Source organism: uncultured Draconibacterium sp. (assembly GCF_913063105.1).
Taxonomy (GTDB): domain Bacteria; phylum Bacteroidota; class Bacteroidia; order Bacteroidales; family Prolixibacteraceae; genus Draconibacterium.
Map to the genome: position 1 here is coordinate 1 of NZ_CAJXYQ010000020.1, position 95,022 is coordinate 95,022.

Here is a 95,022-nt window from a genome sequence, read left to right on the forward strand (position 1 = left end):
AGCAAAATATTTATCAATTAAACATATTAATATTTTGCCGAATCCTCAAATTTAGAGATGTCCAGTTTTTCGGGGGGGACGTCACCTAAAAAGTTTGAAAAATCATTTTCATGTAATCCAAATTTGTAGTTGCAATTATCACATTCGAAATCAGAAAAGTGAACTTTGTTTCCAAGTGACTCAGGGAAAAGATGAGCTTTTTTTGAGAATTTTACTTCAGGGTAGGACTTCCCACAAAACCTACATGTTCTCTCATTTTTAGGTTTCAACTTTTTTCTATTGTCATTAAGCCAAATGAAGTAATTTTCATTATAAAGTTCATGTACAACTCTCAGTGACTCTAATGAGGCTTTTGGCACAATATTATAGTTCCACTTAATGTTTGTTTTGCCATTTTCTTTTACAAGTGAAAATATTGTGTGTGACATATTTATTTTAGTCTGCTCCATATTCAATTGTAGGTTGTGTTTTCTCTTCTTCAAACTTACAGTAACTACTATATATCGTCCTCATTGTTATCCCGCTTATAGCACAACCTTAAGCTTTTTTTTGCCAGGGCGCTGCTATTTACGGTTTTATCCGTTTATAAACGTTTATAAGCCTTTACAAACGTTTAGCATCACTTCCCGGGGGTCTCTACTGCACTGTAATCTTCTTGTTGTGACCGGGTAAGGCGCATTAAAAGTAACCATTGTTTACATAAAATAAAAGTTGGCGGGCGGTAAAAATGTACATCTGCCAAAATTTAGGATTAAAAATGCGAAAACCACCGATTGTAAATGGGAGGTGGCCGGGGTTGTTAAAAATTGGGCAACCCGGTCAGCATTTCCCCACTTGCCAAATAATGATTCATGGCTTTTTCCCACGAATCCATCATGACAGTGTATTCCTTTTGCGTAAATGCTGCCAAAGCTTTGTCGCCCTTTTCGCTTAGGGCTGTTTTTGAGTAGGTAAGCTTCACTTGTGTGCAACTGGGGTTTACCGCGGTAGCCTGAATTTCTAATTTGGTAATTAAAACTCCCGGTACGTGATACATCATTTCTACATGCCCGGCTTCCGGGTTGTAATCGTTTACCATCCACACAATATCGGTATCCCCGTCAGGTGTAATAAAAATACAGTCTTTTTCAACCAGCCCCGATTGGCTGTAAACGGCTTTGGGGTTCCAGTTTTCGCACCAATCCAACTCCCTAACCGGACAATACAGGGGCATTATCTCGGCTAATGTTCCGTTAATGGTTTGTACATAAGTATGTGAAATCCGCCTGGGTTTTGCCACTATTCCGGCCCTTTTTTCCTTTGCATTTAATCGCTTACGCATCATTATAATTTTTTTATTTCTAATCATGCAAACTAAACAGGCTGCAGCGGGAATTTCATTTACATTTGTTGAGAAAAGGTTTTTCGTGTGCGGCTCAGTTGGGTGGGTGTCATACCTAAAAAACTGGCAATGTAGTAATGCGGAATGCGGTTCAGTAAATTAGGGTAGGTTTGAAGAAACCACTTGTATTTGGTTAAAGTATCGCCTGTAATCAGGGCTTCAATACGTGCATTATTCTGTTTATTTAGCTTTTGGAAATTAGAGAGAACAATAGTAGTAAGTTCGCTGTCGGTATTCACATACGAAAAAATGGCTTTGTAGTTGGCCACCGAAATAAGGCAATCTTCCAGGGCCTGAATACTTAATGTTGCCGCAGCATTCGGGATATAGTTTCCGGAAACCAGGTCGCCTTCCATAAAAAAATGGGTGGTAATTTCTTCGCCTTCATCCGATAAAGTAAACCCTCTGAGAATCCCCTTTACAACTTTCCCAATCCTGTAATTCTGCTGGCCGTTTTTAACAAAATATTCACCTTTACCCAGCGCCAAATCGGTATGTAACGATTCATTTAACATCTGCTGTTTTTGCTCCCGCTGTTCGGGTTTGCCAAAAATAACCACTGTTAAACTGAAATAAAAGCAATTACCAACAAAAGTTGGCCCTTAGCGCAGGTGTTTTCGTAAAAGCGGGTTTATAGCTTTACAAGCCAAAACCAATGTGCACGCCCAGGCTTAAGTGCACATGCTCGAAATTATAACCCACTTCGGCCATGGGGCCAAAATGCAGGTCGCCCAACTGAAGATCGTAAGCTGTTTCGAAATGCAGGGCAAAGTTTTTCTCGTCCCAATCGCTGCCCTCAAAAGCAATACCGGGTGTTAGGGCAAAATGTAGGCGCTCAACCGGTGTGTAACTACCAACAATGCCAAAGGTATTGTGTTTGTGTTCGTCGAAAATACGTTCGTAGGCTAGCCCTACTCCAAACTTCGAATGGCTGATATTACGCACCACGTGCACATGCAGGCCATAGCTCAGTTCCTTTTCGCCGGTAAAATAAACCAGCGAATTACCAATACCTATTTCGGTTTTGTGTGTATGCGAATGGTGCTGATGATCGTGATCGTGGGTATGCCCGTGCGAGTCCTGGGCATTACTTTGGTAACTAAAAAATACGGCCACCAGGGCCAAAAGCATGGTATAAAAACGATATTTCATTTTGTAGCTGTTTTCTGTTCCTTAACAATTTCAACCCAACGTTTAAAACCGGAAATTGTTGAGAAAAAGTGTAATTCGGGGGGCAAAAATAACGCCTTTCACACATTCTCAAAATCCCTTACTTCACTTTTTATTACCTTAGGCAGCAAAATTCTATTGTATGTTAAAAAAGGTACCGCATACCTATGTCATTATTTTTTCATTGATTGTGTTTTGTGCGCTTTTAACCTGGATTATTCCGGGGGGCGAATTTGAACGTGAAAGTGTTGTTGTAAACGGTGTTGAGCGTAGTGTAATTAAAAACGGTTCGTTTCAGCAAACCGACAGCCAGATGCAAAGCTGGCAGGTTTTCTCGTCTTTTTTTGACGGTTTTTTACGCACTTCCGATATCATCGCGCTTATTGTGCTTATTGGCGGGGCCTTTTGGATTATGAATGCCAGCAAAGCGGTTGACATCGGCATTTACTCTTTTCTGCAGTTTTTAAAACGTTTTGAGCGCTCGAAGCTACTGGCCCGGATTGGCGTAAACAACCTGGTTTTGCTGAGCATTATGACCATATTCAGTTTGTTTGGTGCTGTTTTTGGCATGAGCGAAGAAACCATTGCCTTTACCATTGTTTTTGTTCCGCTGGCTATTTCAATGGGCTACGACTCGATTGTTGGTGTTTCGCTTTGTTTTATTGCCGCCACAATGGGTTTTGCCGGGGCATTTTTAAATCCATTTACCATTGGTGTGGCACAGGGCTTATCGGATATCCCCCTGTTTTCTGGCCTTGAATACCGCATTTTTATGTGGGCTGTAATTAACCTTTTTGGCTTTATTTATGTGCTGCGATATGCCCGGCGTATAAAAAAAGACCCAACAAAATCGTTTGTGTACACCGACGATAATTACTGGCGAAAACGAAATGAATCCACTTCCGTTACTATCGAAAAAATAAAACCAACAGCTGCGTGGATAGCCATGGCTGTTCTTAGCACTTTTTTAGTGTTTGTGTCTTTTGCTTTTCCGCAAAGCGCAATAAACATGGGCAACAGTATTTTCAGGGTTCCTGCCATTCCGGTTGCCACCGCCCTTTTTATAATAATGGGCCTTGTCACCCTGCGCCACTCGGTTCAATATTTTATTTTAACACTACTTACGTTTACCATTGTTTTCCTGGTAATCGGCGTGATGGGGCACGGGTGGTACATCAAAGAAATTTCAACGATTTTTCTTGCCATGGGAATTTTTGCCGGCATCGCTGCCAACAACTCGCCCAATACCCTAACCAAACTTTTTCTTGCCGGTGCCAAAGATATTCTTCCGGCAGCTCTTATTGTTGGATTGGCAAGGGGTATTGTTGTTATTCTCGAAGATGGTAAAATCATCGATACCCTGCTTTTTAATGTTTCCGATTCGATGCAAAATTTTGGTGAAGTTGGCACGCTGGGCATCATGTACCTGATTCAAACCCTGCTGAATGTATTTATCCCATCCGGCTCGGGACAAGCCGCACTTACCATCCCCATTATGTCGCAAATAGCTGATTTAATAGGCATTTCACGCCAGACAACTGTTGTTATATTTCAGCTTGGCGATGGATTTACGAATATGATTACTCCCACAAGTGGCGTGTTAATTGGCGTTTTAGGGGTAGCTCGTATTCCCTACGAAAAGTGGTTTAAATGGGCTGCGCCTTTTATTCTTATGCTGATAATTATCGGATTTTTATTGATTTTACCCACTGCTTTTATGGAACTGAACGGGTTTTAAACGGTAGAAAAAAAGGCAAAAAAAAAGCCCGCATGCGCGAGCTTCAATGTCTTTATGCTGAGCGAACTATTCTTCAATAGAAATTGCTTCAACCGGACAAACTTCTGCGCATGAGCCACAGTCTGTGCAAAGTTCCGCATCAATGGTATAGATATCACCTTCTGCGATAGCGTCAACCGGGCACTCATCGATACAAGTACCGCATGCAATACATTCATCTGAAATTTTGTATGCCATAACAATGATTTTTTTTAGTTAAACATTAACGTTTCAGCAAAAGTACAAAGTTTGCCAAAAAATCAAAGTTCAAAGTACATTTTATTCCCATGTTTTACAAACACACAACATAGCCCCCTGTAAAGCAACACCTTACAAGCATTTTACATGTTAATATTCAATTAATCTACTTTTTCTTAAATTTGCTAACCATAATTCGCAAAGAATGGAATCATCCAATGTATTATTAGCCCTGTTGCTAACCTTGTTTGCAGGCTTATCAACCGGTATTGGCAGTGCAATAGCATTTGTTGCCAAACGAACCAATACCAAGTTGCTTACCTTATCGCTGGGCTTTTCAGCCGGTGTTATGATTTATATTTCTTTTGTCGAGATTTTTCAGGAAGCAAAAGAAAGCCTGGTGCACCATTTTAACGAATTTGAAGGTACCCTATACACCGTTATTGCCTTTTTTGGGGGGATGCTGCTTATTGCCTTAATCGACAAATTTATTCCGAGTTTTGAAAACCCGCACGAAATAAGAGGTATTGAGGCCATGGACAATAAAAAAGCTGCCACTAACTTTAACAGGCTTTACCGCATGGGCTTAATGACTGCGCTGGCAGTTGGGGTGCATAACTTCCCTGAAGGAATTGCTACTTTTATGTCGGCCATTAACGACCCGGCACTTGGTGTTGCCATTGCCATTGCTATTGCTATTCACAACATACCCGAGGGAATTGCCGTTTCGGTACCTATTTATTATGCCACAGGCAGTCGGAAAAAAGCTTTTTTCTATTCGTTTTTATCGGGCCTTTCAGAACCTGTTGGAGCACTTATTGCCTACCTGGCACTAATGCCTTTCTTAAACTCCGGAAACAGTGACGTATTTTTTGGTGTAATTATGGCCGGTGTTGCAGGTATAATGGTTTTTATTTCGCTCGACGAACTTTTGCCGTCGGCAGAAGAATACGGCGAACACCATGTTGCCATTTATGGCCTGACAGGTGGAATGGTTGTTATGGCCTTAAGCCTGCTGTTCCTGCTCTAAAAGTAAAATCTGCTTGATAAGATCGGCCTTTGGGTAAAATTTTTCGTGCGCAAAATTCAAAAACCGCAGTATTTTAAAGGCATTAAATTTCTGAAAAAAACGCTGGTGAAATGTTTCTGGTCGCGAACAGTTATTGTTAAGGTCCTTTAGTTCGGCATAAAAATTATCGACCTCAAGAAAATTTCGCATGGCTTGGCTTAAGCTTTTTATAAAGGCTTCATATTCTTCGGGCTGAATTTTATACAGCTTGTTTATTTGCAAAAACAGCTCCCTGATGTTTTTAAAAGCCTCAAAATTATAGGTGCTGCGTAAATCTTCCTCCCCTTTCATCCATTTTTGTAAAACGGGTCCGGTACCAAACGGCACCCGATCGGATAAGCGCGACGAGGGGTACACTTTTGTTGAAGTTATTTCGCCAATCGTACCCAACTGCACCAGGTTTTGTAAAAAATAAAAATCCTCGCCTGCCTGTCTTCGGTTCATTCCACCCCGTTTAACATAGGCATCTGCTTTAACAGCAAAGGCCGAACCAATGGTAAACATGGCATAAGGGTAAGCAGCAAATTGCAAGGCACGCTTGTAGTAGGCCAGGTATCTCTCGTACAGCTCTATCCCTGTGCGGTGTTTTTCATCCAACGCTATTTTCTGATGTTCGAAGGCAAGGGTAGCCCCCACATGTTTTGGGTTTTTAATGAAGTGTTTTTCAATTTCAGTCAGGTAATTTTTGGCTACCAGTGTATCGGCATCCAACGAAACCAAAATTCCACCGGTATGATTAAAAGAATTAAAACGAGCAATGGCTTCATCCATTCCCTTTTTGCGCGCCAAACCTGCTCCGGCCCATTTCTTTTTAAGCACAACCGGGCCAAGGGCATAGAACTGAATACCGGACTTTGTATGTTCGGCAATCCATTTGTCGGCATTGGTTTTGGTGACGGTATTTAGCTGAATGGTTTCGGGTTCTGCAGTTTCTGAGTGATTAATTAATACCAGTACCTCAACCAAACAATTGGGCAGATTACATGCATAAAGCGAGTTAAGTGTTTGGTGTAAATCGGGTTCGCGTAAACACGGTATAACAACAATTATTCCCGGAGCCACATCCGGAAGATCATCAATAAGGGACCGGTGTTGATTCTTTTTCAGGTACTTATCGGCAAACATAAAACAAAGCTAAGATAAAAAGCGAACTTTCAGGCCAAAAAAAATCCGGGTATTACCCGGATTTCATATCGTAGTTTTTCTTTTTTATTCCGTTTTCTGAGCGGCATATTCTTCGTTTAATGCCTTCAGCACATCTGCCGTAATATTGTTGGCTTCAGGGCCAATTAATACGTTTGTACCATTTAATATATAGTCGTAACCGGCCTTTTCGTTGTAACGCTCCAGGTAATCCATAATATTTTCCAGGATTTTGGTGTTGTTGCCCTGCTGAATTTCAGCCAGTTTAGTCGACAGTTCCTGGTCGAGCTTAACAATCTCCTGTTCTTTACCCACCAAACGATCGCGTTCCTGTACGGCACGTTGCTCAGTTAAAAAGCCTCCACGCTGCAGTTTTTCCTGAAAAGCAGCTGCTTCTTTTTCAAACGACTGACGTTTTGTTCCGTATTCAGAAGTATACGCTTCCTGCTTTTTGGTAAACTCATCATGTAAATCCTCCGACAGGTTGTAGTTTAAAATTACCGAATCGGCTTTGATATAAGCAATTTTTAATCCTCCAGCCGAGGTTTCGGCAGCTGCTTTTATGCTAACACCTTCGCCTGCTCCCTGGCCGGTAAAATGTAAAACGTATAAAACGATAACTGCAACAAAAAGTACTACACTTACTACTAACGATGTTCCTTTCATCTTTCTTAATTTTTACTTCAACTGTTTTTTTGAAATGTCAGGAGAATTCTCCCAATTCTTTCATTCAACATTTAGGTTCAACTTTTAAATCCCGACAAAGATACTTTTTTAGCCGAAAAGCACTACTCTTATTAACACTTTTTTGATGTATTTAATAATCAACAAGTTCTGAAAAAAAGCTGCATTAAATCATGCTTTGTCACTGATAAACATCATTGCAAAGGACTTGCTCTGCATCGTATTTTTACCAGCAACAAATTCGTATTTACCTAAAATTTGAAATGTTGAATAAGTTAATTGCAAATATTATCCCCATCATGCCGAAAAAACTGGTGTGGGTGTTTTCAAAACGTTATATCGCCGGAGAAACGATGGAAGAAGGTTTGCTGGCATCGAAGCTTTTAAACGAAAAAGGGATTGAAGTAACGGTTGATATTTTGGGTGAATTTATTACAACGCTTGATGAAGCAGAAAAGAACCGTAATGAGTACCTCGAAGTTATTGAACGTTTCACTACTGAGCATATAAAAGGAAATTTCTCGGTAAAACCAACCATGTTTGGTTTGCTCATTGATAAAGAAGTTTGCTACTCGCATTTACGAGATGTAGTACAATTGGCAGCAAAAAAAGATTCGTTTATACGCATTGATATGGAAGACTCGCAATGTGTAGACATGGAGCTGGATATTTTCCGCCGACTCAGAAATGAGTTTCCAAAACATGTTGGATTGGTGCTGCAAGCTTATTTACGAAGAACAGAAAGCGACCTGCTTGCATTAAACGACTTAAACAACGAGAAATTCCCAATCAGTTTCAGGCTATGTAAGGGCATTTATGTTGAACCCGAAAACATAGCTTTTAAAGGGTATGACGAAGTAAGACAACATTTTTTGGCCGATTTGAAGTACATGTTTGATAACAAAATGTATGTAGGTATTGCCACACACGATAAATACCTGGTTGAAGAATCGTTAAAAATGATACGGGAAATGAATATTCCGAAAAACATGTACGAATTTCAGATGCTTTATGGTGTAACGCCTGAATTGCGACAATCGATTGTTGATGAGGGACACCTGATGCGCGTATATGTGCCTTTTGGCGAAAAATGGTTCAATTATTCAACCCGAAGATTAAAAGAAAATCCGAAAATGGCTCAACATATAATTAAGGCACTTTTTATAAGGGGTTAATTTTAGGAGTTAAACACAAAAGGATGGCTAAGCCATCCTTTTTTTATGCTTTTAATCGGTGTATACAAGCACCTCATCCAGTCCTCTTTTTGGCACATGGTGTACGCCCTTATCATCGCGCCAGTATTTTATATTACCATTATTTACCGGATCGATAACTACCTGCTCGGCAGGTTTCCCCAATGCAATCATCCACAACAATTCCTGCTTTTCAGCCAGGCCCAAAAGCCGCGATACTTTTGCCTTGTTTACCGACCCAATCATGCAACCACCAAAACCCTCTTCGGTAGCTCCCAGTAAAATACTCTGCATGGCAATACCATCGTCGCAGTAATGGTTATCCGCTATTTGCCGATCTTTTATTACCGCCACATAGGCTACCGGCCTTTCTCCTTCTACCGGGCCTTTCCAATCGTTTAAATAACCTGCCCACCCCAGAAAAGGAAATATTTTAGCACACATTTCGGGGTTTGTAATAATAGCATATTTTAATGGTTGTGCATTTCGCGCACTTGCCGAAAAATTCGCCAGTTCAATCCATTTACCAATAGTTGCTGCTGAAAGTTTTTCTGATTCATCAAAACGACGATAGCTTCTATTTCGGATAATAAGTTCTTTTATCATGATTTGTTGCTGTTTTTAAATCAAAAATAAAAGAAAAAAGGATAAGAAGTGAGGCTAAAAAGAATTGCTGACCAAACTTAACCACTAGAAAAAAGTAACCTCACCCTACCCTTTTCCTCCAAAACGGGTTTTGTACAAGCCTATTGTTTTTTTGAGCTTAATAAATGTTAAATGCATAAAACTTGTTGAAAGAACACAAAATAATGAGAATCAGCTTACAGAAATATTATTAGTTTTGTAGAACAGAACAGAATGGGGTTCTACAATTAAACTAACACCATGAGCGAAATTAAATTTACCATTGAAAAGAACTCAAACGTTTTAAAATTTCAGCAACTCGTTGACGCCATCCTCGACTCCATTAGCCAGAATCAGCTAAAAGAAGGAGATATGCTGCCTTCGGTAAACCAGATAATGAAGGATTGCCAGCTCTCGAGAGATACCGTGTTTAAAGCTTATGCCGAACTAAAAAAACGCGGAGTTGTTGAATCGGTGCCCAATCGTGGCTATTTTGTGACCCGTAAAATCACCAAAATTTTTCTTTTCCTCGATACGTTTAAAGCCTATAAAGAGGTGTTGTACCACTCTATTTTAAACCACTTACCCAATAACATAAGTGTCGATCTTCATTTTCATCATTACAATATCGATCTTTTTGAAAAAATTATTTCGGAAAGTGTGGGGCGTTACAGCAAATACATTGTTATGAACTTTGACCATAAACGGGTGAAAAAAGTAATCGACACTATTCCCGAGCAACAGTTGCTTATTATCGACTGGAAAATAAATGGAGAAGGCAAGTCATGCGTCTATCAGAGTTTTGGAGAAGCACTTTATTGTTGCCTGGAAAAAAATAAAGCAGCCATAGCAAAGTATAAAAGGGTAACTTTCTTCTATCCATCGTTTACCTATCATCCCCGCGAGTCGGTGGAGCACTTCAAACGGTTCTGCCAGGATAATAAAATAAACCACAAGGTAATTTCAAGCTACGATGAATTTGACTTACAGGAAGGAGATTTATATTTTTTGGTTAGCGACCGCACCCTGGCAAAGTTTCTCGACAGGTGTGCCGAAAAAGGTTATGAACCCGGAAAGGAAGTGGGGGTAATTTCATACAACGAAACCCCAATGAAAAAATATGTTAAGAACGGAATATCGGTCATCTCTACCGATTTTGAACTCATGGGAAAAAAAGCAGCAGAATTTATTCTTGACGATCAGACAATGAATTTTGAAGTGCCAACGTGCTTAAAACTCAGGTCATCGCTATAAATATGTTTTATAACATATTCATGGCGAATTGAGATGATGCAAATTGCATATATTTTTGCAACCATATCAGAACAGAACAGATTAAATACAAATTTATATAAAACAGCTTAAAATCATGCATTTATTAGGTCTCGATATCGGAAGCTCTTCTGTGAAAGTTTCTTTGGTAGAAGCAGACGGTGGCCAGGTGGTTGCCTCATCGTTTTTCCCCAAACAAGAAATGAAAATAACCGCACACAAAGCGGGATGGGCAGAACAGGAACCCGAATTATGGTGGGCTAACCTTAAACTGGCTCTTGCCGAGGTTTTGTCTACCGCCAATGTTGATAAAGAAAGTATTGAATCAATAGGTATTTCGTACCAAATGCATGGGCTGGTAATGGTGGATAAAAACCTGGAAGTAATTCGTCCGTCGATTATCTGGTGCGATAGCCGTGCTGCCGCCTATGGCGACAAAGCCTTCGAAGAAATTGGAGGCCAGCGCTGCCTTACAAACCTGCTCAATTCACCGGGTAATTTTACAGCATCAAAATTAAAATGGGTAAAAGAAAACGAGCCTGAACTTTTTGATAAGGTATATAAAATTATGCTTCCGGGCGATTACATTGCCATGAAGCTAACCGGAGAAACTCAAACCACGGTAAGCGGCTTATCTGAAGGAATTATGTGGGATTTTAAAGAAAATTCCCTGGCCAAAATGTTATTCGACAATTACGGATTTCAGCCCGAAATTATTCCCAATATCGTTCCTACTTTTGCGCCTTCAGGACAGGTGAGTGCAAAAGCAGCAGCTGAACTGGGTTTATCCACCAAAACAAAGGTTAGTTACCGTGCCGGCGATCAGCCGAACAATGCCCTGTCGCTAAATGTGCTAAATCCCGGTGAAATTGCCACAACAGCAGGTACCTCAGGAGTGGTGTATGGTGTGAGCAACGAAATAAAATACGATCCGCAATCGCGTGTAAACACCTTTGCCCACGTTAACCATGCGCCCGAAGACCCTCGTCTGGGTGTTTTGCTTTGTATTAACGGTACCGGCATATTAAATGCATGGATGAAACGTATGGTGGCAGAAAACCTGTCGTACGAAGCCATGAATGACCTGGCATCGGGAGTTGCCATTGGTTCCGACGGACTTTCAATTCTTCCGTTTGGAAACGGCGCCGAGCGGGTATTGCAAAATAACAATATTGGATCGATGTTTAACGGCATTAACTTTAACATACACGGTAAAGGCCATTTATTACGGGCTGCACAGGAAGGGATTGTTTTTTCGTTTAAATACGGAATGGATATCATGAGAAATATAGGAATTGATGCTTCGGTAATTAGGGCCGGAAAAGCCAACATGTTCCTGAGTCCGATTTTTAGAGAAACACTGGCAGGTATTACCGGTGCAACCATTGAACTGTACAATACCGATGGTTCGGTTGGAGCAGCACGTGGAGCAGGTGTTGGTTCAGGCTATTACAAATCGTTTAACGAGGCTTTTGCAAACCTGAAAAAACTGGACATTATTGAGCCAAACACTTCGAAACAAGCAGCCTACGAGGCAGCCTATGAAAACTGGAAAGCTCAGCTTGAAAAAGTAACACTTAGTTAAAAAATAAAAATCAATATAAATAATAACACATAAAATAAATTAAAATGGAAGTTTTAAAAGGAAACAAAGAGTATTTTAAGGGTATCGATCAGATTAAATACGAAGGCCCTGAATCAAAAAATCCGTTGGCCTTTAAATGGTACGACGAAAACAAGGTTGTTGCAGGAAAAACAATGAAAGAACATTTGCGTTTTGCAGCTGCCTACTGGCATACTTTCTGTGGAACTGGTGGCGATCCTTTCGGTCCGGGTACACAGATTTTCCCATGGATTGGTGCAAGCGATATTATGGATGCTGCGAAAGAAAAAATGGATGCTGCTTTTGAGTTTATCACAAAAATGAACATCCCTTACTACTGTTTCCACGATACCGACCTGGTAGGCGATGGTTCGGTTTTCGACATTGAAAAAAGAATGGAACAAATTGTTGCTTTTGCTAAAGAGAAGCAAGCAGCATCGGGTGTTAAACTGCTTTGGGGAACTGCGAATGTATTTTCTGATCCACGTTATATGAACGGAGCCTCAACCAATCCTGATTTTAATGTGGTTGCCAATGCTGCCGTACAGGTAAAAAATGCTATTGATGCTACTATTGCACTTGGCGGTACCGGTTATGTATTCTGGGGCGGACGCGAAGGTTACATGAGCCTGCACAACACCGATACAAAACGCGAATTGGCGCACCTGGGCGAATTCCTTCGTATGGCTCGCGATTATGGCCGTAAACAAGGATTTGAAGGTACATTCTTTATTGAGCCAAAACCAATGGAGCCAACCAAGCACCAGTACGATTTTGATGCACAAACGGTAATCGGATTCCTGAAAGAAAATGGCTTAGCCGACGATTTTAAACTAAATATTGAAGTAAACCACGCTACATTGGCAGGCCATACTTTTGCTCACGACCTGAGAATGTCGGCAGATGCCGGAATGCTTGGATCAATTGATGCCAACAAAGGAGATTACCAAAACGGATGGGATACAGATGAATTCCCGACCAGCATTTACGAAATAACAGAGGCCATGCTTGAAATTCTTCCAACGGGTGGATTTACCCACGGAGGTATCAATTTCGATGCAAAAACCCGCCGTAATTCAACCGACCTTGAAGATATTTTTATCGCTCACATTGGTGGTATGGATGTTTTTGCCCGTTCGTTGGTTATCGCCGATAAGATTTTGAACGACTCGCAGTACTGCGCTATGCGTGCTGCCCGTTATGCTTCGTTTGACGAAGGAAAAGGTGCTGAATTTGAAGCTGGTAAACTGACCATAGAAGATATGTATGCCATTGCCAAAGAAGTTGGCGAACCTGCACAAATAAGTGGAAAACAAGAGTTAATTGAGCAATTAATTAACTGGTATATTTAATAGCTATGAAAGGGCGTAATTCGTTTTACATTGTAGTTATTACATTGGTTGCCACGCTGGGAGGACTGTTGTTTGGTTACGATACAGCTGTTATCTCGGGTGCCGACAAATCAATCCAGGCCTACCTCATTGAGGGGCTTGGGTTAAATTCGTTGGCGCACGGAGCAACCATATCAAGTGCCTTAATCGGTTGCATTATCGGCGGTAGTATTTCCGGCTTACTTGCATCTAAACTAGGTCGAAAAAAGACATTGTTCCTGGCAGCACTTCTTTTCTTTCTATCAGCTCTGGGATCAGGTAATCCTGAGTTCTTGTTCTTTACAAAAGGCGAACCTACCATGGGATTGTTATACATGTTTAACTTTTACCGGGTAATTGGTGGTATCGGCGTTGGTTTGGCATCGGCAGTTAGCCCAATGTATATTGGAGAAATTGCACCGGCCGATATTCGTGGACGACTTGTTTCGCTCAACCAGTTTGCCATTATTTTTGGTATGCTGGTGGTATATTTTGTAAACTGGGGAATTGCCAACGGCCAACCACTAGAGTGGATAAATACTATTGGCTGGAGACGCATGTTTATCTCTGAAGCCATTCCTGCCGGTTTATTTGGAGCATTACTTTTATTTGTTCCCGAAACACCGCGTTACCTGGCCATTCAAAATAAAGACGACAAAGCACTTAGTATTCTTACAAAAATTAACGGAGCCGAACGCGCCAAAGAAATTTTTAATGATATTAAACAAAGTGTTGAGAGCCACTCGGGCAAATTATTCTCCTACGGTAAATTGGTTATCGTTATTGGTATTTTGTTATCAGTGTTCCAGCAATTTGTTGGTATTAATGTAGCCTTGTACTATGCTCCACGTATTTTTGAAAGTATGGGAGCTGCCAAAGATGCCTCATTAATGCAAACCGTTGTTATGGGTATTGTAAATGTAATGTTTACTGTAGTTGCCATTTTAACGGTTGACAAATGGGGTAGAAAACCACTGCTGATGATAGGATCTATTGGTATGGCGGTTGGTATGTTTGCCATTGGCATACTTTCGTTTATGGAAGTTATAGGCATTAGTACACTGGTATTTATTATTATTTACACGGCTTCATTTATGATGTCGTGGGGACCAATTTGCTGGGTTCTTATTTCGGAATTGTTTCCAAACAGAATCAGGGGAAAGGCCGTTGCAGTTGCAGTAGCAGCTCAATGGGCAGCCAACTACTTTATTTCATCTACCTATCCGGCAATGATGGAATTTAGCGGAGGATTAACTTACAGCTTTTATGGGCTGATGAGTTTGTTATCGTTTGTATTTGTATGGAGGCTGGTACCCGAAACCAAAGGGAAAACTTTAGAGGAGATGGAAAGTCTCTGGAAAAAATAAGTTTTTAGTTGAAACGATAAAGAGGGGCTTGCCAATGCAAGCCCCTCTTTTTTTTATTTGCCTAATCACGCTATTTGGGTTCCCAGAAACAGCGTTTTGGCGACACAATCTTTTCTTCTGCTTTTAACACTTTCATCGCCTTATCCACCTCTTTCTTCTCCAGTCCGGCAGCTTCGGCAATTTCACCTGCTTTTAAAGGCTTTCCGGCAGCTTGCATGGCTGCCAATACTTTTTCTGTACTCATAAATTTCCTTTTTATCCGGCAAAACGTTCTGATATAACTTTCCAGTCTAAAATTTTCCAAAAATCTTCGATGTACTTCGGACGTGCATTTTTCTTGTCGATGTAGTAAGCATGTTCCCATACATCGCAGGTTAACAATGGTTTTTTACCATCGCGCAACGGGTTGGCAGCGTTACTGGTTTGCACAATTTCCAATTCGCCGCTTTCGCTTACAACAAGCCAGGCCCAACCCGAGCCAAATAAAGTGGCCGCTGCTTTCGAGAAAGCTTCTTTAAATGCATCAAGCGAACCAAATTTGGCTTCGATTGCTGCTTTTAATTCATCTTTCGGTTCTTCGCAACCTTTTGGGCCAAACTGCATAAAGTAAAAGGTATGGTTCCATACCTGGGCTCCATTGTTAAAAATACCACCCTCTGCCTTTTTAATAATCTCCTCAAGGTCAGCATTTTCAAACTCGGTACCCGCAACAAGGTTATTTACGTTATTAACATAAGCCTGGTGGTGCTTGCCGTAATGAAACGCTATAGTTTTTTCGCTAATATAAGGCTCCAGCGCATCAGGAGCATACGGAAGTTTTGGTAAACTAAATGCCATAATAATACGATTTAAAGATTTTTAATTGATTTTTTTGATGTTTAAAGGTACAACGTTTTTTATTGAAAAAGGATTAGAAATAAACATAATTTAGAATGATTATAAGCATATCCCTTCCACACTCAATTCAATTCTCAGTTTTACTTTGCCAGCAACGCTGTGAATTTTACTCAAAATCCAGTCCCTTGCTAATACATAAAACTACTGCCTCCTAAAAACTCGCGCAGTAAGGATGTTGGAGGTATTTCTTCGTCACTAATTAATTTGAAATACGAAAGAAATTCGAGTAAACGTGTTGACTCGGTGTATTCCGGCTGATATTCGAGTACGGAATTTAGAATGGGTTCGGCATATTTTTTTAGAACTGCCAATTCGTATATGGTTGCCGAATTAAACATTACATCTGCATTTTCCTGGTACGGGAAGATGTTCTTTTCTTCGCCCTTACGCACTGAAGGCCAACGCTTAATTGTTTCAGCAGCCCGATATCCCCGGTATTTGCTATCGCGAATCATTCGCCGGAGCAAGCGATTATCGGCGGTTGAAATGTGTGTTTGTTCATCAACCGAGACCTGTGTGAGTGCTGAAATAAAAATTTTAAACGTATTCTCTTCGCGCACATCAGTTAGCAGTCCGGGGTTCATTCCGTGTATTCCTTCCACAATCAATATGTCATCTTTTCCCAGTTGAAGTGTTTTGCCATTCGAAGTGCGTTTTCCGCTATGGAAATCGAATCGGGGCAGGCGAATTTCCTTACCCTCGAAAAGCTCGATAAGTTGCTGATTAAAAAACTGTACATCAATGGCCTCAAGTGCCTCAAAATCATACTCGCCATGTTCATCTTTTGGGGTCAGTTCGCGATCTACAAAATAATCGTCGAGCGAAATTTGATAAGGATGTAAACCATTTACCGCCAACTGAACACCGAGTCGTTTACTAAATGTTGTTTTGCCTGATGCTGAAGGACCAGCCACTAAAACAACCTTTGTACCGTTTCCGCGTGCCGAAATCTGGTTGGCAATTTCAGCTATTTTCTTTTCGTGCAATGCCTCTGATATTTTTATAATATCGCCGCTGCGGTTTTGCAGGGTAAAATTATTCAGGCTTCCAATTGTTGAGACATTCAGAATCTCAGCCCAGTCTTTTTGTTCCTGAAAGATTTCAAACAACTTGGCATTGTAATGAACTTTACGTAGTTTTTTGAAATTTTTTCGTCGCGGAATTTGCAGGAGTATACCGTCAAAATAAGGTACTAATCCATAATTGGTAATGTATCCGGTTGATGGCAACAAGTTACCATAGAAGTAATTTCCCAGGTCGTTTAAAAAATATAAAAACGAATACATGTGGCCCTGCTGCTCAAACAACTGTGCTTTATCTTCAAGGCCTTGTCTATTCAACAAATCAACCGCATGCGATGTTATTAATCCTTTTTTTACGAAAGGAATATTGGCATCAATTATTGCCTTCATTTCCTGTTTTATGGCAAAAATATCCGATTCCGAAATCTCTCGTTCCAGGCCTTGAAGCTCGCAAAAATAACCATTGCTAATTCCGTTCTGTACTTTAAAGGCAACATGCGGAAACACCTCTTTTATTGCGGCATACAATACAAAAATTAAACTCCGTATGTACATTCTCACCCCATCGGGATGCGAAAAATCGATGAACTCGATGTGCTTGGGCTTTACCACACAAAACGATAGTTCTTTTACCTGGTGGTTTACAATTGCTCCGCAAACCTGATGCTCGAGTTGTATATTTAAATCCTCGCTAATTTCCAATAAGGAAGTGCCCATGGGGTACACATGCGAAGTATGGGTATTTCTGCAATAGATTTCCACGTCTTTCATAGCCTGCTGTTTTCAGTTTTAGGCTTAAATGTATGAAATTGATATGAGCTATCGGCTACATTTTTTAGGTTTTGGCACCTATTTTGACTTTTTTATGAAAAACAGGATTTATTACGCTTGCTGTAACTCTTGCTTTAAATAACGGGCAGTGTGCGATTTTTTATTTTTACAAACCTCTTCGGGTGTACCTGCACATAAAATTTTCCCGCCATGCTTTCCACCTTCCGGTCCAATATCGATAATGTGGTCGGCTACTTTTATTACATCCATATTGTGTTCGATTACAATAACCGTATTTCCTTTATCAACCAGTTTATTTAACACCTCAAGCAGTACCCTCACATCTTCAAAATGTAGTCCTGTTGTAGGCTCATCAAGAATATAAACTGTTTTTCCGGTGTCGCGTTTTGCCAATTCGGCTGCCAATTTTACCCGTTGCGATTCGCCGCCTGATAGTGTTGTTGATGATTGCCCAAGTGTAATATACCCCAGGCCAACATCTTGCAAAGTTGTTAGTTTATTGGCGATTGAAGGAATGTGTTCAAAAAACTCAACACCCTGGTTAATGGTCATATTCAGCACATCGCTGATTGACTTTCCTTTGTAACGCACCTCCAGTGTTTCGCGGTTATACCGCTTACCGTTACACTTATCACAATGCACATACACATCGGGCAGAAAGTTCATTTCAATAAGCTTTAATCCCCCGCCCTGGCATTCCTCGCAGCGTCCGCCTTTAACGTTAAACGAAAAGCGCCCCGGTTTGTAGCCCCGTATTTTTGCTTCGGGCAACTGGGCAAATAAACTTCTTATATCGCCAAAAACATTGGTATAAGTAACCGGATTTGAGCGTGGAGTCCGGCCAATGGGCGACTGGTCGACCCGAATTACTTTGTCGATATGTTCCAGTCCTTCAACTTTTTTATAGGGTAACGGATCTTTTAATGATTTATAAAAATGCTGACTTAAGATGGGTTGCAGCGTTTCGTTAATTAAAGTTGATTTACCGGAACCGGAAACACCTGTAACACAAATAAATTTGCCCAATGGAATTTCTGCTGTAACATTATTAAGGTTATTTCCGGAACAGCCGGTAATTTTTAAGATATCCGATTTTCCGTTTCGTCGCTTCGCCGGTACTTCAATCTTTTTCCGGTTATTTAGGTAATCGGCTGTTAAGGTTGGCGCTTTTAGCACCTCTTGGGGTAATCCGGCAGCTACCACCTCTCCGCCATGCCGCCCGGCGTGTGGCCCCATGTCAATTAAATGGTCGGCGTGTAACATGGTATCGCGGTCGTGCTCAACCACAATTACCGAATTGCCCGAATCGCGCAATTGCTCCAGTGCCTGAATTAGTTTCAGGTTATCGCGATGGTGCAGTCCAATGCTGGGTTCGTCGAGAATATACAGCACATTAACCAGTTGCGAACCAATTTGTGTTGCCAGGCGAATTCGTTGCGATTCTCCTCCCGAGAGACTTTGGGCAGTGCGGTCGAGTGCCAGGTAATTTAATCCAACACCCAGCATAAATCCCAGCCGGTCGCGAATTTCCTTGATTACCTCGCTGCCGATTTTTCGTTGCCGATCGGAGATCCGGTTTTCTAATCCATCCAACCAAAGTCCCAATTCATCGAGGTCCATTTTTGCCAATTCCGAAATATTCTTCCCATCAATTTTAAAGTGAAGCGATTCTTTTTTCAAGCGCATACTTTTACATTCGGGACACTCGATCGTTTTTACAAATTGGTTGGCCCATTTCTGAGCGGTTTTGGAAGTATGTTCTTCCCGTTGGCTGTCAATATATTTTATCACACCGTCGTAGCTCATCATGTAGTTCATGCTGTTGCCAAGGGGTGTATTTTTTAGCTGAATACGTTCGTTGGTGCCAAACAATACTTCATTTAATCCCTCTTCCGGAATATCTTTAACCGGCGTTTTTAGCGTAAACCCATGCTTTTCGCCCAAGGCTTCAATTTGCCAAAAAATTAAGGTGTTTTTATAGGCTCCAAGCGGAGCAATCCCTCCTTTGGCAATGCTCTTGTTTTTTTCGGGCATAATTTTATCGAGGTCGATCTCGGTAACCCGGCCCAGACCATTGCATTTTGGGCATGCCCCCTGTGGCGAGTTAAACGAGAAATTATGCGGTGCCGGCTCGTTGTAGGAGATTCCGGTGGTGGGACACATTAACAAACGGCTGTAATATTTTGCTTCGTTCGTGTCGTGGTCGAGAATCATTAAAATTCCGTGGCCGTGCTTCATGGCTGTTTGCACGCTCTCTTTCAGGCGTTTGGTACTGGCTTCGTCAACCACCAGTTTATCAATCAAAATTTCGATAAAGTGGTTTTTATAGCGGTCTACCTTATGGTTATGCATTAACTCGGTTAGCTCTCCATCAATCCGGGCGGTTAAAAAGCCTTTTCGTCTAATCTGCTCAAATAATTCGCGGTAATGGCCTTTACGGCCTTTTACCACCGGTGCCAGAATATTAATTCGTTTACCGGCAAAATCAGTCTTAATCAGCTGAATAATTTTTTCTTCAGTATACTTTACCATTTTTTCGCCGGTATTGTACGAAAAAGCTTCGCCGGCACGTGCATAAAGCAAACGCAAAAAATCGTAAATTTCAGTTACGGTCCCCACCGTTGAGCGCGGATTTCGGGTGGTAACCTTTTGCTCTATTGAAATAACGGGGCTTAAGCCTGTAATCTTATCCACATCAGGGCGTTCCATATTGCCTAAAAACGAGCGGGCATAAGCCGAAAACGTTTCAATATACCTCCGCTGCCCTTCGGCATATATTGTATCAAAAGCCAGCGATGACTTACCACTGCCACTTAAACCGGTGATTACAGTCAGCTTATTTCGCGGTATTTCAACATCAATATTTCGAAGATTATGAACCCTTGCCCCCTGCACCACAATTTTCTCTTCTGAATCGAGCTCGGTAAGTTCAATTTCTGTATCTGTATCGAATTTCGTTTTCGTCATTTTTTATCTCTTTCTTTCAACTGAAGAACCTTTAAAAAGGCTGCAATACTTCTTTTCGGTGTTGCTCCGGCGGCTATTACTTTTCAGGAATTTCAACCCAATACCTTTTTCTTCCGGAGTAGGTTAAATTGTTTTCCCTTAGCCAGGGGTTAAAATCTTTCAACACTTTATAACTAACTCCTTGTTTGTGGGCAAATTCGGCAAAGTTGTCTACCGAGCCTTTTATTTCAACTTTCTTAGTTTTAATTACGGGGTATTTTTCGTTTTCGGCCACATAAAAATTATAACGCTCCGGATTTTCCAGAATAAGTTTTAAGGCAACAATCCGATACACGTAACGCGCCGTTTCTGTGGTAATCAGCAAATCGTAGTAATCCTCTTCCATTTGGCGGTCCATTTGGCGGTTTATACCATTCATTCCTCTATTATAGGCTGCGGCTACCATAGTCCAGTTACCAAATTTTTTGTAGGCATCTTTTAAGTATTCGCAAGCCACGTGTGTAGCTTTTTCAATGTGGTAGCGTTCGTCAACTTCGCTATTTATCTCAAGGCCATAATCTTTTGCAGTTCCTTCCATCAGCTGCCAAAACCCAACTGCCCTTGCCGGCGAAACAGCCCGCGGATCTAACCCGCTTTCGGCCACTGCCAGGTATTTAAAATCATCAGGAATACCATGTTCCTTTAAAATGGGTTCGATAACATGGAAATACCTTGGCACCAGTTTTATGTAACGAATGGTTTGCGAGTGAAAATAGGCGTTGGATAACAGTTCGCGGTCAAGTGATTCTTTTACATAGAACCGATCGAGCGGCATGGGCTCGCCGGCAAAACTTACTGCCTCAGGCAATTCTACTGCCCGGTGCTTTACCTCTTTTTTTACTGCAACTTCGTTACTTGCCGGCCTTGCCGACAGTAAAATACTTAGTACCACCACCACATTAGCCAACATCAGAAATGGCCAAATAATTCTTCTCCAGTTTTTTGTCTTCATCACTACAACCTTCCTTTCATTTTACCAATTTGCAAAAATATAATTTTACAACGATTACCGGTTGAATAACAAGCAAAAAGGCCCGACAGTTTGCCGAGCCTTAAGATATCTTTTCAAATCTTAGTCAATAATGAATTAAGAATTGTTAATCTTCCTGAAAAACAGGAATATGGCTTACCTGTGAAATATTTTGCAAGTCGGAATAATCGTACTGATAAAAGCCGTCATCGCCAATCATAAACAAGTATCCACCAAGTGGAATTACATCATAGGTATTGATGCCGGCAAAATGTGAAATCATATGATCATCAATGGCGGTTTTATCGCTTACGTCATACACTTTTAAGCCGGCATCGCCATCGCAAACAAAAAGCACTTCATCGTCGATGCCCAATCCGTAGGGTCCTTCCATCGGATAAGAACCTACCAGTTGGTTGTCAACATAATCATCGGCAAGTTTCAGCACATCAAGCCGGTTAACCGTACTGCCGCATGCCGTTCCGCCACGCAATGTAACGTAGGCATAACCATCGGCAACCACAACAGGATCGCAACTGGTAACGTGCCAAAAATCGCTAACATATTTCGGGTAAGTTGGAATATCAAGATTAAAAATACGCATCCCCGATTGGGTTCCTAAAAACATATGGTCATCGTACATAAACATGGTTTCCACATTCCATCCAACGTTTTGTTGCCCAATCTCATCGGGGTTTGCAGCAGCTTTCACATCGAAAATATGAAGATTGGCCTCGTCAACCGCATACAAATAATCGTCGTACAATCCGAAACGAGCCATTGAACCGCCAACACCAAAGGTACTGGCCATACTTCCGTTGGCTTTAGGTGCGCTACTGTATGCCATATCTTCCATTGCCCCACCAAATCGGTAGTAGGGGTAATAATGATACTCCATTTCCTGACGTACTTTTTTAATTTCCCATCCGGTTACAACCCCTTTATCCTCATCTACATCGGCAATCCGGTAGTTTTCGTCAACCGGAGGTAAAGTGTAAGGCAACACATCTTCCACACGTTTCACCACAGTAGGATTATTAATATCCGAGATATCAATGGCAAGCAAATCTACATAACTGTCGGCATAAAGGATATTTTCTTTAATGGCGATATCAACATTTCCGGGAATTTCGATAAATCCGATATTCTGCGGATTCGCAGGATTCTGATTATCGATGATGTGCACTCCTGCAAATTCTTCAACTACAAACAAATAGCCGTCTTTAAAATAGATTTTTCCGGGGTTTACCAAATCAGTTGCCGCTACTGACTTCACGCTTTGGCGAAGCTCGTCGTACGATAGGTAAATGGGGGAGTTTGCTGTAAATTCCTCGGTATATTCATCCATACACGCTGCCAGTGCTAGCGAAATAAAAAGTAGTAAAAATATCTTTTTCATTGTTTTCATTTTCTGCGGTTTTTAGTTGAAAAGAATACCGATTTTTACGGTAACACGATTGTAATCGATGGCTAATGAATAGTCGCTTTCGCCATCGTAATTAAGTCGGTGAAACTGGTAACCAACGGCAAAGTTCATCCCGAAATTTTGCGAGAACATTTGATTGAAGCCTACACCCGGGTTAAACAGTACTCCGCCCTTACAATCGAAACCATTTTCGCTAATTTCGCCGGGCCAGGGCCAAAAACTACTCCATACGGGATATACGTCGTAGTAAATATCATTTGAATCTTCAAGCGGCACCTGGTATCCTGCTTTCAGAAAAACATAAGGTGTTGTTAACTGTTTTCTGAAATGATACTCGAAATTAGCAAATACCGGCATATAGGATTCTTTCAAAAACTCGACACCAAGGCCAAGTCCGGCTGAAAAATTAGGATTAACAAGGTAATTGGCCGATCCGGATATGGAGAAAGGTGCGGTTTGGCTGTTATCGGCATTGCCGGCCAAAACACCCAACTCGGTTCTGAAAAACCACGTGGAGCTGTCCTGTTCTTCGTTAACCATACTGAGGGGTTTTACACCTTTTGTGGCAAGATGGTCAACATCAGCGGCATCAAAAATCCACACATTGCCGGCCGACTCTACCCTTAATTGTTTACCATCGTTTATGTAAACATATTTTCCTTTAATTATTGAACCGTTTTTAAGATAAACCTGGCCTTTTTCGGTTTGCGCCAAAACGGAAAACGCCAATACCGAAGCACAGAGAAGCAAGATGAGTTTCTTCATAATGTTTTTTGTTTTTATGAAGATGCCAGCTTGCCTACTTAGGTTGCGTGTTTAACAAAATTTTATTCGATTATTCCGTTTTCTTTAAGCAGAGAAAGGGCCAAAACCATTGATTGTTCGTTTTGTACCAGCAATTGTCGTTGGCGAAGAATTTTTCTGATTTCTTTTTTGTTCTCCGGAAACTGAAGGTACAGGGCACGTCGGTTTAATTTTATTTTTTGTAAACCTGCCTGTTTTCCATACAGGTAATATTCCTTTTGCAAACGGTATTCAACTGCTCGGGTTAGTCCGTTTTTATCAACATAAGGACTAACGGTACGTTCGAAAATATACCAGTTAACCAAAAGGCTTGTGCTTCCGTTATACAACTCTTCGAGGTACATACTGCTATGTTGATTATTGAGTTTAGTTAAGCGAATAAACTTCCTTGTAATATTCTCATCAACAAACGAAAAGCTTTTTACCTGATCTTTCTGCACCGAAAACAAAAAATGGCCATTTTCGTTGTACGAGATTAGCTCATCGCTCTTCGCCTGGTATCGGAGTTTAAGCTTATCGTGTACATCGCCATTTACCAAAGTTATGGTGCCGGTCACCCAATCGCCGGGGTACAGAAAATAATAATTGGCATCGGAAGTTAAAGTAAATACTTCTCCCATTAACTTGCTTTGCATGTTGTTTGATGCCTTGTTGAGCTTATAAATGGTTATACCCAAATCCTGTGCCTGCACAGCCAATGCAAAAAGAGCACAAAAAGTTGCTATGGTATATTTTCTTATGCTACTCATTGTATGGTAATAATTTTGGAAGTTTTAACCAATTCGCCCGACTTTGTAATTGCCTCAACCTTAATTTCCAGTTGGCCTTTTACATCTGAAAGCATAAATTGAAAAGGCCACACCCCTTTACCTTTTAATTGCTGATTATAAAACTGTTGCCTGGTGTCGGGTTGCATAGTTTTATTTGTGGCTGCCAAATAGCCGGTTTGTTTCGGAAACTGAATACAGGCAGCGTTAAGCTGAAAAACATTGGGTTGTTGAGCTAACCAGCTGTTTGATTTGTCTTTTAATGAAACGGCCAATACCCCATTGAAACGTAAATCGCCAAAAACACGTTCGCTTTTTACAATATCAATAGCTGCAATATCAGATGATTTCAGGTTCTGAAAAAAAGAATTTTTAAAAACAGGAATTCCGTTAATTAAACGTAAAGGCTCGCTGTTAAAAAAGTTATCCAGTCGCGAGTTTATAATCCGAAAAGTGGCCTCATCTTTTCGGTTTCGATATTGAACGCCAAGCAACAATTCGCGTGAAATTTCTTTAAAATCAGGTAAATCAAAAAACTCATCGGGCACCACATGATTATCTGTAATTCCGAAAAATGGTACCGGATAAGGATTTGTCATTTTAAAAGCCTGCCTATTTGTTAATGGTACACCGTAAAACAGCTTTCGCAGAAATGTACCTTTTAAACTGTTTGTAATAGCCTCTTGCTGTGGTGGTGTTAGTAATGCTGTATCGATTTTAATTTTTTGAACACCCGAAACAAAATTTGGAATAAGCTCAGCCTCATACTCCTGCAACGACGTGGTTAAAGGCTGCAAAATCAGATTGGCATTACCAATAGCATCACGAAGTAAAAAATGAAAGCTCCCACCTGAATCGGGGAAGTAATAATCGAAATAAGACTCGCTGCCAACAACCGAAAGCAAAACCAATTCCTGTGCCGGCTTGCCCGATTCCTTTTCCCGAAGCTGACCGCTTAACAAAACACCATCTTTTTCTTCAAACGGGGGAATAACCGAATTAATATCGGCCAGTTGAAAATTAAGGAAACCGGTATTTTTTTCCGAAAACGGATCGATAATAGTTGCACTGGCCACGATGTATGCAAAGTCATCGTTTGCAATTTCAATGGTACCGTCTACTTGCATACGTTGTTGAAAGTTGGAAGCAACATCTATTTCAACAGCCCCGGTGTTTTGCTCCGGAATAAAATTCCCGGTGTTTTTTAGCACCGGAAGCTCTTCAATGGTCTCTTCAAAACGATTGTACACATAAACGGCACGCCCTACACATTGCAGATTTTTGTTTTTACGCTGCGCATTTAAAAAAGCATGCGCAAAATACAAACCTGTTTGAAGCGAATCGGGGATGGCAATATATCCTTCGGCATGGTTTCCTTTGATCTTTACTGCTCCTCCGGCCAAACGAGCTCCGTGCGGCGATTCTAACTGAAGATGAATAATATTTCCGTACAAATGTAAGGTTTCCGGCACATAAACTTTTAGCCACAACGTATCTCCTGAAATGCAATCGTTACGGTCTGAAAACACCACTAACTTATCGTTTAACGAATGCTGTGCACTACCTTTCATCCCCGCAATGGCACATACCACAAAAAATACTATTTTTAATATTCTGTTCATTCGTTTTTGATTTATGGAAACTGCCAAAACTCCGGAATTTCAATTAACTGTTCTCCAGAAAACGGAATTTCGTAAAACTCTTCAATCGGTCTGAATATAAACCCGCTACTTTCGGAAACATACCTTAGAAAATAACGTGTTTCGTTACTTTTTGAAATTTCAAAATTTCCGAGAATTACCAGCTCTGGGTTGGTTGTACAGCTGATATTACTTCGAGCCTGCACATAAAGTGGATCAAATATTTTCCCTTCCGAATCCAGTTGCTTATTTAAATCGCTGTAGTAAGCATGCGCGTTAGCAGTAATGCCGTAATGCGACAGAATTATAATCCATCCGGCAAAATTGTGCTCTTCCTCGTACTTCATTGTATTGGGAAGAAAAAACAAGGGATGCTTCTTTATTTCTTTTGAAGAGGCGTACTCCGGGGGCGAAGCAATATTAAACGAACCTGCCGGATAAGTTGTTTTCCATCCATACATCGTTTCATACGAAGTCGCCCCAAACGGCCCATCAACCTCAACCAGGTAGGTATATTGTACAATGTGCCGTGCAGTAAACCGATGATAAGGCATATCCTCGTTCTCAGTAATATCGGCATACAGCTGCACCCCTTTGGTTTCTTTAAAATTATCTACATCATTTTCTCCTCCTACCTCTCGTACCTGGCTTTCCTCAAAGCCATAAACAAAATCGAGGGAGGGTGTTTTTGGTACTTCCTCAAACTCCGATTCATAAACATTACCGCCGTACTCAATGCGCAGTTTGTATGCCTCGTCCGGGTTAAGTTTTCGATTTAATTTGTATTGCCCATCATCAGAATGTATAAGCTGAAATTCTTCTCCTGAACTACTGCTAAGGCTTACTTTAGCCGAAACAATTCCAGGCCCTGTACCCGCATTATCGTAATAGGGTACCGACTCGTATATGTGAATAGTATTCGTTTCACTATCGGCCGAAATACGCGCATCGGCGACAAGAACATTGTCAACCACATCAATATCAGGCTCATAAACATCTTCACAAGCTGTCAGCAGTATAAAAAACAACAGGCTATATGTAAAAATACGCTTCATTTTAAAACCTAAAATTGTAAGTTAACGAAGGAACCGGAATTCCAATTACAGAAAGTTTAAACAGCGAATATCGGGTGTAATTATTGCTTTCGCCCGGTACTGTTTTTTTATAATATACCGAATAGGGATTATTGCGGCCGTATGCATTGTAAACTGAAAAAGTCCAACTGCCTTTCCACATTCGTTTTTTTCGCAGGTTCTCGTCAAACGTTATTGATAAATCCAATCGATGATAAGGCGGCATTCGGTACTTGTTCCGCTCTGAATAGTACACCAGGTTTTCACCGGCAAATTCATACTTAATTTCCGGAAGAGTGGTTGGCCTCCCCGATACGAACACAAAATTTCCAGAAAAACGCCACCGGCGGCTAATGTTGTAAGTTGCTGTTAGCGAAAAATCGTGTGGTTTATCATAAATCGACGGATAATAGTCGCCATTCCAAAGGTTTTCCTCATCAAACTGACTGTTATTTTTACGCATCGTTCTGGAGTAAACATAGCTGGCATATCCGGTTAAGCGGCCCTGGTTTTTTCGTGCACTGAGTTCAATTCCGTACGAGTACCCTTTGGTTGGCACCAGGGCTGTTTCAACATACTCATTCATAATCAGCTGTGCACCATTTTTATATTCAATCAGGTTCTGCAGATTTTTATAATACACTTCCGTTGTAAACTCGATGCCTGAGAGTAAGGAATTGTTTTCTACCCCCACAGCAAGCTGGTCTGAAATAAGTGGTTTTAAATGATAATCGGCGGCTTTCCAGGTTTCGGCAGGAGAGATTACTGCATTGTTACTGAGCTGAAAAATATTTTGGCGGGTTCGCTGGTAGCTAAATTTCAAGGTTGTATTCATGCTAAAATCGAAATTCAGAGCCAGTCGGGGCTCCAATCCTCCGTAGGATGCTGATACTTCGTTTTTACCAAATTGCAAAGAATCGATCACCGTCTCAGGCGATTTGGGCTCATTAGGATCGTAGAGGTAAACCAAAGGAGTACCAATGTTGCTAAAATGATTGTAACGCAATCCGGCAACAATTGAAAAATGGGGTAAAACCTGGAACTCGTCACTAACAAAAACCGACCAATCAAGCGTTTTTTCAGCGTTTAGTTTTTGATACTCGATAACTGAGGTATCCTGGTAAGGAGTTATTTCTCCGGGACTTATGCGATTGTAAACCGCTTTAAACCCCGCTTCGGAATTATGCCTTTCGGTAGGATGCCATTTAAAACTATAAGCAAACGAACCATATTCTAACTGATTATCAAGAAAGTAAGCTTCGTAAGGCTTGCTGTTGGCCAAATCGGTTAGTCGGTAATCGTAACGGCTATAGGCGGTTTCAAGTTGCCCGTAAAACTTTTCGCCAAATCGATTATTTACCTGCAAATTGCCCAACAAGTTACCATATTCGGTTATGGATTGCGAACTGGTACTAAATTCATCGAAACTGGTGTAGGCCATTGCACTTATTTTGTTGTGCTGGTTAAATTTATAGGTAACTTTCCCCGACAAATCGTAAAAGTGAGTAACCCCTTCGTTGAGTTCAAGGTTAGGAATTTCCTGTAAAATCCAGTCGGTGTACGAGCTGCGCCCACCAATAACTGTAGTTAGTTTTTTATTTTTTGTTAATGGCCCGTCAATGGCCAAACGCGAGTTTATTATTCCAATTCCTCCGTAAACACGCATGGTTTCATCGTTCCCTTCCTTAAAGTCAACCTCCATAACCGAGGCTACGCGCTCGCCGTAGCGAGCCGGCATTCCTCCTTTAAACAGTCGTACATTTTCCACCACATCGGGATTAATTAACGACATAAAACCAAAAAGATGAGATGAATTAAACACGGGACTTCCGTTAACAAGAATCAGGTTTTGATCGGTATTCCCGCCACGCACATTAAATCCCGATGACAGTTCGCTAACGGTTTGCACACCAGCAAGAATAGTTAGGCCTTTTAACACATCTACCTCTCCCATAAGGGCAGGCAGTTGTTTAATTTCCTTTCCACTCATTTGCACCATACTCATTTGTGCCCGTGGCAAATCGGCATTGGTACCAAGCACCGTTACCTCATCAATATTATGCGATTCTTCAAACAACTGAAAATCAGCCGATCCATCTTCAATTAAACGGATATTTACACTTGCCCCCTCAAAACCAATATAGGTAATATTTAACTTCACATCGCCGGTGGGCAGGTCTAATTCAAAAGTTCCATCGTTTGCCGTAGTGGTTCCTTTTTGATGTTTATTACAATAAACAACCGCTCCAACCAAAGGTGCTCCATCTTTACCGTCTACTACCCTCCCCTTTAATAGTGCAGTTTTGTATCGCCCCAAATTCATGGGATTACCAACCACCAGGGTTTGTGTATAGTCATCAAATTTCGAACGTGTGTCTGCCGATCTACGAAAAATTACGATACCGTTATCCTGAAAGAATTCATAGGTTAAATCGTGTTCGAAAAAAAGATTATTAAGTGCCTGAAGTAATGGGGTATTATTAAACTGCTTATTAATGGTGTAATTAGCAAGCCAGGCTTCTTTATAATAAACTCTAAGATTATAGTTTTTTTCCAAATCTTTAACAAAGTCTGATAGAGCCTGATTATGGTACGAACCAGAGATTTTTATCTCCCCGAGTTGTTGCGCATGGGACTTTAGTCCAAATCCCGCAACCAGAGATAAACAGCTAATTATAAAACCAACAAGTGTATTTTTCAATTTTTGATCCCGGGTTTAGTGTTTCTGTTCAACTGCGTTTTTTTAACTGCGTTTAATTGCTATACAAAGCAACAACAAAATATTTTATGCATTGCTATGCTTGTTATAAAAATTAGTTTATTGTTATGCTATTTTAAATAACTTCTACTATGCAGCTGTCGTTTACTTTTTCTGAATTATGCAGCCTATCGTATTTAACAATAGTAATTAAAAGCAACAAAGCATTACAACTTATATATTCAAATTTTTATTCTGCCTATTTTTTCTCATTATAAGTTTATCTGATTCTGCAACTTACACACTATTTGTGCGTGTTTCAACAATAACATTTCAAACAAATGCAAACAACAAACTACCTGTACTAATTTTTTTTCTTTGACAGGTGGGTTAAAAAAGAGCAAAACGAAGTAAACATAAACACCCCACTTTCCGAAATACCTACCTAAGTTTCAGTATTTTACGGGGGTTACCTTTTATCCGCTCGCAGTATATTAAGTAAAGGACGTAACTCTTCTCATCAGTAAAAAACGGGTTTATTATAAGATAAACCGTTAATTGAATTTGTAAGGCACATGCTGGCTTGCTTGTCGACTTTGTATTAAAAATTAGTAATTCAATTTAAATTTTTTGGTGTATGAAAGCATTGGCAAAATTAATTCACAGAACCCCGGCATCTTATTTACCAACCGTTTTCCCGGCACACTATTATGGTATGCCAAACGGAAAGATATACCTGGTGTTTTCACGTTTTTACGAGCTGGCGTTCGGACAATCGGGAATTGAATTTGTTTTTGCCGAACATCAGGATTATTCATACAATTATGAAACAGAAGAGATTATCCCCTCGCGAAATTCTACGGCTAAGAATAAGGTTTTTGCCGAACAGGTTGATCATCCCAATTCGCGATTCTATATTTTTAGTACCAAACGCAACCTACAATCGTATGGGCAAGCTCAAACATTTTTAAACCAGGAAGCGATGAAAATGTATGGCTATGCCCTGCAATGCACCAACTAATTTTAAAAAGGCGTAGGTATTTTTTCTCATACCCCTATTTTTTTTAAGCACTTCACTCGCTCTTTTTCAGCATTTGATACTTGCTTTTAGCTACGGCGCAACCGTACCTTTATACAACTACTTCAAATAAGAAAAATGAAAGCGTATTGGAACAATAAAGTGGAGGAGATTAGACACCTTAACCTGGTAAATGCAGCAGACATTTGCAACCGCGGAGCACAACCCTTGTGCATTGTTAATAACGAAACTGTTAACCAACAAATATTTACAGAGTTATTTCAGGAAATTGACTACGAACTGCTACTTCGGCAAAAAATTTTTGGGATTAACTAAATTCATCAATCGCCTAATTTTATTGCTGAAATACAACTAAAAATCACTTAATCATCACAAATTAGCCATTAGCAACCAACTTCTTTTTTTTAATATTTGTACGGCAATAAGTAGCTTATCGAAACAAAAAAACTGTACCTTAAGCTAACTTTTTACTTTTCAATTGTTATTGTACATAAACAACAATTATATTGTGATGTCAAATCTGCAAATTTTAATCAACCAATTAGGAAAACCCTACGCCGATCTTGAATTTTTGTTAAGCTGTTTTAGCGAAGTTTTAGTTGAAAACGGAGAAGCTGAATTAGCTGAAGTGATGCCATGGATAAGCTCAAACAATGCCAGAGATATTGAAAATTTTACTCACCAACATTTTCATATGTTTTCGGTTTGTTTTCAGTTGCTCAACCTGGCTGAAACAAATGGAGCTGTGCAACAACGACGAAAAACAGAAGAAGGAAACTCCTTAACCGCCATAAACGGGCTTTGGGCAAACAGCTTAAAAATTCTTAAGGATAAAGAGATTTCACCCGACAACATTATAAAAACATTTAAAGAAATTTCGGTTCAACCCGTTTTAACAGCACACCCTACCGAAGCAAAACGACCGGTAATTTTAAAAAAATACCGCGAGCTCTACCTACTGCTGGTTAAACGCGAAAACTCGATGTATAACTCGTATGAATTGGAAGAAAACCGTAACGAGATAAAACGTATCCTATCGACCATTTGGCACATTGATGAATTTTATGTGGAAAAACCAACGGTTGAAACAGAACTGGATAATGCCATTCATTATTTTGTAAACGTTTTCCCGGAAGTGGTACAGCTGTTAAACCGCCGACTGGCGCAAGCCTGGCAATACTCGGGCTTTGATTTAAATAAACTGCTGAATGATAATAATTTTCCACAATTAAAGTTTGGCACCTGGATTGGTGGCGACCGCGACGGACATCCACTTGTAACTGCTGATGTTACCCAAAAAGCATTGCTTAAGCTACGGCTAAATGCGCTAATGGTAATTAAAAACGAACTGAATCGACTGGCTGATGACCTGAGTTTTTATTTTGATATTGCAGAGCTGCCAGACCCTATGCTTCAGCGCTTTAAGCATATGGTAGCAGAAACGGGAAATGAAAATAAAACACTCATTTCTACATCGAAAAACGAAGCCTTTAAGATGTTGGTGCTGTTGTTTGTCAACAAGCTTCCGGTAAACCCGGAGCATGCTGAGATGCTTGACTTGCACGATAAAAAAGGCACTTATACCTGCTCCAAACAATTGGTTGAAGATTTGGAACTATTAAAGGAATCGTTGCTGCAAAAAAAATATAACGACCTTGCCTATCAATCCGTCAACCGGGCTATTTATTTTGTAAAAACCTTTGGTTTTCATTTAGCCGAACTCGATATCAGGCAAAACAGCCGATACTACCAGCTGGCTCTTGAACAGTTGGTAGAAAAATCAAATCCGGGAAATACACAACAGCCTGACTGGGACATCAATGAAAAGAAAAGCTTTCTGACTAAAGAATTAAAGTCGGCACGCCCGTTTGTGCAAGATTACAGCACATTAGCTACCGAATCAAAAAATACACTGGAGTGTTTTCAATTACTAAACACGCACATCAGAAATTATTCGCACTACTCCATTGGTTCGCTGATTGTTAGCATGACAAAGAATGCCAGCGATCTTCTTACCGTTTATATTTTGGCCCGCGAAGCAGGATTAACGCTTTTTAATGAAACAATGATTATTAAGCTTCATGTGGTACCTCTTTTTGAAACCATTCAGGATTTGATTGACAGCCCGGCCATTTTAGAGGAATATTTTAGCTACCCGGAAGTACAAAACAGCCTTGAGTACCAGCGAAAAGAAAAAAATCTTCCTGTAAAAACACAGGAAATTATGATAGGTTACAGCGATAGTAATAAAGATGGAGGAATACTGGCCAGTGCCTGGTTTCTTTATAAGGCACAAAAAGAAATTGCGGAGGTTGGAAAGAAGTTTGGAATCCACATTAAGTTTTTCCACGGAAAAGGAGGGTCAATCAGCCGCGGTGCCGGACCAATCCACTGGTTCTTACGTTCGCTCCCACACGGAACACTATCGGGGCATTTTAAAATTACCGAACAGGGCGAAAGCATTGAAAAGAAATATGCCAATAAAATAAATGCCGTGTATAACCTTGAACTAATGATTGCCGGCAATACCTTAAACACGCTTTTACATAAACATTTGCCTGAAGATATTGATGAAATCTCAGACATTATGGAGTTTATGGGGCAGGAAAGTTTTACAATTTATACCGGTTTGCTTAATAACAACCATTTTTTAAACTATTACCAGCAAGCTACACCCATTGATATAATTGAGGAAAGTAAAATTGGTTCCCGTCCGGCGCGACGAACCGGAAAACGCAGTTTTGCCGATTTACGTGCCATCCCCTGGGTATTTAGCTGGGGACAGGCCAGGTACCATATTACCAGTTGGTATGGCGTTGGCTCTACCCTCGAAAAAATGAAAAACCAATTCCCCGAAAAGTATGATAAGCTGAAAAAATTGATTCCGCGTAACCAGTTTGTACGCTACGTACTTACCAATGTTGATACCAGTTTAGCCAGCACCGATAAACAAATAATGGAGCTTTATGCCGGGCTTGTTACAACAGACGAAACAAGATCGGAAATTTTAAATCAGCTATTGCAAGAGTTTGAGAAAACACAAAATTTAATGAATGAACTTTTGGGGCGTCCGATTAACGAGCGGCGCAAAAACCATTATTTCTCGACTAAATTAAGAGCAGAAGCCCTTGAGACTCTGCATCGCTACCAGGTGAACTATCTGGAAAAATGGCGTTCTCAAGCGTTCGGCAACGAAAATGAAAAACAAGAAACTTTGAACAAATTACTGCTATCGGTTAATGCCATTGCCAATGCCATGGGAACAACAGGTTAAATGAGCATTCAATAAAAAAAAGCCCCTAACATCATTAAAAAAGAAAACAGCCAGGTTAACGGTAAACGATTTCTTTATTTGGTAAATGTTAATCTTCGGCTGATCTCTTTTTTTCAATATTAAGAGGTTTGTTAAAAAAAGATTTATTAATCCTTATTCTTCAACTTTTCAATGCCATTCTTGTTATTAAAATTTATTTTGGAGCCCTTATTAGAGCAAAACAATGATAAAAAATTTATTCTACATATTTTCTCCCCGGCGCTTATCGGTTTTAAACCGATACTACCGGATTACGCGCTTTTATTCTTTCTTAAAAAGCACCGCTTATAAAGGCATTAGTATTGCCGTTATTTTTGTGGCATTAATAATTGGCCTTGAAATCTTTTTACTCGACTTTAATTCACTGCTCAAGAATTTAGTTTCCAGCTATCCTCCAAAACTAATTTACACGTTCTTCCTGGCTTCCGAATCTATTCTAGGCTTAGTACCGCCTGAAATGTTTATTGCCTGGGCTGCAAAACTTGAATCACCGTGGTTGTCCTTGTTTATTTTAGCATCCTTATCATACCTTGGAGGAATATTTGCGTATGTTGTTGGAAGCACATTATTTATGATACCAACCGTAAAAAATTACATTGAAAATAAAATACAAAAACACATTATTAACCTGCGAAAATGGGGAGGTATTTTTGTTTTTCTGGGTGCAGTATCGCCCATTCCACACTCCCTGGTAAGTCTGGCCTCAGGGCTAATTAAATACAACTTTAAACATTATTTACTCTGGTCCTTATTCAGGTATTTGCGTTTTATTGTTTATGCCCTTGTTATTTTCGGAATATTCTAAGGTATTTTTTGTAAAAAACAAAGTTGCAGGCAAGGCCACAAGCCCATTACCCAAGTGTGATTTGCAAGGCATTCATTTTTTATTAAATCGGATACTTACAATTACTACTCAAAATTATTCTTCCACAAGCCTTACTTCGTTAAACATGTATTCATTATCGCTTAGGCGGAATTTCTTTCCGCTGTGCACATTAACATTTTTAAGCTTAAGCACTTTGGTTTTTACGTAGGGGTAAAGCTCTACATAGGAATCGCTGGTATTTTCAGGATTAAAATTGGCAAATATTGCAGGTCCCTTGTACTCACCAGTGTAGTTTGAATCATCAATCACCAGGTTTTCGATGGTAATTTTTTCGGGCATGTAGCAGGTGTACCCAAAATTGTGTTGCCCCGAGTAAAATCCATTTATCAGATTAACCTTGCCTGACTCTCCAGTGTTGGGAATAAAAATACAGTCGCGGATGATAAATTCGCCTTCCCAGGTACTGCCATAATCTGAGCGTAAATTAATTAGGCTGCGTCCTCTTATGGTAGAATTTTCAACGGTGAAAGTTCCGGTGCCAATGGCATTAATTCCCATGTGTCCGAGTTCGCAATTACGAATGGAGGCGTTAGCAACCCCTTTATGAGCATCAAAGCGCGAAAAAGAACAATTAACGAGCACCAGATTTTTACAGTAATTTGAGCCCATAAGCCCCCAATATGTGCGGTCGTTAATATCGTTGGTTTGGCTACAGTTTATAAACTTTATACTTATCGACCGGCCAAGCGAAATATCGTACGTTCCCATTGATACGGGTTTTCCAGCATTACCAATGGTTTGATAGGTTTTATGCCCGGTAAACAGACAGTTTTTTATGCTTACGTAGGCACACTCGCTGGTGTTGATAAAGCCGCCATACGGAGCACCATATTCTCCTTCGCCGGTAACGTGGTGTTCAAGTCCATCAACAATAACATTCGAACGCCTGATGGCAATATTTCGGCTGTGGTAATTATACTTCGACTCGGCCTGGTTGGCAATGGTTGTAAACTTGCCTCCTGTAATCTGCAGCACTTCCGCATCAATAGGCAAGGCCTTTATTTCAGTTATCCGGTCAAAATCCCAGATAATTGGCGCATCCATGTCGATGTTTCCGTTTTTGTCAACAACAAAAATATCGGTTTGACTGGAGCCATTATTTTGGTTTAAACCATAGCGGATATAATGTTTAACATCGGTATTGGTAACGGTAACCAAACAGGTACCGGGTAAGCTATGGTTAATTTTTTCCTGGTTTCGTTTTAAGGTGGTTATTCCTTCCAGATTAAAAGGCTCTTTACCCGATTCAACCCGAAAAACGGCGCTTGTTCGATCTTCAAGCTTACGGTCATCGATAATAAATTCAGCCGCACCAAAATCGGTATTGGTTTTTATTATTGCGCTACGTGTTGTTCCTCCAATGTAGTAGGTTGCATTATTCTCTGCTTTTACCGGAAGGCCAAGCTCGTTGGCAATTTTATGTGCAGCAGCTATCGCATCAATATCATCTGTTTTTCCATCGCCGGCAGCCCCAAAATCGGTATAAGTAAGAAAACCTTTGTCCTTAAATTGCTGTACATGTTCAGCGGTAACCTGAACTTGCAACTGTCCATTTTTATCGGTTTCAACAGTTATGGATTCCAACGTTTTTTCGGGAGAACACTGTAGACAAATAATCACAAAAAATAAATAGAAGAATGCTGTAAGTCTAATTTTCATCTTAAAGGTTTTAGTTGAAAACAAAGAACACCATAAACGTGCAATTTGCAAAATATCCAATAAAAAAGGTCAATCACTACTGACCGACCTTCTATTCTTTCAATATTTTAAACCGATTTTAGTTAACGGCTGGGGTAATTACAAACTTTCGGAACTCAACAGGACCATGATCGCCCTGAATCATAATTGGTCCTGGCTCGCCTTCTTTGCTATCGAGCGATCCACCGGTAATGCCGGGAATTGGCCGGTTTGAAATAACTTCAACACCATTAAGCACAACCGTTACGTGGCGTCCAACAAGAGTAATCTCGTAGCTTTGCCATTCGTCCGGAGGATTTGCAGCATTTACCGATGGCGCAATAAAACCGTAAATTCCACCAATGCTTACATCATCGACCCGTCCTTTTGAATCTTCAATCTGAAGCTCGTGGCGCCCGCGTAAATAAATACCGCTGTTACTTCCTTCAGGATACCTGAATTCAATACTGAGTTTGAAATCGTTAAACTTTTGATTGGTAATCAGGTTTCCACCTTTCTTGATGTTTTTTAATACACCATCAACCATTTTAAACTTATTATTTTCCGGAATAATCCAGCGGTCCATATTTTCGGTAAGCAAATTTACAGGATTACCCCACACCGGAGGTTCCGTTCGGGTTAACGATGGTGCCCGAACGCCAGTAAACTTCAGCTTATTTCCATCAAGCATTTTATACCCTTCAAGTTTGTCGTCTTTTAAACTAAACTCAAAATAAATATCATCAATATCCATCCACTGCGGAGGAATGGTAAAATGGTATTTGTCTTTATCGACGTCGTATTTTACCTCTGCAATTGGCCTTGCACTCCCCTCGTAACCAACATAATAGCCAACAAGCGTAGAAAAGCCGGAAAGTTTTACTTCCAGCCATCCCGGAAAACCGTCAGAAGCCATTAACCCGTGTCGGAAGATTCCCAGGTTCTCCAGCTGTTCTTTTTCCATGGTAATGGTTAAATCCCATTTACCAATTAATTTTGATTCGCTCTCAACGCGCTGGGCTTGTGAAGCCGTTGCAAGAAACCCTAAATAAATGATAGTTAAATAGATAGTTTTTAATTTGTTCATGGTATTTGTATTTATTAAAAGAACTACAATTATTTTTTTAACACACAAATCTACTCAAAACTAAAGTAACCAAATACCACATTTTCAAAATATTTCGACACCCAAGTGTAGGTTTTTAGCAAAAAAAAGAGGTCGCTTATGACCTCTTAATAAATGTTTATCCAATAACAGCTATGAGTTTTAGGCTAACTTTTAAGCTTTTTACATCTAACTCACAATAAAAACCGATTAAGAATATTGCTAAAAAGTATTTCGCTATTACTTGCTTCTTGTAAAAAACCGGGATTTCCTAATCTTTTTATAACTCTCTCTTACTGCATCAACTTCGTCTTTGAGAAATTTCTCAATGTTTTTAATCGTAACCTCTTCTCCTTTCATTTCCAGCCGTTGTGTTGTTGTTACTGCTTTGGGCACAACTATCCACAGAATTACATAAACCAAAATACCCGCTCCTGACGTAAGAAGTGCAAGTAAAACAACTATTAATCTTATAACAACCGGATCCATATTGAAATAAACCGACAGGCCACCGCAAACTCCTGCTAAAACAGTTTGTTCCGGATCGCGATAAAGTTTTCTTTTTCTTGTTTTCTGTCCTGCCAATGGCTCTTCCTCCCCAGCCTCTTCCGAGAAATTTTCAGGAGTACCCAAGGTTTCGATCAGCTCTTTTACCCACTCAAGAGTAACCGCCTGGTTTTTTCCACTTGTTTTTTCTGTAAAAATTTCTGCAATTCTGGCTTCAATATCAGCAAAAATTTCGCTGCCTTCTTCATCTTTACCAAAGTAGTTTTTCAATACCACCATGTATTTTTGCAGCTCTTCATAAGCGTCTTCTTCTATATGAAATATAGTACCGCTAATATTAATTGTCAATGTCTTTTTCATTTTTATTGAGTTTTAAGTTTTTACGATTTTCTGATTTTAACGATTATGCCCTAATGGTTTTAATTCTTCTCACTGCACTTGCCAATTCTCCCCATGATTCCTCCAGGTCGGTTAAAAAGACCAAGCCTTTTTCTGTCAATTCATAATATTTTCGTGGCGGTCCCTGAGTAGACTCTTCCCAGCGATAGGATAATAATCCGTCATTCTTTAACCGGGTTAGCAATGGATAAATTGTACCCTCAACTACTATCAGGTTAGCATCCCGCAAGCCACCTATAATGTTTACTGCATACACCGGTTCATTCTTGCAAACCAATAAAATACAATACTCCAGTATCCCTTTTCTCATTTGTGCTTTTGTATTCTCTAATTTCATGATTTCTGACTTTTTAATTGTTGTTGTTTTCAATTTTATATGAAACTAACGATTCCACACTTCGCCTGAAGTCATCCAGTCTTCTGCCACGAGCGGTGACTCAGTTTCTACTTTAAACTGAAAAGACCAATGAGCAAATGTTTTATCATCAATCATCCAATCTTCAACTTTCATTGCTTCCTCCTGCTCTAATTGAGAATACTGTGAATAAACATCAAAGTTGGCCATATCTGTCATCCAGTCCTCCACTGTTAATGCATCTTCTGTATCCACATCAAAATTTGCAAGGTAAACATCTGCCTTAGTTGATGATGAATTGAATTCGCCAGAGTTATCGACCATCGCAAACGCGATTTCGTTAAAACTAACAGTTCCCGACAATGATTTTCCCAGATTCTGCGCCTGTACATTTAAACTCAGCTCGACTAAAATTAATGCCAATGCTACTAATCTTGTAGTTGTTTTCTGAACATTGTTTTTTGTTTTCATGACTTATCCTCCTATTGTTTTATTGCTATCAGTAAAATGTTTTGTAACGTTTTCAATTATATGACGCACAATTTTTAAAAGCGTTACACCTTGTATAGTACTTTTTTTAATATGCTTCCTTGTGGTTACTGGTACTTTGTTATACAATATTCTAATTTTAAAGCAACAACACACAAGAAAAACAAGCGTATAATTCTCATATACATTACCTTACACACATTTCTGTCCAAATATTAATGAAAGTAAAAATGTATTTCCAGTAGCAAAAACTGAAGAAAAAATAAAATTGTCTTAACGAGTAAAATCTATAAATTGAATAATTTAATTCTACCAGATTGACCATATAATGCCACATCTAAGTGTTGTCTTTTCAATTTCTACTTCATCAAAATTTTTAACCGAAGCTTTAGCTATGCTTTGCAAATTTTAATTGGTTCAAATTGAAAATACAAGAACATCCGATACGACATTTTACAATTAAATTGGCATTCGTTCTTGATGGAACTTTCCATGAGAATTTGGAGATTCCTTTCACAACTTCAGTAATAAAGAAGACTTCTTTAAATTTGCTGGCTCCTCCCATAATTTAAAGTTGCATGCCAAACTTTAAAGCTTGGTGTGAATTACTACCAAACGCCATTAAAACTGCACCAATCATTACCTGGCATTCAACATTTAAAGTACATAGATCCTTACATCGAAACAGGAACTTCCAGTGCTTAACCCTAGCCAAACCCATTAATACAATCAAATTTGCAGGCTACTTATTTGTTTGGAATGGAGGAGATAAACTTACTAACCATCTTAATGATTGCCTTTTCATGTTTCCACGACTGATCGTTATGCTCCAACCAAAAGGGGTAGGAAGTAGTTACGATAACCATATCAAGCTCTTCAACAAGCACAATAAGTTGTCCACCATGTCCCCACGCAATACTAACATAATAATCGTTTGCCTTGGCAGTCCACCAATGATAACCGTATCCAATATCACGAAAATTGCCAATCCTTTTTACAAAGGCTTCATTTACAGAATAGGTTTGAAGCGAAGCTTTTACCCAGTCTGATGAGATGATCTGTTTCCCCTCCCACATACCATCGTTAAGATATAATAGTCCGAATTTAGCGGCATCGCGGGCACTAAGATGAAGATCGCCACATCCGTTATTGTGGCCTTCCGAATCCTGCCCCCAATCGCCTGGCTCAATTCCTAGCGGAGAGAATAATTTTTCTTCTGCGAAAGCTTTCAAATTCATTCCGCACGACCGATCAACAATTATCCCCAACCAATTTGATGAAAGATTGCTGTAGTGAAACCTGGTTCCGGGATCATCAACCAAAGGAAAATGTTTAAGAAGAGGTGGATAATTACCTGATAAAAGACCATTCCAAAGAGCTTGGTCGTCCTCCTCTCTTGGGTATCCCGACCGCATTTCTAACAAATGTCGCAAGCTTATCTGCTCTTTCCTGACATCGATGATATTTTCGGATATTTCCGGAAAGAAATCCAAAACCTTTTGGTCAACGCCAGAAAGGCAACCTTGCTCCAGAGCAATTCCTACCAAAGCCGAAGTAATACTCTTCGTTACTGACTGAAGTCGATCCTTCTGATCAATGACACCTTCGTTAAAATAATCTTCAGCTACTAAATATCCGTTCTTAATCACAAGCAAACTATAAAGGGTGTTTAACTCAGTCGCATTAACATACATTTTCGCCACAAGATTAGAATCCAGCCCTTGTTCGACAGGTGTTGATACCGGCCAGTCAGCTCTGTCCAATGGCTTATAGTCGATTGAATTTATATCAGCTGATGAAGAACTACACGCTACTAAAGTGGTTAGAATAAAAAATGCAGAAGTGATCTCGATGAAGAATAAGTAAACAATCTTTGAAGTCTTCATAATGAGTCTTTTATTATGATTTCCGTTAAACGAATAAAAAGCAAGCATTTAACTTTAGGCTGCCAAACATACAATTCAAATACAATTGCAGCAGAACAACAAATTTAAGGCATACTACATAAAAAATCAAAAATCTTCAATTAATAAAACAGGCTCAGCTGTAATGCCTTTAAATTAATCTATCAGCATTGCGAATGCCTTCTACAATAAATATTTGAGCTAAAAGCTATCTGAATGAGTATGTTGTGTTTCCATCATTCTGCTGCTTCGGGGATTAGACAGGCTGCATAAAACAAAAAAGAGCTGAAAATCAGGTCTCTGCAACCTTAACTTTCAACTCTTAATGCTCCCCAGGTTGGACTTGAACCAACGACCTACGGATTAACAGTCCGCCGCTCTAACCAACTGAGCTACTGGGGAAAATAATTCCCGTAAATAAAGATAAAAAATAAAGCGCTACATGATTGTTCACATAACGCCTCTTGGGCTCCCCAGGTTGGACTTGAACCAACGACCTACGGATTAACAGTCCGCCGCTCTAACCAACTGAGCTACTGGGGAAGGTTTTTTTATTCCCTTCTTTTATTTTTAGAGAACGTTGCTTTTGAAAAGCGATGCAAAAGTAACAGCTTTTCGTGAAACTCAAAACATTTTTCAAAAAAAATATAAGCTTCATCAATCAATTATCCCTACTACATCTCAAAACCAATTCAATTTAATATTGTTATACTCTTAATTACTCAACAGAATTACATTTAAATTCATACAAAATGAAAAAAATTACAAAACTTTTATCAGCATCCCTTGTACTTGGCTTCCTTATTGTCTCAAGCTTTCAGGCAAAAGCCCATTGCGAAATCCCATGTGGAATTTACGGCGACTCTGTTCGCATAGCTTTGTTATACGAACACATTGAAACAATTGAAAAGTCGATGAACCAGATTAACGAACTTTCAAAAGCAGAAAACCCGGATTACAACCAGCTGGTGCGATGGGTTATGAACAAAGAAGAACACGCAAAAAAAATGCAAGACATTGTTAGTCAATATTTTCTTCACCAACGAGTTAAGCCAACCCTGGCAAGCGACGACGAAGCCTATCGGAAGTACACCAAACAACTTGAATTACTGCACCATATACTGGTGTTTGCCATGAAGAGCAAACAAAGTACCGATGTGGCTATTACCGAAACACTGCGCGAAAAAGTACATCTGTTCGAACATGCCTACTTTGGCGACAACCACAAGCATTAGAACTTAAAGTATTACCGGAAAGGGCCTTACTACAAGGTCCTTTTTTTATGCTGTTTTTTGCTTCAAAAAACCACGACCAACCGCAATTAACAGGCAACTGTCAACTGTTTCATTTATTCGGGCAATGTAAAACGTTTTTAATCGTTATTTTAGCTTAAAATATTATTTATGATCCCAAAAATTTCAATCATAGCAGCAGCAGCTGAAAACATTTCGTCAGCCTGCATAACTGCAACGGTAAATAATGCAGAGGCCCTTGCCCTATCGGAACCAGAGAAGGCTTTTCTGGAGCAAAAATTTGAAAAAGAAGATATCTGCAGTATCAACAGGTATCCGCATTTTATCTTTTTTGGAAAAATTAAAAGCGAAAAACTACCGTATCAAAAATCAGAAATGGCAAGGGTAGCAGGCAATACCCTTTTCGACACGTTGAAAAATACCGGAGAAAAGACGGTTCAGCTTTTTAATTTCAGCGAACCTAATTTACTCCTTCCTTTTTTAGAAGGCCTCCTGTTGGCTTCGTATCGTTTTGATAAATATAAGAAAGAGAAAGATGATTTTTTAATTCATGAAATAAGAATTTGCGACACACAGATTACCGAAAAACAAATTACCGAGCTTGCAAACACCACAAAGGCCGTTTTTGTTGCACGTAGTCTGGTAAACGAACCTCTGTCGTATTTAACCGCACCAAAATTCTCCGAAGAAATTGAAAAACTGAGCAGCGAAGCAAGTTTTACGCTTGAAGTATTTAACAAGAAAAAGATTGAAGCCCTAAAAATGGGGGGTTTGCTTGCGGTTAACAAAGGTAGTATCGACCCGCCAACGTTTAACATTCTTGAGTGGAAACCAGAAAATACAACAAGCAGCCAAACCATCGTTCTGGTTGGAAAAGGCATTGTTTACGACACCGGCGGTTTAAGCCTGAAACCCACACCTAATTCGATGGATTATATGAAAGCAGACATGGGTGGAGCTGCAGCAGTGGTGTCGGCTATTTATGCCGCTGCGTTAAACAAACTACCAATTCATATTGTAGGATTGGTGCCGGCAACCGACAATCGACCCGATGGCAACGCTTACGTGCCCGGAGACATTATTACTATGTTTGACGGAACTACCGTTGAAATTAAAAATACAGATGCAGAAGGCCGGCTCATTCTTGCGGATGCATTGAGTTACGCAAAAAAATACAACCCGCAGCTGGTAATTGATTGCGCAACATTAACCGGAGCGGCCGATATAGTTGCCGGACCCCACGCAGCCGTTGTTATGGGAAATTCGGAACAACACCTTAGCGCATTAAAAGAAGCGGGACTAAAAACTTTCGAGCGCCTTATCGAGGTGCCCCTTTGGGAAGAATATGCTGCTCCGTTAAAATCGCCAATTGCCGATTTAAACAACCTTGGCACCCGCGAAGGACAATCTACAATAGCCGGGAAATTTTTGGAACACTTTACCAGCTACAACTGGATACATGTGGACATGGCCGGTACAGCATTCCGAAAAGAAAAAGATGCCTATCGCCCTTCGGGTGGAACAGGTTATGGCACCAGACTTTTATACAATTACCTTAAAACGCTCACTATCCAGTAATTTTAAACAAACAACTACATCGGTGTAGAAACAAGAGCATGCTTGTTTCAATTAAATAAATTAACTTTGCAGCGCTTAAAAAAGAGCAAATTATTTGAAACAAAATACAATGGCAAAACAAGATACAATACGAATAGGAATAACTCACGGCGACATTAACGGCATTGGATACGAAGTAATTTTAAAAACACTTTCTGATCCGCGTATTTTTGAAATGTGTACACCTGTTGTTTATGGCTCGCCTAAAGTTGCAGCCTATCATCGTAAGGCGTTAGATATTAACGACGTTAGCTTTAACCATGTTAGAAACACCAAAGAGTTATTGCACAAAAAAGCAAACATTATAAATTGTGTTGATGAAAATATCCGTGTAGAATTGGGAAAATCAACACCTGAAGCAGGAACTTCGTCGTTTAATGCACTCGACCGGGCTACAAGCGACCTTCAGAAAGGATATATCGATGCATTGATTACTGCCCCGATAAACAAAGACAATATTCAAAGCGAAGAGTTCAATTTTCCGGGACATACTGAATTCCTGGCACAAAGTTTCGACACCAGGGACTATGCCATGTTAATGGTTAGCGAAACCATGAAAATTGGAGTGGTTACAACACACATACCAATATCCAGGGTGGCTGAAAGCTTAAACAAGGAAACGATACTTTCTAAAATCAGAATAATTTCGAAATCACTTCAACAGGATTTTGCCATTACCAAACCCCGCATTGCCGTTTTTGGTTTAAACCCACATGCCGGCGATAACGGACTTATTGGTAAAGAAGACAAGGAAATTATTCTTCCGGCAATTATTCAGGCAAAAAAAGAAGGCATTATGGCATTGGGACCATACCCTGCTGATGGTTTTTTTGGTTCAGAGGACTACCGGAAATTTGATGCAATACTGGCCATGTACCACGATCAGGGATTAATTCCGTTTAAACTGGCCTCGTTTGAGCGCGGTGTTAACTACACGGCAGGATTACCGGTAATACGTACATCGCCCGCACATGGAACAGCATATTCAATCGCCGGAGAAGGCAAAGCATCGCCCGAATCGTTCCGCCAGGCTTTGTACCTTGCCATCGACATTCATAAAAACCGTAGCATTTACCAGGAAATAAGTAAAAACCCATTACGAAAATACGACATCAATCCAAACCAGGTTGATGAGAGTGTTGACATTGAAGCTTCAGAGGAAGAAGAGACTTTATAAGCCCCTTGTTATGTACGAATTTATAAAAGGTAATATTGTTGAAATAAGTGCTGCAAATGTGGTGATTGAAGCCGGAGGAGTTGGCTATTTTGTAAATATTTCGCTCAACTCTTACAGCGTGCTCAATGGTAAAAAAGACGCAAAATTATTTCTGCACCAGATTGTGCGCGAAGATGCACACACCTTATATGGTTTTGCCAACACCAGCGAGCGCGAGCTTTTCCGTAACCTGATATCGGTAAACGGGGTAGGCGCCAGCACTGCAATTATGATGCTTTCGTCGCTTAGCCCCGATGAATTAAGAGCAGCTGTAACCACTGAAAATGTGGCAGTTTTAAAGGCCGTAAAAGGAATTGGTGCAAAAACAGCTCAGCGTATTATTATCGACTTAAAAGATAAACTCGGAAAAATACCCGAATCAGGTCAAATTTTATCCGTAGCAGACAATACTATCCGAAATGAATCGTTATCAGCATTAGTTATGCTTGGCTTTGTTAAGAAAGATGCTGAAAAGATAGTATCGAAGATACTTCAGGAGCAACCTGAAGCCACAGTGGAGAGCGTGATAAAACAAGCATTAAAAAGGTTGTAAAATGAAAAAATAAAGGAAAGAGTAAGGAAGTATTCTTTCTTTAAAAACCTTTTGAAGAAGTAATTTAAGAGCAATGACACTAAGCCGAAGTTTACCAAAAATATTCTTCAATTTTATTCTATTTTTCACCCTGGCGTTTCCTTTTACAGGAATAGCGCAGGAAGTGCCCGAAATAGATACCACCGGGCCGCTGCCCTACCCGTTTCAAGATCAGCCGGCTTTTGGTTACACCATGCAGGATTCGTCGAAATTATACCTGAACAAACCCAGTAATATTCAATACGAAATTGAATACGACCCCGTGTTGGGCCAATATGTTTTTTACGAAAAAGTGGGTTCGTTAAACTATCGCTTGCCACAAAGTATGTCGCTCGACGATTATATGGAATACGATTTTGACAAATCAATTCGCGACTACTGGCGATCGCGTACCCAACAGGAATCGATAGATGCGCGCGGTGGCCTCTTACCAAAACTTACCATTGGCAGCGAGGCATTTAACCGTATTTTTGGTGGAAACACCATAAACATTCAACCACAAGGCTATGTTGAAGTTAGCTTTGGCTACCAGGTAAACAAAACCGACAACCCATCAATACCGGAGCGCTTACGAAAAGTACCTACCTTCGATTTTGATGAAAAAATACAAATGAATGTTACCGGCCAAATCGGTACAAAAATGAACATGCGGGTAAACTACAATACCGAGGCAACTTTTGATTACGAAAACAAAATGAACCTGGAGTATACCGGCGATGAAGATGAAATTTTAAAACGTATTGAAGCCGGAAACGTTTCGCTTCCGCTGAATGGTTCCTTAATAACCGGTGCATCAAACCTGTTTGGCGTAAAGGCCGAAATGCAGTTTGGAAAGCTTACGCTAACAACACTTTTCTCTCAACACCGTGGCGAATCAAAAACGGTAGAAACCGAAGGCGGAGCACAGGTAGCCACTTTTGATATTTCGGCAGCCAATTACGATGCTAACCGCCACTTCTTTCTCTCGCAATATTTTCGCGACCATTACAACGAATGGCTTAAAAGCACCGCCGTTCCACGTTCTCCCATCACCATTAACAAGGTTGAGGTTTGGGTTACCAACAAATCCAATGATTTTGATGATTCAAGAAATATTCTTGCTTTTCAGGATTTAGCCGAGCACGACCCACACATTTACAACAATATCCCTGAATTTCAGGCAACTCCCGGGCTGCCATACCCTGCCAATCAGTTTCCGACTAACGGCGCCAACGGCTTGTACGAGCAAATGAGTACCACCTACAGCGCGGTTCGTCAGGTAGAAAATATAACCAGCGTAATGGCGCAGTTTGGAACCGACTTTGTTGGCGGAACAGATTTTGAAAAAATTGAGCAAGCCCGAAAACTTAACGAATCAGAATACACTGTAAACAAACAACTCGGTTATATCTCGCTAAACAGCTCGTTAAACACCGACGAAGTATTGGCGATAGCCTACAATTTTACCTACAACGACCAAACGTATCAAGTAGGTGAATTCTCGACAGATGGTATTGATGCCCCGAAAACCCTGTTTATGAAAATGCTGAAAGGAACCAACCTTTCGCCGGGCCGCCCCACCTGGGACCTGATGATGAAAAACATTTATAACCTGAATGCCTATCAGTTAACCAGCGACGATTTTGAACTTAATGTTGTGTACCAAAACGACTCTACCGGTACCTACATCAACTATTTACCCGATTCGCGTATTGAAGGTCATATCCTGCTTGAGGTTATGCGGCTCGACATGCTAAACTCTCAGCTCGATCCAACTAAAGACGGGGTGTTCGATTATGTTGAAGGCATTACCGTAAATTCAAACTCTGGGCGCATAATATTCCCGGTTGTAGAGCCATTTGGCAGCCACCTAGCAGACTCTATTCAGGATCCGAATTATATCGAAAAATTTGTATTTCAATCCTTATACGACTCTACACAAGTTAAAGCCGAACAAGATGCCGAGCACAACAAATTCAGGTTAACAGGTAGTTACAAAGGCTCCTCCAGTTCCGATATTGCATTGGGGGCACTAAACCTTACACAAGGTTCGGTAACGGTAACCGCTGGCGGACAAGTGCTTACCGAAAACGTTGATTACACCGTAGATTATACGTTGGGGCGTGTAAAAATTATCAACCAGGCCCTGCTCGAAGCCGGAACTCCTATACAGGTTTCTACTGAAAGCGAAGACCTGTTTACCATGCAGCGAAAAACCCTGATGGGTACCCACGCCAACTATGCATTTTCAGATAATTTTAACATTGGTGCCACCATGTTGTGGATGAACGAACGCCCTTTAACAGAAAAAGTGGATTACGGTCAGGACCCTATTTCGAACCTCATGTACGGATTGGATGCCCGCTACAATACCGAAGCACCATTTATTACCAAAGCCCTTGATGCACTGCCATTTTACAGTACAACAGCAGCCTCGGCAATTGATGTTGAAGCCGAGTTTGCCCAGTTGGTGCCGGGAAGCTCAAAAGCCATTGATGGTGCGGTATATGTTGACGACTTTGAATCCACAAAAACGGCCATCGATATGCGTACGCGCTCATCGTGGATGCTGGCAAGTACACCACAATTCCAAAACGATTTATTTCCTGAGGCCAACTTAAACAATTCGCTGGATTACGGCGTAAACCGTGCAAAACTGGCCTGGTATAATATCGATCCTTTATTCCTGAGAAATAATTCGCTCACTCCTGATCATATTAAGAACGACCGGGACATGCAATCGAACCACTTTGTGCGCGAGGTATTTGAGCAGGAAATATTCCCCGAGCGGGAGTTTACAACCGGCGAACCAACAAATATTGCGGTGCTCGACCTCGCCTTCTACCCATCAGAGCGTGGACCGTATAACTTCGATGCCGGAAACTCAAGTTACTCTGCCGGTGTAAATTCCGATGGTAGCCTACGCGCACCTGAAACGCGCTGGGGAGGAATTATGCGCGAAATTCAGACCAGCGACTTTGAAAATGCCAACATCGAATACATCGAATTTTGGATGATGGACCCCTTTGTTAACGACACCATGGGCGAACACCAGGGTGGTGATCTTTACTTTAACCTGGGGGAAGTATCGGAGGATGTGTTGAAAGATTCGCGAAAAGCGTTTGAAAACGGGTTGCCAACCAGTGCTGAATTAACCAACATTGATACCACCATTTGGGGTCGGGTTTCTACACAGCAATCATTGGTTAATGCTTTTGACAATACTACCGATTCGCGCCAGTATCAGGATATTGGTTTTGACGGTATTAACGATGAAGATGAACGTTCACATTTCCAAAAATACCTGGACGAGTTGCGACTAAAAGTAAGCGACGATGTTTACCAGGAAGCTTTAAACGACCCGGCTACGGATAACTTCCATTACTACCGCGGATCGGATTACGATGAGCAGGAACTGGACATTTTAGAACGTTACAAAAAATACAATGGCCCCGATGGCAACTCACCAACATCGGAAATGTCGCCGGAAAGCTACCCTACTTCGGCAACTACACTACCTGATATTGAGGATATAAACGACGATAATACACTAAACGAATACGAACGTTATTACCAGTACAGGGTAAGCTTGCGCAAAGAAGACATGGAACTGGGCAATAACTTTATTTCAGATATTAAACGTAGTCGTGTTGAACTTAAAAATGGCGAAATTGGAGAAGTAGACTGGTACCAGTTTAAAATACCGGTGAACACTCCCGAGTCGGTAATCGGTAACATCAGCGATTTTAACTCCATTCGGTTTATGCGTATGTTTATGCACGGATTTGCCGATCCAACCGTACTGCGCTTTGCCACACTTGACCTGGTGCGTGCCGACTGGCGGCGTTACACCGGAGATATACTGGAAGATGAAGCCATACCTTCTACCAATGCCGAGTTCGACATTTCGGCGGTTAGTATCGAAGAGAATTCAAGCCGCGAACCGGTAAACTATATTTTACCACCCGATGTTTCACGTGTTATCGACCCGGCAAATCCGCAGTTACGCCAGTTAAACGAGCAATCAATAGAATTAAAAGTAACAGAGCTGGAACAAGGCGATGCCCGTGCTGCCTACAAATCGCTTTACATGGACTTCAGAAGATACTCTACTTTGAAAATGGAAGTACATGCTGAAGAAATTGAAGAATACCCATTGGATGATGATGAACTCTATTTCTTCATCCGCATGGGATCGGATTACAACTACAACTATTATGAATACGAGGTTCCGTTAACCTTAACTCCTGCCGGAAATTACAACGGCGATATTGAGAGCGACCGTTACATTGTTTGGCCCGATGCTAACCGCATTAATATTCCACTTGAATTATTTACCGACCTGAAACTGGAACGCAACGATGCCATGCGCATTGAAGGTTCGGGTATTTCATTACTGGATATTTACGAAGGTTCGCACGATGGTTGGAACGACGGTAAAAACCGGGTGAAGGTTAAAGGTAGCCCCAACCTGGGTAACGTTGAAGTATTTATGATGGGGGTGCGAAACAAACGCGGACAGGTAAACACCGGACCAAAATCGGTGATTGTTTGGGCCAACGAGCTGCGCCTGACTGATTTTGACGACGAAGGTGGCTGGGCAGCCAATGCAAGGGTGTCAACCCGCCTTGCCGACCTTGGTAGCGTTGTGGTTGCCGGACGAAAACGTACTGCCGGTTTTGGAAGCATCGACGAAAACATTAACAGTCGCTCGATGGACGACCTCAATGAAATTGATGTGGCTGCATCAATCGACTGGGGACGCTTCTTCCCTGAAAAAGCAGGTGTTCGTATACCCATGTACTATGGTTACTCCAACAGCACCGCTACACCAAAATACGATCCGCTGAACCCTGATATTGAGTTGAAAGAGTCTTTGGATCATGCGCAAAGCAAAACTGAAAAAGATTCAATAAAACAAATGTCGCAGGATGTGGTGGAACGCAAAAGCATCAACTTTACCAATGTAAAAGTTGAGCCTCAACGACAAAAAGAAAAAACACATTTGTGGGACCCTGAGAACTTTGCGGTTACCTACTCCTACAACGAAACATCAAAACGAAATATTACCACCGAATACAATGTGGATAAAACGCATCGATTGATGTTCTCGTACAACTACAGCAACCGGCCAAAATTAATTCAACCACTTAGTCAGGTTAAGTTTTTACAAAAGGGACCACTAAAATTAATCGGTGATTTTAACTTCTATCCGCTGCCAACCCAAATTTCATATCGAACTGATTTATTCAGGAGATACCACGAAAAACAGTCGCGAAACATTACCAATCCGAACTTAATTTTACCGGCTACCTACGACAAAGATTTCCTTTGGAACCGGTATCTTGATATCCGTTACGATGTAACCCGCTCCTTAAAATTTGATTTTTCATCGCGCGGAACCTCACGAATTGATGAACCCGAAGGCCGTATAAATAAAAACGACGATGATTACGAGTGGAAGCGCGACTCCATTCTTACTAATTTATGGAACCTGGGACGCCCAACCGTATACAACCACAGTTTTAACGCTACCTACCAGGTGCCTCTAAGAAGCATAAAAGCGCTTAACTTCATGAGTGGAACAGTTAGATACTCGGGCTCCTACGAGTGGGCTGCAGGGTCGTTAACCGATGACGATATTAATGTTGGTAATATTATTACCAACTCACGCAACCTTACCTTAACCGGTAATGCCAATTTCCAGACGTTGTTTAACAAAGTACCCTATTTTAAAGAGGTAAACCAAAAATTCAGGCGAACAGGACGGGGAAGAAACAGCATGAACCGATCAGCAACCAGAGGGCGTTCTAATCAACAACCGGAGCCGCTGCAAAAGAAACAGGAAGAAACTTTTACCAGCAGTATGAAATTGACAGCCGACCAGGGCCAGAAAATTGCGCACAAATTAAATACCAAAAAGGTAAAGGTGCTGGTTACCGATGTAGATGGAAAAGTTGTTCCGGGAAAAACAAATATTGTAGATGCCAACACCATTGAGTTTATTCCTACCACTGATGTGCGCCAGGCCATGTTAACCGTTACAGGAAAACGTGGCGATCAACCATTTTTAAAAGACGTGCTTGACATAACCACACGAATGGTGATTGGCGTCCGTACTTTTTCGGTTACCTACAGCAAAAACGGAGGCTCGGTATTACCGGGGTTCCTGCCCGAGCCAACCTTATTTGGTACAGGCAAATTTAGTGGCGATCCGGATTGGGGCACACCAACTGCCAGCACCAAACTGGCACCAGGGTTACCATTCCTTTTTGGCTGGCAAGATCGAGACTTTGCTGTAAAAGCCGCTCAAAACGGTTGGTTAACAATCGACTCTCCCCTTACCCAGCCATACCAGATTATGGAGAATGAGCGCATTAATTTACGCGCCCTGTGGGAACCGCTCCCCGACCTCCGAATTGATATTACTGCTAACCGCTCGATATCGAAAAATATTACTGAGTTTTATAATTACGATTATGGCAGTGGTACTTTCGTGCCTAACAGCTATTCTGAAAGCGGAAACTTTAGCATGTCGACATTTACCCTGGGAACGGCCTTTTTTGCCATTGGCAAAGAAGAAGTAAGCAGCTCTGATGCTTTTGAAAACATGAAAGATTTTCGCCGTGTTATTGCCAACAGGCTGGCACAACAACGTGGAACCAGTGGTGGATACAATCCCAACACCCCCCACCCTAACTACCCGGGATATCCCGATGGTTACGGACCAAACTCGGTTGAGGTTCTTGTTCCGGCATTCCTCGCAGCCTACCAAAATAAGGACCCGGAGAACGTTTCTTTGGGCATGTTCCCCTCGTTAAAATATATGCGCCCCAACTGGAGCATACGTTACGAAGGAATGGTTTCACGTATTCCGGGATTAAACCAAATTATGCGTTCGTTGAATTTCCAGCATACTTATCGCTCGAGCTACAATATTGGTTCGTACGCCACCAACCTCAACTTTATTGCAGCAGAAGATGGCTATACCATGGTTCGCGACCTGGCTGACAACTTTGTTCCGGCCTACGATTTTAACTCGGTAAGTATTGTTGAAGCATTCAATCCGCTTATTAATATTGATATTATGTGGTTAAGCGATTTAACTACCCGCGGTGAAATAAAACGATCGCGCAACCTAAACCTATCCTTGTCAAACAATCAGCTTACCGAGATTTTAAGCAGCGAGTATATTTTGGGTGTAGGCTATCGGTTTACACACATGGATTTGATAATAAAAACCAAAAACTCGCAACAGGCCTATTCGAACGATTTGAATGTCCGTGCCGATATTTCGTACCGTAAAACAAAAACCATATTACGCCAGCTTGATGAAGCCAACGACCAGATTACAGCCGGACAAGGTAACTTTACCATTAAAACATATGCCGATTACCGATTGAGTGATAAATTTGAAATGCGCGTGTATTACGACCGAATTATTAACGATCCGTTTACATCGTTATCGTATCGTACTACCAATGCCAACTTCGGAGTAAGCTTCAGGTTTACCTTATCCAATTAATTGTTAAACCAAGTTTATTTGCGAATCAGATTTTTAAGCTTATGACAACATTATTTTGATTTTTCAAAAAAAACGTTTTTCTTGCAGAAGATTAAATTTAAAAAATGCAAAAAATAAATACAATATGGCTTCCGTGGTGGGGTCTTCTTACGTAAGTTAGGAGTTAAAGAGCCATATTGCTATTTTTAAAAATATGACTGACCTGCTTCTAACAAAAGCAGGTTTTTTTATGACAGATAAATAATTATGAGAACAAACAATAACATTTGGTGGTGGCGTAGCAACTTTTTACAAATATCGTGAAGAGAGGATACGTCATTGTACAAATTAAGAACGGCTCATCGAAATTCACGATGAGCCGTTTTTAGTTTAAACGCCTTATATACAGGAATTTTACAATTGAAATACAACAAAAAAGAACAAAACAAAAAATACAAAATGGAAAAACTAAATTTTAAACCGGTTGTAAGAAAAATACTTGCCGACACGGTAACGCCCGTAAGTGTGTACTTACGCTTGCGAACACTTTATCCAAAATCGATTTTGCTCGAAAGCTCTGACTACCACGGCGTTGAAAATGCCTACTCGTTTATCGCTTTTAAACCTATTGCCGATTTTAAGGTAAACAATGGCGAAGTTAGCATAGACCTGCCGGGAAGAGAAAAGCAAAATTTTTCGCTATCGCCCGACCGGATTTTACACGATGAGCTTGACGCTTTTTTCAAACTATTTAATGTTGATTCAGAAGAAATTGAATTGCCGGCCAATGGTTTATTTGGCTACCTGAACTTCGATGCTATTCAGCATTTCGAAAGTATTCGTTTTTCGGCCGACAAAAAAGAAGAATACCAAACGCCCGAAGTGAGTTACAGTTTCTATAAATATGTGGTAGCTATCGATCACCACAAAAACCAGATTCACATTGTTGAAAATCTGCTGGAAGGCGAAGAATCGCAGATGGATTACATTCACCACTTACTGGTAAACCTTAATTTTGCAACATCAGCCTTTGAAACCCGGGGCAACGAATCGTCGAACATTACCGACGAAGAGTATATGCACATGGTAACAAAAGGAAAAGAACATTGCTACCGAGGAGATGTATTCCAGATTGTGCTAAGCCGCCAGTTTTCGCAAGAATTTGTTGGCGACGATTTTAACGTTTACCGGGCTTTACGCTCAATAAATCCTTCGCCTTACCTGTTCTATTTCGACTACGGATCGTATTCAATTTTTGGTTCGAGCCCCGAGGCCGAAATCCGGATAAAAGACAATAAGGCCTACATACACCCCATTGCCGGTACCTTTAAAAGAACGGGGAACGATGAACGCGACCGCGAACTGGCTGAAGAGCTGAGTAAAGACCCAAAAGAAAATGCCGAGCACGTGATGTTGGTAGATTTGGCCCGTAACGACCTTAGCCGAAATGCAGGCAATGTTATCGTTGAAACCTATCGCGAGGTGCAGTTCTTTTCGCATGTTATTCATTTGGTTTCACAGGTTTCGGGCGAGATAAGCAACGACACCAACCTGATAAAGGTTTTAGGCGAAACTTTCCCGGCAGGAACATTATCGGGCGCGCCAAAATATAAAGCCATGGAACTTATCGACCATTATGAAAATCAGAACCGGGGATATTACGGCGGCTGCATTGGCTACCTCGGTTTTGATAATTCGGTAAATCATGCCATTATGATTCGTTCGTTTTTAAGTAAAAACAATAAATTGTTTTACCAGGCAGGTGCCGGTGTTGTAGCCGATTCGAAAGAAGAAAGCGAGCTGCAGGAGGTAAATAACAAACTGGCTGCATTAAAAAAGGCAATCTTAATGGCAAAAGAAATCAACTAAAAACACAAAACGATGAAAATACTAGTTATTGATAATTACGACTCATTTACCTACAACCTGGTGCATGCCATAAAAAAGATCTCGGGCGAACAGGTTGATGTTTTCCGCAATGATGAAATAACCCTGGAAGAGATTGACAAATACGACAAAATTGTACTTTCTCCGGGGCCGGGCATACCTGAAGAAGCTGGGTTATTGCTCGACATAATTAAAGCCTACGCTCCAACAAAAAGTATGTTGGGGGTGTGCCTTGGTCATCAGGCCATAGGCGAAGCTTTTGGCGGCACCTTGCATAATATGAACCGAGTTTTGCACGGTATTGCCACACCGGTAAAACTAACCGCTAAAAAATCGCTTCTTTTTACAGATTTACCTGAAAGTTTTGATGTGGGCCGTTATCATTCGTGGATTGTTAAAGACGAACAACTGCCCGAATGTTTTGAAGTTACCAGCTACGATGAGGACGGGCTTGTAATGTCGATGCAGCACAAAGAATACGATGTACAAAGTGTGCAGTTTCATCCCGAGTCAGTGTTAACTCCGTTGGGAGAAAAAATGATTGAAAACTGGTTGTATCCGAACAAATAAGCAGGTAACCGGTGTAAAAAACTCAAAAGCTAAAACTCAAAAAAAAATGAAAGATACTTTAGAATACCTCTTTGCTGGAAATACACTAACACGAAACCAGGCAATGGCAACCTTAACCGAAGTAGGAAAAGGCCAACACTCGGAAGCCGAATTTGCCGCTTTTCTGACGGTTTTTAAAATGCGCCCGCTGCATTCTGAAGAACTGGCAGGTTTTCGCGATGCGATGGTGAATTTGAGTACAAAAGCAGACCTCAGTGCCTACAACGCCATTGATGTGGTTGGAACCGGTGGCGATGGAAAAAATACCTTTAACATTTCAACCCTGGCGTGTTTTGTAGTTGCCGGTGCTGGCGTAAACGTAACTAAACACGGTAATTATGCTGCCACTTCAACCAGTGGTTCTTCAAATGTGCTCGAATTTCTGGGCTACGAATTCAGTAACGATACTTCAAAACTTAAAAGTGATTTGGAAAAAGGTAGCTTTTGTTTTATGCATGCCCCGCTTTTTCACCCGGCAATGAAACATATTGCACCGGTTCGACGGGCTTTAAAGGTACCCACATTTTTTAATATCCTGGGGCCAATGATTAATCCGGCAACACCAAAATACCAGGTACTGGGAGTAAATAACAGTGAAAATTTTAACCATTACAAAAATGTTTACAGCACACTGGATGTTAACTTTGCCATTGTGCACAGCATGGACGGTTATGATGAAATTTCGCTTACAGCCGACACCCACATTTGCACAAATAACGAAGAAAAGAAATTACCGCCAAGTGCTTTCGGAATGCAGCAAATTACTCCTGAAAAACTTTTTGGAGGAGAATCGGTAGAAGATGCGGCTAAAATTTTTATTGAAGTTTTAAGTGGGCACGGAACGCCCGAACAAAAAAATGTGGTAATTGCCAACGCTGCCGTTGCACTGCAGGTTGTTTTTAACGACAAATCCCTCACGGAGTGTGTTGAAATAGCAAAGGAATCGTTAAACAGCCGAACAGCACTGCAAAAATTAGAAGCAGTTACAAACCGCTCCTTCTAGAGCAACAAACAAAAAACAATGAATATTCTGGACAAAATAATTGCAACAAAAGAAAACGAAGTAGCTAAGCAAAAACAAAAGGTTAATGTTGAACAGCTGAAGAAATACCCTGGCTTTGCACGAAAATGTAACTCACTCAAAGAAAACCTGTTAAGCCCAGGAGCATCGGGAATTATTGCTGAATTTAAGCAAAAATCGCCTTCAAAAGGAGAGATTAATTTTGCGGTAAAGGTTGAAGAAGTAACTAAGGCCTATACCCAGGCCGGCGCGTCATGTCTTTCGGTATTAACCGATTACGAATACTTTGGAGGCACCCTTGCCAACCTGGCCAAAGCGCGCGAAGTAAATCCGACAATTCCGATTTTGCGGAAAGACTTTATGATTGACAGCTACCAGATTATTGAGGCCAAAGCCTATGGTGCTGATGTTATTTTGTTGATTGCTGCCTGTTTGGAAAAAAATCAGGCACTGGAGTTAGCTAAATGCGCCAAAACACTTGGCCTCGATGTGTTAATGGAAATACACAACGCCCAGGAACTGGATATTGTTAACGATTACGTTGACATTGTTGGTGTTAACAACCGTAACCTAAAAACCTTTGAGGTAAGTGTGGAAACATCGGTTGAACTTTCGAAACTTATTCCGGATAATTTTGTAAAAATATCGGAAAGCGGCCTGGTGGGAGCAACTGAAATTAACTACCTGAAAGAACACGGATTTAAAGGCTTTCTTATTGGCGAAACGTTTATGAAAACGGCTGATCCGGGTGCTGCCTGTAAAAAGTTAATTGAAGAGATTGGCGATTAATAATTATCCCTGGATGGGATAAAAGGGATGAAATGTAACAAGAGAATAGATGACAAAAAATCTGAAAATAAAAGTTTGCGGGATGAAATTCACCAAAAACCGCGAACAAGTAGAAGCACTCGATGTTGATTTGCTGGGCTACATTTTTTATGCTCCATCAAAACGATTTGTTGGCGATTCGCCAGATACAGGTTTGTTCCAGTCGACCAAACCGAAGGTGGGTGTTTTTGTCAACGAAAATGCATTTGAAATTCTGGGCCTTGCAAAAAACCTGGGATTTAAATACATCCAGCTCCATGGCAAAGAGAACCCGAAATCCTGTGGAATATTAAGAAATCAAGGTCTGCGTGTACTAAAAGCTTTTCCTATGGATGAGGAGTTTAATTTTGCAGATACCAACGTTTTTGAAGGAGTTGTTGATTATTTTCTATTCGATACTAAAACGAAACAACATGGCGGATCGGGTAAAAAATTCAACTGGCAACTACTGGAAAACTACTGCGGAAACACACCCTTTTTCCTAAGTGGAGGAATTGGGCCGGATGACGCAGCAGAAATTAAAACGCTAAATCATCCGATGCTGGCCGGGGTTGATTTAAACAGTGGATTTGAAGTTGAACCCGGGCTAAAAAACATTGATGAACTAAAACGATTTATAACTGAATTAAAAAAATAATGTACGAAAAATGATCGTACCGGATTATAAAAGGCATCTTCCGGCTTCGGTCTTCCTGCTACCAACTTTAATAGTATGAAAGGAGCATGGCCTAAGGAACACAAAAGGATATAAATAAATTAATCATGCGAGTTCCACGGGTATCGACCATCAAATATTTAACAGAGATCATATATGTTTGAAATACAAGATATTAACTAAATTATATTCAAGTGAAATACCAAGTAAACGATAAAGGATATTACGGAGAATTCGGCGGGGCATGGATTCCGGAAATGATGTTCACCAATATTGATGAACTAAAACGCCGGTACCTCGAAATTATTGAAGCCGACGATTTTAAAAAAGAGTTCGACCTTCTGTTAAAAGACTACGTGGGGCGTCCATCGCCATTGTATTATGCCAGTCGCCTTTCGGAACATTATGGCAGCAAAATTTACCTCAAACGCGAAGACCTTAACCATACCGGTTCGCACAAACTAAACAATACCATCGGGCAAATTTTGTTGGCACAAAAACTGGGAAAAACACGCATAATTGCTGAAACTGGTGCCGGCCAGCATGGTGTGGCTACTGCCACTGTTTGTGCACTAAAAGGCATAAAATGCATTGTATACATGGGGGCTTTAGATGTGTCGCGCCAGGCCCCAAATGTAAAGAAAATGAAAATGCTTGGAGCTGAGGTTATTCCCGTTCACAGTGGCAATAAAACACTAAAAGACGCCACCAACGAAGCCATGCGCGATTGGATTAACAACCCGGTAGATACCCACTACATTATCGGGTCGGTGGTAGGGCCACATCCCTACCCCGATATGGTTGCACGTTTTCAGTCGGTAATTAGTGCCGAAATGAAACAGCAATTACTACAAAAAACCGGATCAGAATTACCTACGCGAATTCTGGCATGTGTTGGTGGGGGAAGCAATGCTGCCGGTGCTTTTTACCACTACCTCGATAACAAAGAGGTGGAACTGGTAGGCGTTGAGGCAGCCGGAAAAGGAATTAATACCGACGAAACTGCAGCAACTTTGGCTGTTGGCACACCGGGTGTTTTACATTCAAGCAAAACAATGCTGATGCAAAATACCGACGGACAAATTACCGAACCCTATTCAATCTCTGCCGGCTTAGATTATCCGGGAATAGGCCCTTTACATGCGCATTTGCATAGAAGTGGACGCGCTAAATTTTTAGCCGCAACCGACGAAGAAGTGCTACAGGCCGTATTGCTGTTAACTCAAAAAGAAGGAATTATTCCGGCATTGGAATCAGCTCATGCATTGGCAGCTCTGGAGAAAATAAAAATGAATCCTGATGATGTAAATGTGATTAACCTATCGGGTAGCGGTAATAAAGACATGGAAACCTACCTGAATTATTTTGGCTATTAAAACAGTACCTGGCTTCAAAAATACAGCAAGTTAAAATACTAATTGTCTAATGCTTTGAGCTGCCAACCTAAAAAAAACAAAATAAAATGAGTAACAGAATTAATCAGCTTTTCGAGAGAAAAAAAGAAAATATATTCTCGGTGTATTTTACCGCCGGATACCCTAATCTTAACGATACCGTTGAAATTATTCAGCAACTGGAAAAAAATGGTGCCGATTTAATAGAAATTGGAATGCCTTTTTCGGACCCTACCGCCGACGGACCAACCATACAACGCACCAGCGAAATAGCCTTGCAAAACGGCATGAACATAAAATTACTTTTCGAGCAACTAAAAGGTATTCGAAAGTCGGTTTCAATTCCATTGGTTTTAATGGGTTATTTTAATCCTGTGTACCAATTTGGAGTAGAGGCGTTTTGCAAAGAATGTGTAGAGATAGGAATAGACGGCACCATATTACCCGATTTGCCACTTGATGAATTCGAAAACGACTACAAAACAATTTTTGAGCAAAATAACCTGCACAATATTTTACTGATTACGCCCCAAACTTCAGAACAACGTATCACACAAATTGATAACGCCAGCAACGGTTTTATATACATGGTTTCATCATCATCAACCACCGGTGCAAGTAAAAAAGTAGAAGATTTTCACCAGGATTATTTTGAACGGGTAAAAAACATGAAGCTTAAAAATCCGCGCCTCATCGGCTTTGGTATATCCGATCATGCAACTTTTAAAAACGCCTGCAAATATGCCAACGGAGCAATTATTGGCAGTGCTTTTGTCAGCTCGTTCAGAAAAGAGGTAAAACCGGCCGATTCTATTTCAAAATTTGTTAAGCATATGCTTACTCCTGTATAAAACATATCGTATACTTTTGGGCAGTTAAAAACAGTGTTAAGGAATGTTATGAAACACAAATGGGGTTGAATCGGCATAACTTTCAATCCATCAACCAAATAAATGAAAAGACACAAAAATGCCTGCGTTAATTAGTGTTAAAGAATATTTTGCAACATACTTTATTTGAATTTTGCTTGTTAAATTGATAACGAACAATAAAAGAAAAAGCCATGTTAGAATACGCAAAAGTAATTCTGCCCAAAGTAAGTTTTAGCAAAGAATTGTTCAGTAAAGAGTTAGCCAAATGCATTAATTGGGTAGAACCTGTTCAGGTACAGGAATTATATACCTGGTGTTACAAAAATTTTAATCACATGTACCCCGATGTTTTGGCAGATGCCTTTTCGAACATCGCGGCTTAAAAGTATGAACCGGGCGGGAAATTTTCCCGCCTTTTTTATGGTTAATAAACCAAGGGTAATCTCAACCAATTGCTTAACCAACAACCGGCAAATCCTTTATATTTACGCTACGTTTTCCTAAATATCACTTCACTTTTTCTGAAGACGAAAATCCAAACCTGGGCTTTACCACTCATTTTCAGGCATTTTACAAAAACCAGAAAATTTGCCCCCTGGGTTACAGTTTTTACACTATTCTATAACATAAAATTTCTTATCGAATCATCTTAAATTCATACATCATTAAATCGGTAAGTATGTTTGAATACGCAAAAGTAATTCTGCCCAAAGTAAGTTTTAGCAAACAATTATTCAGGAAAGAATTAAGCAAATGTATTAACTGGGTAGAGCAAAACCAGGTAGAAGAATTGTATACCTGGTGTTGTAACAATTTTAATCACCAGTACCCCGATGTTTTAGCTGAGGCTTTTTCCGACATCGCGGCGTAAGTTAAATTCAGTTTCTAACCGGGCGGGATTAACCCCGCCTTTTTTATGGGTAAACTTCAGGCTGCCATCTGCAAAAGCCTCCTTTTTGTCAGCAAACAACATTCAAGCCCCCAACTAACCTTATATCAATACTTTCTGTGCTTTTGTGTGCTGTATTATGTAGTTGGTTGATAAAAAAACCGGCGTATTTCTCCATTCCTTAAGTTTGAACAAAAAGCTAAAATGTTCGGAAATCGTTCAACAACAATTTCCAACAGGTAAACAACATTAAACAGGGGGTTCGGGGAATTAGAGAACGTTAACAGCGGCACTCCATTTTTTTACATAGAAACAGAATTAAACAGCATTTAAAATGTAAAAAGTGCAAGTATCTGACCGGCTGGCAGATAAACAGACTCCCGTTTCCCCGACGGGAGTTTTCTTCTTTTTTGAAGGCAAGAACAAAAGCGAAGGGTTTAAACGCTTGAGTATTAACATAAACTTTATCAATTAATCGAGCACAGAAAATCATTTAACAAAAAACTATGACCGCAGTGCAGGTATTAGGCGATAAATTTTAATCAACAAATTGAATCATATGAAAAAACTACTTCTACTAGTTGTGGCTTTGTTTTGCGGGGTGAGTTTAATTTTCGCCCAAACAAAGCAAATCAGGGGTACGGTTACTTCATCACAAGATGGAATGCCTATACCCGGTGTTTCGGTTGTAGTAAAAGGTACTACCTCCGGAACCACTACCGATTTGGACGGTAACTTTACGTTCACCGCTCCTGTAAATGAAATCCTTGTGTTCTCCTTTGTTGGGATGAAACGCCAGGATGTGCCAATTACCGATGCCTCGGTATATAATGTGGCACTTGATCCCGATATTATTGGTGTTGACGAGGTTATGGTTGTTGCTTATGGTACGGCCAAAAAAGAATCGTTTACCGGCTCGGCAGGAGTTGTAGATAACGAAGTGCTCAGAAACCGACCTGTTGCTGATATATCGAAGGCACTTGAAGGGCAGGTAGCCGGAGTACAAACAACTTCGGGCACCGGACAACCGGGTGAAGGAGCAGAGATTATAATTCGTGGTTTTGGATCGATCAACTCCAGCAACAATCCCCTGTATGTGGTTGACGGAGTGCCTTTTGATGGCAACCTGAATTCAATAAACCCGGGCGACATCGAGTCGATGACCATTCTTAAAGATGCTTCGGCAGGTGCACTTTATGGCTCTCGTGGAGCAAACGGTGTTGTAGTTATTACCACCAAAAAAGGGCAATCAAAAGAACTGTCGGTTGAGTTAAAAGCAACCTACGGTTTTTCAAGCCGCGCCATAAAACCATACGAAACCCTGAGTACTGCCGACTTTATCGAAGCATCGTTTCAGGGCTACAAAAATGCCTTAATTTATACTGATGGTGTACACCCCGACCTGGCCGGACCAATGGCAGTAGAAGCAATGAAAGGAAGCACCGGTATATTTGGTTCAAACGAAATGTATAACCCATACAATATGCCGGTATCTGAACTAATCGATCCACAAACAGGGCAGGTAAATTCTTCAGCCAAATTACTTTACGAATCAGACTGGCTGGATGAAGTAACCAATGGCGATGCTACCCGCCAGGAATATCAACTGTTTATTAATGGCGGTTCTGAAAACTCGAAAGTATTTACATCGCTGGCTTACCTTAAAGATGAAGGATTGTTAAAAACTACTGACTTTGAACGTATCTCGGGAAGGATTGGTGCCGAGCTTACACCAAAAAACTGGTTAAAATACGGAGGAAATGTCAATTTCTCGAAAACCGAAACCAATTATCTGGGTTATGATGGAACCACATCAAACTCGAATGTTTGGTATTCTGCACAATTTATGGCGCCCATTTATCCGGTTTATGTTCAGGATGAAAACGGAAATCCTATTTTATCTGAAACCGGGACGAAACAATACGACTACGGCTTAACACGTCCGGCAGGGGCCAACCCTAACTGGAACCCTGTAGCCACGTTGTTTGAAGACTCTTACGAAACCACAGCAGATAACCTATCGGGCAGATTTCATCTTGATTTACTGGGTATTGGTATTGGCAATAAACTGGAGGGCTTAAGCCTTTCGGCAAATGTAGGTTTTGACTACATTAATACCAACCAAACCATATATTGGAACCCTGATTTTGGAAACGCAGCCACCATTGGCGGATACCTCGATAAAATTAATCAGCGAAGCCTGTCGTATACCATTAACCAACTGGTGCGTTACGAAAAAGACTTTGGCAAGCACAGTTTTAATATTTTAGCCGGACACGAGTTTTACAAGCTTACCGTAAACGAACTGGAAGGTGCAAAATCGGGGTTCCCGTATTCGGGTATAAAAGAACTGGCACCGGGATCAACTACATCAGGCCTTACCTCGTTTGAAGATAATTACTCCATCGAGTCTTTCCTTTCGAACCTGACCTACGATTATGCCGACAAATATTACCTTTCGGCCAGTTTCCGTACCGATGGTTCATCGCGTTTTCACAAAGATTATCGCTGGGGAGAATTTTGGTCGGTTGGCGGCTCATGGCGCATAAGCGAAGAAAGCTTTATGGAGGAAATGACCTTTTTTGACAACTTAAAACTTAAAGCAAGTTACGGAAAACAAGGAAACGACAATATTGGTACTTTTTATGGCTGGCAGTCGCTTTACAACCTCGATTGGGCAAATGCCAACCTCAACGGGGCCTTGCTTTCGTCGTTAGAAAATACCTCGATAAAATGGGAAGAAAACAATAATTTTAACGTTGGTATTGATGCCGTACTTTTTGATAAATTTGATATTAGCCTGGAATATTACCGCCGACGCACAGTGGATATGCTAATGGAAAAACCCATGGCAACATCGCTCGGTTTCGATAGTTATTGGGCCAATGTTGGCGAGATGCTTAACTCCGGTTTCGAATTTAACTCGAACCTGAACCTGATTTCGAACCCAAATTTTGTGTGGAATGCAAACCTGAATCTTACAACGCTTAAAAACGAAATTGTTGAGCTGGATGGCGAAACCGACCAGATTGTTAATGGCAACCTCATCCAGCGCAAAGGCGAAGAAATTAATTCGTACTACCTGGCCCAATCGGCAGGTGTTGATGTGGCAACAGGAGCGCAACTGTACTGGGTTTACGACCTCGATGAATTCGGAGATCCCGGAGAATCGTACATCTCCAACGATTTCCAGAAAGCTTCACAAAGCAAAAAAATATCGGGTAGTCGCATTCCTGATTTGTACGGAGGTTTTGGAAGTAGTTTCGTACTTTACAAAAACTTCGATATGTCGTTTATGACTACCTTCTCGCTTGGTGGTGAGGTTTATGAAAGCGTTTATGTAAACCTGCTGAACCCGATTTACATTGGAACCAATTATGCTGCAAATGTTGAACGCGCCTGGCGTAAACCCGGTGATGTAACCGATATTCCGCGCATTCAGAACGGTACCGGTTTCTCGCGCCCGTTTACCGATAGCCAGCTGATTGATGCATCGTATTTTGCCATAAAAAACATTACCGTAGGCTACACCTTACCTAAGAACATCCTGCAAAATGCCGGAATCGAAAGTGTACGTGCCTTCGTTTCTGTTGATAACCTGGCCATATTCTCTCACCTCGACGGGATGAATCCGCAGTACAATTTTACCGGTTCAACCGACTTCTCGTACACTCCGGTAAGAACAAGTCTTTTCGGAATCGAATTAAAATTTTAAAACATTCAGATCATGAAATTATATAAGATCCTTTTTCTGTTATTTTTAACAATTGTAGGTTTCTCGTGTCAGGATGAACTTGATACCAACCCTACAGACAGCACATCGGGCGATGTTTTATTTTCCGATGTACAAAAAGCCAATGTGGCACTTAACGGTATTTACCGCGCCATGTACGTGGCCGAAGAGTGGTCGGCGAACTGGGCCGATGAAGAATTTGGCGTTACCGCATTTATGCTTACCTACGACCTGATGGGTGAAGACATGGTGCAAAACGAAGGCGGTAGTGGCTGGTTTTGGTTTGACTACATGTATAATGTAAAATCAGACTATACCCATAAAAGCGGACGCCCCTATTCGGTGTGGTTTTTCTATTACACGGTTATTTCGAATGCGAATTCAATTATTGCGGCAGCAGATAATATTACCGGTGCACCATCCGAAATTAATAGCCTTATCGGGCAGGCCTATGCCTTGCGTGCCTATGCCTATTTCAGCCTGATTCGGTTTTACCAGCAAACTTATATGGGCAACCAGGATGCTCCGGGTGTGCCTATTTATACCGAACCAACAACCAATGCTTCGGAAGGTGCACCACGCGGAACAGTAGCTGATGTTTACACTCAAATTGATGCCGATATCGAGCAAGCCATTTCTTTACTGGATCCTGAAGCTGCTGCACCACGAACTCATCCGTCGCATATCGATTATTATGTGGCCAATGGCCTGAAGGCACAGATTGCTCTTGAAAAGAATGATTGGGCCACAGCTGAATCAGCAGCAACTACTGCCATGAGCGGTGGTACCACCATGTTAACGCGCGAAAACCTTGAAAATGGCTTTGCATTTAACGATGCCAATGCACGCACAGTACTTTGGGGCTTGCAACTAATTGCTGAACACGCTGATGGATACCAGTCGTTTTACGGACACATGGATGCCAGTGCCCAGTTTTATGCCGAGAGTGCACGTAAATGCATCAGCACCTGGCTGTTCGACCAAATGTCGAATAACGATGTAAGGAAATATGTATGGTGGAACGGACCACTTGATGTGGATGCCGACCTGGGACCAGCACTTAGTTACAACCAGTTTAAATTTCAGTTTTCAGATCCAACAAACGCTTTGGGCGATTATATTCTGATGCGCCATGAAGAAATGATGCTGATAAAAGCTGAAGCCCAGTGTATGCAATCGAAATATCCACAGGCAAGAACCACGCTCTATGAACTTATGGCAGAGCGCGAATTAAACTACGACATTTCAGGCGTAAGCGATGCCAATACATTAACCGTTAATGATGCCAACGGTCCAACAACACCCGCTGGCGGTTCATCAACCTTACTCGACGAGATTATTCTGCAACGCCGCATTGAGTTGTGGGGTGAGGTAGGTCGCATTCTGGATATCAAACGATTAAAAACAGGCTTCTCTCGCAACTTTGCCGGTAGCAACCATACGCAAAAATTGCTTTCGCGCAATACACTCGATCCTGAATATCCTGATTTTGTGATGTCGATACCACAATCGGAGTTTGATGGTAATAAGAGTATGAACGAGGTAAACGACCAAAACCCATGGGCCGACAATTAAAAATTACGAATTATGAAAAAAATACATTTATTACTAATAGTCTTTGTTCTGGCCCTTGTAGCATGCGACCAGGACAATATTGGGGAATTGTACGAAACCAATTCGTATGTGGCTTTCAGCTCATCAATTGTTCCCGAGAACATTCTTTCAGCCGACAACAACTATTCGGTAAGCGTACAAATTGCCCGTTCAGATTTAAATGAGCAAACCACTGCACAGGTTGCCTTAGAGATGAATGATAATATTGAAGGATATTTTGGACTGGAAAGCTCATCGGTAAATTTTGCTGATGGCGAAGGAACAGCCTACGCTAAAATTGTACCGCTGGTCGACATTTCGCAAATAGATGTTTCGAAAGTTTATGAGTTTAAACTGACTCTGGAAGGCGACAATGTTTCGGAATTCTATAACGAAACCACCTATCGGGCCTCATTTCTGCTCACCTACCAGTCGATTGGTTCCGGAACATTTAGTTCAGAGTTTTTTGGAGGCGAATGGACAGTTCAGATTGAAAAAGCACTTGAAGCTGATGTGTACAGAATACTTGATTGTTATACCGAAGGCTACAACATTTCGTTCTCGGTTAACAGTGAAAACAATATTTTTTATTCCACCCAACAAACGGGCTATGTAGACGAAGACTATGGTATGGTATCGATAGAAATGCCTGATGCCGACGAACCCGACTCGTACTACATGGGCGAACCCTATCGCGATGGAAAAACTTGTTTCCTGCTCGGGCGATTTACGGTTGATGCCGGAAGTTACGGACATTGGTACGAATTTGTTACGCTACCTTAACCAGTTGGCAAAAAAACACTTAACAAAAGGGCTACCTTCGCGGTGCCCTTTTTTTATTTTATCCACCCTGCTTTTCGCTTCCACTGCCTCATTTCATTTTGCCTTTCAGCAAAATCTGCAGGAGCCAACTGCTTTTCCAGTTTTGCCTGGTTACGCATTCGTTCTGTTTGCTCCGAAAGCGGGTTTAATCCGATTGCCTTTCGTCTTTCATCCACCTTTTCTAAATCATCAACTGTGTTCGCACTCAGTTCACCATTTATATCCCAATCGAATTGAGTGCCATAAAGCTGTGGTTTTTCTTCAAACACGGCTATACGATCGGTCAGATAAGCCAAATGCAGGGGATTGGCTTTCTTTTTTTCCACCGCTGCTTGCAGCAAACTTTTGCATTTTCTCATAAATACCGGTTGGCCAATGGCATGCTGAATAACCAGCCAGGCTGCTTCGGCAGCTTCTTCCCCCACTTTATCGATGGTGGGGTATCCAATTTCATTTATAATTTTATTTAAAACCGCAGCATTCTGCTTGTGCAAACGCTCCATTTCCGGGTGATATGCATTTCCCAAAGCTCCGGTACAAATAAGGTGTTCCCTCATGGCCAGATCGGCATTTTTTAAATCGATTATGTTGTTTGCATAGGTGTTTAAATCCATACCACCGAAGTAACAAAAATTATACGAACCTGGTTCCATCCAAGCAGCAACCGCTCTTATGTAAGGTTTATTTTTCGAATATTTTTAGCTTGTTCAATCCGATTAATAATCGAATCAATAATGGCATCGTACAGTTTTTCTTTTAAATACTGGTCCTCTACTCCAAAATCAATGTTCGGATTATCGTTAACTTCCACCACATAGGTTTCGCCATTAATAAACTTCAAATCAACCCCATACAAGCCATCTCCGATAAGTGATGCAGCCTTTTGTGCCACGCTTAAAACCTCAGCAGGAACCTCCTCCAAAGCCACCGTTTCGTGTGCACCTTCTTTTTCATCACTGTTGCTATTCCAGTCGTAAATTTGCCAGTGGCCCTTTGTCATAAAATATTTACATGCATACAGTGCTTTATTGTCCAACACACCTATTCGCCAGTCGAAATCAGAAAATAAAAACTCCTGGCACACAATCATATCTGATGTTTTAAAAAGTATGTTGAGCTGTGTTTCTGCTTCTTCCCGGCTGTTCACTTTTACAACTCCCAATGAAAAGGCACTATCGGGTTGCTTTAGAATTACCGGGTAAGAAATCTGGCTGAGCAGCTCCTTATTTTGAAGATTTTTTGTGAGTGCAATGGTAATGGGCGTTTTTATTTTATTTCGTTTTAGCAGCTCGTGCTGATAAATTTTATTCGAACATCTTAATATCGACCAGGGATCATCGATTACAACAAGTCCTTCGGCATACGCCAAACGAGAAATGTCGTAGGTATAATGGTTTACATTGGTAGTTTCGCGAATAAATAACGCATCAAACTCATTAATTTTATCAATATCATTCTGGGTAATAAATTCAAGATAAACACCTTTTCTGTTGGCTGCTGTCACAAACTGCTTTAATGCCTCTTCGTTTGAAGGAGGGTTCGTCTCTTTTGGGTTAATCAAAACAGCCAGATCGTATTTATAATTGTCGAGTTTTGGGTAATTGAAACGTTTCTTATTAAGATACTTAACAGCAAAATCATACATTATTTCCTTATCCTCAGCAGGCATATTTTTTATGGTTAACACTTTCATATTTTTTATCAACCATCTCTCATGCTTTACAAAAGTTATCCGAAACAGTGGTGTTTCAAAAAGTTGAAACAGTTTTTGAGTTAATAGCTTATAGCGTTTTTCTGCTGTTTCGCCAAAATAAATATTCAGGGACAAAATATTTTTATCACACCTCTGCAACTCCTTGTTTATCAAGTCCTCTAACTCAAATGTTGCCGACTTTATAATTTTAATGTTTTTGAAGTCGCGAATGGTAACAATATTCGGAATGGCTCGTTGTCCGCGAGCCGAAGCCAATAACGACACATAATAACCAAAGCTTTGGTATTTGTACGAACTGCAAAGGTTAAAAATACGCAAGTCCGGATTGTTGTGGTAATCAGAATTGTTGATGTATTCTTTTACCGAAACTATTTTTGCGTTTATATCCGATCTTTCCCACTTATACGGCTTATCGATTACAATAATATTTTTGTGGTATTTTTGGGCATCATGGTTAGACAATACCAGCTCCATTTTTAGTGCATCTTCGTCCTCGTTGTAATAGTGCTTTAAGGTTTTTAGGGTTTTAAAACCTCTATTTTTATACCAGTGCACCAACCTTTCATTTTTGGCTCTAACTTCAAGCAGAATGCGGCTAAACCCATTCTCTTCGCCAAAATTAATCACATAATCAAAAAGAATTCGTCCGATACCATTGTTCTGGTACTGGTTTAAAATTGCCATCGAGTAGAACCTCAATGTATGTTTGTATTTGATTAGAACTAAAGAACCAATTGGTTCCTTCTCTGCAGTCTCAACGATAAGTACTTCCTGAGATTTACTTCTAATACCATATCTCAGGTTTTCTTTTGTGTTTTGCTGGAAAACAGGAAAAACTTCCTGTTCAAGATTTACCAAAAAAGATAAATCCGTATCAACAGCATTTCTAAAATTGATTTTCAAGTGTACAGTTAATCTATCTACTTATTTAACAAATAATATTCACACACGGAGAACACCTCCCAAGTTAACCACGCCATTAATAATCCTCAATCCACCCTATTCCCAAATGCTTGTTTTTAAAACAAATACAACCTTAAACATCAAATCACGACAGGATGAATCAGACTGCGCTAATGTATGAAAATTAACATTACTTGGTTGTTGTTTTTTCTTTTTACCAGCGTATTTTTTTTGTGTGTTCCGGCCTCTAAAATAACCATCTCAAAACCAGAGTTAAACAAGTTAACAGCCAAGCAATTAAAAGTTAATTACGCTCAAAAAATTCAATATTAAGTTTTTTCACCAGTGTTTGTTGTTTGTTGGGTTGTTGCTGAATGGCCCGTACCACATTCATTCCCGAAATTACTCGCCCAAAAGCAGCAAATCCTTGCCCGTCGGGGTTACGTTTGCCGCCATAATCCAGCTCGGGCTGATCACCAACGCAAATAAAAAATTCGGTTGAAGCAGTTCCGGGCTCCATTCGCGCCATCGACAGGGTTCCGTCGAGGTGCTTTATGCCGGTAACAGCAGTGGTTTCGTGGGCTATTGGTGCAATCCCATCAAAACGTGGCTGAGTATAAATACCCCCTTGTATTACTTCAATTTTAACCGGACTGTCAGGCTGGTTATCGGGGCGAACCACCCGATAAAACAGTGCATTTTCGAATGTATTGGCTCTTACATGCTTTAAAAAATTGCCGGCTGTTATGGGTGCACTAACGGTATCAAGTTCAACAATAATGCTTCCCAGGCCGGTTCGCATTTCAACCTGCGGCAGTCCTTGTCCGCCAGCCAGAAAAGCAATAAACAGGGCCGGAAATAAAAAGAATATGGATTTCCTTATCATTTATGTTCGATTTTATTTTTTACTTGCAATCAAATGTACAAAAAACGACGTGCCCCAGGCATAGCCGGTATTAAAAGAAAGTAAATTATCATGCAACGATTTATCGTTTTACTGAGCCTGCTGCTATTGTCGGCAATGGCCATATCGCAAAACACCCTTCGGGTATTTCTCGAAAACCAACCTGAAATAAAAAGCATTGAGCAATTGGCCTGCACTAGCTTTTTTACTGAAAAATACAAGGTTATGCTGGAGCAACCACTCGATCATCGCCACCCCGATAAAGGTACATTTTTGCAGCGGGTAATTATTGCCGATAAAGGCCCCGACCGGCCTGTGGTTTTTATTACCGAGGGCTACAACGGCGGCTATTCCGAATCGGCCAACTACATAAACGAGCTCAGCCCCATGCTGGAGGCAAATCAAATTTGTATGGATCACCGGTATTTTGGCGAATCGTGGCCCGAGCCGCTAAACTGGGATTACCTGACTGTGCGCAATGCTGCTGCAGATCATCATCATCTGATTGAACTGATGAAGAACTATTATTCGGGAAAATGGATAAGTACCGGCATTAGTAAAGGCGGACAAACCGCAGTGTATCACCGCTGGCTTTACCCCAACGATGTTGAGGTAACTGTACCTTATGTTGCTCCACTTAATTTTGGTGTTGAAGATGGCCGCCACGAGCCTTTTATTAAGACTATACCCGGTACTGCCGCACAACGTAAAAAAATAGAAAATTTCCAGCTTGAAATGCTAAAAAACCGTGCGAAACTACTCCCAAAACTTGAGGCCTTGTGCCGGGATAAAAACTACACATTTCGTGTTGATTTGGATGAAGTTTTTGATTTATGCGTTTTGGAATATCCCTTTGCCCTGTGGCAGTGGGGTCGATTAACCGACCATGTACCGGAAGCCAATGCCCCCATTGATCAATTGTTTGAACATCTGATGCTGGTTTCGGGCCCTTCGTATTTTGCCATTGAAGGCCACGAAGGTTACAAATCATTTTTTGTTCAGGCAGCCCGCGAACTGGGTTATTACGGCTACGATACTCAACCATTTCAGGCTTTGCTAACCATAAAAACAGCAAAAGGCTACCTTCCGCGCCTGTTTTTACCTAAAGAATTACAAGTGAAGTATCAGCCTAAAACAGCAAAAGCGGTAGGACGTTTTATTCAATCTACTGATGCAAAAATCCTGTTTATTTATGGCGAATGGGATCCATGGTCGGCATCAGCATTTGAAGTACCGCAAAAACAAAATTTTCTTAAAGTTGTAAAACCCGGGGGAAGTCACAGCACACGCATAGCCAATTTACCACAGGTACAAAAGCAATTGGTTAAAGAAACGCTCGAACGTTGGCTGGCAACTGATATACAAGTTCCTTAAAGAAAAAACATAGCTACACCGGCCACCGTAATAATAGCGCCAAGAATCTCTTTCCAATTCACTTTTTCGTTAAAAAGTAAAATAGACGGACCAATGATTAGAACCGGAACAATAGCCATTAAGGTTGCCGCAATACCGGTTTGCGTGTGTTGCACTGCCAACAGCGAAAACGAAACACCCAGAAAAGGGCCAAAAAAAGCGCCAACGGTAATGCGTTTCATTGCCGGGCCATTTTTTAAGGCTGTCCATACCCGTGGCCAACGTTTAATAAAAACAAATAGTATTGAAAAACCCACAATGCCGGTAAGCACGCGTATTTGTGTTGCCGAAAAAGCATCGTAATCGCCCATTCCCTTTTTACTGATTACCAGTCCGGCCGCCTGCCCCAATGCGCCCCCAAGAGCCAGTAGAATACCTTGAATAGGGTATGACGATTTTAATTTTCGCACTTTTACGCCGTTTTCTTCCGATTTTTCACGTTTCAGAATAACGATTATAATTCCCGACATGGTTACGGCCATACCCAGCCAGCTCTGTGACGAAAGTACCTCGCCCAAAAGCAGCCATCCAATAAGTGCGGCAAAAGGTGGTGCCAAAGCCATTAACAGCATGGCTACCCGGGCACCAATTACCAGGTATGATTGAAATAAGAGCAAATCGCCGATAACAAAACCAATCAGTCCGGAAAAAGCCAGCCATTTCCAGGCATACAGGCTTGCATCGCTTGGAAAGAAAAAACCCCGGCTAATCCAACTGTAAACGCCAATCAGAAAAAAAGCAATTACTAAACGTATTAGATTAACGGCCAGCGAACCAACCTTCTTTCCTGCCGACTCAAAAGCCAATGCTGTTACTGTCCAGAAAATGGCAGTAAGCACACCCGCGATTTCTCCAAAATGATTTTGCATGCGACAAAAGTAAATATTTCGGCGAGATGTAAGCCGACCAGTACAAGGTAAACGCGAAATTTGACAGAGGAATTAAAAATGAAATGCCCGGATAGTCAGTTCATTTCAGAAATAAAAAAAAATCCTGGCACCATTGCCAGGATCTTTTGTCCTCTTCTCTAGTCCTTAAAAAAACAACTTAATAAAGTCACAAATTCATAATTGGCTCTCCTCCTCTTTCTTTATCACAACTTAATTGTCAAACAAAAAACTAAATCTACTCTTCTATGCTTTTCTTTATCTCTTGGTTTGTACTTACAAATATATCTATTACTATTAAAGTAGATGCTAACATTTTTGCTGATTCGACCACTGTAAATAACTGATTTTAAACTACATTTTTGCCTAAACAAAATAATATGCACTTACCAGCCAGGCATAAAAAAAACCGTTTTGCTGATTATACAAAACGGTTTTTAGCTATTATTCTGCTAAAATATTACTTATTCAAAAAATCGGCAACGGCTTGTCCCAGCTCCTCGCCTCTTTTGTTTTTTGCAACAATTTTACCATTCTTATCAATTAGCAGGCTTGATGGAATAGAGCTTACAGCATATATTTTTGCTGCAGCATTATTCCAGTATGCCAAATCAGAAACATGGCCCCAGGTTAAACCATCGTCTTCAATGGCCTTTAACCAGGCATCTTTGTCGCGATCGAGCGACACGCCAAAAACACTAAATCCCTGATCTTTATACTGTTCGTAAGTTGCTACCACATTTGGGTTTTCTGCCCGGCATGGTCCACACCACGATGCCCAGAAATCGAGCAGGGTTAATTCGTTTTTCGAATATACATCCGAAAACTTCACGGGATTACCATCCTGATCGTTTTGTGTAAAATCAGGTGCTGTTTGGCCTATTGCCACCTTTTTAAGCTGTTCAATCTTTGCTTTTAAATCGATAATTGCAGGTACTTCATCCAGTTTTGGATCAAGTGCAGCAACCATAGCTTCCAGTTCTGCCTCATCTTTTTCATACTGAATACGACTTAAAAAGAAAGGCGTAACATACGATGCCGGATTGTTTTTCACAAAGTCTTCCTGCAAGGTATTGGTACTTTTGTACAAGGCTTCAACCTGTTCCATTAATTCGTTGGCTTTTGCGGTATCGCCTGCTGCACCTGCAGTGCGGGCTTCCTGGTATAAACCCATGTATTCTTCACTAATTTTTTGAATTTCCTTGTTTATGGTATTAAACTCATCGTGAGTTGCTGATCCTGTAACTTCTGCTGCAAAAATTGAATCGGCTTTTCCGCTTACAGTCATGTTAGCATTTTCAACAAAAACGATGGTTTTTGCCCGTTGCCCGTTAACCGAAAGGTAATACATATCGGGAAATGCCACTTCGCCTTCCAATACAGCAACACCATCTACAATATCAGCAGTGTCAATACCGGCCCATTGTCCCTCGGCACGTTGCTCCAATATAATTTTTCCTTCAGCACCTTCCAGATTTACATTAATTTTGTAACCTTTTTGCTGTGAACAGGCGAACAAGGCCACACTTAAAATAACAAATAATAGTTTTCTCATTGTACAGTATTTTATATGAATTGAATTCTCGTCGAAGATACGCATTCTGGACATTCTTCAAAACGATTGATTTCAAATAAACAATACTATAAAAACGATTTTAGCTAAATTGCACCTATTAATCGTATTGAAGATGAATAAAAACGTTGCACTGGTACTTTCGGGCGGAGGTGCCCGCGGAATGGCACACATTGGAGTTATTGAGGAGCTGGAATCACGCGGATACAACATTAAAGCGATTGCAGGAACCTCAATGGGTGCATTGGTAGGAGGAATATACGCCGCCGGAAAACTTAAGGAATTTAAACAGTGGGCGGTTTCGCTCGAACGGCACGATATGTTTCGGATGGTTGATTTCTCGTTTGGCGGAAATGGCCTGATTAAAGGAGAAAAAGTACTGGGTAAAATTCAGGAATTTGTCCCCGACACCCTGATTGAAGAGCTTCCAATCAACTATTCGGCTACAGCGGTTGATTTAAAACGGCGAGAGGAAGTGGTATTCAAAAAAGGGAGTTTGTTTAATGCTATTCGTGCATCTATTGCCATTCCCACCGTTTTTACACCAATAACTCATAATGAAGCTATTTTGGTGGATGGTGGGGTTATGAATAACCTGCCCATTTCAAACGTTGTGCGCAATGATGCTGATTTGTTGGTTGCCGTTCATGTAAATGCAGCTATTCCCATTCCTCATCAGTTTAAAAATAAGAAAGATATACTTGAAAAAGAATCGGCTTACAAAAAATGGATGAATGAATTTTATGATTTCCTTCACCTTCATCATCCAAAGGAAAAAAAAGAACGACTTGGATTTTTATCACTTATTGATCAATCGCTGGCAACAGGGATGTTAAAACTTGTTGATCATGCCATAGAAAAAGGGAAGCCTGATGTTCTAATTAATGTGTCGCGTGATGCCTGCGGAACGTATGATTTTTACAAAGCAAACGAACTGATTGAAATGGGACGTTATTCTGCCATTCTTGAACTGGATAAATTAAAATTTAATGCCTGAAATACTCATTATAAATAATGCCGAGCCAGGTATCACCAAATTTGCCGACCCCATCATTAAAATTGTTCAACAAACGGGGAACAAAGCCGTATTTATTGAATATGCCGACTGCCAAATGATAAATCTTAAAGCGTTTGATGGAGTCATTTTAACCGGTTCGCCTCAGGGCGATGATATTGTTGAACACCATTTATCCTACTTTCGTTGGCTAAAAACCTACAATAAGCCCGTATTGGGAATTTGCGCCGGACATCATGTAACCGGTTATGTGTACGGTGCAACTTTACTCCGAAGTCAGGAACCCGAATCGGGCGATTTCGAAGTAGAAATCGTTAGAACCGATTCGCTGTTATATAACCTCCCGCAAAAGTTTACTGTTAGACAAATGCATAACGACTCAATAACTTTACCTAACGAATTTGAATTGCTGGTTACATCCAACACTTGTAAAAACCAGCTCATGAAACACAAAAACAAACCTTTGTACACTTGTCAGTTTCACCCCGAGTTTTATAATCATCAGTTAATCCGAAATTTTATAATGCTCTGTGTAAATTGAGTAAAATAATCATTAAAAAAGCCACCCGCAAAAAACGGATGGCTCTTTGATTTGATTGATTGACTACAATCCTTATTTCTTTTTAATATCGGTAAATTTTGCACCTTTCTCATGAACGGCGTTAACGGCGCGTCCTGATGGATCGGCATTGCCCTGAAATGATGCATCCCACTCGAGTGCAGCAGCGGTACTACAAGCAATTGAAGCCTCTGAAGGCACACAAGATGCAGCAGCATCTGACGGGAAGTGCTCGCTATAAATCTCACGATACACATATTCTTCTTTGTTCATTGGTGGATTTACCGGGAAACGATATTGGGCATTTGCCATCATTTCGTCGCTTACTTTATCGTTTGCAATTTGCTTCAAAGTGTCAATCCACCCGTAACCAACACCATCCGAGAATTGTTCTTTCTGGCGCCAGGCCACTTCTTCCGGCAGGTATTTGGCAAATCCTTCACGCAAACAATGTTTCTCCATTTTTCCGTCTTTTGCCATTTTTGCCTCCGGATTAAAACGCATAGCCACATCCAGAAACTCTTTGTCAAGAAATGGTACGCGACCTTCAACACCCCACGAAGCCAGCGATTTATTGGCGCGTAAGCAATCGTATAGGTTTAATCGCCGAACTTTTCTTACACTTTCTTTATGAAACTCTTCGGCATTTGGTGCTTTATGGAAATATAAATATCCGCCAAAAATTTCATCAGCACCTTCACCGGTAAGCACCATTTTAATTCCCATTGATTTAATTACCCGTGCAATCATGTACATGGGCGTGGATGCACGAACAGTTGTAACATCGTAGGTTTCGATATGGTAAATTACATCGCGAATAGCATCAAGACCTTCCTGAATAGTATAATGAATTTCGTGGTGAACCGTTCCGATGTGATCGGCAACTTTTCGGGCAGCAGCCAAATCAGGCGACCCTTCCAAACCAATAACAAAGGAGTGTAATTGTGGCCACCAGGCATCTTTTGTTCCGCCTTCTTCAATACGCTTTGAGGAGAATTTTTTCGCCAGCGCCGAAGTAATCGATGAATCCAGACCACCAGAAAGCAACACTCCATACGGAACGTCGGACATTAACTGACGTTGCACGGCATCTTCAAGCGATTGTGCCAGCTCTTCAATACTTGCCGGATTATCTTTTACATTTTCAAACTCTTCCCATTCGCGAACATGCCATTTTTTATACTCGCCTTCTTTACTATACAAATAATGCCCCGGAGGGAATTCCTCAATTTTAGTACAAAAACCTTCTAATGACTTTAATTCGGAAGCTACATAATAGTTACCCCATTTATCCCAACCCTGATACAAAGGAATAATTCCGATGTGGTCGCGTCCAATCAGGTAAGCATCATTTTCTTCGTCGTACAGAGCGAAGGCAAAAATGCCATTCATTTCATCCAAAAACTTTTCTTTTTTGTCTTTGTACAGGGCCAGGATAACTTCACAGTCCGACCCGGTTTGAAAATCGTATACGCCATCATATCGTTTCCGAATCTCACGATGGTTATAAATTTCACCATTTACTCCTAAAATGAGCTTACGGTCTTTGCTGTATAATGGCTGTCCACCCGACTCCGGGTCGACAATTGAAAGGCGTTCGTGCGCAATTATTGCTTTTTCTCCGCAATAAATACCCGACCAGTCAGGTCCGCGATGACGCAATTTTTTACTCATCATTAGCACCTGGGGGCGCAAATCCTGGGCTTTAACTTTTAAATCAAATGCTCCTACAATTCCACACATATTCGTAAATTTTCTAAGCTGTCAATAATAATGCATCAAAAATAATCACTTTGTCAATACTACAAAATTATTTCTGACATATTTCTATCGATATTAACATTTAACTATCTTTTTAGGAGCCAAACAATAAATAATACATCAAAATAACAATCCATTTATTCAGACTACCCCCATCCTAAACATGGCAAATTGCAATTTTCCAACAGCTTTTCGCCAGCACCCCCCAAAAAAACCAGCACAACAAACACAAATAAGGTATTTTTTTTGCTTGAAGCCCCAATTATAAGAATTAGCAAAACAATCACCTCTTTTATGACAATTCGAGTAATTCATTAACATTCAGTATGGTTCTGTAGCAAATAACTACTAAACTGCACAAAAGATGATGCCACGGGGTATAATAAAAAATAAGCCAGGTGAGAAAATCTTGCCAAACTTAAGACAATTTTATTCTCTTACCCATTTGTTTTAAACAAGCTGACTATTGTTTAGCAAAGTTTAGGAAAAGCCTGTCCTTATTAAAATTAGATTGATTTATAGCAAAGCCACTAGTGCTGATTGAAGGTACCATAAATAAAAGTGACGAGTTTTTTAAAAGTCTGCCTACAAGAATTGAATTTGTATGTTTTCGCCAACCTGCTCAAAGTTGTATGCTCCTCCCCGATGAAGTTCACATTTTCGCTTGGCACATTCATTTTTAAGGTTGGCAAATAAATTCTGAGCATCTTTTTCAATACAGTCTTCATGGAAAAAACAGTTAAGCTCGTAATTGTTTTCATCATTAAACTGAATGATAAATGCTCCATGTTCCGGAAAAACCAAATCTTCGTAGGCATAACTAATATCAAGGCCGGTTGCATTATTTACAATCTGCCTGACGGCTTCAAGGTCTCTGTAATTCATAATTTAATTGTTAATGTGCCAAAAGTCGACAGAGCGACGTTTTATTAAAGGCTAATTTCTATTTTTATAAGGATAAGAACCACATTCGAATTTGTTGATAAACTTCAGCTTGCTCGTAGGTTTGACATTTTACCAATTGCATATTTAAGGCATCATCAAACTCAGGCTCGGAAAAGCCAATTTCCTGCATCAGATGTTCTTTGGATGGCGATTTGTAGCAGGCCTTTCGGAATTCTCGTTCTGTTGTTGCTCTTTTTACGAATTTTATTGCTTTATCAATTGCCATAACTTTTAGTTTTTACAAGCCGTTGAACTACATGAATTGCATCCGCTTTCGCATCCCCACAACTCGCGGGCTGCTTTTGATGTAAATGACTCGAGTTGGTTTTGGGTAAAAAAATCTATGTTTCTATTTACATTGCTTCCGCGTGCTTTAAACACCGATAAACCATTACGTGTAAAAACCTGTAGAACCATTGGCGGCAAATAACTGCTGATGATTGTACTTATTCCCATCCGTTTCAATTCGTGCGTAAACTCTCCCGGGTTCGGACTAATTTCTGTAACTTTTTTCCACTCAAATGATTCGCGGTCAGAATCATAAATACACACAAATCTGGCGTTATGGAAGCCATGTGCAATTTTCTCTTTTCCTGTTTCCCTGTTGGCAATTGGTAGCATCACTTTCATATCTTATACTATTTTTTTCCGAGGGTAAACAAATGCAATACCAAAATAAAAATACCGATGATAACCAACTACTTACGCAATACACTTTACTAAAACTGTTCTTTTTTGTAAGAAATTTGGTGTAAATCCTACAAAAATGTAAGTTCTTATTCCTGGTTAAAGCCGTTCAGCATTTCGCCGACACTTTTATTGATAAAATGGCGGTTATAAGTTTGTTTCGGTCTTTTTAAGTATCCGCTGAAAAGTATAATGGCCGTAGAAATTTTCGATGCCAAAAAGTTGTGCCGTCAAGCGGTCATTTTGTATATGCCCTTTAAATTCAATTATTTTACCGCTGCCGGAATGAAAAGTAAAACACAATTGTTTTCCAATCATTTGAAGATTATCTACCGTATGACTTTGATTTTCATTGTTCAGTCTTAATTCGGCCGCCACTGCATCGTTATTCATACTGAAAAGAAGCGTTATGGTTGGCAAGTCGTTAATACCTTTGGCGTTACCAATCCATTTTCCATTAAAAAAATGATTCTGCTTTTCGGTATACGAATCAGTATGATCGACAAGCCGGGCAACAAACTCATCTGCACTTAAACCACCATAGCCATAAAAATCCTGGGGCACTATCTGCATTAGTTCGTTCTGAAGAAAAGTTTGCATTATTTCCTTGTTGTAGTCTTTAAAACGAGGCAAAACATCGGCTTCAAACTCCGTATTAATATTTATCACCCGGGCAGGGCTCGAATTATTGAAATCAATTTTCGTCATATCGACAATTTTCATTTCCGGGCTCATTCGGGTTCTAAAATATACATTCTTGCCGTTGGCATCAAATAAAACCGACCACTCCGGATCATCGTAAACACGTAACGTTTTTAGCATATAAAATCCATAATCGATTGGGTCAGTTTCGGGATTATATTGGTTTATTAATGTTGCTGTTCGTACAAAACGAGGCACATTGGGGTCGTTGATATCGGGCTTGTATTCGCCACCAAAACCTTCAAAATATTTTAATAATTCGAGTTCTCTTTTATAAGGCGTATTAAAAAGCGCCGGTATGGGCATATCGTCTCCGGAATGCACCACCACTTTGCCTTTAATAAAGGCTATAGCAGCAGTTTTTCCTTTAGCATCGCCCACAAAATAATGCCAGGTCCAGCCATCAATTTCCACTTCTGATGCACACTTTATGGCCTCTGCCGTAGTTGAAAAATTATCGAGAATGTATTGCATCCAGTTCATCTGGTTCAGCTTGGGCAAACTATCATTCTTCGGATAATCCGCCTCTTCGTTCATTTCCCAGATAAACAACCCGGCTTCGTTCATTCCTCCATCCGGAAAGTCTTTACCAAAATTATTGAAGGTTACCGATCCATATCGTGAGATCCAGCTGTGCGACGACGGGTTTAAGCGATCTTTTGTAATTATCTCGCTCCAGGAACGGCCCTTTTTAAAAATCCCGCGTTTATTAATAAAAACCAGGCCCGGCACACCAATATCTCCCTCGTTTAGGTTATGACCATAAACCAGCGCATTTCCTTTTTGTAGTTTAAAAGTTGAACAGGCCAACACAGTTTTATGATGAGGCAGCATTAAAAATAAAGAAGTAACAAACAGCGCAATTATAGTTTGTTCAATTCTCATTTTGTAATTTTTTTGTTAGTTGTTATATGACGCAAAAACTTTCTCACGGTTACTTAAATAGTTTAACAAATATCAAATGAGGCTTGTTCGGCTTTTGTTTTAAGCTCCTTAAGAATTACTTCCAAAAGAAAAGCCACCCTCCGAATTCGGAAAGTGGCTTTTCTATCTTTGGTTTAAAAGCTATTCGCTCTTATTGCATTTCAAATTTATAATCGCCAAGATCTGACAATTCTGAGGCACGAATAAACTCGGCATGCGCTTTCACTTGTGCTTTAGCAAAATTAATGTAGTTTTTAGCTGATTTCAGGAACATGCCATCGCGGTTGGTATCGAGCAAAAGCAGGTAGCTCATTACAATGTGCCCGGCCATCTCAACCAATCTACGAGCGTGGAAATCAATAAACTCATTATCATTAGCCGCAGTTACTTTTTTTACTGCTTCTTCGTAATCGGCAGTCAGAATAATTAGCGTACGTTTCAGGTACTCCAATGTCGGCGATACTTTCTCAGCTTCATATACACGAATCTGATTCAGGTAGCCACCGGTTGTTACTCCACGTATTGCTGCCACAACCTGCAGCTGGGTAGTTCCTTCATAAATCGAAGTAATACGGGCATCGCGGTAAATACGTTCAACCGGATAGTCTTTCATAAAACCAGACCCACCATGAATTTGCACTGCATCATAAGCCAACTGGTTCGAATACTCACTGGTCATTCCTTTTGCCAATGGAGTATAAATATCAGCCAAACGTTGGTATTTTTTCATTTCCTGGCGTTCTTCTTTTTCCAGCTTGCGCTCTTCGGCAATATGCATGTATGTTTTATATACATCAACAAAACGTGCCGTTTCGTACAACAAGGTACGCGAGGCATCGAGTTTTGCTTTCATTAGCGACAACATTTCGTAAACTGCCGGAAATTTGATAATGGCTTTTCCGAACTGCATACGTTCGTTAGCATAAGCCACTGCTTCGCGGTAAGCTGCTTCTGAAACACCTACTGATTGTGCTGCAATACCCAAACGCGCCCCGTTCATCAGGGCCATTACGTATTTTATCAAGCCCATTTTTCGTGAGCCAACCAATTCACCCGGTGCGTCTTTAAACACCAACTCGCATGTTGGCGAACCAATAATTCCCATTTTATGCTCGATACGACGAACGGTTACTCCACCACTATTTTTATCGTAAATAAACATTGAAAGACCTCTGCCATCTTTTGTTCCGGGCTCTGAGCGGGCCAAAACCAAAGAGATTTCGCCATCGCCATTTGTAATGAAACGTTTTACACCATTCAACAACCAGGTTTGTTTTTCTTCGCTCCAGGTTGCTTTTAGCTGCACGGCCTGCAGGTCTGATCCGGCATCAGGTTCGGTTAAATCCATTGCCATGGTATCACCGGCGCAAACACGCGGAAGGTACTTTTGTTTTTGCTCTTCCGATGCAAATTCGTTTATGGTTTCGGCACAATCCTGCAAACCCCAAACATTAACAAAACCGGCATCAGCGCGCGAAACAATATCGGCTGCCATAATGTAAGGCACAATAGGAAAGTTTAAGCCATCATATTTATAAGGTAAAGACATCCCCATTAAACCAGCCTGGTTTAATGCATCAATGTTTTCCTGTGTTCCACGTGCGTAAATTACGCGTCCGTCAACAACCTGTGGCCCCTCTGCATCAATACTTTCTGCATTTTCGGCAATAATTTCTCCGCAAATTTCGCCAACTACATCCAAAACCCGGTCGTAGTTATCAATTGCGTCTTCATAATCGTGTGGCGCAAAATCAAATTCATCCTTAAACGTATATTCGCGTTCTTTCAGACGAACAATTTCCTTCATTAAAGGATGATTCAAATGAAATTTTATCTCGCTATTATCTGTATAGTAATTTGCCATTTTCTCGTAATTTATTGACGTGACTACTTGGTGTTCTTTTTATAATACTTAATCATCTTCGGAATAACATCCGCAACATCTCCTGTAATTACATAATCAGCAATTGCATTAATCGGAGCTTCAGGATCGGTATTAATTGCAATAATCTGTGCTGCTTCTTCCATTCCGGCAGTATGCTGAATTTGCCCCGAAATACCACAGGCAATATATAATTTAGGACGAACAGTAACTCCGGTTTGTCCAATTTGTCTTTCATGGTCGGCATATCCGGCATCAACTGCCGCGCGTGAAGCGCCAACTTCGCCTCCCAACACCTCAGCCAAATCATAAAGCAGTTTAAAGTTTTCTTTTGACCCTACACCATATCCTCCTGAAACGATAATTGGAGCGCCTTTGATGTTTACTTTACTTTTCTCCATATGTCGCTCAATGATTTCAACCACAAAATCGGTATCGCTTACATACTTCGCAACATCAAGGTCTACTACTTTACCTTTATATTTCGGATCAAGAATCTCTTTTTTCATCACTCCCTCACGCACGGTTGCCATTTGTGGCCTGCAATCAGGATTAATAATAGTTGCAATAATATTTCCTCCGAAGGCAGGACGAATCTGATACAACAAATTATCGTACTTTTTATCCTGCTTTTTATCGTAGTGTTCGCCAATTATCAAGCTTGTGCAATCGGCAGTTAGTCCACTATGTAAGGCTGATGACACGCGCGGGCCTAGATCTCGTCCTATGGAAGAAGCTCCCATAAGGGCAATTTGTGGCTTTTGTTCCTTAAACAGGTTAACCACAACCGATGTGTGAGGCAAAGTTTGATAAGGATATAACCGTGCATCATCGGCCAGATACAAAGTATCGACACCGTAAGGAATTACTTGCCCGGCAACACTTCCCAGTTGGTACCCTACGGCAATTGCTTCTAATTTACAATTTAACTCATTCGCCAGTGCACGGCCTTTTGTCAACAACTCTTGACTAACTTCAGCTACCTGGCCATCTTCTATTTCGCAATAAACAAATACGCTGCTCATTTTCTCAAATTTAATTTATTTATTTAATGGCATTAGCCAATAGTGTGACTCTTAATTAACTCCAGCATCATTTCTTCAATTTCAGCATCCTCACCCGAAATTACTTTCGAATCTTTGGCCTGAAGAACTACGTTCTCAATTGATTTCACTTTTGTTGGAGATCCTGTCAACCCTAATTGAGAAGCATCAGATTCAATATCGTTCACAGTCATTTCCTGAATCATAAGATCCGGACGCTCGTTGTATAACACGGTATAATCTTCATTCTCTTTCTGAAGTTCGGTAACCGTTCTTGCCCGCTTATATTTCATCAGTCGTTTAGCATTACGCGAACGGCAGTCGGGTGCCGAACCATTAACCGTTATAACCAATGGCAGAGGTGCTTTAACTGTTTCAACGCCATTCTCTAAACGACGTTTTACGGTAATATTTTTACCTTTTAGGTCAACAATTTCTTCAACATAAGTAACCTGCAACAATCCTAATTTTTCGGCAACCTGAGGTCCAACCTGGGCGGTATCACCATCAATTGCCTGACGACCGGCAACAATGATATCAATTTTTCCCATTGTTTTTAATGCCTGTCCAATGGCATAGGATGTGGCGAGCGTATCTGAACCGGCAAAAGCTCGGTCGGTAAGCAGAACACCACCATCGGCACCGCGGTATAAACCTTCGCGAATAATATCGGCAGCCCTTCCCGGGCCCATGGTTAAAATTTTGATTGTAGATTCCGGGTATTGGTCTTTAATACGTAAAGCTTGTTCTAATGCATTTAAATCTTCAGGGTTGAAGATTGCAGGTAGCACTGCCCTATTCACTGTACCGTCAGCTTTCATTGCATCTTTCCCTACATTTCTTGTATCGGGAACCTGCTTTGCCAAAACAATAATGTTATAAGCCTTCATTCAATATGATTTTTGTTGATTGTAATATCTGTTCTATATTTCTGCTTCTCGTTAGCAAGGGGAGAAATTTACCCCGAAATTGAAAAGCTAACAAATATAAAAATCGAACGAAAACTAACCAAAAAGAATGGGGCCTTCAGACCTTTAATGTTTGTTAAAATCCAGCCCACATAGGGCATACAGCTTTTAAACACCCCTCAAAAGCACTACTGGCAATGCTTTAAAACAATTAACCTTGATATTCTAAAATTCTGAGAAGCAAAAGATGCTTTTAATTTAAAACCATTATAAGTAAAAATACTCCTGTAATTATAATTTTTCGTGGTTTTACAGGTGTTTTTTTGCTAATAATATCAGAAACCAGTAAGTTATTTTGCAGTGCTGATTAAAAGAAGAAAAGTCAGAGTAAAACCGAATCAAGTGTGCAAAGGGATGTGGTAGCCCTTCATTAAGAAGGTGGAAAATACAGTTTAAATGATACCCTGGAGAGGAAGACAGCACAAGGTGATAAGTAAAATGTAAGCATCGTTGGTTGTTGAGTTAAGATAATTTTATTATCTTCAACCTCGGATTTTCGAACCAAATCTAACCAAATTAATTCGTGGAACCGGCTCATTTTGAGTCGGTTTTTTTATTTTCATCGCAATCCATAAGAAATCAGTTTTTGCATTGTCAGGCAGATTCTTCGTTTTTGTGGTAAGAAAAAAATGAAGGCCGCCGGAAGACTCTAAATAATAATCTCTTTCTTAATTAGCACACCGGATTTTACGGGTTATACTTTTTAAACCAATATTTAAACCAGCTTCTGTTTAACACTATTGTAGTTCAAAAAAAAAGAGGAACCAATAAATTGATTCCTCTTAAATATAATAGTTGATACTATTTTTATGCTTGTGCAGTGGGTCCACCAAAATTCATTGGTGGCATCATCGGATCTGAACCGGGTTTAACGTTCTTAATAGGCCCGTGCTGCGCTTCGTATTTGGCAACATTATCTTGTAAAGCCATTAATAAGCGTTTAGCATGTTCCGGTGTAAGAATAATTCTTGATTTTACATTTGCTTTTGGAATACCGGGCATAATCCGGACAAAATCCACCACAAATTCAGAGCTTGAATGAGTAATTACCGCAAGGTTTGAATAAGTACCTTGTGCCACTTCCTCGTTCAGTTCAATATTTATCTGTTGTGCTTTTTGCTTTTTATCTTCCATCACAATTGTTTTATCGATTATCAGAATGTCTCATATCTACCAACCTGTCGTATTCTGATTTAGAACCTACAACAAGGTTTTTGTATTCTTTCAATCCGGTACCAGCAGGTATCAGGTGACCACAAATTACGTTCTCTTTTAAGCCATCGAGGTAATCAATTTTACCATTAATTGCGGCTTCGTTAAGTACTTTGGTCGTTTCCTGGAATGATGCTGCCGACAACCAACTACGCGTTTGTAGTGCTGCTTTGGTAATACCCTGAAGGATCTGGCTTGATGTTGCGGGGATTGCATCCCTCGCTTCAACAAGTGCCCTATCTTTTCTTCTGAGTTGCGAGTTCTCATCACGCAAACGACGAGAAGAAATAATCTGTCCGGCTTTTAAGCCTTCAGCATCACCTGGCTCAACTACAACCTTTTTGTTGTAAATCCAGTCGTTTTCCGACATGAATTCATTTTTATCAACCACTTGCTTTTCAAGGAAGCGGGTATCTCCCGGATCAACAATCTCCACTTTACGCATCATCTGACGAATGATAATTTCGAAGTGTTTATCGTTAATTTTTACCCCCTGCATACGGTAAACATCCTGAACTTCATTCAAAATATACTCCTGAACTGCAGTAGGCCCTTTAATTGCAAGAATATCAGAAGGAGTGGTAGCTCCATCAGACAATGGTACACCAGCCCTGATATAGTCGTTTTCCTGTACCAATATTTGCTTCGATAGTGGAACGAGGTATTTTTTAACATCGCCATTTTTGGTTGTAACAATAATCTCGCGGTTACCCCGCTTAATTTTGCCCAATGAAATTTCACCGTCAACCTCTGATACGACCGCAGGATTGGATGGATTACGTGCCTCGAACAGTTCGGTAACACGTGGCAGACCACCCGTGATATCGCCAGCTTTACCGGCAGCACGAGGAATCTTAACCAATACTTTTCCTGACTTCACCTCTTGGCCATTGTCTACAGCAATGTGACCACCAACCGGAAGGTTATATGAACGAATCATTTCTCCGGCATCGTCCATAATTTTCAAGGTTGGGTTCTTGGTCTTATCTTTTGTTTCAATAATTACACGCTCAGAATAACCGGTTTGTTCATCCGATTCTTCACGGAAGGTAATACCGTCAATCAGGTTTTCAAACTCTACCTTACCATTAAATTCTGAGATAATAACACCATTAAATGGGTCCCACTCACAAACCAAAGTTCCTTTACGGATCTCCTGACCGTTCTTCACATACAATTTACAACCGTATGGCAGCGGATGTGTTGATAGTGGAATATTCGTGTTTTTATCAATAATTTTTAACTCAGCCAAACGACTTACAACAATCTCAATATCCTGACCATCATCATCTTTATACGATACCGAGCGCAATTCTTCAATTTCGCAATATCCATCGTATTTCGATTCAACGGTTGACTGCGCAGAGATGTTACCCGCAATACCACCCACGTGGAAAGTACGAAGTGTCAGCTGTGTTCCAGGTTCTCCAATCGACTGTGCTGCAATAACACCAGTTGCTTCACCTTTTTGAACTTTCTTGCCGGTAGCCAGGTTACGACCGTAACATTTGGCGCAAACTCCAACTTTTGATTCACAGGTTAACACCGATCGAATTTCAACACTTTCAATTGGTGAGTCATCAATTACCTTAGCAATTTCTTCCGTAATTTCATCTCCCGATTTGATGATTAATTCACCATTCAGTGGATGATAAATATCGTGAACAGTTGTACGACCAATAATTCTTTCGAATAATGATGCTACAACTTCTTCATTATTTTTCACATCAGTAGCAACCAAACCGCGCAAGGTTCCGCAGTCGTCTTCAGAGATGATAACATCTTGTGCAACATCTACCAAACGACGGGTAAGGTAACCTGCATCGGCTGTTTTAAGTGCGGTATCCGCCAAACCTTTACGAGCACCGTGTGTAGAAATAAAGTACTCCAGTACCGACAAGCCTTCTTTAAAGTTGGCAAGAATAGGGTTTTCAATAATTTGAGAACCTGTTGAGCCTGATTTTTGTGGCTTAGCCATCAAACCCCTCATGCCGCACAGCTGACGAATCTGTTCTTTCGAACCCCTCGCTCCGGAGTCAAGCATCATATAAATCGAGTTGAATCCCTGACGGTCGGTACTTAAGGTCTTCATAACCGACTGTGTAAGTTTCGAGTTTGCATGTGTCCAAATATCAATAACCTGGTTGTACCTTTCGTTATTGGTAATGAAACCCATGTTATAATTGCTGATTACCTCTTCTACTTCAGTGTAGCCGTTACCAACAATATCTGTTTTATCATCCGGGATAATAACATCTCCAAGGTTGAACGACAAACCACCGCGGTAAGCCATTGTATATCCAAGGTTTTTAATGTCATCAAGGAATTTTACAGTAATAGCATTACCGCTTGAATTAAATACATCGGTAATAATTGTACGTAATGATTTCTTGGTAAGAAGCTGATTTACGTATCCTGCCTGACGCGGAACATACTCGTTGAAAAGAACACGACCAACAGTTGTTTCGATGATGTGGTTGAAATATTCACCATTTTCATCAACGTCTTCAACTTTTACTTTGATGATTGCATGAAGATCGATTGCTTTTTCTTCGTAAGCAATGGTTACTTCTTCTGCAGAGTAGAAAGTCATTCCTTCACCTCTACAACCTTCGCGTGGTTTGGTCATGTAGTACAGACCAAGAACCATATCCTGCGATGGTACCTGAATAGGAGCACCGTTAGCAGGGTTCAACAGGTTGTGCGAGGCAAGCATTAACAACTGAGCCTCCAAAATTGCAGCATTACCTAATGGTAAGTGAACCGCCATCTGGTCACCATCGAAGTCGGCATTAAAACCAGTACATACCAATGGGTGCAGCTGAATTGCTTTACCTTCAATAAGAACAGGTTGGAATGCCTGAATTGACAGACGGTGCAGCGTGGGCGCCCTGTTTAACATTACAGGGTGTCCTTTTAATACATTTTCAAGAATCTCCCAAACAACAGGGTCTTTTCTGTCAACAATTTTCTTTGCCGATTTTACAGTTTTTACAATACCTCTTTCAATCAGCTTACGGATTACAAAAGGTTTGTAAAGCTCGGCTGCCATATCTTTTGGGATACCGCATTCGTGGATCTTTAATTTAGGACCAACAACAATTACCGAACGTGCAGAATAGTCAACACGTTTACCCAAAAGGTTTTGACGGAAACGACCTTGCTTACCTTTCAAACTGTCGGACAGTGATTTTAGAGCGCGGTTGTTTTCTGTTTTAACGGCATTGGATTTTCTTGAATTATCGAATAACGAGTCTACAGCTTCCTGTAGCATACGTTTCTCGTTTCTTAAAATAACCTCAGGAGCTTTAATCTCGATCAATCGTTTCAAACGATTATTACGGATAATTACTCTTCGGTACAGGTCATTCAAGTCTGATGTTGCGAAACGACCACCATCGAGCGGTACTAACGGACGCAAATCAGGAGGAATTACAGGCACCACCCTAACAATCATCCATTCCGGACGGTTAAGGTTTTTACTTGCTCTGAATGCCTCAACAACCTGCAGACGTTTTAAGGCCTCGTTTTTACGTTGCTGCGATGTTTCGGTGTTTGCTTTATGACGCAAGGTGTACGACAATGAATCAAGCTCTAAGCGGCCAAGGATATCAAACAAGGCTTCAGCACCCATTTTGGCGATGAATTTGTTTGGATCGTCGTCGTCAAGGAATTGATTTTCTTTTGGAAGTGTATCCAGAATATCCAGGTACTCTTCTTCGGTTAAGAAATCTAATTCTTTAACACCATCCTGGGCTTTTACACCCGGTTGGATAACAACATAGCGTTCGTAATAAAGAATGGTATCAAGCTTTTTGGTTGGCAAACCAAGCAGGTAACCAATTTTGTTAGGCAACGATTTGAAATACCAAATGTGAGCAACCGGCACCACCAGTGAAATGTGTCCCATACGCTCACGACGTACTTTCTTTTCGGTTACTTCAACACCACAACGGTCGCAAACAATACCTTTATAACGGATACGTTTGTATTTACCACAGTGACATTCGTAGTCTTTTACCGGTCCGAAAATACGCTCACAGAACAAACCATCACGTTCTGGTTTATAGGTTCTGTAGTTAATTGTTTCTGGCTTCAGTACTTCACCAAATGATCTTTCCAGAATTTCTTCGGGAGACGAAAGGCTTACTGAAACTTTTGCGAAACTACTTTTTGCTTTATTATCTTTTTTGAATGCCATAATTCAAATTAAAAATCAATTTAAAACTGCACCTAACTTATTCTACTCCATTCTTACGCTAAGACCTAAGCCACGCAATTCATGAAGCAGTACATTTAGTGATTCCGGAATACCTGGCTGTGGCATCGGTTCTCCTTTGACAATGGCTTCGTAAGCTTTGGCGCGTCCCATTACATCATCCGACTTCACTGTCAAAATTTCCTGTAAGATATGCGATGCTCCAAAGGCTTCCAATGCCCATACTTCCATCTCACCAAAACGTTGACCACCAAACTGTGCTTTACCACCTAATGGCTGCTGTGTAATTAACGAGTATGGTCCTATTGAACGGGCGTGCATTTTGTCTTCAACCATGTGTCCCAGTTTCAACATATAGATTATACCAACGGTCGCAGGCTGATCAAAAGGCTCACCTGTTTCACCGTTTATTAATCGTGTTTCACCAAAGCGAGGTACACCAGCTTTATCGGTGTATTCTGAAACTTCATCAAGACTAGCACCATCAAAAATAGGAGTAGCAAACTTTAACCCGAGCTCTTTTCCGGCCCATCCCAATACCGTTTCGTAAATCTGTCCCAGGTTCATACGCGATGGTACACCCAGTGGGTTTAACACAATGTCAACCGGAGTTCCGTCGGCAAGGAATGGCATGTCTTCCTGACGAACAACGCGCGACACGATACCTTTGTTACCGTGACGACCTGCCATTTTATCACCAATTTGCAGTTTACGTTTTTTAGCAATATAAATTTTTGCCAATTGTATGATACCTGCAGGAAGCTCATCGCCAATTGTTACATTGTAACGTTCGCGACGTGAAACTGCCTCCGCCTCTTTGTACTTCATAATGAAGTTATTCACCAATCTAAAAATAAGATCATTTTTAGCTTTGTCGGTGGTCCATTTTGAAGGATCGATATTCAGGTAATCAATTTCCTGCAGTTGTTTCAATGTAAATTTAACGCCTTTTGGAATAAACTCAGTTCCGTAATAGTCTTTAACTCCCTGAGAAGTTTTACCATTTACCAGCGTGAAAAGTTTATCTTCCAGTTTTACACGAAGTGCGGCAATGTCCTTTTCCAGTTTTTCATCGATCTGGTCGAGCAATGTTTTGGTTGCTTTACCTTTTTTGTCTTTCGCTACACGCGAGAACAATTTTTTATCGATAACAACTCCCGACAATGATGGAGAAGCTTTTAACGAGGCATCTTTTACATCCCCAGCTTTATCCCCAAAAATTGCACGTAGCAGTTTTTCTTCCGGTGAAGGATCTGATTCTCCTTTTGGAGTAATTTTACCAATCAGAATATCGCCTGGTTTAACGTTGGCTCCTACCCTAATCAGTCCGTTTTCATCCAAATTACGTGTAGCTTCCTCGCTAACGTTTGGTATATCAGAAGTAAATTCTTCAACACCACGTTTGGTATCGCGTACCTCAAGGCTATATTCATCTACATGAACCGATGTGAAAACGTCTTCGCGAACAATACGCTCAGAAATTACAATTGCATCCTCGTAGTTGTAACCCTGCCAGGGCATAAATGCCACCTGAAGGTTACGACCAAGTGCTAATTCTCCTTTTTCTGTTGCGTATCCTTCGGTTAAAATTTCACCTTTTTTAATACGCTGACCTTTCACTACAATCGGTTTCAAGTCAACTGTAGTTCCCTGGTTCGTTTTAGTATATTTTTGCAGATTATAAGTTACCACTTCAGGGTCGAAGCTTACGAAGCGATCTTCCTCCGACACATCGTAACGAACAATAATCTCTTTTGCATCAACAAATTCTATAACACCATCGGCTTCGGCATTCACCATTACTTTGGAATCTTTTGCCACACTTGCTTCCAAACCTGTACCAACAATTGGTGCTTCAGGACGAAGCAGTGGCACTGCCTGGCGCATCATGTTCGATCCCATCAATGCACGGTTTGCATCATCGTGCTCAAGGAAGGAAATTAATGAAGCTGCAACCGATGCAATCTGGTTAGGACCTACATCCATTAGCTCAACCTGTTCCGGGTCAACCACAGGATAGTCACCATCCAAACGTGCTTTTACCTTCTCGTTTATGAACTTTCCATCTTCTCCAATTGGAGCGTTCGCCTGTGCAATTATCCGGCCTTCTTCTTCTTCAGCAGTAAGGTAAAGTGCACCTTCTTCTGATAAATCAACTTTACCGTCTTTTACTTTTCGATATGGAGTTGAAATAAATCCTAAATCGTTAATTTTTGCGAAAACACACAACGACGAAATCAAACCAATGTTTGGCCCCTCAGGTGTTTCAATCGGACATAAACGACCGTAGTGAGTAAAGTGTACGTCTCGCACCTCGAAACCGGCACGTTCACGTGAAAGACCACCAGGACCTAATGCCGACATACGACGTTTGTGCGTCATTTCAGCCAGCGGGTTGGTTTGATCCATAAATTGCGAAAGTGCGTTTGTTCCAAAGAAAGAGTTGATAACTGAAGATAATGTTTTCGAGTTAATCAAATCAATCGGGGTAAACACTTCGTTGTCGCGAACATTCATACGCTCGCGGATTGTACGTGCCATACGTGCCAAACCTACCCCAAACTGGTTGTACATTTGTTCGCCAACCGTACGTACCCTACGGTTACTTAAGTGGTCAATATCATCAACATCGGTTTTTGAGTTTACCAATTGAATAAGGTTTTTGATAATCTCAATAATGTCGACTTTTGTAAGGACACGGTTTTCCATGTCCACGTCAATTCCTAATTTTTTATTGATTCTGTAGCGACCAACTTCACCCAGGTCGTATCTCTTATCCGAGAAGAACAGTTTATCAATTACGTCGCGTGCAGTAGCTTCATCGGGTGGTTCTGCGTTACGCAACTGTCGGTAGATGTGAAGAACAGCTTCTTTTTCCGAATTACACGGGTCTTTCTGAAGCGTGTTATAAATGATAGCAAAATCCTGCTGGTTTTGATCTTCTTTGTGCAACAGAATGGTTTTTACGCCCGACTCAAGAATTTCTTCTATATGGTCTTCTTCAATTTCTGTTTCACGATCAATAATTACTTCGTTACGTTCAATCGATACCACTTCACCGGTATCTTCATCAACAAAGTCTTCTACCCACGATTTTAGTACACGGGCTGCCAACCTTCTACCAACGACTTTCTTTAACCCTGTCTTTGAAACTTTTACTTCGTCTGCCAGGTCAAATATTTCTAATACATCTTTATCGCTTTCATAACCTATTGCACGCAACAATGTGGTAACAGGTAATTTCTTTTTCCTGTCGATGTAGGCAAACATCACACTATTGATGTCTGTGGCAAATTCAATCCACGACCCTTTGAATGGGATGATACGTGCTGAATATAATTTTGTACCGTTGGCATGTAAACTCTGGCCAAAGAATACACCCGGAGACCTGTGCAATTGAGAAACAATAACGCGCTCGGCACCATTAATAATAAAGGTACCACGTTCGGTCATGTAAGGCACAGTTCCTAGATAAACATCCTGAACAACGGTGTCAAAATCTTCGTGTTCGGGATCGGTACAGTAAAGTTTCAGTTTTGCTTTTAACGGTACGCTAAAAGTTAAACCACGTTCTATACACTCGTCTATTGAGTATCGAGGAGGATCGACCTGGTAGTCGATAAATTC

The 95,022-nt window shown here is 40.7% G+C and carries 73 protein-coding genes and 2 tRNA genes; 32 read left to right on the plus strand and 43 right to left on the minus strand.

The window, feature by feature from the left end:
* Nucleotides 1–26: 26 nt before the first annotated feature.
* The 4 genes from QZ574_RS16400 to QZ574_RS16415 all read right to left on the minus strand — a co-directional run bounded on the left by QZ574_RS16400 (nucleotide 27) and on the right by QZ574_RS16415 (nucleotide 2,533).
* The gene (locus tag QZ574_RS16400) at nucleotides 27–449 is read right to left on the minus strand and encodes an HNH endonuclease (protein ID WP_297091517.1); all 423 of its coding nucleotides are present in this window, start codon (nucleotides 447–449) and stop codon (nucleotides 27–29) included.
* Nucleotides 450–799: 350 nt separating this feature from the next.
* Nucleotides 800–1,324: a hypothetical protein gene (locus QZ574_RS16405; RefSeq protein WP_297091519.1), complete on the minus strand. Its 525-nt coding sequence runs from the start codon at nucleotides 1,322–1,324 to the stop codon at nucleotides 800–802.
* Nucleotides 1,325–1,380: 56 nt separating this feature from the next.
* Nucleotides 1,381–1,896, minus strand: a complete 516-nt coding sequence (locus QZ574_RS16410) for a Crp/Fnr family transcriptional regulator (protein ID WP_297091521.1) — start codon at nucleotides 1,894–1,896, stop codon at nucleotides 1,381–1,383.
* A 124-nt stretch (nucleotides 1,897–2,020) separates the two neighbouring features.
* Nucleotides 2,021–2,533, minus strand: coding sequence for a hypothetical protein (locus QZ574_RS16415; RefSeq protein ID WP_297091523.1), 513 nt, complete (start codon nucleotides 2,531–2,533; stop codon nucleotides 2,021–2,023).
* Nucleotides 2,534–2,693: 160 nt separating this feature from the next.
* Between QZ574_RS16415 and QZ574_RS16420 the strand changes: the two genes are divergently transcribed.
* On the plus strand, nucleotides 2,694–4,289 hold the full coding sequence (locus QZ574_RS16420; protein WP_297091525.1) for an AbgT family transporter: 1,596 nt from the start codon (nucleotides 2,694–2,696) through the stop codon (nucleotides 4,287–4,289).
* Between the two features lie 66 nt (nucleotides 4,290–4,355).
* Here the strand turns inward: QZ574_RS16420 and QZ574_RS16425 are convergent, their stop codons facing one another.
* Nucleotides 4,356–4,526, minus strand: coding sequence for a 4Fe-4S binding protein (locus tag QZ574_RS16425; protein ID WP_297091527.1), 171 nt, complete (start codon nucleotides 4,524–4,526; stop codon nucleotides 4,356–4,358).
* Between the two features lie 205 nt (nucleotides 4,527–4,731).
* Between QZ574_RS16425 and zupT the strand changes: the two genes are divergently transcribed.
* Complete coding sequence (zupT, locus tag QZ574_RS16430; protein ID WP_297091529.1) at nucleotides 4,732–5,556, plus strand: zinc transporter ZupT; 825 nt, start codon at nucleotides 4,732–4,734, stop codon at nucleotides 5,554–5,556.
* Here zupT and QZ574_RS16435 read toward each other — a convergent pair.
* Entirely contained in the window at nucleotides 5,533–6,720 is a 1,188-nt protein-coding gene (locus QZ574_RS16435) for a glycosyltransferase family 2 protein (RefSeq protein ID WP_297091531.1), read from the minus strand. The genes zupT and QZ574_RS16435 overlap by 24 nt on opposite strands.
* Nucleotides 6,721–6,804: 84 nt before the next feature.
* Nucleotides 6,805–7,404, minus strand: coding sequence for an OmpH family outer membrane protein (locus tag QZ574_RS16440; RefSeq protein WP_297091533.1), 600 nt, complete (start codon nucleotides 7,402–7,404; stop codon nucleotides 6,805–6,807).
* A gap of 281 nt (nucleotides 7,405–7,685) precedes the next feature.
* Here QZ574_RS16440 and QZ574_RS16445 point away from each other — a divergent pair, with 281 nt between their 5' ends.
* Nucleotides 7,686–8,597, plus strand: coding sequence for a proline dehydrogenase family protein (locus QZ574_RS16445; RefSeq protein ID WP_297091536.1), 912 nt, complete (start codon nucleotides 7,686–7,688; stop codon nucleotides 8,595–8,597).
* A 51-nt stretch (nucleotides 8,598–8,648) separates the two neighbouring features.
* Here the strand turns inward: QZ574_RS16445 and QZ574_RS16450 are convergent, their stop codons facing one another.
* Nucleotides 8,649–9,221 carry a nitroreductase family protein gene (locus tag QZ574_RS16450; protein WP_297091538.1) on the minus strand — a complete coding sequence of 191 codons (573 nt, stop codon included), beginning with the start codon at nucleotides 9,219–9,221 and terminating at the stop codon, nucleotides 8,649–8,651.
* Between the two features lie 279 nt (nucleotides 9,222–9,500).
* On the opposite strand from QZ574_RS16450, the gene QZ574_RS16455 reads away from it, so the two are divergent.
* The 4 genes from QZ574_RS16455 (at nucleotide 9,501) to xylE (ending at nucleotide 14,851) form a co-directional block, all read left to right on the plus strand.
* Nucleotides 9,501–10,493 carry a GntR family transcriptional regulator gene (locus QZ574_RS16455; protein WP_297091539.1) on the plus strand — a complete coding sequence of 331 codons (993 nt, stop codon included), beginning with the start codon at nucleotides 9,501–9,503 and terminating at the stop codon, nucleotides 10,491–10,493.
* Between the two features lie 115 nt (nucleotides 10,494–10,608).
* Nucleotides 10,609–12,096: an FGGY family carbohydrate kinase gene (locus tag QZ574_RS16460; protein ID WP_297091541.1), complete on the plus strand. Its 1,488-nt coding sequence runs from the start codon at nucleotides 10,609–10,611 to the stop codon at nucleotides 12,094–12,096.
* Nucleotides 12,097–12,140: 44 nt separating this feature from the next.
* Nucleotides 12,141–13,466, plus strand: a complete 1,326-nt coding sequence (gene xylA / locus QZ574_RS16465; protein WP_297091543.1) for a xylose isomerase — start codon at nucleotides 12,141–12,143, stop codon at nucleotides 13,464–13,466.
* Nucleotides 13,467–13,471: 5 nt separating this feature from the next.
* Nucleotides 13,472–14,851, plus strand: coding sequence for a D-xylose transporter XylE (gene xylE, locus QZ574_RS16470; protein ID WP_297091545.1), 1,380 nt, complete (start codon nucleotides 13,472–13,474; stop codon nucleotides 14,849–14,851).
* 70 nt (nucleotides 14,852–14,921) lie between these two features.
* Here the strand turns inward: xylE and QZ574_RS16475 are convergent, their stop codons facing one another.
* From QZ574_RS16475 to QZ574_RS16485, 3 genes are all read right to left on the minus strand, one after another.
* Nucleotides 14,922–15,095, minus strand: a complete 174-nt coding sequence (locus QZ574_RS16475; RefSeq protein ID WP_297091547.1) for a hypothetical protein — start codon at nucleotides 15,093–15,095, stop codon at nucleotides 14,922–14,924.
* A gap of 11 nt (nucleotides 15,096–15,106) precedes the next feature.
* Nucleotides 15,107–15,691, minus strand: a complete 585-nt coding sequence (locus QZ574_RS16480; RefSeq protein WP_347841595.1) for a superoxide dismutase — start codon at nucleotides 15,689–15,691, stop codon at nucleotides 15,107–15,109.
* A gap of 185 nt (nucleotides 15,692–15,876) precedes the next feature.
* Nucleotides 15,877–17,541 carry a nucleoside kinase gene (locus QZ574_RS16485; protein ID WP_297091550.1) on the minus strand — a complete coding sequence of 555 codons (1,665 nt, stop codon included), beginning with the start codon at nucleotides 17,539–17,541 and terminating at the stop codon, nucleotides 15,877–15,879.
* Between the two features lie 43 nt (nucleotides 17,542–17,584).
* On the opposite strand from QZ574_RS16485, the gene QZ574_RS19480 reads away from it, so the two are divergent.
* The gene (locus QZ574_RS19480) at nucleotides 17,585–17,683 is read left to right on the plus strand and encodes a TRASH domain-containing protein (RefSeq protein ID WP_363314396.1); all 99 of its coding nucleotides are present in this window, start codon (nucleotides 17,585–17,587) and stop codon (nucleotides 17,681–17,683) included.
* Here the strand turns inward: QZ574_RS19480 and uvrA are convergent.
* The 8 genes from uvrA to QZ574_RS16525 form a co-directional block, all read right to left on the minus strand.
* Nucleotides 17,653–20,529, minus strand: coding sequence for an excinuclease ABC subunit UvrA (uvrA, locus tag QZ574_RS16490; RefSeq protein WP_297091552.1), 2,877 nt, complete (start codon nucleotides 20,527–20,529; stop codon nucleotides 17,653–17,655). The genes QZ574_RS19480 and uvrA overlap by 31 nt on opposite strands.
* Before the next feature lie 76 nt (nucleotides 20,530–20,605).
* Nucleotides 20,606–21,520, minus strand: coding sequence for a lytic transglycosylase domain-containing protein (locus tag QZ574_RS16495; protein ID WP_297091554.1), 915 nt, complete (start codon nucleotides 21,518–21,520; stop codon nucleotides 20,606–20,608).
* Between the two features lie 145 nt (nucleotides 21,521–21,665).
* A complete protein-coding gene (locus QZ574_RS16500) occupies nucleotides 21,666–22,937 on the minus strand; it encodes a hypothetical protein (RefSeq protein ID WP_297091555.1) in 1,272 nt (423 codons plus the stop codon).
* A gap of 21 nt (nucleotides 22,938–22,958) precedes the next feature.
* Entirely contained in the window at nucleotides 22,959–23,729 is a 771-nt protein-coding gene (locus QZ574_RS16505; RefSeq protein WP_297091556.1) for a hypothetical protein, read from the minus strand.
* Between the two features lie 62 nt (nucleotides 23,730–23,791).
* Nucleotides 23,792–24,517, minus strand: a complete 726-nt coding sequence (locus tag QZ574_RS16510) for a hypothetical protein (protein ID WP_297091557.1) — start codon at nucleotides 24,515–24,517, stop codon at nucleotides 23,792–23,794.
* Entirely contained in the window at nucleotides 24,514–26,157 is a 1,644-nt protein-coding gene (locus QZ574_RS16515) for a hypothetical protein (protein ID WP_297091558.1), read from the minus strand. The genes QZ574_RS16510 and QZ574_RS16515 overlap by 4 nt, the downstream gene beginning before the upstream one ends.
* Before the next feature lie 11 nt (nucleotides 26,158–26,168).
* Nucleotides 26,169–27,230, minus strand: coding sequence for a DUF4249 domain-containing protein (locus tag QZ574_RS16520; RefSeq protein ID WP_297091559.1), 1,062 nt, complete (start codon nucleotides 27,228–27,230; stop codon nucleotides 26,169–26,171).
* A gap of 1 nt (nucleotide 27,231) precedes the next feature.
* Nucleotides 27,232–29,949 (minus strand): carboxypeptidase-like regulatory domain-containing protein, encoded by a 2,718-nt coding sequence (locus QZ574_RS16525; RefSeq protein ID WP_297091560.1) that lies wholly within the window; start codon nucleotides 29,947–29,949, stop codon nucleotides 27,232–27,234.
* Between the two features lie 634 nt (nucleotides 29,950–30,583).
* Between QZ574_RS16525 and QZ574_RS16530 the strand changes: the two genes are divergently transcribed.
* The 4 genes from QZ574_RS16530 to QZ574_RS16545 all read left to right on the plus strand — a co-directional run bounded on the left by QZ574_RS16530 (nucleotide 30,584) and on the right by QZ574_RS16545 (nucleotide 35,103).
* Nucleotides 30,584–30,967: a hypothetical protein gene (locus QZ574_RS16530; protein WP_297091561.1), complete on the plus strand. Its 384-nt coding sequence runs from the start codon at nucleotides 30,584–30,586 to the stop codon at nucleotides 30,965–30,967.
* Between the two features lie 135 nt (nucleotides 30,968–31,102).
* Entirely contained in the window at nucleotides 31,103–31,300 is a 198-nt protein-coding gene (locus QZ574_RS16535) for a hypothetical protein (protein ID WP_297091563.1), read from the plus strand.
* Between the two features lie 196 nt (nucleotides 31,301–31,496).
* On the plus strand, nucleotides 31,497–34,259 hold the full coding sequence (locus QZ574_RS16540; RefSeq protein WP_297091565.1) for a phosphoenolpyruvate carboxylase: 2,763 nt from the start codon (nucleotides 31,497–31,499) through the stop codon (nucleotides 34,257–34,259).
* Nucleotides 34,260–34,482: 223 nt separating this feature from the next.
* The gene (locus tag QZ574_RS16545) at nucleotides 34,483–35,103 is read left to right on the plus strand and encodes a VTT domain-containing protein (RefSeq protein WP_297091568.1); all 621 of its coding nucleotides are present in this window, start codon (nucleotides 34,483–34,485) and stop codon (nucleotides 35,101–35,103) included.
* Between the two features lie 114 nt (nucleotides 35,104–35,217).
* Here the strand turns inward: QZ574_RS16545 and QZ574_RS16550 are convergent, their stop codons facing one another.
* The 8 genes from QZ574_RS16550 to QZ574_RS16585 all read right to left on the minus strand — a co-directional run bounded on the left by QZ574_RS16550 (nucleotide 35,218) and on the right by QZ574_RS16585 (nucleotide 42,163).
* Nucleotides 35,218–36,843, minus strand: a complete 1,626-nt coding sequence (locus QZ574_RS16550; protein WP_297091570.1) for a hypothetical protein — start codon at nucleotides 36,841–36,843, stop codon at nucleotides 35,218–35,220.
* Nucleotides 36,844–36,961: 118 nt separating this feature from the next.
* The gene (locus tag QZ574_RS16555; protein WP_297091572.1) at nucleotides 36,962–37,948 is read right to left on the minus strand and encodes a DUF1080 domain-containing protein; all 987 of its coding nucleotides are present in this window, start codon (nucleotides 37,946–37,948) and stop codon (nucleotides 36,962–36,964) included.
* 258 nt (nucleotides 37,949–38,206) lie between these two features.
* A complete protein-coding gene (locus QZ574_RS16560; RefSeq protein ID WP_297091574.1) occupies nucleotides 38,207–38,833 on the minus strand; it encodes a PspC domain-containing protein in 627 nt (208 codons plus the stop codon).
* 43 nt (nucleotides 38,834–38,876) lie between these two features.
* Nucleotides 38,877–39,209 (minus strand): PadR family transcriptional regulator, encoded by a 333-nt coding sequence (locus tag QZ574_RS16565; protein WP_297091576.1) that lies wholly within the window; start codon nucleotides 39,207–39,209, stop codon nucleotides 38,877–38,879.
* 45 nt (nucleotides 39,210–39,254) lie between these two features.
* A complete protein-coding gene (locus tag QZ574_RS16570; protein WP_297091578.1) occupies nucleotides 39,255–39,698 on the minus strand; it encodes a hypothetical protein in 444 nt (147 codons plus the stop codon).
* Between the two features lie 764 nt (nucleotides 39,699–40,462).
* A complete protein-coding gene (locus QZ574_RS16575) occupies nucleotides 40,463–41,365 on the minus strand; it encodes a serine hydrolase (protein ID WP_297091580.1) in 903 nt (300 codons plus the stop codon).
* Nucleotides 41,366–41,948: 583 nt separating this feature from the next.
* Nucleotides 41,949–42,022 (minus strand) — tRNA-Asn (locus tag QZ574_RS16580).
* 67 nt (nucleotides 42,023–42,089) lie between these two features.
* A tRNA-Asn gene (locus tag QZ574_RS16585) sits at nucleotides 42,090–42,163 on the minus strand.
* A gap of 209 nt (nucleotides 42,164–42,372) precedes the next feature.
* Here QZ574_RS16585 and QZ574_RS16590 point away from each other — a divergent pair.
* The 17 genes from QZ574_RS16590 to QZ574_RS16670 all read left to right on the plus strand — a co-directional run bounded on the left by QZ574_RS16590 (nucleotide 42,373) and on the right by QZ574_RS16670 (nucleotide 68,045).
* Nucleotides 42,373–42,855: a superoxide dismutase [Ni] gene (locus QZ574_RS16590; RefSeq protein ID WP_297091582.1), complete on the plus strand. Its 483-nt coding sequence runs from the start codon at nucleotides 42,373–42,375 to the stop codon at nucleotides 42,853–42,855.
* 168 nt (nucleotides 42,856–43,023) lie between these two features.
* Nucleotides 43,024–44,451 carry a leucyl aminopeptidase family protein gene (locus QZ574_RS16595; RefSeq protein ID WP_297091584.1) on the plus strand — a complete coding sequence of 476 codons (1,428 nt, stop codon included), beginning with the start codon at nucleotides 43,024–43,026 and terminating at the stop codon, nucleotides 44,449–44,451.
* A 109-nt stretch (nucleotides 44,452–44,560) separates the two neighbouring features.
* Entirely contained in the window at nucleotides 44,561–45,667 is a 1,107-nt protein-coding gene (gene pdxA, locus QZ574_RS16600; RefSeq protein ID WP_297091586.1) for a 4-hydroxythreonine-4-phosphate dehydrogenase PdxA, read from the plus strand.
* A gap of 10 nt (nucleotides 45,668–45,677) precedes the next feature.
* On the plus strand, nucleotides 45,678–46,259 hold the full coding sequence (gene ruvA / locus QZ574_RS16605) for a Holliday junction branch migration protein RuvA (protein WP_297091588.1): 582 nt from the start codon (nucleotides 45,678–45,680) through the stop codon (nucleotides 46,257–46,259).
* A 73-nt stretch (nucleotides 46,260–46,332) separates the two neighbouring features.
* Nucleotides 46,333–53,802, plus strand: coding sequence for a cell surface protein SprA (gene sprA, locus QZ574_RS16610; protein WP_297091589.1), 7,470 nt, complete (start codon nucleotides 46,333–46,335; stop codon nucleotides 53,800–53,802).
* Nucleotides 53,803–54,240: 438 nt separating this feature from the next.
* Nucleotides 54,241–55,650, plus strand: a complete 1,410-nt coding sequence (locus QZ574_RS16615) for an anthranilate synthase component I family protein (RefSeq protein WP_297091592.1) — start codon at nucleotides 54,241–54,243, stop codon at nucleotides 55,648–55,650.
* Nucleotides 55,651–55,662: 12 nt separating this feature from the next.
* Nucleotides 55,663–56,238: an aminodeoxychorismate/anthranilate synthase component II gene (locus QZ574_RS16620; protein ID WP_297091593.1), complete on the plus strand. Its 576-nt coding sequence runs from the start codon at nucleotides 55,663–55,665 to the stop codon at nucleotides 56,236–56,238.
* 46 nt (nucleotides 56,239–56,284) lie between these two features.
* Nucleotides 56,285–57,280, plus strand: coding sequence for an anthranilate phosphoribosyltransferase (trpD, locus tag QZ574_RS16625; RefSeq protein WP_297091595.1), 996 nt, complete (start codon nucleotides 56,285–56,287; stop codon nucleotides 57,278–57,280).
* Nucleotides 57,281–57,298: 18 nt separating this feature from the next.
* Nucleotides 57,299–58,087, plus strand: a complete 789-nt coding sequence (trpC, locus tag QZ574_RS16630; RefSeq protein ID WP_297091597.1) for an indole-3-glycerol phosphate synthase TrpC — start codon at nucleotides 57,299–57,301, stop codon at nucleotides 58,085–58,087.
* Nucleotides 58,088–58,169: 82 nt separating this feature from the next.
* Nucleotides 58,170–58,763: a phosphoribosylanthranilate isomerase gene (locus QZ574_RS16635; RefSeq protein WP_297091599.1), complete on the plus strand. Its 594-nt coding sequence runs from the start codon at nucleotides 58,170–58,172 to the stop codon at nucleotides 58,761–58,763.
* 206 nt (nucleotides 58,764–58,969) lie between these two features.
* On the plus strand, nucleotides 58,970–60,157 hold the full coding sequence (trpB, locus tag QZ574_RS16640; RefSeq protein WP_297091651.1) for a tryptophan synthase subunit beta: 1,188 nt from the start codon (nucleotides 58,970–58,972) through the stop codon (nucleotides 60,155–60,157).
* An 86-nt stretch (nucleotides 60,158–60,243) separates the two neighbouring features.
* A complete protein-coding gene (trpA, locus tag QZ574_RS16645) occupies nucleotides 60,244–61,026 on the plus strand; it encodes a tryptophan synthase subunit alpha (RefSeq protein ID WP_297091601.1) in 783 nt (260 codons plus the stop codon).
* Between the two features lie 212 nt (nucleotides 61,027–61,238).
* On the plus strand, nucleotides 61,239–61,430 hold the full coding sequence (locus QZ574_RS16650; protein ID WP_297091603.1) for a hypothetical protein: 192 nt from the start codon (nucleotides 61,239–61,241) through the stop codon (nucleotides 61,428–61,430).
* A 296-nt stretch (nucleotides 61,431–61,726) separates the two neighbouring features.
* The gene (locus QZ574_RS16655; RefSeq protein ID WP_297091605.1) at nucleotides 61,727–61,918 is read left to right on the plus strand and encodes a hypothetical protein; all 192 of its coding nucleotides are present in this window, start codon (nucleotides 61,727–61,729) and stop codon (nucleotides 61,916–61,918) included.
* Nucleotides 61,919–62,495: 577 nt separating this feature from the next.
* Entirely contained in the window at nucleotides 62,496–65,651 is a 3,156-nt protein-coding gene (locus QZ574_RS16660) for a TonB-dependent receptor (protein WP_297091607.1), read from the plus strand.
* Nucleotides 65,652–65,663: 12 nt separating this feature from the next.
* A complete protein-coding gene (locus QZ574_RS16665; protein ID WP_297091610.1) occupies nucleotides 65,664–67,244 on the plus strand; it encodes a RagB/SusD family nutrient uptake outer membrane protein in 1,581 nt (526 codons plus the stop codon).
* A 12-nt stretch (nucleotides 67,245–67,256) separates the two neighbouring features.
* Nucleotides 67,257–68,045: a hypothetical protein gene (locus QZ574_RS16670; protein WP_297091612.1), complete on the plus strand. Its 789-nt coding sequence runs from the start codon at nucleotides 67,257–67,259 to the stop codon at nucleotides 68,043–68,045.
* Between the two features lie 53 nt (nucleotides 68,046–68,098).
* Here QZ574_RS16670 and QZ574_RS16675 read toward each other — a convergent pair whose 3' ends face one another.
* The 3 genes from QZ574_RS16675 to QZ574_RS16685 form a co-directional block, all read right to left on the minus strand.
* Entirely contained in the window at nucleotides 68,099–68,698 is a 600-nt protein-coding gene (locus tag QZ574_RS16675; protein WP_297091614.1) for a DUF6624 domain-containing protein, read from the minus strand.
* 56 nt (nucleotides 68,699–68,754) lie between these two features.
* On the minus strand, nucleotides 68,755–70,701 hold the full coding sequence (locus QZ574_RS16680; RefSeq protein WP_297091616.1) for a GNAT family N-acetyltransferase: 1,947 nt from the start codon (nucleotides 70,699–70,701) through the stop codon (nucleotides 68,755–68,757).
* Nucleotides 70,702–71,005: 304 nt separating this feature from the next.
* Entirely contained in the window at nucleotides 71,006–71,587 is a 582-nt protein-coding gene (locus tag QZ574_RS16685) for a peptidylprolyl isomerase (protein WP_297091618.1), read from the minus strand.
* Nucleotides 71,588–71,677: 90 nt separating this feature from the next.
* Here QZ574_RS16685 and QZ574_RS16690 point away from each other — a divergent pair, with 90 nt between their 5' ends.
* Complete coding sequence (locus QZ574_RS16690; protein ID WP_297091619.1) at nucleotides 71,678–72,979, plus strand: S28 family serine protease; 1,302 nt, start codon at nucleotides 71,678–71,680, stop codon at nucleotides 72,977–72,979.
* On the opposite strand, the gene QZ574_RS16695 is transcribed toward QZ574_RS16690, so the two are convergent.
* Nucleotides 72,976–73,887 carry a DMT family transporter gene (locus tag QZ574_RS16695; RefSeq protein ID WP_297091621.1) on the minus strand — a complete coding sequence of 304 codons (912 nt, stop codon included), beginning with the start codon at nucleotides 73,885–73,887 and terminating at the stop codon, nucleotides 72,976–72,978. The genes QZ574_RS16690 and QZ574_RS16695 overlap by 4 nt on opposite strands.
* 478 nt (nucleotides 73,888–74,365) lie before the next feature.
* Nucleotides 74,366–75,460, minus strand: a complete 1,095-nt coding sequence (locus tag QZ574_RS16700) for a TlpA disulfide reductase family protein (protein WP_297091623.1) — start codon at nucleotides 75,458–75,460, stop codon at nucleotides 74,366–74,368.
* Between the two features lie 133 nt (nucleotides 75,461–75,593).
* On the opposite strand from QZ574_RS16700, the gene QZ574_RS16705 reads away from it, so the two are divergent.
* Together QZ574_RS16705 and QZ574_RS16710 are read left to right on the plus strand one after the other, a co-directional pair.
* Nucleotides 75,594–76,475, plus strand: coding sequence for a patatin-like phospholipase family protein (locus tag QZ574_RS16705; RefSeq protein ID WP_297091625.1), 882 nt, complete (start codon nucleotides 75,594–75,596; stop codon nucleotides 76,473–76,475).
* On the plus strand, nucleotides 76,468–77,034 hold the full coding sequence (locus tag QZ574_RS16710) for a homoserine O-succinyltransferase (RefSeq protein WP_297091627.1): 567 nt from the start codon (nucleotides 76,468–76,470) through the stop codon (nucleotides 77,032–77,034). Before QZ574_RS16705 ends, QZ574_RS16710 begins: the two co-directional genes overlap by 8 nt.
* A gap of 72 nt (nucleotides 77,035–77,106) precedes the next feature.
* Here the strand turns inward: QZ574_RS16710 and asnB are convergent, their stop codons facing one another.
* From asnB to rpoB, 11 genes are all read right to left on the minus strand, one after another.
* Nucleotides 77,107–78,795, minus strand: a complete 1,689-nt coding sequence (gene asnB / locus QZ574_RS16715) for an asparagine synthase B (RefSeq protein ID WP_297091629.1) — start codon at nucleotides 78,793–78,795, stop codon at nucleotides 77,107–77,109.
* A gap of 603 nt (nucleotides 78,796–79,398) precedes the next feature.
* Nucleotides 79,399–79,698, minus strand: coding sequence for a hypothetical protein (locus QZ574_RS16720; RefSeq protein ID WP_297091631.1), 300 nt, complete (start codon nucleotides 79,696–79,698; stop codon nucleotides 79,399–79,401).
* Nucleotides 79,699–79,762: 64 nt separating this feature from the next.
* Nucleotides 79,763–79,984: a hypothetical protein gene (locus QZ574_RS16725; protein ID WP_297091633.1), complete on the minus strand. Its 222-nt coding sequence runs from the start codon at nucleotides 79,982–79,984 to the stop codon at nucleotides 79,763–79,765.
* A 5-nt stretch (nucleotides 79,985–79,989) separates the two neighbouring features.
* Entirely contained in the window at nucleotides 79,990–80,388 is a 399-nt protein-coding gene (locus QZ574_RS16730; RefSeq protein WP_297091635.1) for a hypothetical protein, read from the minus strand.
* 204 nt (nucleotides 80,389–80,592) lie between these two features.
* Nucleotides 80,593–82,032, minus strand: a complete 1,440-nt coding sequence (locus QZ574_RS16735) for a linear amide C-N hydrolase (RefSeq protein WP_297091637.1) — start codon at nucleotides 82,030–82,032, stop codon at nucleotides 80,593–80,595.
* Between the two features lie 190 nt (nucleotides 82,033–82,222).
* On the minus strand, nucleotides 82,223–83,935 hold the full coding sequence (locus QZ574_RS16740) for an acyl-CoA dehydrogenase family protein (protein WP_297091639.1): 1,713 nt from the start codon (nucleotides 83,933–83,935) through the stop codon (nucleotides 82,223–82,225).
* Nucleotides 83,936–83,958: 23 nt separating this feature from the next.
* On the minus strand, nucleotides 83,959–84,978 hold the full coding sequence (locus QZ574_RS16745; protein WP_297091641.1) for an electron transfer flavoprotein subunit alpha/FixB family protein: 1,020 nt from the start codon (nucleotides 84,976–84,978) through the stop codon (nucleotides 83,959–83,961).
* A 32-nt stretch (nucleotides 84,979–85,010) separates the two neighbouring features.
* A complete protein-coding gene (locus QZ574_RS16750) occupies nucleotides 85,011–85,886 on the minus strand; it encodes an electron transfer flavoprotein subunit beta/FixA family protein (RefSeq protein ID WP_297091643.1) in 876 nt (291 codons plus the stop codon).
* 885 nt (nucleotides 85,887–86,771) lie between these two features.
* Nucleotides 86,772–87,098 (minus strand): DUF3467 domain-containing protein, encoded by a 327-nt coding sequence (locus tag QZ574_RS16755; RefSeq protein ID WP_297091645.1) that lies wholly within the window; start codon nucleotides 87,096–87,098, stop codon nucleotides 86,772–86,774.
* A gap of 10 nt (nucleotides 87,099–87,108) precedes the next feature.
* Nucleotides 87,109–91,377, minus strand: coding sequence for a DNA-directed RNA polymerase subunit beta' (gene rpoC, locus QZ574_RS16760; RefSeq protein ID WP_297091647.1), 4,269 nt, complete (start codon nucleotides 91,375–91,377; stop codon nucleotides 87,109–87,111).
* A 42-nt stretch (nucleotides 91,378–91,419) separates the two neighbouring features.
* On the minus strand, nucleotides 91,420–95,022 hold a 3,603-nt coding region (gene rpoB / locus QZ574_RS16765), incomplete at its 5' end, for a DNA-directed RNA polymerase subunit beta (protein WP_297091649.1).

What these genes read in the sequence shown, in the direction of transcription:
- QZ574_RS16560 (WP_297091574.1), bottom strand. Translation starts at nt 38,833, where the DNA reads ATGAAAAAGACATTGACAATTAATATTAGCGGTACTATATTTCATATA.
- pdxA (WP_297091586.1), top strand. Translation starts at nt 44,561, where the DNA reads ATGGCAAAACAAGATACAATACGAATAGGAATAACTCACGGCGACATT.
- QZ574_RS16745 (WP_297091641.1), bottom strand. Translation starts at nt 84,978, where the DNA reads ATGAGCAGCGTATTTGTTTATTGCGAAATAGAAGATGGCCAGGTAGCT.
- QZ574_RS16620 (WP_297091593.1), top strand. Translation starts at nt 55,663, where the DNA reads ATGAAAATACTAGTTATTGATAATTACGACTCATTTACCTACAACCTG.
- QZ574_RS16755 (WP_297091645.1), bottom strand. Translation starts at nt 87,098, where the DNA reads ATGGAAGATAAAAAGCAAAAAGCACAACAGATAAATATTGAACTGAAC.
- QZ574_RS16440 (WP_297091533.1), bottom strand. Translation starts at nt 7,404, where the DNA reads ATGAAAGGAACATCGTTAGTAGTAAGTGTAGTACTTTTTGTTGCAGTT.
- QZ574_RS16475 (WP_297091547.1), bottom strand. Translation starts at nt 15,095, where the DNA reads ATGAGTACAGAAAAAGTATTGGCAGCCATGCAAGCTGCCGGAAAGCCT.
- QZ574_RS16725 (WP_297091633.1), bottom strand. Translation starts at nt 79,984, where the DNA reads ATGGCAATTGATAAAGCAATAAAATTCGTAAAAAGAGCAACAACAGAA.
- QZ574_RS16540 (WP_297091565.1), top strand. Translation starts at nt 31,497, where the DNA reads ATGTCAAATCTGCAAATTTTAATCAACCAATTAGGAAAACCCTACGCC.
- sprA (WP_297091589.1), top strand. Translation starts at nt 46,333, where the DNA reads ATGACACTAAGCCGAAGTTTACCAAAAATATTCTTCAATTTTATTCTA.
- QZ574_RS16690 (WP_297091619.1), top strand. Translation starts at nt 71,678, where the DNA reads ATGCAACGATTTATCGTTTTACTGAGCCTGCTGCTATTGTCGGCAATG.
- trpA (WP_297091601.1), top strand. Translation starts at nt 60,244, where the DNA reads ATGAGTAACAGAATTAATCAGCTTTTCGAGAGAAAAAAAGAAAATATA.
- QZ574_RS16675 (WP_297091614.1), bottom strand. Translation starts at nt 68,698, where the DNA reads ATGGATTTAAACACCTATGCAAACAACATAATCGATTTAAAAAATGCC.
- QZ574_RS16505 (WP_297091556.1), bottom strand. Translation starts at nt 23,729, where the DNA reads ATGAAGAAACTCATCTTGCTTCTCTGTGCTTCGGTATTGGCGTTTTCC.
- QZ574_RS16660 (WP_297091607.1), top strand. Translation starts at nt 62,496, where the DNA reads ATGAAAAAACTACTTCTACTAGTTGTGGCTTTGTTTTGCGGGGTGAGT.
- uvrA (WP_297091552.1), bottom strand. Translation starts at nt 20,529, where the DNA reads ATGACGAAAACGAAATTCGATACAGATACAGAAATTGAACTTACCGAG.
- QZ574_RS16445 (WP_297091536.1), top strand. Translation starts at nt 7,686, where the DNA reads ATGTTGAATAAGTTAATTGCAAATATTATCCCCATCATGCCGAAAAAA.
- QZ574_RS16485 (WP_297091550.1), bottom strand. Translation starts at nt 17,541, where the DNA reads ATGAAAGACGTGGAAATCTATTGCAGAAATACCCATACTTCGCATGTG.
- QZ574_RS16510 (WP_297091557.1), bottom strand. Translation starts at nt 24,517, where the DNA reads ATGAGTAGCATAAGAAAATATACCATAGCAACTTTTTGTGCTCTTTTT.
- QZ574_RS16705 (WP_297091625.1), top strand. Translation starts at nt 75,594, where the DNA reads ATGAATAAAAACGTTGCACTGGTACTTTCGGGCGGAGGTGCCCGCGGA.
- QZ574_RS16595 (WP_297091584.1), top strand. Translation starts at nt 43,024, where the DNA reads ATGATCCCAAAAATTTCAATCATAGCAGCAGCAGCTGAAAACATTTCG.
- QZ574_RS16545 (WP_297091568.1), top strand. Translation starts at nt 34,483, where the DNA reads ATGATAAAAAATTTATTCTACATATTTTCTCCCCGGCGCTTATCGGTT.
- QZ574_RS16410 (WP_297091521.1), bottom strand. Translation starts at nt 1,896, where the DNA reads ATGTTAAATGAATCGTTACATACCGATTTGGCGCTGGGTAAAGGTGAA.
- QZ574_RS16500 (WP_297091555.1), bottom strand. Translation starts at nt 22,937, where the DNA reads ATGAAAAAGATATTTTTACTACTTTTTATTTCGCTAGCACTGGCAGCG.
- QZ574_RS16425 (WP_297091527.1), bottom strand. Translation starts at nt 4,526, where the DNA reads ATGGCATACAAAATTTCAGATGAATGTATTGCATGCGGTACTTGTATC.
- zupT (WP_297091529.1), top strand. Translation starts at nt 4,732, where the DNA reads ATGGAATCATCCAATGTATTATTAGCCCTGTTGCTAACCTTGTTTGCA.
- QZ574_RS16695 (WP_297091621.1), bottom strand. Translation starts at nt 73,887, where the DNA reads ATGCAAAATCATTTTGGAGAAATCGCGGGTGTGCTTACTGCCATTTTC.
- QZ574_RS16665 (WP_297091610.1), top strand. Translation starts at nt 65,664, where the DNA reads ATGAAATTATATAAGATCCTTTTTCTGTTATTTTTAACAATTGTAGGT.
- QZ574_RS16450 (WP_297091538.1), bottom strand. Translation starts at nt 9,221, where the DNA reads ATGATAAAAGAACTTATTATCCGAAATAGAAGCTATCGTCGTTTTGAT.
- xylA (WP_297091543.1), top strand. Translation starts at nt 12,141, where the DNA reads ATGGAAGTTTTAAAAGGAAACAAAGAGTATTTTAAGGGTATCGATCAG.
- QZ574_RS16590 (WP_297091582.1), top strand. Translation starts at nt 42,373, where the DNA reads ATGAAAAAAATTACAAAACTTTTATCAGCATCCCTTGTACTTGGCTTC.
- QZ574_RS16740 (WP_297091639.1), bottom strand. Translation starts at nt 83,935, where the DNA reads ATGGCAAATTACTATACAGATAATAGCGAGATAAAATTTCATTTGAAT.
- QZ574_RS19480 (WP_363314396.1), top strand. Translation starts at nt 17,585, where the DNA reads ATGAGCTATCGGCTACATTTTTTAGGTTTTGGCACCTATTTTGACTTT.
- xylE (WP_297091545.1), top strand. Translation starts at nt 13,472, where the DNA reads ATGAAAGGGCGTAATTCGTTTTACATTGTAGTTATTACATTGGTTGCC.
- QZ574_RS16495 (WP_297091554.1), bottom strand. Translation starts at nt 21,520, where the DNA reads ATGAAGACAAAAAACTGGAGAAGAATTATTTGGCCATTTCTGATGTTG.
- ruvA (WP_297091588.1), top strand. Translation starts at nt 45,678, where the DNA reads ATGTACGAATTTATAAAAGGTAATATTGTTGAAATAAGTGCTGCAAAT.
- QZ574_RS16405 (WP_297091519.1), bottom strand. Translation starts at nt 1,324, where the DNA reads ATGATGCGTAAGCGATTAAATGCAAAGGAAAAAAGGGCCGGAATAGTG.
- QZ574_RS16565 (WP_297091576.1), bottom strand. Translation starts at nt 39,209, where the DNA reads ATGAAATTAGAGAATACAAAAGCACAAATGAGAAAAGGGATACTGGAG.
- trpD (WP_297091595.1), top strand. Translation starts at nt 56,285, where the DNA reads ATGAAAGATACTTTAGAATACCTCTTTGCTGGAAATACACTAACACGA.
- QZ574_RS16700 (WP_297091623.1), bottom strand. Translation starts at nt 75,460, where the DNA reads ATGAGAAAACTATTATTTGTTATTTTAAGTGTGGCCTTGTTCGCCTGT.
- QZ574_RS16415 (WP_297091523.1), bottom strand. Translation starts at nt 2,533, where the DNA reads ATGAAATATCGTTTTTATACCATGCTTTTGGCCCTGGTGGCCGTATTT.
- QZ574_RS16655 (WP_297091605.1), top strand. Translation starts at nt 61,727, where the DNA reads ATGTTTGAATACGCAAAAGTAATTCTGCCCAAAGTAAGTTTTAGCAAA.
- QZ574_RS16670 (WP_297091612.1), top strand. Translation starts at nt 67,257, where the DNA reads ATGAAAAAAATACATTTATTACTAATAGTCTTTGTTCTGGCCCTTGTA.
- QZ574_RS16460 (WP_297091541.1), top strand. Translation starts at nt 10,609, where the DNA reads ATGCATTTATTAGGTCTCGATATCGGAAGCTCTTCTGTGAAAGTTTCT.
- QZ574_RS16615 (WP_297091592.1), top strand. Translation starts at nt 54,241, where the DNA reads ATGGAAAAACTAAATTTTAAACCGGTTGTAAGAAAAATACTTGCCGAC.
- asnB (WP_297091629.1), bottom strand. Translation starts at nt 78,795, where the DNA reads ATGTGTGGAATTGTAGGAGCATTTGATTTAAAAGTTAAAGCCCAGGAT.
- QZ574_RS16515 (WP_297091558.1), bottom strand. Translation starts at nt 26,157, where the DNA reads ATGAACAGAATATTAAAAATAGTATTTTTTGTGGTATGTGCCATTGCG.
- QZ574_RS16710 (WP_297091627.1), top strand. Translation starts at nt 76,468, where the DNA reads ATGCCTGAAATACTCATTATAAATAATGCCGAGCCAGGTATCACCAAA.
- QZ574_RS16635 (WP_297091599.1), top strand. Translation starts at nt 58,170, where the DNA reads ATGAAATTCACCAAAAACCGCGAACAAGTAGAAGCACTCGATGTTGAT.
- QZ574_RS16650 (WP_297091603.1), top strand. Translation starts at nt 61,239, where the DNA reads ATGTTAGAATACGCAAAAGTAATTCTGCCCAAAGTAAGTTTTAGCAAA.
- QZ574_RS16435 (WP_297091531.1), bottom strand. Translation starts at nt 6,720, where the DNA reads ATGTTTGCCGATAAGTACCTGAAAAAGAATCAACACCGGTCCCTTATT.
- QZ574_RS16570 (WP_297091578.1), bottom strand. Translation starts at nt 39,698, where the DNA reads ATGAAAACAAAAAACAATGTTCAGAAAACAACTACAAGATTAGTAGCA.
- QZ574_RS16420 (WP_297091525.1), top strand. Translation starts at nt 2,694, where the DNA reads ATGTTAAAAAAGGTACCGCATACCTATGTCATTATTTTTTCATTGATT.
- QZ574_RS16555 (WP_297091572.1), bottom strand. Translation starts at nt 37,948, where the DNA reads ATGAACAAATTAAAAACTATCTATTTAACTATCATTTATTTAGGGTTT.
- QZ574_RS16400 (WP_297091517.1), bottom strand. Translation starts at nt 449, where the DNA reads ATGGAGCAGACTAAAATAAATATGTCACACACAATATTTTCACTTGTA.
- QZ574_RS16520 (WP_297091559.1), bottom strand. Translation starts at nt 27,230, where the DNA reads ATGAAGCGTATTTTTACATATAGCCTGTTGTTTTTTATACTGCTGACA.
- QZ574_RS16750 (WP_297091643.1), bottom strand. Translation starts at nt 85,886, where the DNA reads ATGAAGGCTTATAACATTATTGTTTTGGCAAAGCAGGTTCCCGATACA.
- QZ574_RS16730 (WP_297091635.1), bottom strand. Translation starts at nt 80,388, where the DNA reads ATGAAAGTGATGCTACCAATTGCCAACAGGGAAACAGGAAAAGAGAAA.
- QZ574_RS16530 (WP_297091561.1), top strand. Translation starts at nt 30,584, where the DNA reads ATGAAAGCATTGGCAAAATTAATTCACAGAACCCCGGCATCTTATTTA.
- QZ574_RS16455 (WP_297091539.1), top strand. Translation starts at nt 9,501, where the DNA reads ATGAGCGAAATTAAATTTACCATTGAAAAGAACTCAAACGTTTTAAAA.
- QZ574_RS16735 (WP_297091637.1), bottom strand. Translation starts at nt 82,032, where the DNA reads ATGAGAATTGAACAAACTATAATTGCGCTGTTTGTTACTTCTTTATTT.
- QZ574_RS16685 (WP_297091618.1), bottom strand. Translation starts at nt 71,587, where the DNA reads ATGATAAGGAAATCCATATTCTTTTTATTTCCGGCCCTGTTTATTGCT.
- QZ574_RS16720 (WP_297091631.1), bottom strand. Translation starts at nt 79,698, where the DNA reads ATGAATTACAGAGACCTTGAAGCCGTCAGGCAGATTGTAAATAATGCA.
- QZ574_RS16550 (WP_297091570.1), bottom strand. Translation starts at nt 36,843, where the DNA reads ATGAAAATTAGACTTACAGCATTCTTCTATTTATTTTTTGTGATTATT.
- trpC (WP_297091597.1), top strand. Translation starts at nt 57,299, where the DNA reads ATGAATATTCTGGACAAAATAATTGCAACAAAAGAAAACGAAGTAGCT.
- rpoC (WP_297091647.1), bottom strand. Translation starts at nt 91,377, where the DNA reads ATGGCATTCAAAAAAGATAATAAAGCAAAAAGTAGTTTCGCAAAAGTT.
- QZ574_RS16535 (WP_297091563.1), top strand. Translation starts at nt 31,103, where the DNA reads ATGAAAGCGTATTGGAACAATAAAGTGGAGGAGATTAGACACCTTAAC.